Raw genomic sequence first — 96933 nt, 5'->3', positions numbered from 1 at the left:
CCGACTGGACCTGGCACACGGGCGCGCTGGCGGGCGTCGGCGTCGGCGGCGGCGTGCGCTACCAGAGCGCGTCGGCCGGCGCGCCGGACAATTCGCTGACGGTGCCGAGCGCGACGCTTTACGATCTCGCGATCCATTACGACCTGCCGCGCTGGCGTTTCGCGGTGAACGTCGCGAACCTGTTCGACCGGCGTTATGTCAGCGGATGCCAGTCGTACGCGGTGTGCGTGTTCGGCAACGAGCGGACCGTGCTGGCCAGCGCGAAATACAGCTGGTGAGCATGCGACTTACGCGCGACGTTGCGGCTCGCCGGTCGCGGTGCGCGCACCCGCATGGCCCTGGCGTCGCCATTCGGTCGGCGTGATGCCGAAACGTTCGCGAAAGGCGGTCGCGAAATTGGCCGGCGTCGAAAAGCCGATTTCCTTCGCGATGCTGGCGATGCTGAGCGAGGTCGAATCCAGCAGATCCTGCGCGATCCGCAGCCGCTCGAAGCGCAGATACTCGAACACCGTCTGGCCGAGATTGTCGCGAAACGCGCGCGACAAGCGCTTTTCGTGCGTGCCGACCGCGCGCGCCAGTTCTTCCACCGTCGGCGGATCGTTCAGCGTGCGCGACAGGTGGCGGATCGCCGCGCGCACGATGATGTCGTCGTCGTTGCCGGCCGCGAACGGGTTTTCCGCCGCGTCCGCCTCGGCCGGCCGTTCGCGTTTCGTCCGTGAGAGCTGCACGCGAATCCGTGCGATCACCTCCGCCGGCTCGAACGGTTTCACCACGTAGTCGACGCCGCCGATCTCGAGCCCCTCGAGCCGTTCGTGCAATGCGCCGGCCACGGTCAGGAAGATGACCGGGATCGCGCACGTCAGCGGATCGGCGGCGAGCAGCCGGCACGCGGTGAAGCCGTCCATGCGCGGCATGCGCACGTCCATCAGGATCAGGTCGGGTAGCAGCGCCTGCGCGCGCTGGCACGCTTGCGCGCCGTCGGATGCGATGCTGATCCGGCATCCCGTGCCGCGCAGGATGTCGATCAGCAACCGGAGCTGGTCGGGTTGATCGTCGACGATCAGGATATGAGCGTCGCTCAATGCGGAGATCGGTGAAGGCATCGTGCACCTGTTGTGAAAAGGCGGTTGGCTGCGTTTCCGCGGGTGGCCTGCCCGGTGCGGTGGAAACGTCGGAAGCCGCTCTGTGGCGATGCATCCATCGCATCGCACGCCCGCATCGATTCCGGACAGCGCGAAACGGCGCGGCAGGCAACCGCCCGGCGCATCGGACGGCGTGGGTTGTTTTGATCACTGAGCCGGTAAAGATGCGCGGGATTGCCGTGTTTGCGCGAGGAATGACCGCGACTGCCGGAATCGATGCGAGCGGAATTGTAGGAGCATATTTCGAATCCGGCCAGACATGACGACTCCATTCGTGCCATTCCGCGTGCGTAATTATCGAAAATGGCGGTTTGCGACAGGAACGTGAAGTGTCGATATGCATCGATGATCGTGGTTTACGCGTATATCCGGTGAAAAAATGCACGGCCGGCCGCGTTTCCCGATTGGCTTTTTCAGACGAAATATTATTTGAATCCGCTTTGGCAAAGTATTTATCCGCTCGATAAAAGATTTTGAATGACGGCGCCAGCGCGAAATCGTTTGCGGAATGTGTGTATTTTGCGTAAGCCTTTGAATAATATAAATTTTACAATCTATAAAGAATGCCGGCTTTAATAATTCAAGTCCGTGTCTCATAATTCGTCCGAACTTTGAACGACGGGTGGCGCAGGGTAGCGGAAGCACCGCAAGCGGTGACGGACGTTGCCTGATCCGGGCCTCGCGCATCGATTGATGACGGTCCAGGCCGGGGTTCGCTGCACCGAAGTGAAACTCCGGTTGCCGGAGATGAAATAAAAGAAGCGTGGTGGGTCGCGGTCAGCGCGGCGAAAAATCGGGGAAGTACATGACGACGGGTTGAATCTCCGGATTCAGTCGGGGAAAAGCTCGTCCATGACAATCAATACGTATTCCTAAGTCAGTTGTCGAATTAACGAAACGGGACATCGAGCCGACGGCATGCCCCGGGCTTTCGAACGCCCGGTCGAAACGGCTGCTCGATGTGTGTCGTCTCGGCATGGCTTGCCGTGAAGCGCAATCCGCTTCCGAACCGAAGTCGCAATCGAAGTCGAAGCTGTCAATAAAAGTAAGTAGTCCGTATTCAAACCAGACGCTACACAACGGAGCAGAAGACCATGAAGAGGAAGCAGATTTCGGCGCTCGCCGCCGCGATGTTCACGGGTGCGGGTGTGCTGATCGCCGGCGCCGCCCACGCGGACAATTTCGTCGACCGCGGTAACCCCGACAACGCGCTGAACGGCCAGTGTATCGACGGCACCAACCCGCTATGCGTGGCAACGAAGAACGGCAGCTACGTCGCTGTCAGTACCGCGAACGTGACGCAGGGCACCAATGCGAAGGCCGGCACCAGCGGTATCGCGATCGGCGACCAGTCGAATGCGAGCAGCAAGGGCGGCAGCGGCAGCGGCGGCGCGATTGCGATCGGGGTCGGCTCGCAGGCGCTGGCGAACTCGGCCACCGCGATCGGCACGGTGGCGGTCGCCCAGGGCAATACCTCGCTGGCGATCGGCCGCCAGTCGGCGGCGGTCGGTGATTTCTCGATGGCGCTCGGCAACGTCGCCGATGCGCACGGCACGAGCTCGATCGCGCTCGGCCACTCGGCGCTCGCCAGCGGCGACCGCTCGGTCGCGATCGGCGGCGCGAACCCGACGTCGAGCGATGGCGTATCGGCCGGCGCGTCGTACGACGCGGCCACGCAAACGCGTGCCGGCGGCACGCAGTCGGTGGCGATCGGCGCCGGCGCGCAGACGAGCGACAACAACCAGGTGGCGATCGGCTCGGGCAGCGTCGGCGCGAACAACGGCGGCACGCCGGTATTCGGCGGCACGGCCGCGCCGGTGGGCGGCGCGGTATCGTTCGGCGCGATCGGCAGCGAACGTCAACTCAAGAACGTCGCGGCGGGCGCGGCCGATACGGACGCCGTCAACGTCCAGCAGCTGAAGAACGTGAACAGCACGTTGAGCACGAGCATCGGCAACGTCGACGCACGCGTGACGTCGGTCGGCAACGCGCTGTCGACCTCGATCTCGAACGTCGACCAGCGTGTGACCAGCGTCGGCAACAGCCTCAGCACGAGCATCGTCACGGCCACGCAGAACGTCGTCAAATACACCGACGACTCGCACGCGGCGATCGCGCTCGACGGCGCTACCGGCACGACGATCGGCGGCGTGGCCGCCGGCGTCGCCGATACCGACGCGGTCAACGTCGGCCAGTTGAAGGGCAGCCTCACGCCGCTGCAGACGTCCATTTCGACGGCGACTTCGAACATCACGAACCTGCAGAACAGCGTGACGGGCATCAACGGCTCGCTGAGCACGGCGGCATCGAACATCGCCGGCCTGCAGGCGGCCGATACGCGCAACGTCAAGTACGACGGCGCGAGCGGCTTCGACTCGGTGACGTTCGCCGGCCCCAACGGCACGACGCTGCACAACGTCGCGGACGGCAAGGACCCGCACGACGCCGTCAACGTCGGCCAGTTGAACGGCGGCCTCGCGTCGCTCAGCACGAGCGTGACGAACAACCTCAGCACGACGCTCGGCAACCTGAGCACGTCGATCACCAGCCAGATTGGCAACGCGACGAAGAACGCGGTGCAGTACGACGACGATGCGCACGGCGGCGTCACGCTCGGCGGCAAGGGCGCAACGGCGCCGGTCGGCCTGCACAACGTGGCGGACGGCGTGGCGGCGGGCGATGCCGTGAACGTCGGCCAGCTCGGCAAGGCGACCGACACGCTCAACCAGTCGATCATGACCGTCGGCAACCAGGTGACGGCGAATACCGGCAACATCGCGGCGCTCCAGCAGGATGCGCTGCAGTGGAACCCGGGCCTCGGCGCCTACGATGCGAGCCACGGCGGCCACGGCCCGCAGCTGATCAGCAACGTCGCGGCCGGCAAGAGCGGCACGGATGCGGTCAACGTCGACCAGCTGAACGCGGCGATTCACGACGGCACGAGCCAGCTCGATGCGCTCGCGGTCAAATACGACGATGCGAGCAAGCAGCAGGTGTCGCTCGGCGCGGGCAACGGCGGCAGCCCGGTGCGCCTGACCAACGTCGCGGCAGGCAACGTGGCGGCCGGCAGCACGGACGCGGTGAACGGCGCGCAACTGCGTCGCGCGACCGACGGCGCCGCGGCCGCGCTCGGCGGCGGCGCGACGGCGAACCCGGACGGCTCGATCGGCGCACCGAACTACAAGATCGGCGGCAGCACGTTCAACAACGTCGGCGACGCGCTGACGAACCTCGACGGCCGCGTCGGCAGCAACACGACGACGCTCGCGAATCACGAAACGCGCATCGGCAATGCCGAAACCAATATCGCCGGCAACACGGCGGCGATCGCCGGGCTGCAACAGGATGCGCTGCAATTCGACCCGACGCTCGGCGCATTCAACGCCGCGCGCGGCGGCGCGCCGACGAAGCTGAGCAACGTGGCCGACGGCAACGTCGCCGCGGGCAGCACGGACGCGGTGAATGGCGGCCAGTTGTCGGGCGTGAAGACCGCGCTCGAGCAGCAGATCACGAACGTGTCGAACCAGGCCGGCGAAGCCGTGAAGAACGTCGTCAAATACGACGTCGACGCGAGCGGCAACCGGCTGAATTCGGTGTCGCTGGTCGGCGGCGACGCCACGTCGGCGGTCGTGCTGAAGAACGTCGCGGCGGGCACCAGCGATACCGACGCGGTGAATGTGAAGCAGTTGAAGGACGTGCAGTCGAACCTGAACCAGCTCGGCGCGCTCGCGGTGCAGTACGACGACAGTTCGAAGAGCACGATCACGCTCGGCGGCGCGGGCGGCACGCGCATCACCAACGTGCAGGCCGGCACGCTCGGCGCCACCAGCACCGACGCGGTGAACGGCTCGCAGCTCTACGCGACCAACCAGCAGGTGTCGAAGAACACCACCGACATCTCGAACCTGCAAGGGAGCGTGACGAACATCGCGAACGGCAAGGCCGGTCTCGTGCAGCAGCAGGACCCGAACGGCGCGATCACGGTCGGCAAGGATTCGGGCGGCGCGAGCGTGAACTTCTCGGGCACGGCGGGCGACCGTGTGCTGACCGGCGTCGCGGCGGGCGTGAGCGACAACGACGCGGTCAACATGGGCCAGTTCAACAACGCGCTGAAGAACGTGGCGGCCAACGACAAGATCCGCGCGGCCGCGACCGATGCGAACACCACGTGGATCGCGCGTGCCGATGCGGGTTCGATCGGCTCGACGGCGACGGCGACCGGCAAGAACGCGGTGGCGGTCGGCCAGGGCTCCGTCGCCGATCGCGACAACTCGTTCTCGGTCGGCGCGAAGGGCAGCGAGCGCCAGGTCACGAACGTCGCGGCCGGCACGGCGCCGACCGACGCGGTGAACGTGCAGCAGTTGAACGACAATCTCGCGACGGCGTCGACGCAGGCGAAGGGCTACACCGACCAGCGCATCGGGCAGGTGTACAACTCGTTCAACGACCTGAAGAAGGACATGTACGGCGGCGTCGCGTCGGCGATGGCGGTGGCCGGCTTGCCGCAGCCGACCGGCGCGGGGCGCTCGATGGTGTCGGCTGCGACGTCGAACTATCACGGCCAGCAGGGCTTCGCGGCCGGCTACTCGTACGTGACGGAGAGCAACCGCTGGGTCGTCAAGGCATCGGTGACGGGCAACACGCGGTCGGACTTCGGCGCGGTGGTCGGTGCGGGTTATCAGTTCTGATGCAGGTTGCGCAGCGTTGAGCGATGCGCGGGTGCCGGGCAACGCATGTCATGCCCGGCGCCCGCGGTCGAGCGGTGGCCCGGGGTTCGTTTGCGAATCCCGGGCCGTCGTCGTTTGGCGTATTCGTTCGACTGGTCATCCCGCATCGACGGCGCCTGTCGCGAATGCGAGTGGCGCTGTCCGCCGCGATCGCCTTCATCGCTCGACGGCCGGCCCCGCAAGGGTTTCGCCCGCGTCCGGCGCAACGTTCAATGCGAGTTGTTGAACGCGAGCCCGCGCTCGTATTCTGAAGTCCTCGGGCGGCACGGCATGGGGCCTCCGCCCACCACCGCATCAGAGAGCGCGACCATGACCGAAACGACAGCCACGATGAAGCTGAACCACCTGAGCTTTCCCTCCGCCGACACGCTGGCCACCGCCCGATTCTTCGAGCGATACCTCGGCTTCACGATCGCGGGAAGCTGGGAAAAATCCTGGATCCTCAAACGCCCGGGCTTCGACGTCGTGATCGATCACGTCGGCGACGGCGTGCCCGCATGGCCCGCCAATTTCCACGTCGGCTTCGAACTGCCGAGTCTCGATGCCGTGCACGCGTTGTTCGCGCGCTTCAAGGAGGAAGGCGTCGCGATGGAGACGGACGTCTTCAACAACGGGCGCGGCTCGCGCTTCTTTTGCCGCGCGCCGGGCGGCGTGATGTTCGAACTGAACACGCGCGCGGATGCCGCGCCGGAATATCAGGGCACCTTCGACGATTGATGCGACGCAGTGCGTGCCACGCTCAATCGCAACGGCTGGCGCGGGCGAGCGTTTCGATGACCGCGCGGGTACGCGACGGCTTGGTGATCTCCGTCCATTGCAGATGCGCGTATTTCGGGTCGTCGCGCAAGCCGGCGAACTTCACGCGGTTTCTCGCGAACGTCGTGTACGACCACAGCAGCACCGAGTCCCGCGAGCAGAACGCCATCCGCAGCGATTCCCGGTTGCCGTGAGAGAGCCGGGTGCGCATGAGCCCGCGGCCGATCGTGCGCCGCAGCACACGGGAAAACACCGTCCATCGCCCGAAGTTGAGCCACACGACGTGCGTGGCCCTCGACCACAGCACGTCACGCACCGCGCTGTAGTTTCCGTCGGCGACCCAGCGGTCGCCGGCCGTCGCCGCCCGCACCGCATGGTCGAACTGCACGGGCGGCACGGCGGTCCAGCCCGGGCCCCAGTAGAGCCGGTCGAGTTCGATGTACGGGCAGGCCGCGGCGGCGGCCAGTGCGCTGGCAAAGGTGGATTTCCCGGCTCCGCTTGTTCCGACGACGATGACGCGCATGGGTGTGACCACCGGCAAAAAGGTGAAGGCGCGTATTGTGCCCGAAGCGCGCGGGTGGGCCGGTATCCGTAGCGGGAAAAGGCGGACCGCTGGCGAACCCGCGCATCGATCAATCGAGCGGCGGCACCGCACCATCCCGCAACATCTTGACGAGCCTTGCGCGCCGCTTCTCGAGATCGGCGATCTGGCGGTCGATCGCTTCGAGGCGTTCGCGCTGGACGTCGGTGATCTGGTCGCACGAGCGGGCGCCGTCGATCAGCAGCATGCAGTCCGGAAAGCCGCGAATGTCGTCGAGGGTGAAACCGGTCGCGATCATGCGCTGAATCTGTTTGACCTGCGTCACAGCCTTGTCGGGAAACAGGCGATAGCCGTTGTCCGCGCGCACCGATGCGAGCAGGCCGTGCTCGTCGTAGTGCCGGATCGAGCGCACGCTCGCGCCGGTGAGCTGCGCGAGTTTGCCGATGGTCAGCAGTGGCTGGGTAGGCGGATTTTTCATGAAGGGCAGGTTAGCACGATCCGCTTGACTCTTACATCAGTGTGAGGGTTGAGACTGGGCGTCCGTTCATGCCTGGAGGAAAACACCATGGATACCCGAGTGCTGATGCGCTGGCTGATTGCCGTGATCTGGTGGGCGATGCCGTTCGCGTGGGCGTACGACGCGGCCGCCGCGCCGCTGAGCTATACCGTGACGTCGACGGACGGCGTGAAGCTGGCCGTTCAGGAAAGCGGCGACCCGGACGGCGTTCCGGTCATCCTGATTCACGGCCTGCTCGGCAGCCGCCTGAACTGGGACGCGCAGGTCCAGAGCGCCGAACTGCGCGGCTTCCGGATCATCACGTACGACCTGCGCGGCCACGGGCTGTCGGACAAGCCGTCCGGCGCGCAGCCGTATCGCGACGGAACCCGCTGGGGCGACGATCTCGCGGCGGTCATCGACGGCACGCATGCGCGCAAACCGGTCGTGGTCGGCTGGTCGCTCGGCGGCGTGGTGATCTCGAACTACCTCGCCCAATACGGCGACCGCGCGATCGCGGGCGCGGTGTACGTCGACGGCGTGGTCGAGCTTGCGCCGGGCCAGATCGTCGATCATCCGGACGTGTACCGCGACATGAATGCGGCGGATCTGAAAACGCATCTCGACGGCGAGCGGACTTTCGTCGGTCTGTGCTTCAACCGCCGGCCGGATGCCGCGACGTTCGAGCGCTTGCTCGCCAACGCCGCGATGGCGTCGTGGGACATGCAAAAGGCCATCCCGACGATGTCGGTATTCGCCGCCGCGGGGCTCGGCCACGCGCGCGTGCCGCTGCTGTTCATCTACGGCGGGCGCGACGCGCTGGTCGACACGCAGGCGACGCTGGCTCGCGCGGCCGCACTGAACTCACGCATCGTCAGCAAGGTGTACGCGGCATCCGGTCACGCGCCGTTCATCGAGGAAGCCGGGCGGTTCAATCGCGATCTGGCCGCGTTCGTCCGGTCGGCGTCTGCGCAATGAAGTGGCGACGTCACGCCGGCGTGACCGGGATGCCAGTGGTGGCGCGTGCCTCACGATCGTGAAAGCGCTGGAACGCATCGATCAGCCGCGCGCGCTGCGCGGCCAGCGACGGATCGCGCCGATCGCGCGGCCGTGCGACGTCGACGTGGAGTTCATCGTCGACGCGCCCCGGGTTCGGCGCGAGCACCAGCACGCGATCGCCGAGATACAGCGCCTCGTCGAGATCGTGCGTGACGACGATCGCGGCCATCCGGTGCCGATGGACGACCTCGAGCAGCAGCGTCTGCAAGCGCATCCGCGTGATCGCGTCGACCGCGCTGAACGGCTCGTCGAGCAGCAGCAGATCCGGCTCGCCGAACAGCCCGCGCGCGATCGCGGCTCGCTGCGCCATGCCGCCCGACAGCGTCGCCGGCAGCTGCCGCGCGACGCCGGCCAGGCCGACCTCGTCGAGCAACCGCGCGACGCTCGGATCGCGTCCGCCCCGCGCGCCGGACGCGAAACCGACGTTGTCCGCGATCGACAGCCACGGCAGCAGCCGCGGCTCCTGAAAGATCACGCCGACACGCGCGGACGGCCCGGCCAGCGCGCTGCCATCGAGCGTCACGCTGCCGCGGAAGTCCGGGTCCAGGCCGGCGACGATCCGCAGCAGCGTGCTCTTGCCGCACCCGCTCGGGCCGACCACGCAGACGATTTCGCCTCGCGCGACCTGCAACGCGATGTCGGCCAGGATCGTGCGATCGCCATACAGCTTGCGGGCGATCCGCAGGTCGAGCAGCGGCGTGGCGATGCCGGCGGCCGGCCGGACGGAAGGGGAGGCGCTCATTTGCCGCCCTCGCGCGCCGCGCCGTCGAACGCATCGCGCCAGCCGAGCCAGCGCGACTCGATGCGGCGCATCGCGCCGTCGGTCAGCTTGCCGAGCAACGCGAGCAGCAGGATCGCGCCGAACACGAGATCGGGGCGTCCGGTTTCGCGGCCGTCGCTCAGCAGGAAGCCGAGGCCGCGCGTGGCCGCGATCAGCTCCGCGGCGACCATGAACATCCACGCGAGGCTGAGGCCGGTCCGCAGGCCGGTGACGATCTGCGGCAGCGCGGCGGGCAGCAGGATCCGGCGGAACAGCGCGAGCGGGCCGAGCCGGTACACCGCGCCGAGCTCGACGAGCTTGCGGTCGACGTCGCGAATGCCGGCGACCACCGCGAGATGAACGGGAAAGAACGCGCCGATCGCGATCAGCGTGATCTTCGGCGCTTCGTCGATGCCGAGCCACAGCAGCAGCACCGGCACCCACGCAAGCGACGGAATCGCGCGCAACGCCTGGAACGTCGGTTCGAACAGCGCATCGACTCGGCGGCTCAGGCCCATCGCCGCGCCGACGACGAGCGCGAGGCCGGCGCCCGCCGCAAAGCCGGCCGCGACGCGCAGCGTGCTCGCGCCGACGTGACGCGCGACCCGCGTGACGCCCATTCGCGCGAGCGTATCGAGAATCTCGCTCGGCGCCGGCACGAGATGTTCGGGCAGCCAGCCGCGCCGCACCACGACCTCGAGCAGCACGAGCGCGGCGAACGGCAGCGCGAGGCCCGCGATGCGCCACGCGCGCAGCGGGTCACGTCGGGCCGCACGCGGCGGCGAAGCGGGTTGGCGGGACGCGAGCGCGTCGCCGCGCGCGGTGGTGTCCGTCATCGGCGTCACGCTCAGTGCGACGCGGCGACGATCGGGCGCGCGAACGACGGATCGAGCAGCGTATCGACGATCTTCGCCGGATCGACGCCCGGCTTGGTCAATTGCTCGGCCGTCAGCACCGGCGCGGCGGCCTTCAGCGCCGCGCGCTGCGTGTCGCCCGGCACCGGGTCGCTGAAGTCGTTGCGCTGAAGCTGCAGCTTCGCGACCGGTAGCGATACCTTCGATTCGTCGGCGACGATCTGCGCGGTTTCGGCCGGATGCGCGACGATCCACTGGCGCGCACGGTCGTAGACCTTCAGCACGCGCGCGACCGCCTGCGGATACTGGCTGGCGAACGCATCGCGCACGTTCAGGAAGCCGTACGTATTGAATGCGACGTTGCGGTACAGCAGGCGCGCGCCGTCGTCGAGCTGCGCGGCGGCCATGTGCGGATCGAGCCCGGCCCACGCATCGACCTGGCCGTTCGCGAGCGCGGTGCGGCCGTCCGGATGCTGCAAGTTGACGATCTCGACGTCGTCGCGGGTCAGGCCGACCGTGTGCAGCGCGCGCAGCGTGAACAGGAACGGATCGGTGCCGCGCGTCGCGGCGATCTTCTTGCCTTTGAGGTCGGCGAGCGAACGGATCGGCGAATCCTTGCGCACCACCAGCGCCGTCCATTCGGGGCGCGAGAACACGTAGACCGTGTGGATCGGGTTGCCGTTCGCGCGCGCGAGCACCGACGCCAGCCCCGCGGCCGAGCCGAAATCGACCGCGCCGCTGTTCAGGTATTCGAGCGCGCGATTGCTGCCGAGGCTCAGCACCCAGCGAATCGCCGTATGGTCGGCCTTGAATTCGTCGTCGAGCCAGCCGAAGTGGCGGATCACGAGACTCTCGGGCGAGTAGTACGCGTAGTCGACGCGGATTTCAGCGGGCGTCGCCGCCTGCGCGTGTATCGACGCGAGGCCGGCAAGCGCGGCAACGACGACGGCCGCGGATTGCCACACGCGGGACCAGAACGACTTCATCGGGAATTCTCCGGAAGAGCGGCAACGCGCCGCGAACAGGCAGGGTAGTGGGCTACTGTAACGAAGCGCAGGCGTTCCGTTAACGAAGAAATCCGCGATTGCACATGCACGCTGCTGCTAAGCGCCTCTGCCGCGCAACTTTATGACGCACGCCGATTAATTTATCGGTTTATATCGCTTGGGATTGCCGGATCGAGGGAACAGAATTTCCGTTGCCGGAACCCGGCTGCAGCGGGGCCGCATGCGCTCGACGCCGCGACGGTCGCGAAGGCGCCTGCCCGGTTCCCCGGCTTTACGATCACCTTGCCGTGCATTCGGCATCAAACTAAGGAATCCGATGAGTTCGATCGATCTAGGCTCAGTCACGCCGGTTTCTTCCCCCATCCGCTCGGCGAGCGACGTCGCGCGCCTGATCAATACGGTGGACAGTTCGGTGAGCCACGCACGGATGATCGTGCTGCTGGCGCTCGGCGGCGTGTTTCTCGATGCGTACGACCTGACGACGCTGTCGTACGGCATCGACGACGTGGCGCGCGAATTCGGCCTGACGCCCGCGCTGACCGGGCTGGTCGGGTCGGCGATCATGATCGGCACGATCTTCGGCAGCCTGGTCGGCGGCTGGCTGACGGACCGGATCGGCCGCTATCAGGTGTTCATGGCCGACATGCTGTTCTTCGTGGTCGCGGCGATCGCGGCCGGGCTCGCGCCGAATGTCTGGGTGCTGATCGCCGCGCGCTTCGTGATGGGGCTCGGCGTCGGCATCGACCTGCCCGTCGCGATGGCGTTTCTCGCGGAATTCTCGAAGTTCAACGGCCGCGGCAACAAGGCGTCGCGGCTCGCCGCGTGGTGCCCGATGTGGTACGTCGCGTCGTCGGTGTGCTTTCTGCTGATCTTCGGGCTGTATTTCCTGCTGCCGGCCGAGCATGCGGGGTGGCTGTGGCGCGCCTCGCTGATCTTCGGCGCGGTGCCGGCGCTCGTCATCATCCTGTTCCGCAACCGCTTCATGAACGAATCGCCGCTGTGGGCCGCGAATCAGGGCGACCTGGCCAACGCAGCGCGCATCCTGCGCGAGTCGTACGGCATTCACGCGCACGAAGCGGACGATGCGCGGCGCGAACCGAGCCCGCCGCCGGTGCGGATTCGCGTGCTGTTCCAGCGTCCGTATCTGGGGCGCACGATCGTCGCCAGCGTGATGAACCTGTGCATCCCGTTCGAATACACGGCGATCGCGTTCTTCCTGCCGTCGATCCTGTCGCAATTCCTCGGCGCGGGCGTGTTCGAGACGATCGCGGCGTCGCTCGCATTGAACGTGCTGTTCGCGTTCACCGGCGGCTTGCTCGGCATGCGCCTCGCGTATCGCTATCCGTCGCGTCATGTCGCGATCGCGGGGTTTGCGCTGCAAACGGTCGCGCTCGTCGCGCTGGCGCTGGCGGGGCATCCGCACGGTGCATTGGCGGTCGGCGTCGTGCTGCTGATGCTCGGTACCTGGCTGTTCGCCGAAGGTTTCGGGCCGGGCGCGCAGATGATGATCTATCCGACGCTGTCGTATCCGGCCACGATCCGCGGCACCGGCGTCGGCTTCGGGCGATCGCTGTGCGGGATCGGCCAGGCGCTCGCGCTGTTCGTGCTGCCGATCCTGCAGGCCCGTCTCGGCACCGACATGTTCTGGGTCGTCGCGATCAGTGCGGTCACGCCGATCGTGTTTCTGCTGATCATTCGCTATGAGCCGACGGCGAACGACGTCGACGACGAAAGCGTGGCGTAAACGCTGACGGGGACGCTCGCAGTTCCTCGGAAAACACGAACGGCTTCGTCAGACTGCACGAAGCCGTTTGTACTGAAGCCGGCCGCCGCGTGAATGCGGACAGACCGGCTTCGACGTCGCCCAACGCTACGCGCTCACCGCTTCCCGCTCGGCCGCGCGCTTGACCTGTTCGATATCGCGAAACTGCGCGGCCGGATGCTCGTCCGGCAGCCGCGCCGATCCGCCGAAGAGTTTTTCGCGCAGCGTGCCCGGCGCATACGCGGTCGGATACACGCCGCGCCGCTGCAACTCGGGCACGAGATGGCGCACGACGTCCTCGAAGGTTTCATGCGCGACCGCATACGCGAGATTGAAACCGTCCACGTCGGTCGCGGCCACCCATTCCTGCAGGATGTCCGCGACGGTCGACGCCGACCCGACGAACACCGGGCCCATCCCGCCGATGCCGCCCCAGGCCGCCAGCGCCTCGATCGTCCACGCGGTGTCGCCGCCCGACAGGTGCTCGACCGCCGACACGATCGCATTCGTTTCGACGCGCCTGACCGGATCGGTCGGCGCGTACTGGCCGAAGTCGATGCCGGTCCAGCCGGACATGAACACCAGCGAGCCGTCGTACGACACGTAGCGCCGATACTCGTCGAACTTCGCTTGCGCCTTCTCGTCGGTCTCGTCGACGATTACCGTGACGAGGTTGTAGATCAGCACCTTCGCCGGGTCGCGCCCGGCGGCCGCGGCCTGCGCACGTACGTCGGCCACATAGCGCGCAAGCTGGTCGCGGGTCGGCGCGGCGACGAACACGCATTCGGCGTGCTGCGCGGCGAACGCCTTGCCGGGGCCCGACGCGCCGGCCTGGAACAGCACCGGCGTGCGCTGCGGCGACGGCTCGCACAGGTGATAGCCGGGCACGTCGAAGAAGCGGCCCTTGTGGCCGATCTCATGCACTTTCTCCGGATGCGTGAACACGCGGCCGTCGCGATCGCGCACCACCGCGCCATCTTCCCAGCTGCCTTCGAACAGCTTGTACAGCACTTCGACGTACTCGGCCGCGACCGCGTAGCGGTCGTCGTGCGTGCGCAGCCCGTGATCGCCGACGTTCTTCGCGCCGCTCTCCAGGTACGACGTGACGATATTCCACGCGAGCCGGCCCTTCGTGTGGTGGTCGGCGGTCGACAGCCGGCGCGCGAACGTGTACGGATGCTCGAACGTCGTCGACGCGGTGATGCCGATGCCGAGATGCTCGGTCGCCATCGCGATCGGCGCGGCGAGCTGCAGCGGATCGTTGACCGGAATCTGCGCGGCCTGGTGCAGCGCGTGATAGTTGCTGCCTTTGTACACGTCGTAGTAGCCGATCACGTCCGCGATGAAGATCGCGTCGAAGATCCCGCGTTCGAGCACGCGGGCGAGGTCGGTCCAGTAGTCGAGATCCTTGTACTGCCACGAGCGGTCGCGCGGATGCGCCCACAGGCCGGGCGACTGGTGGCCCACGCAGTTCATCTCGAACGCATTGAAGCGGATGGTCTTGCTCATTGCGCGGCCCCCGTTTCCGCGCTGGCGCCCGCATGGGCGTCCGCACCGTTGCCGACGCGCCACACGAACGGCGGCGTGCGGCCGTTGATGATCCAGTCGCCGACGATGCGCGCCTTGTAGACGAGCGGATTGTGCGACGACACCGTGCGCGCGTTGCGCCAGTGGCGATCGAGCGCGGTCGTGCTGCGGGTCGCCGACGCGCCGAGCGCGTCGAACAGGCGCGTCGCCGCGCGCAGCACGAGTTCGGACACGACGAGCTGGCTCTGCGCGGATTCGATTTCGGCCGCGACGTTCGCGGCCTGCTCGGCCGCTTCGTCGCCGCCGAAGCGCGCTTCGTACGCGTGCTGAAGCGGCTGCGCGGCGCGCAGCGCGAGTGCGTCGGCCGCGTAGGCCCATGACGCGATCTCGCCGATCACCTGCTGCAACTGCGCGTCGTCGCCCGCGCGCGGCGCATTGCCGTGGCTGTACACCCGTGTGCGGTTGCGCACGAGTTCGCCCGCGTCGCGCACGATCGCATGGCCGATGCCGGCGAGCGTCGCGACGTGGAACAACTGGTAGAACGCGGTCTGGTACTTGAAGCGGCGCGCGAAATCGATCACGTTGTCCGCATCGACCGCCGCGTCCTCGAAACGCGTCGTGCCGCTGCCGGTGGTCGTCTGGCCGAAACCGTCCCAGTCGTCCTCGCGGATCACGCCCGGCTGCGCGGTCGCGACGGCGACGATCACGTCGCTGCCGTCGTGCGCGCGCTGCGCGAACACGTCGATCCAGTCGGCGAACAGGCTGCCGGTGCTGTAGAACTTGCGGCCGTTCAGCACGAGCCGGCCGTTTTGCTCCGATACCTTCGTGACGGTCTGGCCGAGCGGCACGTCGCCGGCTTCCGACCATGCATTGCCGACCAGCTGGCCGCTCGCGAAGCGGTCGAACCAGGTCGTGCGTTGCGGGCCGTCCGGTGCGTTCAGCCAGTCCTCGACGAACGCGAAATGTCCGCGCAACGCCTGCGGCAAATTGGAATCGGCGGCGGCCAGCTCGGTCAGCAGCCGGAACAACTGCGGCAGCGACGCGCCGGCGCCGCCCGCGCTTGCCGGCAGCCGTATCGCGCCGAAGCCCGCCGATTTCAGCCAGCCGATCGCCTCGTGCGGCAGTTCGCGGCGGCGTTCGCGTTCGGCGGTGCCGGCGGCGATACGCTCGAAGATCGGCCGGAACCGGCTCGCGAGCGCATCGTAATCGGTACCGGTGGAAAGGTCGGGGGCTGCGTGCGACGAAGTCATGCGGGTTTCCTCGAAGGGCGTGCGCCGGGAGCCCAGTATAGGAAGCGCGAAGCGGGCGTTCCAATAACGGATTCTCGGATCGTTATCGTCGCTGCGTATTACCGCGACTGCGACCGCAACCACGCGGGGACGCATCGACGTTCATGCATCCGTTGCGACGTCGAAACGCCGTTCCACTTGCGTCAGGCGAGACGTCGTTTGTTCTCCCAAGGAATATCGTTCCGAGAATCGCTCGGTTTTCCGGCCCGCGCGGCGCTGCTAGATTGAATGCTTTCGCCATTCGACAGGAGAGCCCGATGTCAGACACGAGCGCGACGATTCAGGAGCGGCCGGCCGATGCACACCCGCAGGTGGCCCGCGTGATCGCCGACGACGCGCAAGCGATCGCGGCCGCGCATGCGCTGGCGCAACGCCTCGCGCAAGGCGCCGCCGAGCGCGATCGCGACCGCCGCCTGCCGCGCGAGGAAATCGAATGGTTCTCGCAGTCGGGGCTGTGGGCGATCACGGTGCCGAAGGCATACGGCGGCGCAGGCGTCTCGCACGTGACGCTCACCGAGGTGATCAAGATCGTCGCCGCGGCCGATGCGTCGCTCGGGCAGCTTCCGCAGAATCATTTCGGGTTGATCGACGTGATCACGCTCGTCGGCACCGACGCGCAGAAGCGGCATTTCTTCGCCGAAGTGCTGAGCGGCAAGCGGTTCGGCAACGGGTTCTCGGAGAAGGGCACGAAGCACGTGCTCGACCTGAAGACGCGCGTGCGCCGCGACGGCGACGACTACGTCGTCGACGGCACGAAGTTCTACTCGACCGGCGCGCTGTTCGCGCATTACGTGCCGGTGCTCGGGCTCGACGACGCGCAGCAGGCCTGGCTCGCGTACGTGCCGCAACCGACGCCCGGGCTGACCGTGATCGACGACTGGTCGGGCTTCGGCCAGCGCACGACCGCGAGCGGCACGGTCGTGCTCGACGCGGTGCGCATCCCGGCGTCGCACGTGCTGCCCGCGCAGCGCGTGTCGGACGTGCCGACGCTCAACGGCCCGCTGTCGCAGATCATCCAGGCGGCAATCGACGCCGGCATCGCGAAGGCGGCGATCGACGATACGCTCGCGTTCGTGCGAACCCGCACGCGGCCGTGGGTCGACAGCGGCGTCGAGCGGGCCACGGACGATCCGCTGACGATTCGTGAAATCGGCCGGCTGCACATCCAGCTGCATGCGGCCGACGCGTTGCTCGAACGCGCGGCGCGCACGCTCGACGAGATCGCGGCCAAGGGCGACGTGACCGAGGACGACGTCGCGCGGGCGTCGGTGGCGGTCGGCGAAGCGAAGGTGCTGACGACCGAGGTCGCGCTGCTCGCGGGCGAGAAGCTGTTCGAGCTGGCCGGCACGCAAGCGACGCTCGCCGAGCACAACCTCGACCGCCATTGGCGCAATGCGCGCACGCATACGCTGCACGACCCGGTGCGCTGGAAATATCACCTCGTCGGCAACTACTACCTGAACGGCGCGCGCCCGGCGCGCCATGCGTGGAATTGAACGTCAGCGCCCGGACGCGAGCAGCGCGCGGGTCAACCCCCGCGCGATGCCGTCGAGCGCGAAACCCAGCGCGCCGATGACGACGATCACCGCGGTCAGCTCCGCATACGCGAGCCGGTCGCGCGTATCGAGGATCAGGTAGCCGAGGCCCGCGTTGACGCCGAGCATCTCGGCCGGCACCAGCACGATCCACAGGATGCCGATCGCGAGCCGGATGCCGTTGAGCAGCGGCCCCGCGATCGCGGGCAGCACGATATGGACCAGCAGCTCGCTGCGGGTGGCCGCGAGGCTTGCGCCGAGCTGCAGCCAGCGCCGGTCGATCTGCTTGACGCCGGCCGCCGTGCTCATCAGCACCGGCCATAACGCGGCGAACCCGAGCAGGAAGTAGATCGCGCGGTCGCCGATGCCGAACGACATGACCGCAAGCGGCATCCACGACAACGGCGACACCATGCGCAGGAACTGGAACGTCGGCGACAGCATCCGCTCGACCCATGGCACGCGGCCGAGCAACAAGCCGAGCGGGACGCCGGCCAGCAGCGCCGCGCCGAGCCCGACGCCGATGCGTCGCAGGCTGACGAGTGCGTGTTCGAGCAGATGATCGTCCGCGCATAGCGAGCGCAGGCTGGCGAACGCGCTGTCCGGCGCGAACTGCCGGCCGAGCGAGCCAGGCTCGGTCAACGCATGGATCGCGGCCCACCAGACCACGACCGTCGCCACGAGCCCGGCCACGCCGAGCCAGCCCGCGGCCGCAGGTGCCGGGGAACGGGCGCCGCCGGTCCGGCGCGTGCCGGGTGCGGACGAGCGGTGGGTAGCAAGTGCATCAGACAACGACGATCTCCTCGCGGCGGAACCCGCCCGATTGACCGAACGCGGTCAGCCCGCCGACCGCGTCGATGCTCTTGCGCACGAACCGGTCGTCGACCAGGTCGCGGGTCGCGAACGCCGGATCGAGCGACGCGAGGAATGTGCTGTCGCCGTCGACCACCGTCCGCTTCAGCCGCTGTACCAGCGCCTCGGTATAGCTCGGGAACGGATACGGCTGGAAGTCGATCCGCTTCGCGTGCCAGTCGGCGTGGCGGATCGCGCCGCTCGCCCGATAGGTGTCGGCCAGCGACGCCGACGGCACCAGCACGCGGTCCAGCGACGCGAGCGTGTGCGGCGAATAGCGGTGCGTGCCGTCCTTCGACAGCAGTTGCGCGGTTTCCTGCGGATGCGAGCGCGCCCACAGCTGCGCCTTCACGATCGCGTTGACGACCTTTTGCGACCACGCGGGGCGCTGCGTCAGATCCTGCTCGTGCATGAACACGACGCAGCACGCATGGTTCTTCCACACATCGCCGGTGAAACGCAGGATCTTGCCGATCTTCATCAATTCCGCGGTCGCGTTGAACGGCTCCGCGACGATATACCCGGCGATCTGGCGCGCGGCGAGCGCGGGCAGCATGTCCGACGGCGCCATGACGACGAGGTTGACCTCGTTCGCCGCGGGCGTGCCGCGCCGCTTGAGCACGGGGACGAGCCCCTGCCCGCGCAGCATGTCCTGCAGCACGACGTTGTGAATCGAGTACCAGAACGGAACCGCGACGGTCTTGCCGCCGAGATCGCGCAGCGAGTCGATGTCGGGCGCGACCGTCAGCCCGGAGCCGTTCACGTGATTCCATGCCACCACCTTCGCCGGCGCGCGGCTGCCGTAGCGCGCCCACAGCGTCATCGGCGACAGCAGGTGCACGACGTTGACCTGGCCGGACAGGAACGCCTCGACGAGCTGCGCCCAGCTACGCAGCAGCTTCGGTTGCTCGACCGTCAGCCCTTCGGACGCGAAATAGCCGTTGTTGTGGGCGACCAGCAGCGGGGCCGCGTCGGTGATCGGCAGATAGCCGATGCGAACCGGCGCATCCGGCTCGGCCGCGGCGTGCGCGTTGGCCATCGACAGCAACGGGGCGGCACCCGTCGCGGTGAACAGGGCCGAGAGCTTCAGCCATTCGCGGCGCGACATCGGAATCTGGCACATGGATAGGGAGGTCAGTTCAAGGGATGGGGTTCGGACGCGTGCGGGCGCTTCATGCCGGCCTGCAACGCCTTCAGGATGTCGATGCGCATCGTGCCGAGTTCGCTGACGAACGCGTCGCGCGGATGCGGGTAATCGACCTGCCACGCGTCGATGAAGCGGCCTTGCGTGCCGAGCAGCACGATGCGATCGGCCACCAGCAGCGCCTCGTCGATGTCGTGGGTCACGAGCACCGTCGCGCAGCGCGTCGTCGACACGATGTTCACCAGCAGCCGCTGCATCGCCGCGCGCGTGACTTCGTCGAGCGCCGAGAACGGTTCGTCGAGCAGCAGCGCGTGCGGCCGACGCGCCAGTGCGCGCGCCAGCGCCGCACGCTGCGCCATCCCGCCGGAAAGCTGGGCCGGGCGCAGCGACGCGGCGGCGTCGAGCCCGACCGCGCGCAGCGCCGAGCGGACGCGTTCGCGTTGCTGATCGCGCGTGAGGCGCTCCTGATGCGCGAAGGCAAGCCCGAACGCGACGTTCCGTTCGGTCGACAGCCACGGCAGCAGGCACGGGTCCTGGAACGCGATCGCGATCCTCGGGTGCGGGCCCTGCAGCAGCGCGCCGTCGACGGATACGGTGCCGGATTGCGGCCGCTCGAGCCCGGCCAGTGCGCGCAGCAGGCTCGACTTGCCGGTCCCGCTCGGGCCGATCAACGCGACGATTTCGCCGCGTCCGACCGACAGCGACACGTCGGCAAGCACGGTCGTGCGCGGCTCGTCGCCGTAGCCGAGCGTCAGGTGACGGGCGTCCAGCAGCGGGGGCGTCATGCGGCGATGCTCCGCGCCTGCGCGGCGAGTTGCGCCTTCAACTGCACCACGCTCGGCGTGACGATCGGAATGAACGCCGCTTCGCGCCAGCGTCGCTCGAAGCCGAGCCCCGCATCGCGCAGATAGCCGCGGCCGCCGCTCGCCTCGAGTTCGAGGTTCACGGCGGTGGCCACTAGCGTCGCGAGCGCGATGCGCAGCTCGAACAGGCGGTTCGGATGCAGGCGCAGGCTGCCGTCGGCGATGCCGGCCGACAACTGCGCGCACGCGGCGGCCAGTTCGGCCGCGCACGATTCGACTTCGGGGCCGAGAATGCCGCGCGTCGTCTCCGCCGCGCGCCGCGCTTCGGCCAGCGAGCGCCGCGCGAGCCCGATCGACAGCCCGCACTGCAAGCCGAGGAATGCCGGTCGTACCGCGGGCAGGAAGGTTTGCGCGTCCGGGTGGATCAGCCAGGCGGCGTCGCTCGGCACGGCGTCGAGATGCAGCGCGGCGGTGTTGCTGCCGCGCAGCGCGATCAGGTCGAGATCCGTGCTGCGGGCCAGGCCGCGCGCGTCATCCGGAATCGCGACGATCGCGGACGGGCGGCCATCGTCGAACGCGACGGCTGCCGCCACCACGAACCGTTCGGCGCGCAGGTTCGTCACCCACGCCATCCTGCCCGTCAGCCGCCAGTCGTCGGCGCTGTCCGCGTGCCGCGTCGCGTCGATCTGAAGCGACTCGATGCCGCACAGATACTTCATCGCGTTCGACAGCCCGCTGGCGCCGGCGCAACGGCCGTCGAGCAGCGCCGGCAGCCAGCGCGCGCGCAGTGCGGCGTTCGGGCTTTGCAACAGGTACTCGATGAAGCTGCGCTGGCCCCACAGCACGAATGCCGCGGTCAGCGAATGCTCGGCCACCGCGGCGATGCCGGCAATGGCGTCCGCGGTGGTGCCGCCGGCGCCGCCGAGGCCCGCCGGCACGCCGATCCGGAACAGTCCGGCCGCCGCGAGGCGCGGCACGACTTCCGCTTTCAGCGCGGCGCGCGTGTCGAGCGACGTGGCGTTCGCGTCGAGCCAGTCGACCAGCGACGCGTCGAGTTCGGGCGCCGTCAGGCGGCCTGTGTCCGGGGTTCCCATCGGTATGCCGCCAGTTCGGGGTTGAGTTCGTTGCGCGACAGGTTGTTCGCGAAGTTGCACAGCGTCGCGAGGCTCACGCCCAGCACCACTTCGAGCGCGTTCGCCTCGGTGAAGCCCGCGGCCAGGAACGCGTCGAGCGCGTCGTCGGGCACGCCGCCGCGCGTCGCGATCACGGCGCGCGTGAATGCGGCGACGGCGTCGAGCCGCGGATCGGCGACCGGTTCGCCGTCGCGCAATGCATCGACGGCGGCGTGGTCGACGTGGGCCTTTTTCAGCGCCGCCGCGGTGTGTCCGGCCACGCAGAACGCACAGCCGTGGACGGCGGCCGCGGTGATCTGCACGGCTTCGCGCTCGGCGAACGTGAGGCCCGCGCGGCTGTTGATCTCCGCGACGGTCAGATAGGTTTCGAGCGCGACCGGCGCGTTCGCGAGCGAGCGCACGAGGTTCGGCAGGAAACCGTTCGCGCGCTGCGACTTTTCCAGGAATGGCTGGCTGGGCGCGGGGGCGGTTTCGATGGTGGGCAAGGGCAGGCGGCTCACAGGATTCTCCGGAGGGGCAGTGAGATCATTGTCGAGGCGGCGCCCCCGCCGGACAATGCGCGAACATCCGCGATTCCTGTGCGTTCGTCCCGCGCCGCGCGTTCCGCCGTCGCGCCGTCTCCGGCTAGTGCAGGCGCGCCGCCGATGGCGACGCAGGGCCGCCGCGCCGCCATGCGCCGGGCTGCATGCCCATCGTGCGCTTGAACGCATGCGCGAACGCCGATTCCGACTGATAGCCGACCAGTTCACCCGCACGCGAAATCGGCAGGCCTTGCTGCAACAGGTCCGCCGCGAGTCGCATCCGCACCATCGTGACGAACTGCATCGGCGGATGGCCGGACGCTTCGCTGAAGTGCTTGCAGAACGCGGTGCGCGACATGTTCGCGAATGCGGCCATCGAGTCGGTGGTCCACGCGTCGGCGGGCGCATCGATGATCGCGGCGACGAGCGTGGCGAAACCGGTCCGCTGCATCAGCGACGCGAGGCCGCTGGCCACGGTATCGTGCCCGGCGGCATCCCGCACCGCATAGAACAACAGCAGTTCGACCAGCTTGTCGATCAGCGGGGAGGGCGCGTCGACGCCATGGCGGCCCTCGGCGCGAATCAGGTCGAACAGCCCGTGGATACCGCGATAGGCGTCGTCGCCGCGCCGCACGATCAGGTACTCGGGAAAGAGCGACACGATCGCGCGCGACACGGTGGAGTGGAATTCGATGAAGCCGCAGGCGAGCCCGACGCTGCCGTCGACCGACGGGTCGAGCGGTTGCATCGACCCGCGTCGCTCGAGCGGGCGGCCGCCCGCGACCGCGCAGGCCTGCGGGTTGACCGGGCTCGGCGACAAGCCGTGCGGCACGTCGCGCAGCAGAAAGACGGCTTCACCGGCGGTGACCGGGATGCTGTCGCGCCCGTCGGCGAAATGCAGCCACGCCGATCCGTGCAGGATCACGTGGAAGCTCGCTTTCGCACGGCCGGCGGTGGACGCCTGCCAGTCGCCGCAATACTGGCCGACATGAAAAAGCTGGCTTCTCGGCTCCAGGCTGGACAGCAGCCAATGGACGACCTTGTCTGTTTGCGCGGACATTCCGATGCTGGAGGATGGGTGACGCGCCCATGCTACGGGCTGCGCCGCGCCGCTCAAACCAACGAATCGTAGAAAGCATTTTCCTGTTTCAGCGATCGCCTCGCTACCCCGGCTGCGCGCGTGACGGCGTAAATCCGCAGGGGGAAAGCCGACGCGAGCAAGCGGGGCGGCGTGGCGAAGCGTCGGCATTCGCGCCGGTTCCCGCCAAGCGACGCTGCCGCCCGCCCCGCGCTACGCGTGAACGCCGACCCGATACCGCGTGGTCTGTCGATAGACGGTGCCCGGACGAACGATCACGTCGTCGCGCAGGCCGTCCATGTTGACCTGGTCCGGAAAGCCGCCGGCCTCGACGCACAGCGCCGCGTGGCGTGCGCATCGCGTGCCGCCGCTCACGCGCACGCCGTCGAGATAGTTGCCCGTATAGAGCTGCAGGCCGCGCTGATCGGTCGACACGATCAACTCGCGGCCGCTTTCCGGATCGTAGACGCGTGCGACGGGCCGGACTTCGCGCGCGCCGTTGCCGACGACGAAGCAATGATCGAAGCCGCGCGCCCGCGCGAGTTGCGCATGCGGCCAGTCGAGGCGCGCGCCGAGCGGCGCGCTGTGCCGGAAATCGAACGCCGTGCCCGTCACGTCGGCCGTGCCGGTCGGGATCAGCGCGTCGTCCACTTCGAGGAACGCGTCGGCGTCGATGTGCAGCAGATGGCCGCGCACGTCGCTGCCCGCGCGTCCGTTCAGGTTGAAGTAGCTGTGATTCGTCAGGTTCAGCGGCGTCGGCGCATCGGTCCACCCCGCATAGTCGATCGTCAGCGTGCCGTCGTCGTCGAGCGTGTAGCGCACCTGGACGCTCACGTTGCCGGGGAATCCCGCATCGCCTTCCGGCGAATCGAGCCGCAGCGTCAGGCCGCCGCCGTCGTCGATCACGTCCCACCGCGCGCGATGAAACCCGTTCGCGCCGCCGTGCAGCAGGTTGCCGTTCTCGTTGCGGTCGAGCAGGTAGTCGACGCCGTCGAGCGTGAAGCGGGCGCCGGCGATCCGGTTTGCCCATCGGCCGATCGTCGCGCCGAGGTAGACGCCGGATTCGAGGTACTCGGCCGGCGTGTCGTGCGCGAGCACGATATCGGCGAAGCGTCCCGTGCGATCGGGCGCGAGCCACGACACGACGGTCGCGCCGAGGTCGCTGACGACGACACGCATCCCGTGCGCGTTGCGCAGCGTATAGCGCCGCACCGGCTCGCCGTCGGGCAACGTGCCCCACGGCTCGGCGTGCACGCGTGCGACGCCGCGTGTCAGGTAGGAGGAATCGGTATCGATATGCATGAGTGGAGGTCGGATGGGCGGCGGGCGTCAGGGCGTGGCGGCCGCGCGTTCCTGATATTCGCGCGGCGTGCAGCCGAGTTCGCGCCTGAACACCGCATACATGTACTGAAGCGACGTGAACCCGCAACGGATCGCGACTTCGGCGCTGCTGGCCTGCCGGCCGGCAAGCAGCGCCTGCGCGGCTTCGAGCTTGTGGCGCAGGATCTCCTGGTGCACGGTGCGCTGCAGTTCGCGCCGGAAGTGCTCCTCGAGCAGCGAGCGCGACACGCCGACATAGTCGGCGACCTGTTCGGTCTTGATCCCCTGGCACGCGTACTGGCGGATGAAATGCCGCGCACGCATCACGTGCGGGCTCGCCAGCGGCTGGTGGCGCGTCGATTCGAGCACGTTGATGCCGACCGGCGGCACGAGAATGCGCTGCCCGGGAAAGCGCGCGCCGCGCAGCATCCGATGCAGCAGGTGCGCGGCGGTGCGGCCCATTTCCTCGGTGCCCTGGATCACCGACGACAGCGGAATGCGCGTCAGCGTGCGCGTGAGCGGATCGTTGTCGATGCCGATGATCGCGACCTGTTCCGGCACCGCGAGGCCGGCGATCAGGCACGCCTGCAGCAGGTGCCGCGCGCGCGCATCGGTCACCGCGATCACGCCGACGGGCTTCGGCAGCGCATGCAGCCAGCCGATCAGTTGCTCGATCGCGTGATTCCAGCCCGACGCGCTGGTCGACAGCCCGCGGTAGATCGGTGCGTCGAGCCCGTCCGCGCGCGCGAGCCGGTCGAACGCCAGCTCGCGCTGCTGCGCCCAGCGGTTCTCCTGCGCGACCGGCAGGCTGTACATCGCGAAATGCGCGAGCCCGGCGCCGATCAGGTGCGTGTACGCGAGCGACACGAGCTTCGGGTTGTCCGTCGCAATATATGGGACGCCGTCCGGGTACTGCGTCGGGTCCTCGTACGACGATCCGATCGCGACGATCGGCAGCGGCGAGCCGGCGAGCGCGTCGGCCACGGCCGGGTCGTCGAAGTCGGCGATGATGCCGTCGCCGTCGAAGCGCTCGATCCCGGTGAGCCGGCAGCGGAAGTCGTCTTCGAGGAACAGGTCCCACACGACGCGCGTCGTGTGCAGGTACTGGCCGATGCCGCTGATGATCTCGCGGTCGTAGACCTTGTTCGCGTTGAACAGCAGCGCGATGCGGTGCGGTGTCTGGGCGGAAGGGGCGCGTGTCATCTCGGTGTCGGGTGAGCGCGTCGGGGGCGCCGTGCCGTTGTCTCCGGGGCGCGCTCGCGGAGGCGGCGCGCGGTGGTCTGGTGACGGCGATTGTAGGACGGAATGCGTACCGTACGAGCGCCGCTGGCAAGAAACATCAAGCGGGCTGCGCAATTTCGCAATTGCCGGCCGGCAGGCGCGCGGGCACGATCCAGCCAACCGAATTCGGCCGCGCGCGTCGCCGCGACGCGCGTTGCGCTGCAACAAGAACCCGCACGGAGACGCCATGTCGTATTTCGAACATATTCCCGCGATTCGCTACGAAGGCCCGCAGTCGGACAACCCGCTCGCGTATCACCATTACGACCCCGACAAGCGCGTGCTGGGCAAGACGCTCGCCGAGCATCTGCGGATCGCGGTCTGCTACTGGCACACGTTCGTGTGGCCCGGTCACGACATCTTCGGGCAGGCCGCGTTCCGGCGGCCGTGGCAGCAGCCGGGCGATGCGCTCGAGCGGGCGCGGATGAAGGCGGATGCGGCGTTCGAATTCTTCACGAAGCTCGGTACGCCGTTCTATACGTTCCACGACACCGACGTCGCGCCGGAAGGCGACAGCCTGCGCGAATACGCGGCCAACTTCGCGCGGATGGTCGACTATCTCGGCGAGCGCCAGCAGGCAAGCGGCGTGCGGCTGCTGTGGGGCACCGCGAACCTGTTCTCGCATCCGCGCTTCGCGGCCGGCGCCGCGACGAACCCGAACCCCGACGTGTTCGCGTGGGCCGCGACCCAGGTATGCCATGCACTCGACGCGACCCATCGCCTCGGCGGTGAAAACTACGTGCTGTGGGGCGGGCGGGAAGGATACGAGACGCTGCTCAATACCGACCTGAAGCGCGAGCGCGACCAGTTCGCCCGCTTCCTGTCGATGGTCGTCGAGCACAAGCACCGGATCGGCTTCAAGGGCGCGCTGCTGATCGAGCCGAAGCCGCAGGAGCCGACCAAGCACCAGTACGACTACGACGTCGCGACCGTGCACGGCTTTCTCGTGCAGTACGGACTGCAGAACGAGATTCGCGTGAACATCGAGGCGAACCACGCGACGCTCGCCGGTCACTCGTTCCATCACGAGATCGCGAACGCGTTCGCGCTCGGCGTGTTCGGCAGCGTCGACGCGAACCGCGGCGACCCGCAGAACGGCTGGGACACCGACCAGTTCCCGAACAGCGTCGAGGAACTGACGCTCGCGTTCTACGAGATCCTGCGTCACGGCGGTTTCACGACCGGCGGGATGAACTTCGACGCGAAGGTGCGCCGCCAGAGCATCGATCCGGAAGACCTGTTCTACGGCCACGTCGGCGCGATCGACGTGCTCGCGCTCGCGCTCGAACGCGCGGCGGTGCTGGTCGAGAACGACCGGCTCGACGCGCTGCGCCGGCAGCGTTATGCGCAATGGGACGACGCGTTCGGCCGCAAGATCCTGGCGGGCGGCTATACGCTGGAGTCGCTCGCGGCCGACGCGCTCGCGCGCGGCGTGGACCCGCAACATGCGAGCGGCGCGCAGGAGCGGCTCGAGAACATCGTGAACCAGGCGATCTACGGGTTGCGCTGACGCGATGCCGCGCAGGTGGCCGGCAACGGTCGCGCTGCCGGGCTTTGCAGTGACTCGATGCGGGCGGCGCATGTCGGCTGCCGCCCGGCGTTCGTGAGGTGGTTCCATAACAAGGAGTTTGGAGACATGAAATCCGTAACGCGTCGTACCGTATTGAGTTCGCTGGCCGGCGCCGCCGCGCTCGCGATCCTCGCGCTGGGCACGCCGCTCGCCCATGCGAGCAAGGACAAGCCCGAGATCGGTTTTTGCATCGACGACCTGCGCGTCGAGCGCTGGTCGCGCGATCGCGACTATTTCGTCGCGGCCGCGACGAAGCTCGGCGCGAAGGTATCGGTGCAGTCCGCCGATGCGAGCGAGGCGCGGCAGATTTCGCAGATCGAGAACCTGATCTCGCGCGGCGTCGACGTGATCGTGATCGTGCCGTTCAACTCGAAGACGCTCGGCAACGTCGTCGCCGAGGCGCGGAAGGCCGGCATCAAGGTCGTGTCGTACGACCGCCTGATTCTCGATGCGGACGTCGACGCGTACATCTCGTTCGACAACGAGAAGGTCGGCGAGCTGCAGGCGCAGGGCGTCTTCGATGCGAAGCCGAAGGGCAACTATTTCCTGCTGGGCGGCGCGCCGACCGACAACAACGCGAAGATGCTGCGCGAAGGACAACTGAAGGTGCTGAAGCCGGCGATCGACCGCGGCGACATCAAGGTCGTCGGCCAGCAGTGGGTGCCCGAATGGAGCGCATCGACCGCGCTGCGGATCGTCGAGGATGCGCTGACCGCGAACAACAACAAGATCGATGCGATCGTCGCGTCGAACGACGGCACGGCCGGCGGCGCGATCCAGGCGCTCGCCGCGCAGCATCTGGCCGGCAAGGTGCCGGTATCCGGGCAGGACGCGGATCTGGCCGCGGTCAAGCGCGTGATCGCCGGCACGCAGACGATGACCGTCTACAAGCCGTTGAAGCTGATCGCGAGCGAAGCCGCGAAGCTCGCGGTCGATCTCGCGAAGGGCGCGAAGCCCGCGTTCAACGCGCAATACGACAACGGCAGGAAGAAGGTCGACACGGTGCTGCTGCAGCCGACGCTGCTGACCAAGCGCAACGTCGACGTCGTCGTGAAGGACGGCTTCTATACCCAGGCCCAGCTGGCGAGCCAGTAACGGCGCGACGCGCGGGCGGCGCTTCACCGGCGCGCCCGCGCGCATCCTGCGAGGCATGAACGAATGACGGAACCCTTGCTGACGATGCGCGGCATCGTCAAGGTATTCGACGGCGTGAAGGCGCTCGACGGCATCGACCTCACCGTGCGGCCCGGCGAATGCGTCGGGCTGTGCGGCGAGAACGGCGCGGGCAAGTCGACGCTGATGAAGGTGCTGTCGGGCGTCTATCCGCACGGCACGTGGGATGGCGAAATCCGCTGGGAAGGCGCGCCGCTCGTGGCCGCCGGCGTGCGCGACACCGAGCGGGCGGGCATCGCGATCATCCATCAGGAGCTGATGCTCGTACCCGAGCTGTCGGTCGCCGAGAACATCTTCCTCGGCAACGAGATCACGTTGCCGGGCGGGCGCATGCACTTCGCGGCGATGGTCCGGCGCGCCGAGGCGTTGCTGCACGAACTGCGGATCGACACGATCAACGTCGCGCAGCCGGTGATGAACTACGGCGGCGGCCACCAGCAGCTGATCGAGATCGCGAAGGCGTTGAACAAGCACGCGAAGCTGCTGATCCTCGACGAACCGTCGTCGTCGCTGAGTGCGTCGGAGACGCGCATCCTGCTCGACATCGTGCGCGATCTGAAGCGCCGTGGGGTGGCGTGCGTCTACATCTCGCACAAGCTCGACGAGGTGGCGGCCGTGTGCGACACGGTCACCGTGATCCGCGACGGACGCCACGTCGCGACCGAGCCGATGGCCGCGCTGACCACCGACCGGATCATCGCGATGATGGTGGGCCGCGAGATCCGCGACCTGTATCCGCGCGAGCCGCACGAGATCGGCGACGTCGTGCTCGACGTGCGCCACGTGACGTGCCGCGACGTGACGAACGCGCGCCGCAAGCGGGTCGACGACGTGTCGTTCAGCGTGCGGCGCGGCGAGATCGTCGGCGTCGCCGGGCTGGTCGGCGCGGGGCGCACCGAGCTGATGCAGGCGATCTTCGGCGCGTATCCGGGCGCGTGCACGGCGAGCGTGACGATGAACGGCCGGCCGCTGTCGATCCGCTCGCCGGCCGACGCGATCCGCGCCGGCATCGCGATGGTGCCGGAGGACCGCAAGCGCCACGGCATCGTGCCGCAGCTCGGCGTCGGCCACAACATCACGCTCGCGGTGCTGCGGCGCTTCGCAGCGCGCGGGCGGATCGACGCGGCCGCCGAGCTCGATACGATCCGCACCGAGATGCAGCGGCTGTCGGTGCGCGCAGCGCACCCGTTCCTGTCGATCGCGAGCCTGTCGGGCGGCAACCAGCAGAAGGCGGTGCTCGCGAAGATGCTGCTGACCGAGCCGCAGGTGCTGATCCTCGACGAACCGACCCGCGGCGTCGACGTGGGCGCGAAGGCGGAGATCTACCGGCTGATCTTCGCGCTGGCCCGGCGCGGCGTCGCGCTGATCGTCGTGTCGTCGGAATTGCCGGAGGTGCTCGGCCTGGCCGATCGCGTGCTCGTGATCGGCGAGGGCGAGCTGCGCGGCGATTTCGTCAACCAGGGCCTCACGCAGGAACAGATCCTCGGCGCCGCGCTGAAGCCCGCGCGCCTGCCCGCCGAACCCACTGCAGCGAGCGCGATATGAATTCCGAACTTTCTTCCTCGACCCCGGCGACGCAGGATGCAGGCGCCGGCCGCGCGCCGCGGCTGCCATTGCGCCATGTCTTCACGCGCTACAAGGTGCTTGCGCTGCTGTTCGCGGTCGTCGCGATCTGGGCGTTCTTCTCGGTGCTGACGGACGGCGCGTTCGTCACGCCGCGCAACGTATCGAACCTGCTGCGGCAGATGTCGATCACCGGCATGCTCGCGTGCGGCATGGTGTTCGTCATCATCGCGGGCGAGATCGACCTGTCGGTCGGCTCGCTGCTCGGGCTGCTCGGCGGCGTCGCCGCGATCCTCGACGTCAACCGTCACTGGCCGGTCGCGGCGACGGTCCCGGCCGTGCTCGCGCTCGGCGTGCTGATCGGGCTCTTCAACGGCTGGTGGTCGACCTATCGGCGCGTGCCGTCGTTCATCGTCGGGCTGGGCGGGATGCTCGCGTTTCGCGGCATCCTGCTCGGCGTGACCGGCGGCTCGACGATCGCGCCGGTATCCGACGGCTTCGTGTTCATCGGGCAGGGCTATCTGCCGCGCGTGGCGGGGGACGGCCTCGCCGTCCTGCTGTTCGCGCTCGTGACGCTGCTGGTGGTGCGGCAGCGCGGCACGCGGCATCGCTACCGGCTCGCGGTCGCGCCGCTGTGGCAGGACGTCGCGAAGATCGTCGGCGCCGGCGCGGTACTGTTCGCGTTCGTCGCGACGCTCGACCGTTACGGCGGCATTCCGGTGCCGGTGCTGTTGCTGCTCGCGTTGCTCGGCGTGTTCTCGTGGATCGCGACGCAGACGGTATTCGGCCGGCGCATCTATGCGGTGGGATCGAACCTGGAGGCGACGCGGCTGTCGGGCGTGGACACCGATCGCGTGAAGCTCGCGATCTTCGCGCTGATGGGATTGATGTGCGCGTTTGCCGGCCTCGTGAACACGGCGCGGCTGGCGGCCGGGTCGCCGTCCGCCGGCACGATGGGCGAACTCGATGCGATCGCCGCGTGCTTCATCGGCGGCACGTCGATGCGCGGCGGATCGGGCACCGTCTACGGCGCGTTGATCGGCGCGCTCGTGATGGCGAGCCTCGACAACGGGATGTCGATGCTGGACGTCGACGCGTACTGGCAGATGATCGTCAAGGGCGCGGTGCTGGTGCTGGCGGTGTGGATCGACGTGGTGTCGCGCTCGAACCGGCGGTGACGGGCCGCTGGTCGGTCGCGAGTCGACAACGAGGAAGGCCATGGAACGAAACACGATGCGCGTGCAGGATGTTTCCGTGCGGGCGGCCGGGCCGCGCGCGATGCCGGATGCCGGCCCGGTGCTGGGCCTCGGTGATCCGCGCGACCGGCAGGTGATCGCGGATGCACTGCGCGCGCTGCTGCACGAGCGGTCCGAAGCGCTGTCGTTCGCGATGCGGATGGCCGACGCGTGCGGCCGATCCCGGCCCGATGCGGCCGATTTCGCGCTGACCGACATCATTCGGCTGGCGCGCATCGTCGAGCGCATCGAGCGGGACGGCGCGGCGGAGCCCGCTGCGTTTTCCGCAGGGGCGCGCTGACGGCGACGCAAGTCGCCGCGCTCGCGCGGTAGCGCGAACGGGCGCTAGAACGAGTAGGCGAGCGACGCGAACAGGCTGCGCGGCGCGCCCGGCGTGACCCACAGGCTGTTGTACGAACTGACGTAGGTGGTGCGGTTGAACAGGTTGTTCAGCACGACCGACGCGCGCAGGTGCTTGTTGACCTGAAGATAGCCGTTCAGCTGCACGGTCGCGTAGGCCGGCAGCTCGAAGCCGTCCTGCGTGTTGGCCGTGTTGCCCGCGCGGCGCCCGACGTAGATCACGCCGGCACCGGCGCCGGCCTTGTCCGCGAACGGCAGCGTGGTTTCGTACATCAGCAGCGCGCTGCCGCTCAGCCGCGGAACGTCGACGAGGCGCGCCCCGGACGCGAGCACGGCATCGCGCGTGACCTCGGCGTCGACGTACGCGAGGTTGGCGAGCCCGCGCAAGCCGTGACCGAGATCGCCGCTCCATTCGAATTCGATGCCGCGGCTGCGCACTTCGCCGGCCGCGCGCGAGAAGCCCGCATTCGCCGGATCGGCGGTGAGGACGTTGCGCTTGGTCACGTAGAACGCCGAGACGGTCGTGAGCGAGCGCGCGCCGGCCCATTTCGCGCCGGCTTCGTAGCCGTGGCCCTTTTCGGGATCGAACGCGCGGCCGTTGATGTCGGCACCGTTGTTCGGCCGGAACGAATACGCGGTGTTCGCATAGAACGACCACGCGGGACTCATTTCATACACGACGCCGATACGCGGGCTCAGCGCGGTCTGGAGCTGGCTCGTCGTCACGCCCTTCAGGCGGTTGTCGATCGACTGGTGGAAGCGATCCCAGCGCAGCCCGGCCAGGATTTTCCAGTGCGGCCCGAACGCGAGCGTGTCCTGCGCGTAGACGCCTTGACCGTCGTCGCGTTCGAGCAGGTTGGTCGCGGTGCGCGGCGTCGGCGCGGGCTGGCCGTAGACCGGATCGAAGATGTCGATCGCATACGGCGCGGCGGCGGTCGGCGTGGAACGCGTGACGAACTGGTCGTAGTTGAAGCGATACGCATCGACGCCCATCACGAGCGTGTGGCCGATGCCGCCGGTGCGGAACGAGCCGGCCGTCTCGAGGCGGCCTTGCAGGTCGTTCGAGTGAAACGCGACTTGCCGGTAGCGGCGCCACAGCGTGCGGCCGTCCGGCTGCAACGCGAACGCCTCGGACGAGCGCCCCGACAGGTCGGTCTTACGTTGCGCGACGCCGGCATTGATCGACCAAGCCGAATCGATGCGATGCTCGAGCGTGAACTGGTGGCCCGTGTTGCGCACGTCGTAGTCGCCGTCGCGCGGCTCGCCGAGAAAGCGCGACGCGGGGATCACGCCCAGTTGCCCGTTGACCGCGAGCACGCCGCGATCGAGCGGCGCGCGCTGACGCGCACTCTCGAACTCGTAGTGGAGCGTCGTGTCCGCGCCGATGTCCCACGTGAACGACGGCGAGAACAGGTAGCGTTTGCTCGACACCGTGTCGCGAAAGCTGCCGTTGTTCTCGTTCATCGCGACGAAGCGGTACGCCAGCGATTGCGTGACGGGGCCGGTCGTATCGAGGGTCTGCCGCAATGCGCCGTAGCTGCCGGCCGACACGCCGACGGTGGTCGCGCGGGCAAACTGCGGCTGCTTGGTCGTATAGCTGATGATCCCGCCCGGATCGCCGCGGCCATACAGCGCGGACGCCGGCCCCTTGAGCACTTCCATCCGTTCGAGGTTGACGGTGTCGCGCGGCACGCTCATGCCGCGATTCCACGAAAAGCCGTTGACGAGGTAGTCGGTGCCGGACGTGTTGCCGTCGCCGGCGAAGCCGCGCACCGCGTAGTTGTCCCACAGGCCGCCGAAGTTGTTCTGGCGCGAGACGCCCGCGACCCAGTCGTAGAGATCGTCGCCGCGCGTGGCGGCCACGGTCTGGATCAGCTTCGTGTCGACGCTGCTGACCGCGAACGGAATCTCCATCACGTCCGCCTCGCTGCGCGTCGCGCTCGTCGATTCACGCGTACGAAACGGCGCCGTCGCGCGTTGGGCGGAGATCTCGATGGTGGGTAGCGCCGTCTCCTGCGCGTCGGCGCTGCCCATGCCGGTCGTGCCGACGACGATGGCCATCGGTGCGGCCGCCCAGTTCCTCCTGCTCATACTCCTCCTTTTAGTGTGTTTCGCGTTCGGGCACGGCGGGCGGCCTCGCGCCGACATCTGTGTTCCAAACAGTACATTTGCGCGGCAATTTAATGCAAATGAGAGGCATTTGCAATCGTAATTTTGAGATTGGGAGGGCGAAGCGAAATGGCGGGCCGCACGGCCACGGGCGGGAGGGTGAGCGAAGCCGCGTCCGGTTTCGAGACGGCCGACTTCTTCCCGCCGTCCGGCTGGCGCGTGGCGCCCATGCAGGACGCGATGGGGCTGCGCGACCTGGAGACCGAGCGGGCCTGCGCCGTGGCTGAGCATGGCCGGCGTGCTCGATATTCTGCGCAACGGTCGCGTGCCGTTGGGGCCGCGGCCCCTCTATTTCTGTGTCTACGTCGGGATGAGGGCGGTGACGTTTGGGTCGCCCACCCCGTTTACGCGTACCGGCACCCCCGCGCCATGGCTACCGGTCAACGCGACGCACCGAACAACTCGGTCACGAGGCCGCGCAGCCACCGGTTGCCCGCCTCGTGGTGATATCGCGCATGCCAATGCTGCCGTACCGCGAATCCGTCGACCGGGATCGGGCAGGCATGAACCGCCAGGTCGTTCGCGTGGGCCAGCGTCTCGCCGATATGGCGGGGAAGCGTCGTGATCAGGTCGGTCGTCTGGACGATCGCCCCCAGACCCAGGAAGCCCGGCAATTCCAGCACCACGTCCCGCTCGATGCGCGCCTGCCGCAGCGCCTGTTCGAGCAGTTGCGCGCCGGTTCCCGCCGTGATCGCGACATGTCCTTCGGAACGATACTGCTTTGCGCCGAGCCGGCCGCGAATTCTCGGGTGATGCCGATTGGCCAGACAAATCCAGTCCTGGTCATACAGCTTCTGCTGGTAAATGCCGCCGCCGAGCCAGGGCACATAGCCGATCGCGAGGTCGGCCTCGCCCGATTCGAGCGCGCGTTCCGTATTGCCGTCGATCCGCGCGGCTTCCAGCCGGACGCCGGGCGCCTGCGCCCTGACATGGGCCAGTAGCCGCGGCAGCAGCGTGATGTGGCTCGCGTCGGTCATGCAGATGCGAAAGCGTCGCTGGGCCGTCGACGGATCGAACGCGATCTCCCACGCGGTGAAGCGCCGCAGCGATTCGAGGATTTCCCGGCAGGGCCCGATCAGCGCATCGGCCTGAGGCGTCGGCGCCATGCCGCCGGGCGTCCGGATGAAGAGCGGATCGTGCAGGTGTTCCCGCAAATGCCCGAGCCAGATGCTGACCGTCGGCTGGCTCTGGCCGAGTTGCTCGGCGACGCGCGTGACGCTGCGCACGTCGTACAGGAGATCGAAAAGCTGCAGCAGCTTCAGGTCGGGCAGATCGGCGGGCATCGGCACATTATTGTCCATTGCAATGGCGTCATTGTATCCATTGCATTGCCGGCATGAGCGGCGACTCCTATCGTGAGGCCATACGTCAAGGAGACAGCATTGAAAATTGCAATTCTGGGCGCTGGCGCGCTGGGGTGCGCGATCGGCGCCACCCTTACCGAAGGCGGTCACGAGACCTGGCTGATCGATCGCTCGCCCGTGCACGTCGACGCGATGCGTCGCGACGGACTGCGCGTCGACGACGCCCGCGGCAGCCGCCAGGTACGCGTGCATGCGACGACGCAGGCTGCCGAAGTCGGCACGGCCGACCTGGTCGTGGTGCTGGTCAAGTCGTTCCACACCGACGCGGCGATCCGCGGCGCCCGATCGCTGGTGGGCGCGGATACCGTCGTGCTGTCGCTGCAGAACGGCCTCGGCCACGAGGACATCCTGAGCGACGCCGTCGGCCGCGAGCGCGTGCTCGCAGGCAAGACCTACGTCGGCGGCGTGCGGCGCGGCCCGGGCCATATCGAATCCGGCGTGATCGGCAAGTCGACCTACATCGGCGAACTCGACGGCCGCATCACGCCGCGCGTGCAGGCGATCGCCGACGCGTTCGATGGCGCCGGTCTCGCGACGACGATCAGCGACAACATCGTCGGCACGATGTGGGACAAGCTGCTGGTGAACGTCGCGACGGGCGCGCTGACGGGCCTCACGGGGCTCACCTACGGACAGCTTTACGACGAGCCGCTGCTCAAGGCCACGTCGCTCGCGGCCGTGGCCGAGGCGATCGCGGCGGCCCGGGCAGCCGGCGTGAAGTTGTCCATGACCGACCCCGAACAGGCATGGACGCTGGCCGCTGAAGGGCTGCCCGCGACCTTCAAGACCTCGATGCTGCAAAGCCTCGAGAAGGACTCGATCACCGAGATCGACTTCATCAACGGTTCGGTCGTGCGCTGCGGGCAGCGCTACGGCGTGCCGACGCCGGTCAATGCGACGCTCGTCGCGTGCATCAAGGGGCTGGAGCGCGCGATGGCCGATCGCCAACGCGAGGAGGCTGCCGCATGAGCGCCACGAAAGCCTATCTCGAACACGTCGCGATCTGGGTGAAGGACATCCGCTGGCACATCCGTTTCTTCGAGGACGTGCTCGGCATGACGCTGCGCGAAGTGGACGGCCCGCTCGACGCCCCGCGACAGTACTGGACGCTCGGCGGCCTGCAGTTCATCCACGCGCCGGAACACGACGGCCCGGAAGGCCGGCTCGCCCATCTCGGCGTGATGTGCGAGGACCTGGAAGCCGCGCTCGCCGCGGCGCGGCGATTCGACGTGACGGAGATGCCGCAGGGGCGCAACTGGCTTCGCCTGCCCGACGGGCTTGCCGTCGAACTGATTCAGGCCAAGCCGGCTTCCTGCGTCGCGCAGGCGCTGGCGATCGACCCGCGCGCGGAGGCATGACCATGACGATCGTCGAGAAATACTGGGACGACGCCCGCGAGGGCGACGCGTGCACGAGCCCGACTTACGTCGTGACCAAGGCGCGCATTCTCGCGTACGCCGACCTCACCGGCGACCATACGCCCGTGCACGTCGACGAGGATTACGCGAACGCCAGCCATTTCGGCTGCCTCGTCGCGCACGGGCTGTTCGGGCTGTCCGTTGCCGACGGCCTGAAGACCCAGAGCGACTATCGCTTTGTGCCGGGCATGTCGCTCGGCTGGACCTGGGATTTTCTGCTGCCGATCAAGGTCGGCGACGTGCTGCACGTGACGTTCCGCGTCGGTTCGATGCGGGCCAGCAAGAGCCGCCAGGACTGGGGCATCGTCGTGCTGCCGTCGGAGCTGATCAATCAGGATGGGCAGGTCGTTCAACGCGGCGAACATCGCCTGATGGTGCCGCGCCGGCCGGAGGCAGCGTGATGCAGGCCCGTCCCCTCGAAGGCATGCGCGTCGTCGACTACAGCCATTTTCTTGCCGGCCCGTATGTCGGGCGCTGTCTCGCGGCGCTCGGCGCCGAAGTCATCAAGGTCGAGCGCCCGGGCGCCGGCGACGCCGGACGCCAGCATGCGACCGTGCTCGACGACCAGCAAAGCGGCTATTTCCTGCAGCTCAACATGGGCAAGCGCGGCGTGAGCGTCAACATGAAGGACGCGCGCGGCAAGGCGTTCATGCAGCGGCTGTGCGACTCGGCCGACGTCTTCATCGAGAACTATCGACCGGGCGCGCTGGACAAGCTCGGGCTCGGCTATGACGAACTGTCGGCGCGCAATCCGGGCCTCGTCTACTGCTCGATTTCGGCGTACGGGCACACCGGTCCCGATGCGCATCGCGCCGGCTTCGGGCTGATCGCCGAAGCGAAGAGCGGGATCATGCAGATGGTCGGCACGCCCGGCGAGCGGCCGCCGCTGCTGCGCATTTCGCTCGGCGACATGTACACCGGGATTCATGCGGTCGCGGCCATCAACGCCGCGCTGCTCGGGCGCGTGAAGAGCGGCCGCGGGCAGCATATCGACATGGCGCTGTACGACACGCTGGTATCGATGCACGAATATGCGGTGCAGTGCTACACGCTGCAGGGCGTGCTGCCCGAGCAGACCGGGCACGACATGCCGACCTCGACGCTCTATGGCGTGTTCCGGGCCGCCGACGGCGATCTCGTGATCGCCGCGCAAGTCGACGACGCATGGAAGCGCTTCGCGCAACTGATCGAAGCGCACGGCGGCCCGGCCGGCTTCGGCGCGGACACACGATTTCACGACAGCACCGGCCGCAACGCGCACCGCGCGGAAATCCTGGCGGTGGTCGAGCCGTGGGTGGCCGCGCGTTCCGTCGCGTCGGTACTGGAACTGCTCGACGGCATCGACGTGCCGTGCGCGAAGGTGCAGCGCATCGACGAGGTGTTGAACGATCCGCAGATCCAGGCCAGAGGCATGGTCGTCGAGCAGCAGCATCCGCGCTACGGGACGCTGCGCCTGCCGAACCTGCCGTTCCGGTTTTCCGATTGCGACACGACCATACGCGACGTCGCCCCCGATCTCGGGCAGCACAACGCGGAGGTCGCGCGCTCGCTCGGGTTCGATTCGGCCGAAATCGATGCAATGCAGGCCGACGGCGTCCTCTATTCAAAAGCGAGCCAACGATGACGGACCAATACGCGGTGATCGGTTATCCGATCGGGCACACGAAATCCCCGCTGATTCACGGTCTGTTCGCGCAACAGACGCGACAGGACATCCGCTATACGGCGATCGAGGGGCCGGTCGAGCCGGCAGGCGCCTTTGCTGCAGCGGTTCGCGCATTTTTCGAGGGGGGCGGCAAGGGTATCAACGTGACCGCGCCATTCAAGCTCGACGCATTCGCGATGTCCGACGAGCGAAGCGCGCGCGCGACGCTGGCGGGCGCAGCCAATGCGCTCAAGTTCGACGGCGACCGCATCTGGGCGGACAACTTCGACGGCATCGGACTGGTTCGCGACATCGAAGTCAATCTCCGGCTTCCGATGGCGGGCAAGCGCATCTTGCTGCTCGGTGCCGGCGGCGCGGCACGCGGCGCGCTGCTGCCGTTCCTCGATGCCGGGCCGGCCGAACTCGTTATCGTGAATCGCGACGTCGACAAGGCGCGCGCACTGGCCCTGGAGGTCGCCGGATGCGGAACGCTCATCGCGGGCGGCTATGCGGACCTCGCCCGGATGGGACGTTTCGACCTGGTGGTCAATGCGACGTCGGCCAGTCTGACCGGCAACCTGCCGCCTGTCCCGCCGAGCGTGTTCAGTCCGACCGGCACGGCCTATGAACTGGCCTACGGCAAGCGCCTGACGCCGTTTCTCCGACTCGCGAAAAATGCCGGCGTGCACGGCATCGCGGATGGCGTCGGCATGCTGGTCGAGCAGGCGGCCGAGGCGTTCGCCTGGTGGCGCGGCGTCCGGCCCGAGACCAGCGCGGTGATCGACCGGCTGGCCGTGCCGTTCGACTGAGTGCGCGACGGCGCGCGGCCCGCGATCCGGCTACGTCAACGCAGCGGCCGGACCGTCGCGCGTCGTTACGCTGAACGGTCGACCGTGACGCACACGGCGCGCGAATGCCGGATGACGTGCGTGGACCGACGTGGCTCGCGCGTAGCAATCACGTGCCCCTTCGTCGATCCAGCATTCGATTCATTGCGGCTTCCGGTACGCAATGCGGCAGCGACGAGGTTCTCCAACGGCGTCGCGAGGCGACCGAGCAGTCGCACGAGCGCGCTGCCGTCGTCGAACCGCGCACGGCAACCGCGCCGCAATCGCGCCGCCGGGCGCGCTTCTCATGCAGGCGACGCCGAACGCCGCACCGTCCCGCCTTTGCGATACAGCGACAGGGTCGCGAGCAGTCCGCAGCATGCGGCGAAGCTGAGCCAGTATCCGGGTGCGGCCTTGTCGCCCGTGATCTCGATCAGATAGGTCGACACCGCGGGCGTGAAGCCGCCGAAGACCGCCGTCGCGAGGCTGAAGGCCAGCGAGAAACCGGCCACGCGAACGCTGGCGGGCATGATTTCGGTCAGCGCCGCGACCATCGCGCCGTTGTACATGCCGAAGAAGAAGGAGAGCCACAACAGCACGGCCAGCATGCGGCCGAAGCTGGGGGCGGACGCAAGCCACGCGAGCGCGGGATACGACGTCACGATGGCCGCGACTGCGATGGCCACGAGAATCGGCTTGCGTCCGATGCGGTCCGACAGCGCACCGCCGACGGGCAGCCAGAAGAAATTCGACACGCCCACGCACAGCGTGACGACCAGGCTGTCCGCCGTCGACAGTTTCAGTACGGCCCTGCCGAACGTCGGCGTATAGACCGTGATGAGATAGAACGTCGTCGTGGTCATCGCGACCAGCAGCATGCCGGCGAACACGGTGCGCCAGTTCCGCAGCATCGTCGCGACTACCTCGCGTGCACGCGGACGATGGGTGCGCGCCTTGAATTCGTCCGTTTCCTGCAGCGTTCGGCGAAGCACGAAAATGACCGGGACGATCGCGCAACCGATGAAGAACGGGATGCGCCAGCCCCATGCACCGATTTCCTGGCTCGTCAGCAGATGATTCAGCAGATAGCCCAAGGCCGCCGCGATGACGATCGCGACCTGCTGGCTGGCCGACTGCCAGCTCGTATAGAAGCCGCGGTGCCCGGGCGTCGCCATTTCCGCCAGATAGACCGACACGCCGCCCAACTCGGCACCGGCCGAGAAGCCCTGCAGCAGGCGCCCAAGCAATACCAGCGCCGGTGCGGCGAGCCCGATCGTCGCGTACCCCGGCACGCACGCGATCAGGATCGTGCCGCTCGCCATGATCGAGAGCGTCACGATCAGGCCTTTGCGCCTGCCCACTTCGTCGATGTAGGCGCCGAGCACGATCGCGCCGAGCGGGCGCATCAGGAAACCGGCGCCGAAGACGGCAAACGTCAGCAGCAGCGACGCGAACTCGCTTGCCGCCGGAAAGAAGACCCGCGAGATGCTGGTCGCATAGAAGCCGAACAGAAAAAAATCGAACTGCTCGAGAAAATTGCCGCTGGTCACGCGCAGGACCGCGCCGAGCTTCGACGTGCGTGCGGCCGTGCCGTCCGGCGCGGTTGACGGTGAGGGATGCATGGGGTGTCTCCGTTGGATGTATGGTGCGAAGCGGCCCGAAAGCCGGACCGCTTCGGTTGGCCCGGTTCAGTCCGAGCCGAGTTGCAGGCGGTTGGCCTGGCGCTTTTCGATCGACGACTTGAGCAGCGCCGCGCAGCGGAAGATTCCGTGGGCGAATTTTCCGTACGGCAACGTTGCGAACAGCGCCATCACGATGCCGAGATGAACGGCGAGCAGCGTCGCCATCGCGCTCGTGTCGCGCCACGCGAGCAACGCCAGTCCCGATGCGCTCACGAGCATCAGCAGCGCAATGAAGCCGCGGTCCATCGGACGTTGTGCCGGATCGGTCCGCGCGGGGTCGCGCCGCAGGTTGAGCCACAGGAGGCCGGCAGGCCCGATCAGCAGACCGATTCCGCCGACGGTGCCGAGCAGCACGGGCAGGCTCAGGAACGCGTACGGCGCGTGCAGGTCCAGCGCGTAGTGATAGAAGGTCGCCACGAGCGTGGCGGCAAAGCACAGCATGAAGCCGTAGAACGTGAAGTGGTGAAACCGGCGCCGCGCGCGCGTGAACGCATCGTCCGACTCGTTGCAGCCGTCACCGTGGCCGCCGTCGAGATAGGTCAGCGCGAGCGCGTGTTTCGCCGCCTCGGCGACCGCGGGCAGGCTCGCCGTACCCGTCGACACGTCGCGCCAGAAACGCGTCACGCCGACCCCGAGCGCCAGAACGGCGAGGCCGAACACCGAGCCGAACATCGCGGCGAGCAGGTTGTGCGGAAAGATCGCATAGAAACGGCCGCCCGACGGGCCATTCAGCAGCGAGCCGTGCATCGCGACGCCGAGCATCAGGAAAAGCGCCAGCCCGATCGCGAGGGCAAGCGCGACGGCCAGGCCGTTGCGCCTGTAGAGCTGGCCCAGCGCGGCGGGCCACGCATACTCGACATACGTGTCGAGCCGGACCTGCGCCATCGCCTTCGGCACGTTCACGGCGAATTCGTGCGGCGGCGCATATTGGCACGCGTGATAGCACGCGCCGCAGTTGTGGCACAGGTTGGCCAGGTAGTTGACGTCCGCCTTCGCGAATTCGAGCCGGCGCGTCATCGCCGGAAAGACCGCGCAAAACCCTTCGCAGTAGCGGCACGCATTGCAGATCTGCATCTGGCGCGCGACTTCCGCTTCGTGGTCGGTGACGGGCACGATGCGGATCACGGCGGCGCCGCTTGCGCGTGTCGACGGCCGGCCGGCGGGCGCGAGCGCGTGGGCGTCGCGAACGTGTTCTTCAATATCGTGCATGTTGAACTCCGGTCGTTTGCGCGGCCTTGGCCGCCTCGGTGCCCGCGATACGGCCGAACGCGGTGCCGATCGACATCCCGCCGCCCGCCGTGTAACCCTTGCCCAGCACGTTGCCGGCCATCATCTCGCCGGCAACGAACAGGTTGCCGCTTGGTCGTCCGCCGAAGTGGACCTGCGCGCGCTCGTTGACCTTGAGCCCGAGATAAGTAAACGTGATGCCGGGACGCAGCGCATAGCCGAAGAAGGGCGGCGTATCGATCGGGCGTGCCCAGTGGGTTTTCGCGGGATGGACGCCTTCGGTGCGACAGTCGTCGAGCGTCGTGTGATCGAACGTGCCCACCTGGCATGCGGCGTTGTACGCGCGCAGCGTCTCGACGAACGCTCGCTCGGGCAGGTTCAGCCCGCGCGCGAGTTCCGGCAACGAATCGGCGCGGACCCCGGGGAAAACCGGCGGCATGAAGCGTCCGACGGCCTTGGCATCGATGATCGAGTAGGCGGTCTGTCCCGGTTGCTGCGCGACGAGGCGGCCCCAGATCGCGTAACGCTTCGGCCAGAAATCTTCGCCTTCGTCGTAGAAGCGCTGCGCATCGCGGTTGACGACGATACCGAGCGACACGCAATCGATCCGTGTGCAGATGCCGCCGTCGTAGAGCGGCGCGCGCGCATCGATCGCGACGCAATGCGACTGCGACGGGTCGCCGATCGCATCCGCGCCGGCGTCGAGCATGGCCTTGAGCAGGACGCCCTGGTTGAAGCGCGTGCCGCGGATGAGGAAATTGTCGGCGGGCCACTCGCCACGCTCGTTTTGTCCCCACGCTTCGCGCAGCCATTCGCGGTTGGATTCGAAGCCGCCCGCCGCCAGCACGCAACTGCGCGCCTCGAAGCGCCGGCTCCCGCTGCGCGCGGCGACGAAGCGTTCGCCGTCGAGCTCGATGGCGTCGACGGGCGTGTCGTAGCGAATCCGTACGCCCAGCGCTTCGGCGCTGCGGTAGTACGCGTTCACGAGCGCTTTGCCGCCGCCCATGAAGAATGCATTGGTCCGCGCCACGTGCAGTGCGCCGGACAACGGCGGCTGAAACCGCACGCCATGTGCGTGCATCCACGGACGACAGTTCGCCGACGCGCGGATCGCGAGCCGGGCCAACGCCTCGTTCGTGATGCCGCCCGTGACCTTCAGCAGGTCTTGCCAGTACTCTTCTTCCGGATAGGCGCCGACCAGCACGTCCTGCGGGCCGTCGTGCATGCAACGCAGGTTGCGGGTGTGCTGGGAGTTTCCGCCGCGCCATTCGCGCGGGGCCGCTTCCAGCAGCAGCACCGACGCGCCGGCTTCGCGCGCCATCAAGGCCGCGCACAGCGCCGCGTTGCCGCCGCCGATTACGAGAACATCGATCATCTGAGTCGTCTCCTTTGAGACGCACTCTACGGATCGGCCTCGCCTGCCGCCATCAGCGGCGCGGCAACACGTCTTCAGTTTTTGTGAAGAGGCGGCTCGCGCAGCGTGGCGCCGGGCCACCCGCCTGCCGCGACGATCTCGCGCGCGACGTCGGCGAGGACGACCCGCGCGGCGAGCCCGGCGGGCGACAACTCGTCGTCGGAGACGCTCGCGATCAGGTTCGGCCTCGTCGCGTGGGCGTCCGCGACAGGGACGCTCGCGAGCGCGGCGTTCTCGAGCCGTGCGAGCGCCGCGCCCGGTTGAATGGTTGCACCGAGCCCGCCGCGCACCGCATCCATCAACATCGCGAGGCCGTCGACTTCGGCGGCGATGTGCGGGGTAAAGCCGGTGCGGGCGAATGCGACATCCAGCAACGCGCGCAGACCATGCGGGCCGCTCGGCAGGATCAGCGGCACGGCGCCGAGGTTCGCCAGGCGGACGCGCGGCCCGTCGGGCATGCCCGGCAGGCCGGGGGCGCCGATCACGAACAGATGCTCGTCGAGCAACGGCATCACGCTCCAGCGCTGCGCGGGTTCTTCGCGAAACAGGATCGCCAGGTCGATCTGCCGCGCACTCAGCATCGCACCGAGATAGCCCGACAGGCTCTCGACCATGCGCAGCCGGACATCCGGATAGCGCCGTCGCATCGCCTGCATGAACGCGAGGCCGAGTACGCCGGTCGTACTGGGCGCAAGCCCGACGCTGACGTGCCCCGACAGGCGCGCCTGACGCGCGGCGAGCGCCGCATCGTCGACGTGGCGCAACGCGAGTTGCGCCTGTCGCCAGAATGCAAGGCCGGCGTCCGTCGGCACGACGCCCGTGGAGGTGCGTTGCAGCAGGCGCGTGGACAACTCGCTCTCGAGCCGGCTGATCTGCTGGCTCAGTGCGGACGTCACCACGCCCAGTTCCAGCGCGGCCTTGCCCATGCTGCCGTGTTCCACGACGCAGACGAAATAGCGCAGTTGCCTCAGTTCCATCGACACCTCGAATTGACTCAGCCGCGGTATTGTCGCAGCCGACGAGGCGCCGGTGGGGCGAATCGCGTCCACCCGGCCCGTGGAGCGCCGCCGCAAAGACTTCGGGATGGCGGGATCGGCTGGCGGCGCCGCTCAAGGCGGCCGTTCCGGCTCGGCGAGTGTTCAGGTCGCGCAGTGAAGGCTGGCTACATGCGCGCCGGCGCGAACGGCCGTTTCATACGCCTTCGCTTATTGTCCGTCGACGTCGTTCGCGCAGGACTTCATGTCGCCGCGTCTTCCGCTTTCATTCGGCAAGCAGCCCGCGCGCGGCCAGGTTCGCATACAGCGCGCGCACGCCGAAGGTCCACGGCGCGATCTCCGTGCAAAGCCGCACGGTATTGACGAGTGCGCCGAGCGCGGGCGTCGAGATCGTGACACGGTCGCCCAGGTGATGCGTGAAGCCCGCGCCGGGCGCGTCGCGATCCTGGATCGGCGAGAACATCGTGCCGAGGAACAGCATGAAGCCGTCCGGGTACTGGTGATGCGCGCCGCAGGTCTGCGCGACGAGGTCGGCCGGGTCGCGGCTGATCTCGCGCATGTGGCTGATGCCGTCGAGGACGAAACCGTCGTCCGCGCCTTCGACGCGCAGCGACACGCTGCATTGCCGCACGCCGTCGAGCGTGAAGCCGTCGTCGAACAGCCGCACGAACGGGCCGATCGCGCACGAGCCGTTGTTGTCCTTGCATTTGCCGAGCAGCAGCGCCGAGCGGCCTTCGATGTCGCGCAGGTTCACGTCGTTGCCGAGCGTCGCGCCCACCGGCCGGCCGTCGCTCGCGACCGCCAGCACGATCTCCGGCTCCGGGTTGTTCCACACCGACCCGGGCAGCAGCCCGACGTCGGCGCCGAAGCCGACCGCGGACATCGGCTGCGCCTTGGAGAACACCTCGGCATCCGGGCCGATGCCGACTTCCATGTATTGCGACCACGCGCCGCGGCGCTCGAGTTCCGCCTTCAGGCGCAGCGCGGCTTCCGAGCCGGGCACGATCTTCGACAGGTCGGTGCCGATGGTCGTGGCGATGGTGTCGCGTACCTCGCGCGCCCTGGCCGGATCGCCGCCGGCCTGTTCCTCGATCACGCGTTCGATCAGGCTGACGGCGAACGTGACGCCGCACGCCTTGATCGCCTGCACGTCGCACGGTGCGAGCAGGTGCGTCGCGCCGGGCGTGCCGTCGAGCGTCGCCTGCAGCAGCGGTTCGACGCGGCCCAGCGATTCGCCGACGGCGGTGCGCGCGATGGCGACTGCATCGGGGCGGTCGAACAGGTCCGCGGTGGTCGGCACGGTGCGCGTGATGTCGAACACTTCGCCGCCGCGCACGGCGACGACGCTCGGGCCCGCGTGGGCGCCGTCGTGCCGCCAGACGCGGCCGATCAGCAGCGCGTGGGCGAGGTCGTGCGGCAGGCAGTCGGAAACGGAAGGAGTACGCATGGTCAGCTCGGCAAGAGTCGTGGACGGTGAAATCAGTGCGAATGGCGCGGATTGCCGCGCTGCTCGATCACCTTCAGGTACAGCGTGGCCGGTTCGAGGCAGCCGCCGGTGGACAGCTGGCCGACGAAGCGGCGATAGAGTTCCTGCCACGGCGTTTGCGCCTGCGGCACGGTGAAGCTTGCGCTTTCGCGACGTCGCGCGAGTTCGTCCTCGTCGACGAGCACGTCGACGCTGCGGCGATTCAGGTCCACGCGCACGCGGTCGTTCGTGCGCAGCAGCGCGAGGCCGCCGCCGACCGCCGCTTCCGGCGACATGTTCAGGATCGACGGGCTGGCCGACGTGCCGCTCTGGCGCCCGTCGCCCATGCACGGCAGCGACGTCACGCCGCGCTTCACCAATTCGGCGGGCGGCGCCATGTTCACGACTTCCGAACTGCCCGGATAGCCGACCGTGCCGCAGCCGCGGATCACCAGGATGCAGCGCTCGTCGATGTCCAGCGCGGGATCGTCGATGCGCGCGTGATAGTCCTCGGGGCCGTCGAACACGATCGCGCGCGCTTCGAACGTATTTTCCGCGCCCGGTTCGGAAAGATAGGTCCGGCGGAACGCGTCCCCGACCACCGACATCTTCATGATCGCGCTGTCGAAGAAGTTGCCCGACAGCACCATGAAGCCGGCGCCATGCTTGAGCGGCGCGTCGGGCGTCCGGATCACGTCGCGGTCGGCGTCCTGCGCGGTGTCGGCGATCGCGCCGATCGCGCGACCGGATACGGTCAGGCAGTCGCGTCGCAGCAGGCCGGCCGCATCGAGCTGGCGCAGCACGGCAGGCACGCCGCCGGCGCGGTGGAAGCTTTCGCCGAGGTAGTCGCCGGCCGGCATGCAGTTGACGAGCAGCGGCACGGCTTCACCGAAGCGCTGCCAGTCGTCCAGGCTCAGCTCGACGCCCATGTGGCGTGCGATCGCGATCAGGTGCGGCGGGCAGTTGGTCGATGCGCCCAGCGCGGACGCGACGACGATCGCATTCTCGAATGCCGCACGCGTCATGATCGTCGACGGGCGAAGATCTTCGCGAACGAGCTCGACCGCGCGCTTGCCGGTCGCGTAAGCCATCTGGCCGCGCTCGCGATAGGCCGCGGGAATGCTCGCGCAACCCGGCAGCGACATGCCCAGCGCCTCGGCCAGGCTGTTCATCGACAGCGCGGTGCCCATGGTGTTGCAATGGCCGATCGACGGGGACGAAGCCGTGGTCAGCTGCATGAAGCCTTCGTAGTCGATCTCGCCGGCCGCGAGCAGGTTGCGCGCATGCCAGATCACCGTGCCGGAGCCGACCCGCTTGCCCTCGTGCCAGCCGTCGAGCATCGGGCCGCCCGACAGCACGATCGCGGGCAGGTCGACGGTGGCCGCGGCCATCAGGCACGCGGGCGTGGTCTTGTCGCAGCCGGTCGTCAGCACCACGCCGTCCAGCGGAAAGCCGTGCAGCACTTCCACCAGCCCGAGGTAGGCGAGATTGCGGTCGAGCGCGGCGGTGGGCCGACGGCTTTGCTCGGCCAGCGGATGCACGGGGAATTCCATCGGAATGCCGCCCGCGTCGCGGATGCCGGCCTTGGTCCGCTCGGCCAGCTCGAGGTGGTGGCGGTTGCACGGTGCCAGGTCGCTGCCCGTCTGCGCGATGCCGATGACGGGGCGGCCCGACTGCAGTTCCTCGCGCGTCAACCCGTAGTTCATGAAGCGCTCGACATAGAGCGCGGTCATGTCGGCGTGCGCGGGGTCGTCGAACCATTCCTGGCTGCGCAGGCGGCGAGCGGTGTGTGACATGGCAGGCTGTCTCCTAAGGGGCCTTTCTCATTTTGCGTGCCGGATAGTTACCGGTAACATCGTTGGGATGTTAGCACGGGGTTTTTGCATCGCGGAAGGGATTTCGTGCGCGATTTCGTGCGCAAGTGGCGCAGCAGAGGGCGGCGGAAACCGGTACGGAGCCGCGCATCCCGCGGGTCGGGATGCGCCCGGGCGCCGGCCGTCAGGCGCTTTCCCGCGGGATGATCGTGTAGTCGATACGAATGCTTTTCGATTCGGTCCGCTCGCCGCCGTCGCGCGCCTGCAGCGCCGCCAGCAACGCTTCGCCGGTGCGCAGCCCGATACCGTACGCATCGACCGACACGGTCGTGATGGTCGGATGGCAGCAGGTTGCCACTTCGAAGTTCCCGAAGCCGGCCACCGCGATGTCGGCGGGCACGGCCAGCCCGCGCCGATGACATTCCATGATCGCGCCGAACGCCGACATGTCGCTCACGCACATCACCGCATCGGTATCCGGCCATTGCGCCAGCAGGGCCGCCATCGCCGGCCCGCCGTGGCTCATCGTGATCGGCGATTCGCCCAGCCGCACGACGCGCGGTTCGCCGAGCCCCAGCGCCTTGATCTCCGCCTGGTAGCCCTTGAGCCGGTCCAGGCCGCGGCGATCCAGTTCGCTCGCGCCGACCAGAAAGCCGATGCGCCGATAGCCGCGCTCGGCGAGGTGCCGCACCATCGCACGGGCGGCGCGCACGTTCGAGAAGCCGACGGCGGTGTCGATCGGGCGGGTGGGCAGGTCCCACATCTCGACCACCGGAATCGCCGAGCGCTCCAGCACCTTGCGCGTCGCGTCGGTGTGCTGCGCCCCGGTCAGTGCGATGCAGCGCGGCTGGTGCCGCAGCATCGAGCGCACCAGCCGTTCTTCCCGTTCGAGGTCGTAGTCGGTATCGCCGAGCAGCAACTGCAGGCCATGCGGTTCGAGCGCATCGGTCAGGCCGCGCACGGTGTCCGAGAAGTTCGAACTCGACAGCGACGGCACCAGCACCGCGACGAACTCCGAGCGCCCCGACGACAGCGCGCCGGCGGCCGCGTCGGCCACGTAGCCGAGCTGCTCGATGGCCTCGCAGACCCGTGCGCGCGTCTCGGCGGCCACGCTGTGCCCGGCGAGCACGCGCGACACCGTCATCTTCGAGACGCCGGCGAGGCGCGCTACGTCGGACATGCGGGGCGGCCCGGCAGGCCGGACGGCGGTGGGACTGGGCATCGGAATCGCGATCGTGAGAAGGCCGGAAAGGCTACATCATACCGGTGCGGCGTACCGGGCAGGCCGGCCGACGCTCGCCCATCGCGGCGACGCCGGTACTAGGGAAACCACGCGTGCGGCGGACCTTGTACGTGCCGGTCGCAGCGTGCTACCTTCCGATGTGTTACCGGTATCAGTGTGCCGATCGCTCCCGTCGCCTCGCCGGCTTTTTTTTGCCACGGAATGTTATCGGTAACATCGATGCGTCAGAGGACTCGCCGGTACGAAGAAGACCTACACGAACAGGAGACAGACCGATGCCATCCATCACGCAGGCCGCTGCCGCACCGGCCGCGGCCGATTCGTCCGAAGACGCCCTTTACCGCAAGGTCATGCGGCGCATCCTGCCGTTGCTGTTGCTCTGCTACGTCGTGGCCTATCTGGATCGCGTCAACGTCGGCTTCGCGAAGCTGCAGATGCTCGACGACCTGAGCCTGAGCGACAGCGTCTATGCGCTCGGCGCGAGCATTTTCTTCTGGGGCTATTTCCTGTTCGAGATGCCCAGCAACCTGTTGCTGCACCGCTACGGCGCGCGCTTCTGGATCGCGCGGATCATGATCACGTGGGGCATCGTGTCGTCGTCGATGGCGTTCATCGTGCCGCTCGCGCAGTTCTTCCACGTGCAGACGACCACCATGTTCTACACGCTGCGTTTCCTGCTGGGGCTGTGCGAAGCCGGCTTTTTCCCCGGCGTCATCCTGTACATGAACTATTGGTTCCCGGCGCGCCGCCAGAGCGTGGCGATGTCGGGCTTCCTGGTGGCGATCCCGCTGAGCCTGACGCTGGGCAGCGTGGTGTCGGGCTGGCTGATGGAACAGACGCACGGCCTGTCGGGCATGAGCGGCTGGCAATGGATGCTGCTGCTCGAAGGGCTGCCGTCGATCGTGGTGGCGTTCATCGTGCTGGCCTGCCTCGGCGACGGCCCGCAGTCGGCGAAATGGTTGTCCGCCGACGAAAAGGCGGTGCTGTCGCGCAACCTCGAATCCGAAGCCGCGCACAAGTCGCACAGCATCGGCGCCGCGCTGCGCAGCCCGCGCGTCTGGCTGCTCACCTTCATCCTGCTGACCTTCAATACCGGCTTCTACGGGCTGGCCTTCTGGCTGCCGTCGATCATTCGCGCGTCGGGCGTGCACAGCCCGCTGCACATCGGTGTACTGACGGCCATTCCGTACCTGACGGCGATCTTCGCGATGGTGTGGAACGCGTCGCACTCGCGCAAGACCGGCGAACGCCGCCTGCATGCGGCGATTCCCGCGCTGATCGGCGGCGTCTTTCTGATCCTGAGCGCGGCGTTTGCCCACAACGTGGCGCTGTCGATCGTATTCCTGACCATCGCCACGTGCGGCATCCTCGCGCTGATGCCGATCTACTGGACCTTTCCGGGGCAGATCCTGTCCGGCACGGCCGCGGCGGCCGGCATCGCGCTGATCAACTCGGTGGGGAACCTGTCCGGCTTCACGGGCTCGATGATCACCGGCGTCGCGAAACAGATGACCGGCGACATCAACAACGGGACCTATGCGCTGGGCGCCTGCCTGCTGGTCAGTTGCGTGCTGATCGCGTCGATTCCGCGCGACATCCTGCGGCCGCCGGCGGGGCGGTAGGGCGTTCGCCCGGCGTCAGGTCCGACCGGGGCCGGGGCATCGCGCCGCCCCGGCGCCGGATGGATCGCGTCACGTGGAGTGATCTCGCGTGAGTGTGCTCGACCATCACGGACGGACTTCCGGACACCGCCAACCGGCGACGCGCTGCGCACGACTCCGCTTTCTCGCGAGCGGCCGTCAGGCGCCGTCCAGTGCGAAGCGCACCTTGTCCCCGAGCGTGCGCAACCGCTCGACCGGTTCGTTCGCGAACACGAAACGGATATACGCGTCGCCGTGGGCAACGCCCCATCCGGCCATGGCCGTCGCGCATACGCCGTGGCGCAGCAATCGCTCCGACATCTGCGATCCGGTCAGGCCGAAATCGGACACGCGCAGCAGCATCGACCAGCCGCCCGCCGGCATGCCGAACGGGAGCCCCGACAGTTGGGCGGCGACCGTATCCCGCCGCCTCTCGAGTTCGCTCACGTAGCCAGGCAGATCGGATGCGGAATGGTCGAGCGCGACCGCCGCGGCCTCCTGCGCAATGCCGACCGGCACCACGACATTGGCGAGCGACACGGCCACGAGATCCGGAATCAGCCATTGCGGCGCGACGATCCAGCCGACCCGCCAGCCGATCATGCGCAGCTCTTTCGACGCCGCGCCGACCGTGACCGTACGCTCCGCCATGCCGGGCAGGCCGGCGGGATGGATGACCGTGCGTCCATCGAAGAGCAGCCGTTCCATCGCGCTGTCGAGGATCAGCAGCAGATCGTTCTGCACGCACAGGCTCGCGATCAGTTGCCAGTCGGACGCATCGAAGAAGCCGCCCGAAGGCATCGACGGAGACATCAGCAGCATGGCCCGCGTCTGCGGACCGATCGCTGCCCGCAGCGCGGCCTGGTCCAGCTTCCATTCGCCGCCCGGCGTGAAGACGAACGGTACTTGCCGGGGCACACCGCCCGCAAGGCGGACGCGGTTCAGCAGACCTGCGTAGGTCGGATCGGTGACGATGACTTCGTCGCCGGTCTCGACGGTGGCGAGCAGCGTGTTCAGAATGCCGGAGAGTCCGCCCGCCGACACGACCACCTGGTCGGCCGTGAAGCGCTGCCCCGACAGTGCCGACACGTGGGCGGCAGCGCTCGCGCGTAGCCGATCCTGACCGACGAATGGCAAATAGGAGTTGGCCGAGTCTCGCTGGATGGCCTCTCGGGTGACGGCGAGCGCCTCCGAGGTGGGCGGGATGTCGGTATCGAGATTTTCGAGTCGCAAAAGGTCGACGTCGGCATGATCGGCGATCGAACCCATGCGATCGACGCCGATGCCGGCGATGTGCTGCAGGCGCACAGGACGGTGGTGGCGCATCGGAGCCTCCGGTTTTGTTACAATTTAATAGATAATATATGCATGGTGGTCGGGATGAACTTTGAAGTCAAGGACGATCGCTCGCTGGCCGATCGGATCGCCGTCGCATTGGCGGACCGCATCATCTCCGGCGTCATCGCGCCGGGAGAGTGGCTGCGTCAGGACCACATCGCGGCGGAGTTCGGCGCGAGCCATGTGCCGGTACGCGAGGCGTTCCGACGGCTGGAAGCGCAGGGGCTGGCAGTGGTGGAGCCGCGACGCGGCGTGCGGGCGGCGCCGCTCGAGCCGGCGGACGTGCTCGAAATGGCCAAGATGCGCGCTGCTTTCGAGGCGCTGGCGCTGCGCGAGGCAATGCCCGCGCTCGACGCACGTGCGCTGGAGGAACTCGATGCGATCCTCGATCAGGAGTCGGCGGCGCACGGCATAGCCGTGCTCGGCACGCTGAACCTGAGGTTTCATCGCGCATTGACCGCGCGGTGCGGGATGCCGCGGCTCATCGACGCAATCGGCGACATGCATCGGGCCAGCTCACGGCATCTGTACGCGACGTGGCAGCAACTTGACTGGCAGGATCGCTCGAACGACGAGCATCGAAACATCGTTCGCGCGATACGCGATGGTGACGTGGACGCAGCGTGCGCGGCTTTGTCCGCGCACGTTCTGGCGGCGGGGGATGCGCTGGCTCAGGCGTTGCGTAGGCGGTAAGGACACGGGTCAAACCGGCGTCGACGACCGGTCCGAAAAGCCGGTTCCGGGAATGGCTGGCGTCTTCTCCGGGCGACCTCAGCCAAACGCGTCGGAAGGCATTCGTTGACTGCAAGCACGGCGATGGCGACCCGCAGTGCGACATCTTCACTCTGACCGACGACTCACGACACGCTGCGCCGCATCCCCCGCACCTGCAGCCAAATGGCGGATATCAGGAAATAAAGCGCACCGACTCCCGCGTAGCCCGCGATCTTGACGATCGCGGGTGGCATCGGCGCATGGTTTTGGACAATGAAGAACAGCCCGGCCAACGCCGATTGCGCTCCGCTCAGGATCATCACCCACTGTGCGCCGGCGTGCTTCCAGCGCCGCACGGCGGTGCCGAGCTGCAGCGCGCCGGAGAGCATCGCCCAGACGCCGAACACCGCAAGTACCGCGGACAGGCCCGCATTCAACGCCGGAAATACGGCCAGTGTCGTGACGGCGCTGATCGCGACGTTGGCCGCCTGCGTACGGTTTGCCGCCATTCCGCCGCTGCGGGACAGGTCGACGAAATTGGCGAGCGCATCCCAGGCCGGATAAACGACCAGCAGCACCGCCGCGCCGGCTGCGCTGTGCCGGCCGACGGAAAACGCCAGCGCGACCCAGATCAGCGAGAACACCGCCCGGGAAAAGTAGTACCGTTTCAGCCAGTGTTCGTCGGCAGGGGGACGGAATTCGGGGTAGCGGTCAATCATTTGCACTCCTTCATATATTGAATCGTCGTTCCGGCCGGCATGCAGGGCGTCCGCCATGCGGATTCGGATGCGGCGCCGACCGGATCTCCAGTGCGCCGAGTATCGCAATCGCCGGGGCCGGCCGCCATCGGTCAGATGTCCGATGGCCCATTCCACCGGCGGCAGGCTCTGGTCCAGGCGAACATCGCATCGGGGCGGCCCGCGGCGCGGCGCCGACGCGCATGCTCGTGCACGCCGCGACGCCGTCGCGTATGATCGTTTTCCCGCTCCCGCGAATGTCTCCACCGCCCGATGTCCGACGCCGAAGCCCGTCACGTCCCGCTGCGCATCGTCGACGCCGTACGCGCGCTGGCCTTCATCGGCGATCTCAGCATGGGCCAGCCGACCGACCATTCGCCGCGTACGAGCTGGTTGGCGGCGCAGCTCGCGCACGCGGCGCGATTCGATGCAGCGGTGTGCGATACGGCCCGCGAGGTGGCGCTGTTGCGCTGGTCGGGCTGCACCGCGAATGCGGCGGGTTTCGCGCAGGTATTCGGCGACGACGTCGCGATCCGCGCCGCGATGCTCGAGAGCCGGCCCGGCATGGCCGAAGCGATCGGCGGCGCGGGCGTCGCGATGATCCCGCTCGCGCAGATTCATTGCGAAGTGTCGGGCGAGGTCGCGCGAATACTCGGTCTGTCCAACGCGACGGAAACCGCGCTGCGGCACATTTTCGAAAGCTGGGACGGCAACGGGCTGCCTGCGCGGCTCGCGCGGGAACAGGTGCCGGCCGCCGTATCGATCGTCGCGCTTGCGGGCGACCTCGACGTGTTCAGCCGCACCTACGGCATCGAACGGGCGCTCCAATTGATCGGCCAACGCGCGGGGGCGCGCTATCCGGCCGTGCTCGTCGAGACGGCCGAGCGTGACGCACCGCGCTGGCTGGCGGCGCTCGAGCACATGGCGCCCGCCGAGCTGGACGCCGCATTGGCCACGCCGGACATGCAGGGCGCGACGTCCGCCGAATTGATCGCGGACGTCATCGATCTGAAACTGCCGTGGATGACGGGCTTCTCGCGTTCGGTCGCCGCGACGGCGGCCGCGTGTTACGGCCGTCTCTCGCCGGACGAGGCCGCGCGCGAACGCGTGTACCGCGCCGGCCTGATTCACGGCATCGGCCGGGCCGCGGTACCGAACGACGTGTGGAACTTGCCGACGCGGCTGCCCGCGAGCGCCTGGGAAAAGGTGCGACTCGTGCCTTACTGGACCGAACGCGCCGGCAGGCAGACCGGCGCGCTCGGCGAAGCCGCGGTGCTCGCGTCGTATGCCTACGAGCGGCAGGACGGCTCGGGTTATTTTCGCGGCGCGCGCGATGCGGCGCTGACGCTGGAAGCGCGCGTGCTCGCGGCGTCGCTGGCGTGGGTCGCGTTGCGCTCGGCGCGTCCGTGGCGCGCGGCGCTGAGCGATGCGGCCGCCGCCGACCAGTTGCAGGAAGAAGCGGTCTGCGGCCGGCTATGCGGCGACGTGGTGGCCGCGCTCGTGACGGGCGAAGCGCCTGTGCCCCGGCGCATCGCGCCGCGCGCGTCGGACGCTGGACCGCGCCTGTCCGCGCGGGAAATCGACGTCCTGCGGGCGATCTCCCGCGGCGCGAGCAACAAGCAGGTCGCGCAGGCGCTCGCGATGAGTCCGAGCACGGTGCGCACTCACGTCGAGAAGGCGTTCCGCAAGCTCGAATGTTCGACACGCGCCGCGGCGACCCTCAAGGCGTCGGCGCTGGGGCTGCTCTGACGCCATCCACGACGCGGATTCGCTTGCGTGTGCGCGCGGATGCGCGAGAACACGTGCGTGATGTGCCGATCGGGTTCGATATCGGTGAACGCATCGATATCGGCCATGACATCTGCCGTCTTCGCGGCAGCGAACGCGGCGTCCAGCGCTGCGCTGTTTACAGGCGACGACGGGCGATTACGGCCGTTTGCGTTCAGGGCCGAAGCCCGGACGGACGGCGGCCCGCATCGACGGGTGCGCGGCGGGTGCGCGGGCGAGCGAGATGCCCAGCGCGGCGCCGACGGCGAGGAACAGCGAGATCGACAGGAGTGCGACGATGAACGCGTGCGCGATGGCCGCCGGGTCCTGGCGCGTGCCGAGCGTCGTATAGAAAATGCCGCCGATGATCGCCACGCTGAGCGACGTGCTGACCTGCAGCGTCGAGCTGGCGATGCCGGCGATCATGCCGGACAGCGCCGGTGCGACGCGCCCCGTCACCATGCGCATCAGCGTCGGCAGCGCGAGCCCTTGTCCGAACCCGATGACGAAGAGCGCGGCGGCGAGCGGCACGGCAGCGAGCGGCATCCCGACCGGCGTGGCATCGATCAACCCCGCGAGGCCGACGAGCCCGACGATCTCCAGCCCCATGCCGAACGGATTGACGTAAGCGCCGATGACACGTGTGCAGAACGGCGTCGACAACGGGCCGAGCAGGAACCCGACGCCGAACGGCAAGAACACGAGGCCCGCGCTCAGCGCGTCGACGTGCAACGCATTCTGCAGATACACCGAGAACAGCAGGAAGAACGCGCCGATCGAGTACAGCAGCAGCGCGATCAGCAACGCGCGGCCCAGCCCCGGTGCGCGCAGCGCGGCCGGATCGAGCAGCGGTGCGCCGCCGCGGCGGCCGAGCCGGCGCTCGTAGCGCCAGAAGAACGCGGCGAGGGCGGGCACCGCGAGCAGCGACCCCCATGCCCATACCGGCCAGCCTGCTTCGCGCCCCTCGATCAGCGGCACGATCAGCGCGCCCAGCGTCAGCATCGACAGCGCGGTGCCGCCGAGGTCGAGCTTGCGCGCATGCTGCGCCCGCGTTTCCTTCAACAGCGGAATCCCGAACAGGACGACCAGCATCGCCAGCGGCAGGTTGACGAGGAAGATCGTGCGCCAGCCCAGGTTCAACAGATTCAACGAGATCAGGATCCCGCCGAGCGCCTGCCCGACCACGGCCGCGAGGCCGAATACCGCGCCGTACAAGCTGAGCGCGAGCGGCTTTTCCGATTCCGGAAAAATCGCCTGGATCGACGCGAGCGCCTGCGGCGCCATGATCGCGGCCGTCACGCCCTGCAACGCGCGGCCGACGATGAGCGTCCACGGCGAACTCGCGAGGCCGCACAGCGTCGAGGCGATCGCAAAGCCGATCAACCCGAGGAAAAACACGCGGCCGCGGCCGAACAGGTCGCCCAATCGCCCGCCGGTGATCAGCGTCACCGCGTACAGGCCCGCATACGATGAAATGACGAGTTGCTCGGCCGACGACGAGGCGCCCAGTTCCGCGCGGATCGACGGCAGCGCGACATTGACGATGAAGAAATCCAGCGGCGGCAGGAACGCGCCGACGAGCAGGACCGAAAACATCGCCCAGCGACGCGGGTCGGGTGAAACGGGGTCATTCCGTGACATGGGCGGCTCTCCATACGGAACCAATCAGTTCCAAATCGGGTAAAAAAATATCAGTCGAGAATGCGCATCGTGCGATCGACCAACGCGAGCACGTCGGGCTCGGACATACCGGTTTTGCCCAGCACGCGCATGCCCTCGATCTGGCAGACGAGCAAACGCGCCAGCACCTGTTCGTCCTGCTCGGCGATCTCGCCGCTCGCCTGGCCGCGGACGATCGCACCGGCATAGAGCTGCTGCAGCCGCCGGAACATGCGCCCGGTGCGTTCCGCGACATCCGCGTCGCGCGCGGCCAGTTCGGTGGTCATCGCGACCGCGAGACATCCGCGCCGGCCCGCGTCGCCAACGGACAGGCGCGCATAGCGCAGCAGTGAATCGCGAATCGCATCCTTCACGGCACCGGGTTGCGACAGGATGTCGGCGGTCGCCTTGAGCCCGTCGGCCATGTACAGGTCGAGCGCCGCCAGCAGCAGCGCCTTCTTGTCGCCGAACGCCTTGTAGAGACTGCCGCGCGACAAGCCCGTGCCGGCGATCAGGTCGGGCAGGGACGCGCCTTCGTAGCCGCGATCCCAGAAAACGTCCATCGCGTCGCGCGCGGCGTCGCCCAGTTCGAATTCGCGGGGACGGCCCACGCCAGCCGGATTTGCCATTGATCGGTTTCGCCATCGATGCGGTGCCAAAGTTGGATGCATTATATGGACCGATCGGTTCCGATGTCAATGCGCGTGGCCGGACCGGACACGGCGACGGCCGTCCTTGCGGACGGCGCGGGTTCATCCGCTCAGTCGAGCCCGCCCTGGCACAGGTACTTGATGGACAGGTAATCGTCGAGGCCGTAGCGCGAGCCTTCGCGGCCGTAGCCCGATTCCTTCACGCCGCCGAACGGCGCGGCCTCGCTCGCGAGCGCGCCTTCGTTGATGCCGACGATGCCCGTTTCGAGCCGCGCCGACACGCGCGCGATGCGCCGCACGTCCTGCGTGTAGAAATAGGCGGCGAGCCCGAACGGCGTGTCGTTCGCGGCGGCGACCGCTTCGTCCTCGGACGCGAAGCGAAACAGCGCGGCGATCGGGCCGAAGGTTTCCTCGCAGGTGAGCTGCATGTCGGCGGTCGCGTCGACGAGCACCGTCGGCGCGTAATAGTTCGCACCGAGCTCGGTCAGGCGCTTGCCGCCCGTGAGCACGCGCGCGCCGCGTTCGATCGCATCGCCGACGTGGCGTGCGATCTTGTCGACCGCGCGCGCGTTGATCATCGGGCCGATCTGCGCGGCCGGGTCGGTCGCCGGCGCGACCTTCAGCGCGGCGACGCGCGCGGCGAGCTTCGCGGCGAACGCGTCGTAGACACCGGCCTGCACGTACACGCGATTCGGCGACACGCAGGTCTGCCCGCCGTTGCGGAACTTGGCGGCCATCAGCCCGTCGACCGCGGCATCGAGCTCGGCGTCGTCGAACACGATGAACGGCGCATTGCCGCCGAGCTCCAGCGACAATTTCTTCAACGTCGCCGCCGATTCGCGCGCGAGCAGCTTGCCGACCGGCGTCGAGCCGGTGAACGTGATCTTGCGCACGCGGCCGTCGGCGAGCCAGTCGGCCGCCGCGTCGACGCCGCGCTCGCGCGACGCGGCGATCAGGTTCAGCACGCCGGCCGGCACGCCGGCTTCCTGCGCGAGCAACGCGAGCGCGAGCGCGGTCAGCGGCGTGTCCTCCGCCGGCTTCGCGACCACCGTGCAGCCGGCCGCGAGGGCCGGCGCGATCTTGCGCGCGATCATCGCGAGCGGGAAATTCCACGGCGTGATCGCGGCGACGATGCCGATCGGCTCCTTCACCGCGCTCAAGCGCTTGCCGCGCTGCTGCTGCGGGATCAGGTCGCCGTACGTGCGCGTCGCTTCCTCCGCGAACCACAGCACGTACGACGCACCGTACGCAACTTCGCCACGCGCCTCGGCCAGCGGCTTGCCCTGTTCGCGCGACATCAGCTTCGCGAGATCGTCGGTGTGCGCGACGATCGCCGCATGCCAGGCACGCAGGATCGCGGCGCGTTCGCGCGCGGGCGTCGCACGCCACGCGGGCAGCGCGCGGGCTGCCGCGTCGGTCGCCGCGCGTGCGTCGGCGGCGCCGCTGTCGGGTACGTGGGCAACGGTTTCGAGCGTGGCGGGATCGGTGACGGCGAAGCGGCGGCCGTCGAGCGCATCGCGCCAGTTGCCGTCGATCAGGTTGGCGGTGCGAACGAGTTCGGTGCGGGACAGCGTAAGCGGCATGACAGATCCTTGAATGAGGCGGTTCGGTGACGCTGGTTGAGCGGTGTGGGCGCGCGGCTACCCCGCGCGGACAGCAGGCTGCCGCGTTCGGGGGGGACGCACGCCGCGTGTCAGTGACGTTCGCCGAACAGCGATTCGAGCGGGTAGTGCCGTTTGACGAACGGCGACTTGATGATCACGTAACTGAAATACTTCTCGATGCCGATGTTCTGCTCGAGCAGCCCTTCGACGATCGTCTGGTAATGGCTCACGCTGCGCGTGATGAACTTCAGCAGATAGTCGTAGCCGCCGCTCGCGAGGTGGCATTCGACGATCTCGTCGACGGTGCGGATCGCCGCGACGAAGCGGTCGAAATCCTCGCGCCGATGATCGGCCAGCGTGACCTCGGTAAATACGACCTGCACGTCGCCGAGTTTCTCGAGCTGGATGTGCGCGCCGTAGCCGCCGATGTAGCCGGCCTTCTCGAGCCGCTTCACGCGGATCAGGCACGGACTGGGCGACAGCCCGACCGCATCGGCCAGCTCGACGTTGGTCATGCGGCCGCGCTTTTGCAACTGGGAGAGGATGCGCAGGTCGATGCGATCCAGCTTGCTGTCCGTCATGTTCACGTGAAAGAGCAAAAATGGAATGTCCGGTTACTTTAGAGACGAACGATGACCGCTACAAGCCCGGCTTTCCCTTGGCCCGTCAGGCCGGTTGCGCATGCGCGGCGTCGAGCGCGCGCTGCACGCCGGAATCCGCCAGCACGTCGTCGAGCGTCTTGCGCACGCGTTCGAACATCAGGTCGAACTCGCCGGCAGTGAAGCTCAGCGCCGGCGCAAAGCCGAGCACGCCGTCGCCGAACGCGCGGAACACCACGCCGTTCGCGTAGGCGGCGGCCGCGATCCGGTCCGGCACGTTCAGCGCCGGGTCGAAGCGCGTCTTGCGTGCCTTGTCGGCGACCAGTTCGAGCGCGCCGAGCAGGCCGACCGAGCGCGCGTCGCCAACGAGCGGATGCGCGCGCAGCGCGTCGAGTCCCGCGGCGAAGCGCGGCGCCAGCGCCTGGCCGTTCGCGAGCAGCCCGCCTTCGTGATAGAGCTTCAGCACTTCGAGGCCGATCGCCGCGCTCACCGGATGCGCGGAATACGTATAGCCGTGGCCGACCGCGGGCGCATCGGCGCGGTGGCCCGCGATCCCTTCGTAGATTTCATCGGACATCAGCACCGCGCCCATCGGCGCATAGCCGGCGGTCAGCCCCTTCGCGACGGTCATCAGGTCCGGATCGACCTGTTCGGCCTCGCACGCGAACAGCGGGCCGGTGCGGCCGAAGCCGGTGATCACCTCGTCCGCGACGAACAGGATGCCGAGGCGCCGGCACGCGTCGCGCATCGCCTTCAGCCAGCCGGCCGGCGGCACGATCACGCCGCCGGAACCCTGCACCGGCTCGCAGAAGAACGCGGCGACATTGTCCGCGCCCAGTTCGGCGACCTTCGCTTCGAGCGCGGCGACCGACGCGGCGATCAGCGCCTGCGGATCGTCGCCGAGCGGATGGCGGTACGGGTAGGGCGACGGAATATGGTGCTGGTCCGCACGCGGCAGGTCGAAATGACGGTGAAACGCCGGCAGCGCGGTGAGGCCGGCGCCGATCGACGACGAGCCGTGATAACCGCGCTCCAGCGCGATCATCTGCTTTTTCGACGGACGGCCGGTCGCGTTGTAATAGTGCGTGATGAAGCGCACGGCGGAGTCGATCGCGTCCGAGCCGCCGAGCGTGAAGTACACGCGGTTCAGCGACGGCGGCGCGAGCGCGGCGAGCCGTTCGGCGAGCTCGATCGCCGGCTGCGAGCCGAAATGGAAATAGCCGGTCGCGTAGGGCAGCTTGGCCAGTTGGTCGGCGGCGGCTTTCACGATGCTGTCGCGGCCGTAGCCGACGTTGACGCACCACAGGCCCGAGAACGCGTCGAGCAGCGTATGGCCCGCGGCATCGCGCAGGAACACGCCGTCCGCGGATTCCAGCACGGTGACGCCGCGCGCCTCGTGCGCACGGTAGTTGACGACGGGGTGGATCAGGTGTTGACGATCGGCTTCGATCAGCGCGGCTTGGTTCATGGGAAGGCGGGACTCTCGTCAGGTGTCAGCGGTGAGTTCATGCTAACGGGCAAGCCATCCGCATGCGTCTTCAATTTGCGGTCCGAAACGTATGCGCGCGGCGTTTGCACCGGGCGCTTCGGCATTTTCTGCTGCGCGCCCCGCAGGCCGGGCCCGCACGTCAGTAGCCGCGTGCGCGATCGACGACGCCGATCATCGGTTGTCCCGCGCGATGGCGCGCGAGATTCGCGAGCACCGCGTCGACCGCGGTGTCGGGCCGCGTCGCGCTGGCGATGTGCGGCGTGATGCGAATGCGCGGATGCGTCCAGAACGGATGGCCGGCCGGCAACGGTTCGGGGTCCGTCACGTCCAGGATCGCGCTGTCGAGCCGGCCGCTCGCGAGCGCCGCGAGCAGCGCGGGCGCATCGAGCTGCGGGCCGCGCCCGACCTGCACCAGCGACGCGCCGGCCGGCAGCGCGTCGAACACGCGCGCGCCGAGCAGGCCGCGCGTGCCGTCGGTGAGCGGCAGCAGGCAGATCAGGATGTCGGTGCGGGCGAGGAACGCGTCGAGCGCGGCATCGCCTGCATGACAGTCGACACCGTCGAGCGTGCGCGGCGTGCGGCTCCAGCCCGCGCACGGGAAACCGAAGCGCCGCAGCGTGCCGAGCACGGCCTGGCCGAGCGTGCCGAGCCCGAGCACGCCGATGCGTCGCGACGCGGCCGCGCGCACGGGGCGCTCGCGCCACACCTGATCGCGCTGCTGCGCCGCGTAGTCGAACAGGTCGCGATGGATCGTCAGCACGGCCTGCGTCACGTATTCGACCATTCCTTCGACGATACCCGGCTCGATCATCCGCACGACGGGGATGTGCGGCGGCACGCGCGACAGGTCGAACTGATCGATGCCGGCGCCGACCGAGAACACGACTTCGAGGTTCGGCAACAGCGCGACCGGATCGTCCGGCGGCTGCCATGCGGCGAGATAGCGGACGGCGTCGGCGTCGCCGAGGTCCGGCCAGATCCGGAACGGCAGGTCGGGCGCGCGTTGCGCGAAGCGCGCCGCCCACTGCGCGCCGCGCACCGGATCGGCCTTGTAGAGAAAACTCATCGTGCGCCCCGCTCAGCCGAGCGCCTGGTTCACGATCGCGAACGCGCGCAGCGCCGGGTCGCGTGGCGGCGTCGTGCCGCGCGCCATCGCGACGACCGTATCGACGCGCGGCAACCCGAGCCCCTGCAGCCAGTCCGACAGCCCGCTGTCGCCCGGCACGTCGAGCCGCACGAACATGCCCTCGTGCAGCGCGAGCCAATGGCTGATCAGCGCTTGCGCGCGCAGCGCATCCGGCGCGATCACCGGGCCGATCACGTGGCCGCGGCCGAACCGGCGGAACAGCGCGAAACCGAGCAGCTCGCCGTCGCGGTCGAGCGCGATCCCGTTCGCGACGTCGAGCAGCGCATCGATCACCGCACCGCGTTCGTAGCCGGCCGCGCGCGACGCGAGCGCGGCGAGCCGCGGGCCGTCGTTGGTGCCGAGCGGGCGCAGGCGCTCGCCGGGCGGCAGCGAGATCAGCGGCGGCTGGAACGCGGCGCCCTGGTGCTGATCGATCGTATCGATGACGTCGAAGCCGAACTTCGCGTACAGCGGCTCGCCGGCCGGCGTCGCATGCAGAAACACGGTCCGCGTGCCGAAGCTGTCGACCACGCGGGTGAGCAGTTCGCGGCCGATGCCGCAGCCCTGGCGCTCGGGCGACACGATGACCATGCCGAGCGACGCGTGCGATTCGCCGAAGCGCCAGCCGAGCGCGGTGCCGACGATGCCGGTTTCGTCCTCGGCGACGAAGCCGCTGCCGAGCTGGAATACGAAGCGCCAGTCGTCGAGCCGGTGCGGCCACTTGACTGCTTCGGACAGTCGATGGGCGGCGGGCAGGTCGGCTTCGGTGAACGGGCGATAGATGAGCGTGCGGGAAGGATTGAGGTCGGACACGCCGGACTCCGGATGGGTGGAAATGACCTGTTCACTCTGCCAGCGCGGCGGCGGCACGGATAGGACGATTCGCCTGTTTTCCGGCGGCGGCCCGGCGCTCGGGATCGACGCCGATCCGCTCGGCCGGCACGAACGCATCCGCCCGTCGTGCCGACGCGTCACATGAACTCGATCGTTCCTGCCGCGAGCGTGCCGCTACGACGAAAGCGCGATGTCGCGGCCGTTGCGGCGGGCCGCAGCGGCCGGCGCCGCCGGACGCGCCGCATATCGTGCTGCCCGCGCCGCGCAACACGCGACGATTCTGCGTTTCGGACGGCGCCAAACGACGCGCGCGGGGCTTTTTGCCCTGATTCAATTTCGTACAACCCAGCCCGTCCCCGGCCCGCCGGGGCTTCACACCGACAGGACGTCATCATGATCCAGTTTGAACCGAAGTACATCACCTTCGACTGTTACGGCACGCTGACCCATTTCCGGATGGCCGAGACGGCGCGCGAAATCTATGCGGACCGGTTGTCGCCGGCCGCGATGGAGGCATTCGTGCGCGCGTTCGCCGCCTATCGGCTCGACGAGGTGCTCGGTGCGTGGAAGCCGTATCGCGACGTCGTCGTCAACGCGATCCGCCGCACCTGCGCGCGGGTCGGCGTGACGTTCGACGAAGCCGAGGCCGAGCTGTTCTATCGTGCGGTGCCGAGCTGGGGCCCGCATCCGGACGTGCCCGCCGGGCTGTCACGGCTGGCGACGAAGTACAAGCTCGTGATCCTGTCGAACGCGATGGACGAGCAGATCATGAGCAACGTCGACAAGCTCGGCGCACCGTTCCACGCGGTGTTCACCGCGCAGCAGGCGCAATCGTACAAGCCGCGGATGCAGGGCTTCGAATACATGTTCGACAAGCTCGGCTGCAAGCCCGAGGACGTGCTGCACGTGTCGTCGAGCCTGCGCTACGACCTGATGACGGCCGAGGATCTGGGAATCAGGCACAAGGCCTTCGTGAATCGCGGCCACGAGCCGGGCACGCCGTTCTACAACTATTACGAAGTGTCGGACATCGGCCAGCTCGCGACGCAGCTCGGGCTGTAAGCGACGCGTTTCCCCGGTGCGGTGCCGCGCACGCGTGGTGCCGCCCGTCGCGATCCCGGGAGAAACACGCGCAATGCGGCAGGCGGCCGGTGTCGCCACGTCGCGCGAGCCTGCACGCATTCGCGTCGCGCCTGCGGGATCAACGCGTGGATGCCGGCGAACAATCCTCTGAACTTTCACGTGCGCGCCGGCATGCGGCCGGCACCCGCCGATGGTCCCCGGCGCACGCAGCAAATCATGCTGCGCAGGCCACCCAAAACGGTCGATTCGTATCGTGAGGGCGGCCCGAATCGGGACAACCGGCATTTTGGCGATGCTTAAATGAATTGCATGTGCACGGCGTCGCGCCCGCCACCAGCAAGCGGGCGCGGCGGGATCGAACAACCACGCTGGACCCTATGACCCACTTTACACAGTCAGGAGCAGTTCGGATGAGCGACGATATCGACAATGGTGGCAAGGGCGGCTTCACGCGCCGCGACATGATGCGGGTCATGGCGGCGAGCGGCATGATGGCCGTCGGCGGCGGCGGATTGCTGACGAGCGCGCAGTCGGCATTCGCCGCGCCCGCGCCGAAGCGCGGCGGCAAGATCCGGGTCGCGAACGAATCCAGCTCGACCGCCGATACGCTCGACCCGGCCAAGGGCTCGACGGGCGCGGACTACATCCGCTTCTTCATGTTCTACAGCGGCCTCACGCAGCTCGACGGGAGCCTCACGCCGCAGATGAATCTCGCCGAGTCGCTGCACACGACCGATGCGAAGACCTGGATCATCAAGCTGCGCAAGGGCGTCACGTTCCACGACGGCAAACCCGTTGGCCCGGCCGACGTGGTGTTCTCGCTGATGCGCCACAAGAACGCGGCCACCGCGTCGAAGGTCAAGCCGCTCGCCGACCAGTTCGCGGACGCGAAGGCGAGCGGCCCGGACGAGGTCACGCTCACGCTCGCCAGCGCGAACGCCGATCTGCCGGTCATCCTCGCGACGCCGCAACTCGTGATCGTCAAGGACGGCACGACCGATTTCGCGACCGGCATCGGCTGCGGTCCGTACAAGCTCAAGTCGTTCAAGCCGGGCGTGTCGACCGTCGGCGTGCGCAACGACAGCTACTTCAAGCCGGGCATGCCGTATCTCGACGAGATCGAACTGATCGGCATCAGCGACAGCGCCGCGCGCCTGAACGCGCTGCTGTCGGGCGACGTGCACCTGATCAACGCGATCGACCCGCGCTCGACGCAACGGGTCGCGTCGACGCCCGGCTATGCGCTGAAGGAAACCAAGTCGGGGCTCTATACCGACCTGATCATGCGCAGCGAAAGCCCGATCACCGCGAATCCCGATTTCGTCGAGGGGATGAAGTACCTGTTCGATCGCGAACAGATCCGCTCGGCGGTATTTCGCGGCTATGCGGTGATCGGCAACGACCAGCCGATCCCGCCGGGGCATCGCTACTTCAACGCGTCGCTGCCGCAGCGGCCGCACGATCCGGACAAGGCGAAATTCCTGTTCCAGAAGGCCGGCGCGCTCGGCACGGCGCTGCCGCCGATCTATGCGACGTCCGATGCGAACGGGTCGATCGAAATGGCCGTGCTGCTGCAGCAGGCCGGCCAGAAGATCGGGCTGAACCTGCAGGTCAACCGCGTGTCGCCCGACGGCTACTGGTCGAACCACTGGATGAAGCATCCGCTCGGCTTCGGCAACATCAACCCGCGCTCGAGCGCCGACGTGCTGTTCACGCAGTTCTTCAAGTCGGACGCCGCGTGGAACGAGTCGGGCTGGAAGAACGCGAAGTTCGATCAGCTGCTGCTCGCCGCGCGCTCGGAGACCGACGATGCGAAGCGCAAGCAGATGTACGGCGAGATGCAGACGCTCGTCGCGCAGCAGGGCCGGGTCGGCATTCCGGCGTTCATCAGCTTCCTCGACGGCTACGACAAGCGGCTCGCGGGCCTCGGGTCGATCCCGACCGGCGGGATGATGGGCTTCATGTTCGCCGAGTATGTGTGGTGGAACGCCTGACGTCGATACGTGACGCCGCCGCGCGGCCGCAGCGGGCCACCGCCCCGGTCGCGCGGGATCTTTCCCGGAGTGCCGTTTCATGAATCGAATCCTGCTTGGGCTGATCGGTCGACGCATCGCGGTCACCGCGCTGACGCTGCTGATCGTGTCCGCGATCATCTTCACGATCACGAACCTGCTGCCGGGCGACGCCGCGCAGGCCGCGCTCGGTCAGTCGGCGACGCCGGAGACGGTCGCCGCGCTGCGTCAGCAGTTCGGGCTCGACATGCCGGCGCACGTGCGTTACGTGCACTGGCTCGGCGGGCTGCTGCACGGCGATTTCGGCCGTTCGCTGTCCGGCGACATGCCGGTGTCGGAGCTGATCGGCGGGCGCCTGCCGAAGTCGCTCGCGCTCGCGGCGATCACGACCGCCGTGTCGGTGCCGATCGCGCTGCTGCTCGGCATCCTCGCCGCGGTCAAACGCGAGTCGGTGGTCGACCGCGTGATCAGCCTCGGCACGCTGTCGCTCGTCGCGACGCCGGAGTTCCTGATCGCGACGGTCGCCGTGCTCGTGTTCGCGGTGAAGCTGCGCTGGTTGTCCGCGCTGTCGTACAGCGGCCCGATCGACAGCCTGCACGATTTCCTGCGGGCGTATGCGATGCCGGTGCTGACGCTGTGCGCGGTCGTGATCGCGCAGATGGCGCGGATGACGCGCGCCGCGGTGATCGAGCAGCTGAGCGCGTCGTACGTCGAGATGGCGATGCTCAAGGGCGCGAGCCCCGCGCGCGTCGTGCTGCGCCACGCGCTGCCGAACGCGATCGGTCCGATCGCCAACGCGATCGCGCTGAGCCTGTCGTATCTGCTCGGCGGCGTGATCGTCGTCGAGACGATCTTCAACTATCCGGGCCTCGCGAGCCTGATGGTCGATGCCGTCGGCAACCGCGATTTCCCGTTGGTCCAGGCATGCACGCTGATTTTCTGCGTCGCGTACCTGATGCTCGTGCTGTTCGCCGATCTGTGCTCGATCGTGTCGAACCCGCGACTGCGGACCTGAGTGTCCCGTTTTTCTTCCGAGATGCCGCCCATGCACCCGACCGAACCCGTTCATCGCAGCAGCGCGCTGCCGCCGTCAGGCGAACCGCGCGCGCCGTGGGGAGGCGCGACGCCGCCCGCCGCGCCGTCCCCCGACCAGCCCCGCAAGCGCCGCGGCGCACGCATCAGACTGACGACCGGCGGCCGCGTCGGCCTGTCGATGGTCGGCCTGATGCTGTTCATCGCGGTGTTCGCGCCGCTGCTCGCGCCGCACGACGTCGGCGCGATCGTCACGCCGGATGTATTCGCGCCGTTCGGTGCGAAGCTGCCGTTCGGTTCCGACTTCCTCGGCCGCGACATGCTGAGCCGCATCCTGTACGGCACGCGGCTGACCGTGCTGCTCGCGCTGGCCGCGGTGCTGCTCGCCGCGCTGACCGGCACGACGCTCGGGCTGCTCGCGACCGTGTCGGGCCGCGCGGTCGACGAGACGATGAGCCGGCTGCTCGACGCGCTCACGTCGATTCCGTCGAAGATGTTCGCGCTGATGTTCGTCGCCGCGTTCGGTTCGTCGCTGCCGCTGCTGGTGCTCACCGCCGCGGTCAGCTACATGCCGGGCTCGTACCGGATCGCGCGCGCGCTGGCCGTCAACATCAGCACGCTCGAATTCGTGCAGGTGGCAAAGGCGCGCGGCGAGAGCGCGCTGTACATCGCGTGCGTCGAGATGCTGCCGAACATGATCCACCCGATGCTGGCGGATACCGGGCTGCGCTTCACGTTCGTCGTGCTGCTGCTGAGCGGCCTCAGCTTTCTCGGCCTCGGCGTGCAGCCGCCGTATGCGGACCTCGGCTCCCTCGTGCGCGAGAACATCGCGAGCCTCGGCGACGGCTCGGCCGTCGCGATCATGCCCGCGGTCGCGATCGCGATCCTGACGGTGGGCGTCAACCTGTTGATCGACGGTCTGCCGCATCGCGGCCGCCGCAAGGGCGCGGCCGGCGCCGCCGGAGGACACTGATGCGACACGAATCGAACCCGCTCGTCGAGGTGCGCGGGCTGCGCGTGGTCGGCGGCCGACCGGATCGTCGTGCTGAGCGACGGCGTGATCCGCGAGGCGGGGGCGACCGAAAAGATCCTGCATGCGCCGACGCATCCGTACACGCAGAGCCTGATCGCGGCGGTCACGCCGAACGATGCCGAACGTGGCGGGGAAGTGCGACGACCGGCCGCGCCGGCGCCGCTGCTCGACGTGCGCGGCGCGATCGCCGGTTACGGCGGCCGCGCGGCGAACGGCTGGCCCGCGAAGGTGATCCTGCATGAAGTCGACCTGCGCATCGGGCGCGGGCAGACCGTCGGCGTGATCGGCGAATCCGGTTCCGGCAAGACGACGCTCGCGAAGGTGATCGCGGGCCTCGTGCCGGCGACCGGCGGCGAGATCCTGCTCGACGGCGTGCCGCTCGCGCGCGATATCGGCAAACGGACGAAGGAGCAGCATCGCCGCGTGCAGATCGTGTTCCAGAACGCCGATACCGCGCTCAATCCGGTGCATACCGTCGAGCGCACGCTCGCGCGACCGCTCGCGTTCTATCACGGGATCAAGGGCGCGCGTGCGCGGCAGCGCGTCGCGGAACTGCTCGAACTCGTGCGGCTGCCGCCGGCGGTGGCCGCGCGGCGTACCGGCGAATTGTCCGGCGGGCAGAAGCAGCGCGTGAATCTCGCGCGGGCGCTCGCCGCCGAACCCGACCTGATCCTGTGCGACGAGGTCACGTCGGCGCTCGACACCGTGGTCGGCGCCGCGATCATCGAACTGCTGCGCGACCTGCAGGCGAAGCTCGGCGTGTCGTACGTGTTCATCACGCACGACATCGCGAAGGTGCGCGCGATCAGCGACGACATCGTCGTGCTGTATGCGGGCCGGCGCGTGGAGACGGGCAGTCGCGACGCGCTGTGCGCGCCGCCTTATCACCCGTATTCGCATCTGCTGGTGTCGTCCGCGCCGGAATTGCGCGCGGGCTGGCTCGACGATGCGGCCGAGCGCTGCCATCGTCCGCTGGTGCCGATCGGCGAGCGCGAGCACGAGGCCGAGCTGTGTCCGTTCCTGTCGCGCTGCGCGATGCGCGTGGACGGCGTGTGCAACCGCACGGCCCCGTCGCTGCGCACGCTCGGGAACGGCGCGCAGGTGCTGTGCCATCGCAGCGAGGAGGATCTCGCGCGCTTCCAGGCGGAGCCGGCGCCCGCGGGTGTCACGCCGGTGCAGCTGTAGTCCGTGGCGCGCGAACCGTGCGTCGCGCGGCGCGGTGAACGGCCCGCCGCATAGTCTGCTGCGGCGGTCGCGCAAAACGGCGATTTGTACGCGTGCCGCGCGCGAATACGCGGCAACTGCGGTTTTTGACGGTGATTAAATGATTCGCATTGAACGGTCGCCGATCGTCGTTGCGGGAATGCTCGAGAAGAATCCGATGAAACTGGAATCGTACTGGCTGGATACCCGTCCCGCGTTTCGCGCGGGCAGCGTCGGGCCCGTCGAAGGGCGGGCCGACGTGGTCGTCATCGGTGGCGGTTTCACCGGCTTGTCGGCGGCGCTCGCGCTCGCGCAGCGCGGCGTCTCGGTGGTCGTGCTCGAAGCCGCGCAGGTCGCGGGCGAAGCGTCCGGCCGCAACGGCGGCCAGTGCAATACGGGCGTCGCGCAGGACTACGCGTCGCTGGCCGCGCGCATCGGCGCCGCGCAGGCAAAGCAGTTTTATCTCGCGTACGAAAGCGCGGTGAAGAGCGTCGAGACGATCGTGACCGAACAGGCGATCGACTGCGATTTCCGGCGAACGGGCAAGCTGAAGCTCGCCGCGAAACCGCAGCATTTCGCGGGGCTCGAAAAGACCTTCAATGCGTTGCGGCGCGACGTCGATCCGGACATCGAGCTGATCGAGCCGTCGCGGATCCGCGATGAAATCGCGTCCGACGGCTTTTACGGCGGGCTCCTGCAGCGCAACGGCGCGCAGATGCACATGGGCAAGTTCGGCGTCGGGCTCGCGCAAGCGGCCGTGCGGGCCGGCGCACGCGTGTACGAGCAAGCGGCCGTCACACGGCTCGACCGGCTGGACGGCGAGCGCCACCGGATCACCTGCACGCGCGGCACGATCGTCGCCGATCGCGTGCTGGTCGCGACCGGCGCGTCGCAGCACGGGCCGTTCGCATGGTTCCGGCGACGCATCGCGCCGGTCGGCAGCTTCATCGTCGTGACCGAGCCGCTGCCCGACGCGCAGTTGAACCGGCTGTTTCCGCAGCGCCGTGCGTACGTGACGTCGCGCCAGATCGGCAACTATTTTCGCGTGACGCCCGACAACCGGCTGCTGTTCGGCGGCCGCGCGCGTTTCGCGATGTCGAGCCCGCGCTCCGACGCGAAGAGCGGCGACATCCTGCGCGCCGGCATGGCCGGCTATTTCCCCGAGCTGGCCGGCGTGCGGCTCGACTATTGCTGGGGCGGGCTGGTCGACATCACCGCCGACCGGTTGCCGCGCGCGGGCCAGCACGACGGGCTCTATTACTCGATGGGCTACAGCGGGCACGGCGTGCAGATGTCGGTGCACATGGGCCGCGTGATGGCCGACGTGCTGTATGGCGCGGCCGCGTCGAACCCGTGGCGCGCACTCGACTGGCCGGCGATACCCGGCCATTTCGGGCACGCGTGGTTCCTGCCGCTCGTCGGCGCGTATTACCGGATGCAGGATTTCCTGCATTGAAGCGAGCGCCGGGAGAATTCGACATGACAGTGCAATTCGTTGGCTCGCCGCGTGTCGCGCGGCCCGTGTCGCCGGCGATCGGCGACGTGCTGCGCACGATCGACGCGTCGTTCGCGCAGCCGCTGAACCTCGACACGCTCGCGGCGGTGGCCGGGTTGAGCGTGTCGCGTTTCACCGCGCGCTTTCGCAGCGAAACCGGTCTGTCGCCGCACCGGTATCTGTGTCTCGTGCGGGTGCGGCGGGCGCAGGACCTGCTGCGCGCGGGTCTCGCGCCGTCGATCGTCGCGACCGACGTCGGCTTCTTCGATCAGAGCCACCTGTGCCGGCATTTCCGGCGCGTGCTCGGGATCACGCCGCGCGACTACGTGGTCGCCCGAACGGCCGGCGCGCCGGTGCGAGCGCCATCGACGCGCGTGCGCGGCGAACGCCGCGAAGCGTCGTGTCACGCGGCATAGGCGCACGCATGGACGACATGCGCCGCCGAGGCGTTCCGGCAGGAGCGCCGGCGAGCGACGATTTCCGATATCGCGTGACGGCTTCGAACCAGGTCGCCACGCATTGCACAGGAGCAGAAATGACCGCAGTTTTCGTGTTGCACCGGGCCGACGGCGCACCGTCTTCCACCGCCTTCCGCCAGCAGGGATTCGGCGCGAGCGATCCGTTCGCGGCGCATCGCGAGATTGCGTGGGAAGGCCCCGACGCGATGGCCGCCGGGCGCATCGCCTTCGTGGGCGCGCTGGACGTGGCGAGCTTTCCGCACGTCGAAACCCTCGTCGTCGTCGAAGGCGAGTTGACGCTCGAAGCGGCCGGCGCCGCGCCGCTGGTGCTCGGTCCGCGACAGGGTGCCGTCATCGGCTGCGGCACCGCGCTGCGCATCGCCGCGCAAGCGCCCGTGCGGCTGACGTTCTGCGCGGCGGCGTGCGAGACACCGACGAAGCAAGGTCTCTTCGCGCTGTACGCCGACGCGGACTTCAAGCCGTCCGCGACGCTGCCGGCCGAGGTGCTGCTCGGCCCCGCGCCGCAATGCCGCAGCGACAACGTGTTCACCGACGACGCAGCCGGGTACTGCGCGGGCACGTGGGATTCGACGCCGTATCACCGGATCGTCCGGCCGCATCGCGCCAACGAGTTCATGTTCCTGCTGGACGGCGGCGTGCGGTTCGCCGCGCCCGACGGCAGCGTGCTGGCGCTCGGCGCCGGCGATGCGCTGTTCGTGCCGCGCGGCGCGTCGATCGGCTGGGAAAGCAGCGAACGCGTCGCGAAGTTCTACGTGATGCAGACCGTCAACGCCCCCGTCGAGCGAGACTGAACATGTCCCCTCCGTTGCGTCATATCGAAACCTTGTCCACGCCGCCGGCCGCGGCCGACGTCGTCGTGATCGGCGGCGGCATCATCGGCGTCTTCACCGCCTACTATCTGGCCCGCCGCGGCGTATCGGTCGCGCTCGTCGAGAAGGGCCGCATCGGCGCCGAACAGTCGAGCCGCAACTGGGGCTGGTGCCGGCAGCAGAACCGCGACGCGCGCGAGTTGCCGATGGCCAGCAAGAGCATCGATCTGTGGGAACGATTCGCCGCCGAATCCGGCGAAGACACGGGCTTTCATCGCTGCGGGTTGCTGTATCTGAGCAATGACGACGCCGAGCTGTCCCGCTGGGCCAGCTGGGGCGAATTCGCGAAGACCGCGGGCGTGACCACGTATATGCTCGACAGCAAGCAGGCCGCCGAGCGCGGACGGGTGACCGGGCGGCAGTGGAAGGGCGGCGTGTTCTCGCCGACCGACGGCACGGCCGATCCAGGAAAGGCCGCGCCGGCCGTGGCCGCCGCGCTGATCAAGCTGGGCGGCAGCGTCCACCAGCACTGCGCGGCGCGCGGCATCGAGCTGGAGGGCGGCCGGGTCGCCGGCGTCGTCACCGAGGCCGGCGTCATCAAGACGCGCACGGTCGTGATGGCCGGCGGCGCATGGGCGTCGTCGTTCTGCCGGCAGCTCGGCATCCGGTTTCCGCAGGCGTCGATCCGTCAGTCGATCCTGAGCGTGTCGCCCGTCGAAACACCGCTGCCGGAGGCGATGTACACGTCCGGCGTGTCCGTGACGCGACGCAGCGACGGACGCTATGCATTGGCGATCAGCGGCCGCGCGCGCGTGGACCTGACGCCGCAGTTCCTGCGCTTCGCGCCGCAATTCGTGCCGATGTTCGCGAAACGCTGGCGCAACCTGCTGCCGGGCGGTCTCGAAGGCGTGCGCGGCGGCCACGAAACGCTGAAGCGCTGGCGCCTCGACGCGCCGACGCCGATGGAGGCGGTGCGCATCCTGGATCCGAAGCCCGACATGCCGACGGTCGCCGAAACCTACCGCCGCGCGGCCGAACTGTTGCCCGAGCTGCGCGAAGCGAAGATCACGCACGCGTGGGCCGGCTTCGTCGACAGCACGCCGGACGGCGTGCCGGGCATCGGTGAAGTGCCGGGCGTGCCGGGGCTGATCCTCGCGGCGGGCTTTTCGGGTCACGGCTTCGGGATCGGCCCGGGCGCCGGGCACCTGATCGCGGATCTCGCGACCGGTGCGCAACCGCTCGTCGATCCGGCGCCGTATCGGCCCAGCCGGTTCGCCGAATCCGCGTGGGGCAAGGTGGCGGATTTCTAGCGGGCGGCCGCGACGCGTTCCGGCCGCTGCTTCGGCTCATCACGGCCTTCGCCGTGCGTCGACGCACGGTATCGACTCAAGGATATTCCTGCCATGCATTCCCCCGTCAATTCACCGGTTCATCGCCTGATGCAAGCCGGAAGGCTGGATCGGTTCTTCATCGACGGCGACTGGGTCATGCCCGACGGCCGTGACCGGTTCGCGATCGTCAGCCCGTCCACGGAAGACACGCTGTGCGAGATCCCGCTCGGGAACGCACATGACGCCGATCGCGCGGTGCAGGCCGCGCGCCACGCGTTCGAACGCTGGTCCGCGACTTCACCGCAGGAACGCGCCGCGCTGCTCGATCGCATCCATGCGTTGATGCTGGAACGCGCCGAGTTGTTCGCCACGGCACTCGCGCTGGAGATGGGTGCGCCGCTCGGCTATGCGCGCGCCGCGCACGTGCCGCTCGCGGCCGAACATATCCGGGTCGCACGCGACAACCTCGCGCGCTACCCGTTCGTCGAGCGGCGCGGGACGACCGCGGTCGCCCGCGAGCCGATCGGCGTGTGCGCGCTGATCACGCCGTGGAACTGGCCGATCTACCAGATCACCGCGAAGGTCGGGCCGGCGCTCGCAGCCGGCTGCACGGTCGTGCTCAAGCCGAGCGAGCTGTCGCCGCTCAGCGCGCTGCTGTTCGCGGAAGTGATTGCCGATGCGGGCGTGCCCGCCGGCGTCTTCAATCTCGTGAGCGGCAGCGGCGAAACCGTGGGGGCCGCGCTTGCGTCGCACCCGGAGGTCGACATGGTGTCGATCACCGGATCGACGCGGGCCGGCGTGCTGGTGGCGCAGGCGGCCGCCACCACCGTCAAGCGCGTCGCGCAGGAGCTGGGCGGCAAGTCGCCGAATATCGTGTTGCCGGATGCGGACCTGTCGCGCGCGATCCCGCCCGGCGTGGCCGCCGCGTTCCGCAACATGGGGCAGTCGTGCAGCGCGCCGACCCGCATGATCGTGCCGCGCGCCGTGCTCGGCGCGGTGGAGGCGCTGGCCGTTGCGGCGATGCAGGGACTCGTCGTCGGCGATCCGTTCGACGACGCAACCACGCACGGGCCGCTGGCCAATCGCGCGCAGTTCGGCCGCGTTGCACAGATGATCGACGTGGGCATCGACGAACGCGCGAAACTGATCGCCGGCGGCCCCGGCCGACCCGCGGGGCTCGACCGCGGCTTTTATGCGCGGCCGACGATTTTCTCCGACGTGCGCACCGACATGGCGATCGCGCAGCAGGAGATCTTCGGCCCGGTGCTCGCGATCCTGCCTTACGACACCGTCGACGAAGCGGTCGCCATCGCGAACGACACGGTCTACGGGCTGGGCGCGCACGTGCAAGGCACCGACAAGGAACACGTCCGCGCGGTGGCCGCCCGCATCCGGGCGGGGCAGGTGCATCTGAACTACCCGGCCTGGGATCCGCAGGCGCCGTTCGGCGGGTACAAGCAGTCGGGCAACGGCCGCGAGTACGGGATCGAAGGGATGGAGGAATACATGGAGATCAAGTCGATCGTCGGCTGTTACGACTGACCCAGCCGCCGCGCGCGACACGCGCCGGCATGACGGCTGCAAGCCCGCTACTTTCCGAAGGTGCCTAAATTGGACAACCCCGTCACTCCCGTCCCGTCGCTGCACGCGCATCACGCGCACTGGGCAAAGCTGCGCCGCGACCTGCATGCGCATCCCGAGTTGCGATTCGAAGAACACCGGACGGCCGACGTCGTCGCCCGCGAGCTGGAGGCGCTCGGCTATGCGGTGTCGCGCGGGCTGGGCGGCACGGGCGTGGTGGCGAGCCTGCCCGGCGCGGATCCGGGCCGCGGCATCGTGCTGCGCGCCGATCTGGACGCATTGCCGATCCACGAAGCCAACGACTTCGCGCATGCATCTTGCACGCACGGAATCATGCACGCGTGCGGCCATGACGGCCATACCGTGATGTTGCTCGGCGCCGCGCGCGTGCTGAAGGCAATGCCGCAGTTGCCCGGCACCGTCCATTTCGTGTTTCAGCCGGGCGAAGAGGGCGGCGCGGGCGCGCGCCGGATGATCGACGACGGGCTGTTCGAGCGATACCCGACGGAAGCGGTATTCGGCATGCACAACTGGCCCGGGTTGCCGGCCGGGCATTTCGGATTGCGTACCGGCCCGATCATGGCTGCCGGCTCGCGCTTCAGGATCACGGTCACGGGCAAGGGCGCGCACGCGGCGCAGCCGCATCTGGGCATCGATCCCGTGCCGCTCGCGTGCTCGATGGTGCTGCAGTGCCAGACCATCGCCGCGCGGCACAAGGACCCGGTGGATCCGGCGGTCATTTCCGTCTGCATGTTCCATGCGGGCACGACCGACAACGTGATTCCCGACACCGCCGAGCTGCGCGGCACGATTCGCACGTTGTCGTCGGCATTGCAGCAGCAGTTGCAGCGCGACGTCCGGCTTGCGTGCGAGGGGTTGGCGCATGCGTATGGTGCGCAGGTCGACGTCGAGTTTTTTCAGTACTATCCGGCGACGGTCAATACGCCGGCCGAGACGGCGCTGTGCGAAGCGGTGATTCGCGCGACGTTCGGCGACGAACGCCTGTCCCGCGACGTGCCGCCGAACATGACGTCCGAAGACTTCGGCTTCATGCTGGAGGAGCGGCCGGGCGCGTACGTGCTGATCGGCAATGCGCAGGACGGCGCGACGGCACCGTCGCTGCATCATCCGAAATACGACTTCAACGACGACATCATTCCGGCCGGGGTCCGGTACTGGGTCGAGCTGGCGCAGCATTACTTCATGCGCTCGTCGTGATGCGTCGGGGCGGGGGGCGGACCGGTTGACGGCTGGTCTGTCGGGCGTCGGCAGGTCGCGGCGCACCGCCGGGCGAACGCTACGCGCCGATGCCTTTTCCCCGCTTCACGCCGGCTGCGCGACCGGCTCCGCCTGCGCGCGACACACACGATTCCTTCCTTCGCGCTTCGCTCGGTAGAGCGCCATGTCCGCGTCGTGCGTCAGCGCATGCACCGACGCATGCCGTGCGCGCCGGCTGGTCGCGCAGCCGATGCTGACGGTGAAGGGCGGAACCGTTTCCGCAAACCCGTCGAGCCGGTTGCGTTCGACTTCGCGGCGAATCGCGTCGGCGACCCGCGCGGCCCCGTTTTCATCGGTATCCGGCAACACCGCGACGAACTCCTCGCCGCCGTAGCGCGCGGCGAGGTCGCCGCGCCGCCGCGTATGCGCGCGGATGCATTCGGCGAGAAAGCGCAGCGCCGTGTCGCCCAGCGCGTGCCCGTGCCGGTCGTTGTACTGCTTGAAGTGATCGGCGTCGATGAACAGCACCGAGAGGCTGCCGCCGCTGCCGCGCTGCAGCCGTTCCCATTCGTCGGCCAGCGCGGTATCGAGCGCGCGGCGATTGTGCAGCCCGGTCAGCGGATCGGTGCGGGTGAGGTCGGTCAGCAGCGTCTGCTTGCGGAAGTTGTCCCGCAATGCGAAGGCCAGCAGCCAGACCACCGCGCAGAACGATGCGCCGATCACGGATGCCGACACGCCGACCGTCCACGACAGGCGCCGGATGCCGGCCAGCACGTCGCTTTCGGCCGGCGCGACGACTGCGATCAGCGGGGTGCCCGGTATCCGCTGGTAGGTGTACAACCGCATGGTGCCGTCGATGCTCGATCGCGCGGGATAGAAGCCCGATTCGCTGTTCACCATCCGCTTGAAGGATGTCGAACGACGCAGGCGGCTCATCTGGCCGTCGTTCAACGACGGGTTTCTCGCGAGGATCGTGCCGTCCGCGCGCACGATCGCGCTGACCCCGTTCGGCCCGACATCGAGTCGGGACAGGAGCTGCTCGAAATAGGCGAGATCGATGGCGACGACCGCGATCCCGTCGAACCCGTGATCCGGCCGCTCGATGCGCCGCGACAGCGCGATGGACTCCTTGTCGCCGCGCGAGCGCGCGCGATAGGGCTGGGAGACGTAGAGACCGAGATTGTCCGCATCGCGATGGACCTTGAAGTAATCGCGATCGCTGAAGTCCCAGCGATGGGTCGCGCTGCAGCAGCCGTCGATCAACCGGCCGTGCCGGTCGGTCACGCCCATGCCGGTCACGTACTGCGCCGCGGTGCGCTCGAACAGCAGGTCGTGCCGCAATCCGGCATCCATGCGCTGTACGGACGGCTTGCCGAGATCGACGGTCAGCGCGATCAGCGCGTTGTTCGACGTCTCGACCGTCCTCGAGATCTGGCTCGCCAGCACGGCCGCGACGTTGCGCGACGTCTCGTGCGCGTGCTCGACGACCTCGCTGCGCGCGGCCCACAGCGTCACCGCGCTGATCCCGAGCGCCGCGAGCGACATCAGCGTGCCCAACGCACCGACGACGAGCGGGTTGCGTCCGGCCCAGTCGGCGATTTTCTCGATCGAAGTGAATGCGGGCATGCTCGCGCTCGTTTGGGACGCCGGCTGCAATGGCGCCGGCGCGGGTCAAATTCTCGTTAACGGCACGGTTAACAAAAAATCGAGGCCACGCGTGGTGGCCCGCCGACGATGGCGGCATCGCACGGCGACGCAAACGTATGCGGCCTCGCAGCGAGATGCCCGATCGCCATCCGGACCTGCGCAGCGTTTGCCTATTGATAACGACACTGCATCAATCGTTCCAAAAATCGCACTTATCGTTTGAGCGATACCGCGCCAACATGCCGGAAAACGACAATCAGACCAGTCCCTCCCGCGTATTCCAGGATTTTCAGGAGACACCCTCGATGCATCCCTCGTCCAGCCTTCCGGCCGAACGCTCGAAGGCCGCCGCGATCTTTCGCGTCACGGCCGGCAACTTTCTCGAGCAGTTCGACTTCTTCCTGTTCGGCTTCTACGCCACGCAGATCGCCAACGTCTTCTTCCCCGCGCAAAGCGAGTTCGCGTCGTTGATGATGACCTTCGCCGTGTTCGGCGCCGGCTTCCTGATGCGGCCGCTGGGTGCGATCGTGCTCGGCGCGTACATCGACGAGGTCGGCCGCCGCAAGGGCCTGATCGTCACGCTGTCCATCATGGCGAGCGGCACCATCCTGATCGCGTTCGTGCCGGGCTACGCGACGATCGGGCTGCTGGCGCCCGTGCTCGTGCTGATCGGCCGGCTGCTGCAGGGCTTCTCCGCAGGCGCCGAACTGGGCGGCGTCTCGGTCTATCTGGCCGAGCTGGCGACGCCTGGCCGCAAGGGCTTCTTCACGAGCTGGCAATCGGCGAGCCAGCAGGTGGCGATCGTCATCGCGGCGGCCCTCGGTTTCGCGCTCAATCAGTGGCTGAGCGCATCGCAGATCGCCGCCTGGGGATGGCGCGTGCCGTTCTTCGTCGGCTGCATGATCGTGCCGTTCATCTTCATGCTGCGCCGCAACCTGGAGGAAACCCAGGAATTCAAGGCACGCAAGCATCGTCCGGGCATGAAGGAAGTGTTCGGTACGCTGGTCCAGAACTGGGGCGTCGTGGTCGCCGGCATGATGCTGGTCGCGATGACCACCACGAGCTTCTATCTGATCACCGTCTACGCGCCGACCTTCGGCAAGACGGTGCTGCACCTGAGCACCGCCGACAGCCTGCTCGTGACGCTTTGCGTCGGCGTGTCGAACTTCGTGTGGCTGCCGATCGGCGGCGCGCTGTCCGACCGGATCGGCCGCCGGCCGCTGCTGGTCGGCATGACGATGCTCACCGTCGCGACCGCCTACCCGGCGCTGTCGTTCCTTGCGCACGCGCCGTCGTTCGCCCACATGCTGCTCGTGCTGCTCTGGCTCTCGTTCATGTACGGCATCTATAACGGTGCGATGGTCGTCGCGCTCACGGAGGTGATGCCGGTGCAGGTGCGGGTCGCGGGCTTTTCGCTCGCCTACAGCCTCGCGACGGCCGTGTTCGGGGGCTTCACGCCGGCCATCTCGACCGGGCTCATTCACATGACCGGCGACAAGGCCGCACCGGGCTACTGGATGAGCTTCGCCGCGGTGTGCGCGCTGCTGGCAACGTTCGCGCTCTATCGCCGGCACGCCGCAACGTTGACGCCGGCGCATTGATGTCGGGCCCGGCCGGAACGTTCATCCCACCCACGCATTCGTACGACCACGACCAACCATGAGAAATCTGCTCCTGAAATGCTGCGCGACCGCGCTCGTCGCCACCGCGGCGGTGGCGGCCAACGTCCAGGCCGCCGAGCTGCACGTGATGAGCTCGGGCGGCTTCACCGCCGCCTACAAGGTGCTCGGCCCCCGGTTCGCGTCGACGACCGGCAATACGCTCGACACCGCGCTCGGCCCGTCGATGGGCAAGTCGCCCGAAGCGATTCCGAACCGGCTCGCGCGCGGCGAGCCCGCCGACGCCGTCATCATGGTCGGCTACGCGCTGGACGATCTGATCAAGCAGGGCAAGGTGATCCCGGGGTCCCGCGTCGATCTGGCCGACTCGCGCATCGGCATGGTCGTGCGCGACGGCGCGGCCAAGCCCGACATCAGCACGGCCGAAGGCCTCAAGCAGGTGCTGCTGCACGCGAAGTCGATCGCCTATTCGGACAGCGCGAGCGGCGTGTATATCGAGCGCGAACTGTTCAAGAAGCTCGGCATCGACGAGCAGGTGAAGTCGAAGGCGAAGATGATCCCGCGGATTCCGGTGGCGTCGGTGGTCGCGAACGGCGACTACGAAATCGGCTTCCAGCAGGTCAGCGAGCTGCTGCCCGTCAAGGGGGCGACCTTCGTCGGCAAGATTCCCGAATCGCTGCAATCCGTCACGCGCTTCGCCGCCGGCATTCCGGTCGGCGCGCAGCATCCGCAGGAAGCGAAGGCGTTGCTCGACTATCTCGCATCGCCCGACGTGCAGGGCGACGTGAAATCGACCGGGCTCGATTCGGTTTCGGCTCATTGAGCCGGAGAGACGGGAAGGCTTGGGTCAGCGTGCCTTCCCGTCCCCGCCCGCATGGGCCGCGATACCGTCTTCATCGACTCCGTTCGGCGAGGCCGGCCCGGCCATCGCGAGCGTCCGCACAAGCCGCGCACGATCGCACGCCCCTTCCCACGACGACACGAAAATCACCGCGCACGCATTGCTGATCACGCTGGTCAGCGCGCGCGCCTCCGACATGAAGCGGTCGATCCCGACCAGCAGCGCCACGCCGGCGACCGGCAGGTCGGGCATCACGGCGAGCGTCGCGACCAGCGCGACGAGCCCGCTGCCGGACACGCCGGCCGCCCCCTTCGACGTGAGCAGCATGATCGCGAGCATCGTCGCGATCTGCGACGCGGAAAGGGGAACGTCGCACGCCTGCGCGATGAACAACGCCGCGAGCGTCAGGTAGATCGCGGTACCGTCCAGATTGAACGAATAGCCGGCCGGCAGCACGAGGCCGACGACGCCCTTGTCGCAGCCGAGCGCTTCCAGCTTGACGATCAGGCGCGGCAGGACCGGCTCCGTGGACGAGGTCGCGAGGACGATGAGCAACTCTTCGCGCAGGTAGCGCAGCAGCCGCCACAGCGCGAAGCCGTGCAGTCGCGCGAGCGGTGCGAGCACGCCCGCGACGAACAGCACGCAGGCCACGTAGAAGGCCATCATCAGCTTCGCCAGCGAGCCGACCGAGCCGATGCCGAAGCGGCCCACCGTGAAGGCCATCGCACCGAATGCGCCGAGCGGCGCGAGCCGCATGATCATCGCGAGCACGCGAAAGACGACCTCGGCGAAGCCGTCGATCAGCGCGAGAACGGGCCGGCCGGCCCGCGGGTGCGCGTTCAGCGAGAAGCCGAACAACAGCGACAGCAGCAACACCGGCAACACTTCGCCGTTCGCGAACGCGCCGAGCATCGTGTCCGGGATCACGCCGAGCGCGAACGCCACGAGCCCGGGCGGCGCCGCATGCTTCACATACGGGGCGAGGAGGCTCGCATCGAGGTGATGGACATCGATGTGCATGCCGGCGCCCGGTTGCAGCACGTACGCGGTGACGAGCCCGAGCGCGAGCGCGGCGGCGGTCAATAGATAGAAGAGCGCGAGCGCCCGCACGATCGTGCGGCCGATGGCCTGCCCGTTCGACAGCGACGTGATGCCCGACACGATCGTGCAGAAGACGATCGGCGCGATGGTCATCTTCACCAGCGCGACGAACGCGTCGCTGAGCGGCTTGAGCATCGCGCCCGCCGCCGGCCACACGTGGCCGATGCCCATGCCGAGCATCATCGCGAGCAGGACCTGCACGTACAGCGATTTGAGCAGCCGGGCCCGCCTCACGATGCGGTCGTCCTTCGTTTCCGTTCCGGCGCCGTCATGCCGATGTACCGCTGTCGGCGGTGCTGCCGCGCTTCGCGTCGACGACCATCCGGTGAAATGCCTCGGCGGCGGGCGTCAGCGCGCGCCCGCGCCGCTTGACGATGCCCACGCGCCGTTTGACGACCGGTTCGACGAGCGGCACGCTCGTGATGACAGGGTGGTCGTGCCCCGGCATCGCCATCGACGGCACCGCGGCGACGCCGAGCCCCGCCTCGATCAGCCCGAGCAGGGTCGTGACGTGGCGCGTTTCGCAGACGCTCGGCGTGCGCGGCGCGACGGCCGCCAGCGCCTGGTCGAGCAGCAGGCGGTTACCGGACGTCTTGTCCACCGATACGTAATCGTGCGCGTAGAGTTCGTTCCAGGTCACGCGCTTCTTGCGCGCGAGCGGATGGTCGCGGCGGCAGGCGGCGACGAACCGTTCCTGGAGCAACACCTTGAACTCGATCTCCGCCTCCTGGCTGCCGATGAAGCTCACGCCGAAATCCGCCTCGCCGCTGATCACCGCGCCGAGCACCTCGTTCGCGCTGGCGTCGAGCAGTTTCACGCGGATGCGCGGAAAACGCTGATGATAGCGGGCGATGATGGGCGGCAGGAAGTAGTAGGCGACCGACGGCACGCAGGCGATCGTCACATGGCCGAGGCGGCTCGATGACACGTCGCGGATGCCGAGCAGCGCGGCGTCGAGATCGTCGAGCAGTTGTTCGGCGCTCTGGGCGAACACGCGGCCGACGGTGGTGAGGGTCACGCGGCGCGTGGTGCGCTCGAAGAGCCGCACGCCGAGCGCGTCCTCGAGCTTGTCGATCCGGCGGCTCAATGCGGGCTGGGACAGGCTGATCGCATCGGCGGCCTTTCGGAAACTGCCCGTTTCCACGACCGCGCGAAACGCCTGCAAGTCCGTCAAATCGAAATTGATGCCCACGGGGTCACGCTCCGCCACTCGGATTTCAGATGCGGAGCATTTTGCATGATTCCGCCGGTAGCCGGCGGATTGCGTCGTTCGCGCGGCAGCGATGGCGCGGCGCGGTGTGCCGCGCGGCCGGCGGTGATCCCGCTGGCCGCGCCGCTTCCGGACGCTCAGCGAGCCGGATCGGACGGAGGTTTCGTCTCGGACAGGTCGTCCTCGTGAACCTCCGCCTGGCGCACCGTGGTGCCGTCGTCGCCGGTTTCGGAAATATCGGTTTCGAAGGTTCGCTGCCCGTCGTCGGGCTTCTCCGCGGGCTTCGCGTCGCCGGTTTGCTTGCCTGTCTGTTGCTGTTCACGTGTCATCTCGCTCTCCTGATCGCAACCTGGAATGTTGCGCACCGTTCAGGCGAGCAAGGCGCGGGCCACGCCGGTGTTGCACGGCAGAATCATTTTCCGTTGATGCCCGGCGCGCTTGCCGATGCCCGACGCGGCCGGCAGCGAGCGCGAGCCCCGGCCGACACAGCGCCAAATAGCGTCACATCGTCCATCTCGCCCGCGGCCGCCGGCTTCGCTCCATTACGCGCGACATGCGCCGTATCGACGCTGCAACGTTTTGCGCTCGATTTTCGCGTCCCGGATGCTCGACCTTGCCCATGGCCGGCCCGACGGCGCGGTTGCGAGACTGGCACGTTGTTCGCTTCACCGGTCGTAGTGGGAACGATAGCCGCCGAGCACCCGTGATCGTCCGACCATTCGACGCGCATGCGTCGCGGGGTGTCCGACAACACGGCACGTTCGCGCTTCGCCGCCAGCCGACGGCGCCACCCGACCGACGCAGACCGCCCGCTGACGATGAGCGGGACGCGCGGGCCGTGACGCGTCGAGCATCGGCGGTCGTCCCACCTTCTACGGGGAGATAAAAATGTTGGCCAAGTCAATCCGGACCCTACGAGCCGTACTGATCGTCTTCTCCGTTTGCCTGATGACGCTGGCACCCGGGCGAGCGAGCGCACTGTCGAACCAGTTGCTGTTGCTGCTGCCGGACAACTTCACGCTGCCGGACCCGCGGGTGTCCGCGTGGCTCGATTCGGCGGCGGAAGAGGGGCTGCAGATCGCGCTGATCAGCGACACGCAATTCAAGCAGGGCGGCACGTCGCTGCAGCAGTACCAGGGCCTCATCCTGCCCGACCAGGTGCATACGGTCGCCGACGATACGCTCGTGAGCGCCATCCAGACCTACGCGTTGAACGGCGGGCGCGTGATGCTCGTCTATGATTTCGGCGTACTGAACGCGGCAGGCTTCTATCCGGCCGGGCAATCGCGCTTCAGCTCGATGGCCGGCGTCAACTATGTGCTCTACGATACGCTCGGCGGGAACATGATCGGCCTCGGCAGCGTGACCGGGATGGGCAGCACGTTGCGCGCGCTGCAGATTCCGCCCGGAAAGTCGATGACATGGCCGGGCACGACGGCGGCCGCGACCGCGTCGGCCACCACCCTGTCGAGTACGTCGACCGGCTCGACGACGAATCCGCCGCTCTACCTGCAGCCGAGCACGTCGAACCCCGGCGGGCTTGCCGGTTACAACCATCAGGCGTACTTCACGTACAAGACGGTGAACGGACGCATGACCGGCGTGCCGCTGAATCTCGGGCGCGTGTCGACCGGCGCAAGGGTCGGCTCCGGATCGTACTGGCCGAGCTCGACGAGGCCGTCGTCGGCATCGACATCGCCGTCGATGAGTGGCGCGACGTCGTTCGCGAGCACGTCGCCCGCCGCGACGACCGACGTGCTCGAAGGAATCTCCGGCTACGTCTACGGTTTCCTCACCTATCCGAGCTACGTCACGCAAGGCACGTATACCGGCACGACGCTGCTGACGTCGCCGAATTTCGGGCTCGTCGCCGGCTATCAGGCGTATGGAAACGGCGGCGTGATGTTCGTCAACCTGCCGCTCGCGTATCTCGACGGACAAACCGACAGCATGCCGATCCACGGCTTCCTGCGTTACTTCACGACGAACGTCCTGTCGATGCCGCGCCTGTCGCTGCAGCCGCGTGCCCAGGCCGGGATGGTCCTGAACTGGCACTTCTGCGCGGAGGACCAGATCCAGCCGGCGCAGTATCTGAAGAATTACGGTATCTGGAACAGCGGCCCGTATTCGATCGTGATGACGGCCGGCCCTGACGACGTGACGATCGGCGATGGTCTCGGCATCAACCTGACGAACAACACGCAGGCGAAGCAACTGGTCGCGTTCCTGCTCAAGCGCGGTCACAACGTCGGCAGCCACGGCGGCTGGGCGCACGACTACTGGGGGGCGAACGCCAGCGAAACGAACGCGGGCACGTTCACGCAGTACCTGGTGCTGAACCGCAATGCGGTGCAGTCGGTGACGGGCAAGCCGGACATCGAATGGGCGGCGCCGGAAGGCAATACGCCGACGTGGGCGGTGAACTGGCTCGAATCGAACGGTTACTCCGGCTACTACTTCACCGGCCATACCGGCAATGCGCAAACGCGTGCGTATCGCAACGGTTCGCTTCTGAATCCCGGCATCTGGGCGTTCCCGGTGATGCCGTTCGGCAAGTACGCGACGTTCGAGGAGTTCCAGGAGTTCGCGGTACCGACCGCGGACGTGCAGAACTGGTATCTGTCGCTGATGGATTTCGTCGTCGCGAACCGCACGAGCCGGCTGATCTACATGCATCCACTCGGCGCGTCGTGGTATCCGAACGTCGTCACGACAATCCTGAGCCGTGCCGCGTCGCTCGCGAAGACCGGCCAGTTCAAGTGGTTCACGATGGATCAGCTCACGCAGTTCGACCGGCGCCGTCTGCTCGTGAACTGGACGGCGACCGACACCGGCACCGGCTGGACGTTCAGCGCGACGCACCCGAGCAGCCTGCAGGACATGACCTGGCTGCTGCCGAAGAGCACGTACCAGATGCCGAGCGTGAAAAGCGGAAGCGCAACGATCGTGAGCACCGATCCGGTCAACTGGCTGGTCATCGCGGGCACGGGCAAGTCGCTGTCGTTCACGAGCGCGAAGGCGCATTGACGCGCGCCGGCGCCTTGACCAACGGGGAACACCATGAAGCGAGCTTCGTTTGCGCGTGCGCTGCGGATGCTGGTCGTTTCGGCGAGCGTCGCGCTCTTGTGCGGCGTGTCGTTCGCCCAGTCTTCACCGCGCGCGCCGCGCGGGTTTGCACGGCCGCCGCTCCATCTGCACGGCGCCGCGAAACGGAATCCGGCCGGCCTGTCACCGCAGCAGATCCGCCGTTTCTACGGGTTCGATCAATTGCCGGCGCGCGGCTACGGTGGCGACGATCAGGTCGTCGCGATCGTCGATGCGTACGACAACCCGAACGTCGAGGCGGATCTGCGAACGTTCAGCCGCACGTTCGGCCTGCCGCCGTGCGCGTCGCCGCGCTGCTTCACGAAGGTGTACGCCACCGCCGACAAGCGTCCGCCGCCGCCCGACGCACTGTGGGCGCTCGAGAGTTCGCTCGACGTGCAGTGGGCGCACGCGATCGCACCGAATGCGCGGATCGTGCTGGTCGAAGCCGCATCGAGCTCGCTCGATGACCTGATGAGCGCGATCGCGCTCGCGACGAGTCCGGCCCCGGGCGGGGTCGGTGCGAAGGTCGTGTCGATCAGTTGGGGGAGCGGGGAGTTCCTGGCCGAAACGCAATTCGACGGGCAGTTCGCCAGCGCGAACGGCGTGTCGTTCGTCGCAGCGTCCGGCGACGGCGGCAACGGGATCGACTACCCGGCCGCGTCGCCGTACGTGCTGAGCGTCGGCGGCACGTCGATCGCGACCGATGCGAGCGGCGCCTATGCCGGCGAAACGGCATGGGCCGGCAGTGGCGGCGGACAGAGCGCCGTCGAGACGGAGCCGACGTATCAGTCGAACTTCCGGATTCCGTCGGATAGCCTCGGCTTGCGCGGGCTGCCCGACGTCGCCTATGACGCCGATCCGGCATCCGGCTTCGCGGTCTACGATTCGTACGGCTATGCGGGGCAGGGCGGGTGGTTCGTGGTCGGCGGCACGAGCGCGGGCGCACCGCAATGGTCCGCGTTGATCGCGATCGCGAACAGCTTGCGCATCGCGCACGGCAAGACGACGCTGAATGCGGTGAGCGCGCTCCAGACCGTGCTGTACGGGCTCGCCGCCAGCGCCTACGCGGCGAACTTCCACGACATCGTCAGCGGTTCGAACGGCGCATGCGGCGCGCTTTGCACTGCGACAACCGGATACGACTACGTAACCGGCCTCGGGCGCCCGATGGCCGCCAATCTGGTTCAGGCGTTGATCGCCGCGCCGTGACGTGTACCGCAGCGGAAGAGCGCGGGCTGGCTCCATCCCTCGCGGCCTCCTATAATCGCCATCAGCTTGTCCGGGAAGTCGCGGTTATCAAGGCGAGGGAGGGCAAATGGGACCGTACCGTCGCATCTATTCGCGCGTCATCCTCACGAGTTCGATCGCCGGTCTGGCCATGCTTGCTGGCCCGGGCAACGCACATGCCGAGGACAGTGCGTCGAGCGTTCCGATCGACTTCAAGCCATCGGAAAGAACGATCAACGCCTATGCGGTGTATGGCGACGGACGCGCGACCGAGGGGGGCGACATGCATTGGCGCGCCTACGAAGTCGGCTTCGGCGACGTCCTGAACGACTACCTGTCGATCTACCTCGCGTATCTGAACGAGGGGCATCCGCTGGATCACCACCGTGACGGCTTCGCCGCGCTGGGCTCGTTTCGTTGGCCGGTCGGCAGTCGCGTGGCGCTCGAACTGTCGGCCGGGCCGTATTTCAGCATGGACACCACGCATGTCGACAATCAGGCGCGCAACGAAAAGCGCTGGGGCGTGCGTGCGTCGGCAGCGGTGCGGTATTACCTCGTGCCCAATCGCTTCTTCCTCAAGCTGCAGTACAACCACGTCCAGATGTTCAGCGGATTCAATTCCGACGCGGTGCTGTTCGGCATCGGCTCGGATTTTGGCGGCGATCCTGGCCCGGCGCTGTCGGACGGCAAGACGCAGGTGAGCGTTTGGGCCGGGACGTCGCAGACGAACCGCCCCCAAGTGCCGATCGAAAAGGGCTACATGATCGAAGTCAAACGACCGTTCGGCAATGCGTGGGCCTATTCGGCGAGCTTCGTGTACGAAGGCAACAATGGCGTCGCGGGCCGAAGGGGCGTGGCCGCGCAATTCTGGTACGTCGCGCCGATCAAGAGCAAATGGACGCTTTCGGCCGGTGTCGGTCCGTATCTGTCGCATGACCGGGACGAGGTCTCGCGCAAAACGAGGCTCAATGCGTTGCTCAGCGCGCTGGTGACCTATCAGGTCACGAACGATTGGGCGGCGAGCTTGCGCTTCAATCGCGTCGCAACCGGTAACAACAAGGACCAGGACATGTTCATGGTCGGCCTGGCGCGCAATTTCTGACGGTGTGACGTCCGCGACTTCCTCGGGCCGATCGACGATGCGCGTCCGACGCGAAGACGGCGCGGGTGTGTCGCGACCATCACGCGTGGCGGGCTTTTTCAAGCCGCCGTTTGCCTCAGTGTTATGTCGTCCTGCTTATCACGATCGCTCGAACGCTAACTTCCGTTCCGGCCGCCTTTTACGCGTCTTTCAGCCAGGGCATTTCCACGGGCGACACGATCAGTTGCCGGAATTCGCGCTTCAGATCGAAGATGAAGCCGACCAGAATCATGGAATCGGCGTAAGGAATCGGGAAAACATGCGGATTTTCCGGCGTACGCAACGGGCGCTCGGGCGTGTCCGCTGCCGCCGCGGCGTTCTCGCGAACGCTTTCCAGCTCGTCGGCCATGGCCGGGCCGTTGACTTTCAGCACACGGCTGCGCAGCTCGCTCAAGGGCTCGATGCGCGCAGCGTCTTCGTGGTATTCGGGCACTTCGTAAACGAACCAGGACATTTTCGTCTCCTGTGAGAAGGGGCGCTATTCTAACGCTGCGCGCGGATCCGCTGGAAACCGTCCTCGGCTGGTCGCCGCCACGCCGGGAGCATTACGTTGCACACGACGTGATACTGAAGATGGAGGTTGTCGATTTCGACCCCAATTTGGCGATAATCAGCATTATGTAAAATCTAGTCATTCGCGGCTGGAACGTCGCGGACAAAATCCGCCGAGCCAAGCGCGAAGGCACGTTCACGGCCGTGCTCGCCAAGTGGCGCACGCTCGCGTTGAATCTCCCGCGCTCGTGGCGATCTCTGGACCGGTATCGGGCCACCTGCCTACATCCCCCATAAACGTCGATCAACGTGGAGCGCGGCGAAGGACGAGGCCGACCGGGCCGGACGCCTCTACGCGCCGTTGTTGCCGGGCGCGAACCGCTCAACTTGATGGAATCCCCGCCAATCATCCGAACAAATCTGAGAGAGGCCGACGCGCGCCGCGTCGACGCCGTATTTCGAGGAGCACACGTATGTTGCGAAAAATCGCAGTCGTCGGGGACACGTTGTCGAGCAGTGCACTCGCCGCCGGGCGCTGGAGCGCTCGCATTCACCGCATGCATGCGTTACCTGCTGCTTCGGCAGAAACGAACGGGGCTGCTGGAGTCACTGCAGGGTCCGTGAGGCTGGCCGGTACTGATTTAAATCAAAATGTTCGGGGTCACAATTCAGCGCCCTTACCCCAATCAAGATCAGTCGACGGAAAAATGCACGCAACTTAACGATGCCGCTATACATTAAATGACAATAATAAAAAAACAATATTTAATGAAACCAATTCCAGTCATTCCGTCAACTCGATCACACGTCACTCGCTCCCCGTCCACTCGACCCGCACTGCGCCCCGCCCCGTCGCGGCACGTACATCACGGCCCAATCCCCCACACCTCGATGTGCGGCTCCCGACGCGGCTGCCACACCCGACACGATCATTTCAATTCCCTCACCAAACCCCGACTTGATTAACAGCGGCGACATGAAAAATTAATCCAACAGAAAATATCTTGTAATTATAAAAATCACCTTCTAGCATCCCTCTGCTGTTCGCGACACGTCTTGTTTAAAAGTCATCACTTGATGCATTCCTCGAACAAACCCATTCATAACCTGGGGAATTACATGAAGAAACTGTCTCGACTGCTGCCCATCACCGCGATTACCCTCGCGAGTCTCAGCGCTTTTGCCCAGGCCGGCGACCAGCCGGCCGCGGTCGACAAGGCACTGCAACTGATCCAGCAGAACCCGTCCGCCTTCAGTCTGGCTGCCGGCGGCACGGCACGCACGTTGAAGTTCGCCGGGCCACAAGCAGGCGCACCGACCGACGGCGACCAGTTCCAGGTACGCGACGTGATCGTCGATCCCGACGGCACCGAGCACGTGCGCTTCGACCGCTTCCATGCAGGCCTGCCCGTGATTGGCGGCGACGTGGTCGTCCATTCGAGCAAGGGGCAATTGAAGCAGGCAAGCGTGACCCAGCTCGCGCCAATCAATCTCGCCGGCTCGATCGGCAAGGTCGGAAACCGCGCCGTGATCCGCAACGCACCCGACGTAGGCGCGACGCGCGCCAGGCACATCGCGGCCGCGCGCTTCAACTCCGACGTGCGCCGCGTCGACGACGCGGAACTCGTCGTGTTCGCACGCGACGTCACGCCGACGCTGGCCTATGCGGTGCGCGTCTACGGCAAGGCGACCGAGACCCACGGCGATGCCGTGCTCTACTACGTCGACGCTCGCACCGGCACCCTGCTCGATGCACAGGACCTGATCAAGACCGCCGCCGCGACCGGCACCGGCCGCTCGCTGTACTACGGCAACCTGACGCTCACGACGGACCAGACCGGCACGAACGCGTACCGGATGCTCGATCCGAGCCGCGGCGGCGGCTCGGTCTACGATGGTCGCGGTCTCAGCTCGGACGAGGTCGAGCAAGCGACCGACCTGCCGATCTTCACGAGCAGCACGAACGTGTGGGGCAACAACGCGACCACCGACCGGCAGACCGTCGCGGCAGACATCGACTACGGGCTCGCATTGACTTGGGACTACTACAAGACCACGCACAACCGCAACGGCATCTTCAACGACGGCCGCGGTGTGAAGAGCTACGCGCACGTGGTGTTCAATACCGGCAGCGGCACGACGGGCGCGAACGCGGCATGGCTGTCGTCGCGCGTGATGGCGTACGGCGACGGCGAGCCGGGCACGCGCCTGCCGAAACCCGTGGTGTCGGTCGACGTCGCCGGGCACGAGATGAGCCACGGCGTGACCGAGGCCACCGCCAACCTGAACTATTCGGGTGATGCGGGCGGCCTGAACGAATCGACGTCCGACATTTTCGGCACGCTCGTGAAGTTCTACGCGAACAACCCGAACGATCCCGGCAACTACGTGATCGGCGCGCGCGTGGTGAGTGGCGGCCTGCGCAAGATGTACAAGCAGGATCTCGACGGCCGGTCGTTCAGCTGCTACCCGTCCGGCGGCTTCTCGTGGTCGAATCCGCGCCACGATCCGCATTTCACGTCGGGGGTCGGCAACCGCTTCTTCTACCTGCTATCGGAAGGCCCGTCGGTGCCGCCGACCGACACCGGCCTGTCGAGGACGCAACTGGTCTGCAACGGCGACACGACCTTCAGCGGGCTGGGCCGCGACAAGGCTGGCAAGATCTGGTACCGGACGCTGACCGTGTACCTGAACGCCAACTCGAGCTACCCGAACGCGCGGCGTGCGTCGATCCAGGCCGCGAACGACCTGTATGGCGCGAACTCGGCCGAAAGCGCGACGGTCGCCCGCGCGTGGAGTGCGGTCGGGGTGAATTGACCGTGCGTGTATGAACGCGTCGGACGCCGGCAGTCGCGTGGCGGGATTTCGCTTCGGAGGAAAGCGATTCGGTCGTGGTCACGCGGCGTTCGGGTGAATGACGAGAAGGGGCCGGCCGACCGCCTGCGTATGCAGGGGGCGGCCGGTGGATCGTGCGTCCTTGCGGTCCGACAAATGAATCGGCGCTCGACGAATACGCATTACATAGGCTGCCTGGCGTGCCGCCGCCAACGTGGCCGGCGTATTCGCGAATCGCTCGGCCGGACGCTCCGGGTGAACCCCGTCCCATCGTATCGACGGCGCCGCCCCGGTAGCCGGCTTCCTGAGCGAGCCGACAACGCGCTATATTCTGGTCCCAGGCAGGACGACGACGGAAGCCGCCCGCCATCGCAACCCTTCCCGACGCGCTTCCTCACCCCGAGAGAACGACAAAAATGGACCACTCGCAGTATTTCAGCCAAAGTTCGATCCAGGCCGCGAATCTTCGCCTGCACTATCTGTCGCAGTTGCTGCGCGAGCAGACAGGCTCGATCGTCCAGTACGGCATCCTGCGCGGGTTTCCGATCGGCTTCAGTCATTGGGCGGAAGTTGCGGTCGGCGGCTATCTGCTCGGCACCTACGAGATCGCCGTATGCGCGATCCTGGAAGCGCTCGGATCGCCCGACAAGGTGCTGGTCGACCTCGGCGCCGCCGACGGGATTTTCGGCATCGGCCTAGTCAGGAACAACGTCTTTGCCCGCAGCCTGTGTTTCGAGATGGACGAGCAGCGCCGCCACGCGATCCAGCACCGCGCCGCGGAGATGGGGCTGGCGGACCGCGTCGCGGTCTATGGCAAGGCCGATCGCGACTTGCCCGCGATTCTGTCGGAGCACGGCGGGGAGCCGGCCAAACGGGTCATCCTGTGCGATATCGAGGGCGCGGAGTTCGACCTGTTCGACGATGCGCTGCTGGAGCAGCTCTCCGGCAGCCACGTAATCATCGAAATCCACGATTTTCTGCTTTCCGACCCGCAACAAGCCGCGCGCGCATTCGACGAATTGAGTCAGCGCGCGGGCAAGTACTTCAACGTGTACGAGATCCGCGACGGGCTGCGCGACATTCGCAACATCCCGTTGCTGCGACACTGGTCGGACTGGGACGCATGGCTGATGTGCGTCGAGGCGCGCTACCGGATGATGCGGTGGCTTTGGCTCGAGCCGAAAAGCCAGCCGCGACGCGCCGATCAGGACATCGATCGCCTGATCCTCGACTACCAGCGGCGGATCTTCACAGTCTGACGAACGGGAACCGGCGCGTATCGAACAGCCACGCACACGCCGACCGACCGCGGCGTCACACCTGCCGCACGACGATATCCCATGCGGTATGACACGCCTGCCCGGGCAGCGTCAGTGCGCTCAGCGCGATACGGTCGCCCGGTTGCGTCGCGACGCTGAGTTTGTGCGGCGCCTGCAGCGACACGCTTTCACCGTTGCGCTCCACTCGCGCGCGGGGCGCCGACGGCTGGCCGCTCAGGTGAGACAACCCGATGTCGAGCACCATCCGCTCGCGCGTCACCGCGAACTCGACCTTGTGCGACGCCCATGCATTGAACGCACTCCCCTGCGGATGCCGGAACGATGTGCCGGCGACGAGCCGCGGAACGTTCGGCAGCACGTCCTCGTGCGCGGCGACGAGTGACAAGCCGCTGGCGGCAAGGCATTCGAGTTGATGCGCGTCGAGATCGGCCGGCTGTTCCCGCATGCCCGGTTCGGGCGGCAGCGCGAACGCCTGTCCGAGCGCGATCGCCCGTTCGGCATCGCGAGACAAATAGCGCCAGTGATTCAGGAAGCGCACGTCGCCCGTCATGTGCAGGCCGCGGATCGGCTTGCCCTGATGCTCGAGCACGATTTGCACGGCGCTGAAATCGTGCCGCTCGTGAAGTCCCCATTTCGTCACGAAATTCTGCTCGCAGCCGACGAGTCGCACCTGTCCCAAGCCGCCCCATAGATGCAGGAACGTCGTGTCGAGCCCGTGGATCGCGGCGAAGTCCTGGCCGATTCTTCCGGCCTGTTCGCGCACGTACTGCGCAAACCGCATCCACGGCGCACGCGTGCCGACGACGAGCCCCGCCTGCAGCGGATGCCCCACCCGATCGAGCACGTCCTGGACGCATTGACGAACCAGCGCGTCGCGTCGCTCGCCGATGAGCGGGGCCATCACGAACGCACAGAAATGAGCGTCGGGTGCGACGTGGAGCAGATCGTCGTCCGGCACGACGTCGAAAATATCGAACCGCGGCCCTGGAAACCAGATATCCGCATCGTAGAGCGCAAGCGTCTGCAATTCCGGATCGGCGTCGAAGACGGCGGCCGCCGAGATGTAGCGATCCCACGCAAGGTCGCCGACGCCCGCCCCGGCATAGACCTCGATACCGTTGTCGCGCAACCGCTGCTGCTTGTCAGCGGACAAGCCATAACCGATGACGCCAATACGCCCGCGGTAGTCCGTCGCGCGCAGCGATACGATGAACGGAATCACCATCTCGTACCAGGCTTGCCTGTTGTCGTCGATTGCGAACGCGACGAGATGACGGCGGTTGGTCTCGTTGTTGTTTGACATGTTCATGCGTGTAGTAACGGCTGGGGAGTCCGCATGCGGAACGGTGCGGCTGCGGAGCCTTTGATACGCAATGCCGATTACCGGGAGTCAGCCGATCATTCGTTATCGTCATACGATAACGAATGAAATCAACACGATCGATCGCCCGCCCGTCGAGAAACGGCCGCTCGATTGTAATGAAGATCCGCGCGTTTCTGGGGGGCCAATCGGGGTTGAGCCGGATATACAACGGATTGTCCGTGCCGCGGCTCGGATCGTTTGTTAAATAGCGTGAGTGATCGACCACGCGCCGGTAATTTGCCTTACCATCCCGCCGTCATCTTGACCAGCATCGGGCCGAACACCGTTGAATCGCTCGTGGATGACAAGCGTATTTTTCTTTCCAGAGCCCCATCCGGGCACCAATTTCACCCCAGGACCGACCATGTTCCAGACTCCGGGAGATTCCTTCGTCAACGGCTCGTTGCTCGGCCTGTGCGTCGAGGTGCCGCTTGCCGCGCTGGTTTCGCTGGTCATGCACGGCGTCGACTGGAACGGCCCGCGCGTCGCGATGCTCATCGCCACGCCCGTGCTGATCGCGTGCCTCGCGCTGCTGACGCGGCCGGTCGCATTCAGCACGGTCTGGAAGCACAAGCGCTCGCCTTTCGAACTCGACGACAACGTTCGCGCATCGATCTACGGCCGGCTCTGCGGGATCGCGCTCGGCGTGGTATTCGGCATCATGGTCGCGACGACGTTCGCCTGAGCCGCCCCCTGAATCCTCCGACGCAACCTGCATCACCGCTGCCCCGCACCCACCTCCGGTTTCATCGCTTCACCCCGCCGCAACCAGCGGATTGAACGACGTGTCCCAGAACGGCGCGACATGGGCCGGCCCGTCCAGCACGCCGATGCGGGCAAACACGTCCGCGACCTGCTGGTGCTGCGCGACCACGTCGGGCGTCACCGGCAGCAATGCGTAGTCCTCGCTGCGCTGGTCGAACATCGTGACGAGATCGGCAACCGGCACGCGGGTCTCGCGATTCTGCGCGAGCGCATAGTCGCGGAAATGCCCGTTCGCCCACGCATACGCACGTCGAAACCGCAGCAGCAGATCGGCCGTCGCCGCGCGGCGACGTGCATCGTCGAGCGTGCGCGGATTCGCGTACACCGGGAAATTGCCCGACAGGTAGCCCTTCCCCGTCTTCAGCACGCGGGCGCCGTAGCGATTGCGCGCAAGCTGGCCGTTGTAGCCGTAGATCGCCCACGCGTCGATATCGCCGCGGTCGTACGCGGACAACCCGTCGGTCGGCGACAGGTTGATCGGCTGGATGTCGTCGAAGGTCAGGCCGGCTTCCGCCAGCTGTCGATACAGGAAATAGTGCGACGTCGTCGCGCGCACGTAGCCGACGCGCTTGCCCTTCAGGTCGGCGATGCCGCGGATCGGCGTGTCCTTGCGCGCGAGCGTGACCTGGTTGTTCAGGTCTTCGCGCACACGCGAGATGAATTTCACATTGGCTTTCTGGCGCGCGGCGAACACGGCCGGAATTTCGCTACCCGAACCGATATCGAGCGCGTCCGCATTGAGCGCCTCGATATGCAGCACGCCGTTGTTCAGTTCGCGCCAGTCGATCCGGTACGGCGTATCGGCGAGCCCGGCCGCCTGCAGCAGCGCGCGCCAGCCGCCCTTGTAGGTCGCGACGCGCAACGTCGTGCCGGCCAGATCGGCGTCGGCGGCCGGCGCGGCGAACGCGGCCAATGGGTGCGCCACGACCGCGGCGCCGGCAAGCAGCAGACGGCGACGTGCCGCCGACATTGACGACATCGGATGCTCCTGTCGATCGGATGGAATGGGATCGGAAGTGGAACCGCTGCGTCAATGCAGCGCCGGAAACCCGTGGCGCTCGGCCAGCAGTTCGAGGATGCGGCGTGCGTCGGTGACGAAGCGCACGTCGCCGAGCGTCTGCGCGTCGTCCGGCGCGGGCCGGTCGCGACCCAGCACGAGCACCGGCAGGCCCTGGTGTGCGTCGTCGAGCGCGTCGATCACCGCGGGCCGCGGCCGCTCGAAACCAACGCGCTTCACGTCGAGACGCGCGGCAAGATCGGGCGCGCTCGCCAGCAGCCCCTCGATCGGCAATCCATGCGGACACACGAAGCGCTGGCCCGGATGCTTCGGATCGGCAAAGCCCGGTTCCAGCAGAAACAGCACATCGCGACTCATGTCAAACGGCTCCCTTTTTCGTCGATCGTCCCGATCGGGAAGCATTCGTACACCTGTACGCGCTGCTGTTCCCGCGGCATGCCGGCCACCGGCCGGATGCCAGACTCTACCGTCGCACCTCGCACGGCCCTACCAACGTTTTGCGGAATCGATATGCAAACGCGCATAGCGCATCGGCCGGTCGTCGCCTAGCCGGACGTTGCGTAAACGCATCGTCATGCGAACGACGGGCAGTCCGCACATCGAACCATTTCATCGATCGATATGAACGCGCGCAGGCATTTCCAGCGCGCGACGTTCGCAGTCCGCGCGATGCGTTCGCCGCAGCAGGCGCGCCGGACGCGATCGCGGCGCACCTGCCGGGCCGGCGGCAACGCACATTACAAATCGGCCGCACAGCGAATTACAAACCACGGATCGGCCGTTCATCGACGCGCCCGTCGTCAATAGCATCGTGCTCCTCACAAACGTACGGATAACAACAGAGGATGGTCATGATCAAAAAAACGGTGGTACTGGGTTTGGTGTCGATCGGTTCGGTCAGTGCGCATGCGCAGAGTTCGGTCACGTTGTACGGTGTGGTCGACGCCGGCATCGCGTACACGAACAACCAGGGCGGCGCGAGCAACATCCAGCAGACGAGCGGCAAGCTGAGCGGCAGCCGCTGGGGCCTGAAAGGCGCGGAGGATCTCGGCGGCGGCCTGCAGGCGGTCTTCACGCTGGAAGGCGGATTCCGGCCGAGCGACGGCGGGCTCGGCCAGGGCGG

Annotated in this window: 80 protein-coding genes and 2 pseudogenes (1 of these 82 only partly in view); 40 read left to right on the top strand and 42 right to left on the bottom strand. The window is 67.7% G+C overall.

Annotated elements, in window-relative coordinates; genetic code table 11:
- Positions 1 to 278: pseudogene (locus DTA15_RS34475) on the top strand (TonB-dependent receptor); the annotation flags it as partial.
- Between the two features lie 9 nt (positions 279 to 287).
- Here DTA15_RS34475 and DTA15_RS34470 read toward each other — a convergent pair.
- Entirely contained in the window at positions 288 to 1103 is an 816-nt protein-coding gene (locus tag DTA15_RS34470; RefSeq protein WP_006483332.1) for a response regulator transcription factor, read from the bottom strand.
- 1133 nt (positions 1104 to 2236) lie between these two features.
- Here DTA15_RS34470 and DTA15_RS34460 point away from each other — a divergent pair.
- Positions 2237 to 5830: a YadA family autotransporter adhesin gene (locus DTA15_RS34460; protein ID WP_006483327.1), complete on the top strand. Its 3594-nt coding sequence runs from the start codon at positions 2237 to 2239 to the stop codon at positions 5828 to 5830.
- Positions 5831 to 6178: 348 nt separating this feature from the next.
- Positions 6179 to 6586 (top strand): VOC family protein, encoded by a 408-nt coding sequence (locus DTA15_RS34450; RefSeq protein ID WP_006483322.1) that lies wholly within the window; start codon positions 6179 to 6181, stop codon positions 6584 to 6586.
- 22 nt (positions 6587 to 6608) lie between these two features.
- Here the strand turns inward: DTA15_RS34450 and DTA15_RS34445 are convergent, their stop codons facing one another.
- Positions 6609 to 7148, bottom strand: coding sequence for a P-loop NTPase family protein (locus tag DTA15_RS34445; RefSeq protein ID WP_006483337.1), 540 nt, complete (start codon positions 7146 to 7148; stop codon positions 6609 to 6611).
- Between the two features lie 109 nt (positions 7149 to 7257).
- A complete protein-coding gene (locus DTA15_RS34440; protein WP_006483333.1) occupies positions 7258 to 7644 on the bottom strand; it encodes a MerR family transcriptional regulator in 387 nt (128 codons plus the stop codon).
- An 87-nt stretch (positions 7645 to 7731) separates the two neighbouring features.
- On the opposite strand from DTA15_RS34440, the gene DTA15_RS34435 reads away from it, so the two are divergent.
- Positions 7732 to 8640: an alpha/beta fold hydrolase gene (locus DTA15_RS34435; protein WP_006483331.1), complete on the top strand. Its 909-nt coding sequence runs from the start codon at positions 7732 to 7734 to the stop codon at positions 8638 to 8640.
- Positions 8641 to 8650: 10 nt separating this feature from the next.
- Here the strand turns inward: DTA15_RS34435 and DTA15_RS34430 are convergent, their stop codons facing one another.
- The 3 genes from DTA15_RS34430 to DTA15_RS34420 are packed head-to-tail and all read right to left on the bottom strand — an operon-like array spanning position 8651 to position 11321.
- Positions 8651 to 9463: an ABC transporter ATP-binding protein gene (locus DTA15_RS34430; RefSeq protein WP_006483339.1), complete on the bottom strand. Its 813-nt coding sequence runs from the start codon at positions 9461 to 9463 to the stop codon at positions 8651 to 8653.
- Positions 9460 to 10317 (bottom strand): ABC transporter permease, encoded by an 858-nt coding sequence (locus DTA15_RS34425; RefSeq protein WP_006483338.1) that lies wholly within the window; start codon positions 10315 to 10317, stop codon positions 9460 to 9462. The genes DTA15_RS34430 and DTA15_RS34425 overlap by 4 nt, the downstream gene beginning before the upstream one ends.
- Positions 10318 to 10328: 11 nt before the next feature.
- On the bottom strand, positions 10329 to 11321 hold the full coding sequence (locus tag DTA15_RS34420; RefSeq protein WP_006483326.1) for an aliphatic sulfonate ABC transporter substrate-binding protein: 993 nt from the start codon (positions 11319 to 11321) through the stop codon (positions 10329 to 10331).
- A gap of 337 nt (positions 11322 to 11658) precedes the next feature.
- Here DTA15_RS34420 and DTA15_RS34415 point away from each other — a divergent pair, with 337 nt between their 5' ends.
- Complete coding sequence (locus DTA15_RS34415) at positions 11659 to 13086, top strand: MFS transporter (RefSeq protein ID WP_006483336.1); 1428 nt, start codon at positions 11659 to 11661, stop codon at positions 13084 to 13086.
- 126 nt (positions 13087 to 13212) lie between these two features.
- On the opposite strand, the gene DTA15_RS34410 is transcribed toward DTA15_RS34415, so the two are convergent.
- Entirely contained in the window at positions 13213 to 14613 is a 1401-nt protein-coding gene (locus tag DTA15_RS34410) for an LLM class flavin-dependent oxidoreductase (RefSeq protein WP_006483335.1), read from the bottom strand.
- Positions 14610 to 15881: an acyl-CoA dehydrogenase family protein gene (locus DTA15_RS34405; protein ID WP_012493722.1), complete on the bottom strand. Its 1272-nt coding sequence runs from the start codon at positions 15879 to 15881 to the stop codon at positions 14610 to 14612. The genes DTA15_RS34410 and DTA15_RS34405 overlap by 4 nt, the downstream gene beginning before the upstream one ends.
- Positions 15882 to 16177: 296 nt before the next feature.
- Here DTA15_RS34405 and DTA15_RS34400 point away from each other — a divergent pair, with 296 nt between their 5' ends.
- Entirely contained in the window at positions 16178 to 17416 is a 1239-nt protein-coding gene (locus DTA15_RS34400; protein WP_006483330.1) for an SfnB family sulfur acquisition oxidoreductase, read from the top strand.
- 3 nt (positions 17417 to 17419) lie between these two features.
- Here the strand turns inward: DTA15_RS34400 and DTA15_RS34395 are convergent, their stop codons facing one another.
- From DTA15_RS34395 to DTA15_RS34360, 8 genes are all read right to left on the bottom strand, one after another.
- On the bottom strand, positions 17420 to 18247 hold the full coding sequence (locus DTA15_RS34395) for an ABC transporter permease (protein ID WP_012493723.1): 828 nt from the start codon (positions 18245 to 18247) through the stop codon (positions 17420 to 17422).
- On the bottom strand, positions 18240 to 19430 hold the full coding sequence (locus DTA15_RS34390) for an ABC transporter substrate-binding protein (protein WP_006483324.1): 1191 nt from the start codon (positions 19428 to 19430) through the stop codon (positions 18240 to 18242). The genes DTA15_RS34395 and DTA15_RS34390 overlap by 8 nt, the downstream gene beginning before the upstream one ends.
- 11 nt (positions 19431 to 19441) lie before the next feature.
- Positions 19442 to 20236, bottom strand: a complete 795-nt coding sequence (locus DTA15_RS34385) for an ABC transporter ATP-binding protein (protein ID WP_006483334.1) — start codon at positions 20234 to 20236, stop codon at positions 19442 to 19444.
- Positions 20233 to 21348: an acyl-CoA dehydrogenase family protein gene (locus DTA15_RS34380; RefSeq protein ID WP_006492423.1), complete on the bottom strand. Its 1116-nt coding sequence runs from the start codon at positions 21346 to 21348 to the stop codon at positions 20233 to 20235. The genes DTA15_RS34385 and DTA15_RS34380 overlap by 4 nt, the downstream gene beginning before the upstream one ends.
- Complete coding sequence (locus DTA15_RS34375; protein WP_006492422.1) at positions 21321 to 21887, bottom strand: carboxymuconolactone decarboxylase family protein; 567 nt, start codon at positions 21885 to 21887, stop codon at positions 21321 to 21323. Before DTA15_RS34375 ends, DTA15_RS34380 begins: the two co-directional genes overlap by 28 nt.
- Before the next feature lie 124 nt (positions 21888 to 22011).
- On the bottom strand, positions 22012 to 22968 hold the full coding sequence (locus DTA15_RS34370) for an AraC family transcriptional regulator (protein ID WP_006483293.1): 957 nt from the start codon (positions 22966 to 22968) through the stop codon (positions 22012 to 22014).
- Between the two features lie 231 nt (positions 22969 to 23199).
- Positions 23200 to 24288, bottom strand: a complete 1089-nt coding sequence (locus DTA15_RS34365) for an aldose epimerase family protein (protein WP_006483285.1) — start codon at positions 24286 to 24288, stop codon at positions 23200 to 23202.
- Positions 24289 to 24315: 27 nt separating this feature from the next.
- Positions 24316 to 25509, bottom strand: coding sequence for a XylR family transcriptional regulator (locus DTA15_RS34360; protein ID WP_006483281.1), 1194 nt, complete (start codon positions 25507 to 25509; stop codon positions 24316 to 24318).
- A gap of 265 nt (positions 25510 to 25774) precedes the next feature.
- Here DTA15_RS34360 and xylA point away from each other — a divergent pair, with 265 nt between their 5' ends.
- The 5 genes from xylA to DTA15_RS34330 all read left to right on the top strand — a co-directional run bounded on the left by xylA (position 25775) and on the right by DTA15_RS34330 (position 31429).
- Positions 25775 to 27097, top strand: a complete 1323-nt coding sequence (xylA, locus tag DTA15_RS34350) for a xylose isomerase (RefSeq protein WP_006483287.1) — start codon at positions 25775 to 25777, stop codon at positions 27095 to 27097.
- 126 nt (positions 27098 to 27223) lie between these two features.
- Positions 27224 to 28252: a D-xylose ABC transporter substrate-binding protein gene (xylF, locus tag DTA15_RS34345; protein ID WP_006483304.1), complete on the top strand. Its 1029-nt coding sequence runs from the start codon at positions 27224 to 27226 to the stop codon at positions 28250 to 28252.
- 63 nt (positions 28253 to 28315) lie between these two features.
- Positions 28316 to 29875 (top strand): D-xylose ABC transporter ATP-binding protein, encoded by a 1560-nt coding sequence (gene xylG, locus DTA15_RS34340; protein ID WP_006483296.1) that lies wholly within the window; start codon positions 28316 to 28318, stop codon positions 29873 to 29875.
- Positions 29872 to 31071, top strand: coding sequence for a sugar ABC transporter permease (locus DTA15_RS34335; RefSeq protein ID WP_006483299.1), 1200 nt, complete (start codon positions 29872 to 29874; stop codon positions 31069 to 31071). The genes xylG and DTA15_RS34335 overlap by 4 nt, the downstream gene beginning before the upstream one ends.
- Before the next feature lie 40 nt (positions 31072 to 31111).
- Positions 31112 to 31429 (top strand): hypothetical protein, encoded by a 318-nt coding sequence (locus tag DTA15_RS34330; protein ID WP_006483278.1) that lies wholly within the window; start codon positions 31112 to 31114, stop codon positions 31427 to 31429.
- Between the two features lie 44 nt (positions 31430 to 31473).
- On the opposite strand, the gene DTA15_RS34325 is transcribed toward DTA15_RS34330, so the two are convergent.
- Both DTA15_RS34325 and DTA15_RS34315 read right to left on the bottom strand, forming a co-directional pair.
- Entirely contained in the window at positions 31474 to 33579 is a 2106-nt protein-coding gene (locus DTA15_RS34325) for a TonB-dependent siderophore receptor (RefSeq protein WP_006483279.1), read from the bottom strand.
- A gap of 458 nt (positions 33580 to 34037) precedes the next feature.
- On the bottom strand, positions 34038 to 34958 hold the full coding sequence (locus DTA15_RS34315) for a LysR family transcriptional regulator (RefSeq protein ID WP_006483288.1): 921 nt from the start codon (positions 34956 to 34958) through the stop codon (positions 34038 to 34040).
- Positions 34959 to 35039: 81 nt separating this feature from the next.
- Between DTA15_RS34315 and DTA15_RS34310 the strand changes: the two genes are divergently transcribed.
- Genes DTA15_RS34310 through aroE form a run of 5 tightly spaced genes read left to right on the top strand, consistent with a single transcriptional unit; the run spans position 35040 to position 38893 of the window.
- Positions 35040 to 35990: a ketopantoate reductase family protein gene (locus tag DTA15_RS34310; protein ID WP_006483291.1), complete on the top strand. Its 951-nt coding sequence runs from the start codon at positions 35040 to 35042 to the stop codon at positions 35988 to 35990.
- Positions 35987 to 36379: a VOC family protein gene (locus DTA15_RS34305; protein ID WP_006483283.1), complete on the top strand. Its 393-nt coding sequence runs from the start codon at positions 35987 to 35989 to the stop codon at positions 36377 to 36379. Before DTA15_RS34310 ends, DTA15_RS34305 begins: the two co-directional genes overlap by 4 nt.
- Positions 36380 to 36381: 2 nt before the next feature.
- Positions 36382 to 36840 carry a MaoC family dehydratase gene (locus tag DTA15_RS34300; RefSeq protein ID WP_006483300.1) on the top strand — a complete coding sequence of 153 codons (459 nt, stop codon included), beginning with the start codon at positions 36382 to 36384 and terminating at the stop codon, positions 36838 to 36840.
- Positions 36840 to 38063 carry a CaiB/BaiF CoA transferase family protein gene (locus DTA15_RS34295; RefSeq protein WP_020979978.1) on the top strand — a complete coding sequence of 408 codons (1224 nt, stop codon included), beginning with the start codon at positions 36840 to 36842 and terminating at the stop codon, positions 38061 to 38063. The genes DTA15_RS34300 and DTA15_RS34295 overlap by 1 nt, the downstream gene beginning before the upstream one ends.
- Complete coding sequence (gene aroE, locus DTA15_RS34290) at positions 38060 to 38893, top strand: shikimate dehydrogenase (RefSeq protein WP_006483282.1); 834 nt, start codon at positions 38060 to 38062, stop codon at positions 38891 to 38893. The genes DTA15_RS34295 and aroE overlap by 4 nt, the downstream gene beginning before the upstream one ends.
- A gap of 323 nt (positions 38894 to 39216) precedes the next feature.
- Here aroE and DTA15_RS34280 read toward each other — a convergent pair whose 3' ends face one another.
- From DTA15_RS34280 to DTA15_RS34250, 7 genes are all read right to left on the bottom strand, one after another.
- On the bottom strand, positions 39217 to 40533 hold the full coding sequence (locus DTA15_RS34280; protein WP_006483289.1) for an MFS transporter: 1317 nt from the start codon (positions 40531 to 40533) through the stop codon (positions 39217 to 39219).
- Positions 40534 to 40599: 66 nt separating this feature from the next.
- The gene (tcuB, locus tag DTA15_RS34275) at positions 40600 to 41802 is read right to left on the bottom strand and encodes a tricarballylate utilization 4Fe-4S protein TcuB (protein WP_006483284.1); all 1203 of its coding nucleotides are present in this window, start codon (positions 41800 to 41802) and stop codon (positions 40600 to 40602) included.
- Positions 41789 to 43195, bottom strand: a complete 1407-nt coding sequence (gene tcuA / locus DTA15_RS34270) for an FAD-dependent tricarballylate dehydrogenase TcuA (RefSeq protein WP_006483295.1) — start codon at positions 43193 to 43195, stop codon at positions 41789 to 41791. The genes tcuB and tcuA overlap by 14 nt, the downstream gene beginning before the upstream one ends.
- A 74-nt stretch (positions 43196 to 43269) precedes the next feature.
- The gene (locus DTA15_RS34265; protein ID WP_006498144.1) at positions 43270 to 44211 is read right to left on the bottom strand and encodes a LysR family transcriptional regulator; all 942 of its coding nucleotides are present in this window, start codon (positions 44209 to 44211) and stop codon (positions 43270 to 43272) included.
- 283 nt (positions 44212 to 44494) lie between these two features.
- Positions 44495 to 45676: a fumarylacetoacetate hydrolase family protein gene (locus DTA15_RS34260; protein WP_006483290.1), complete on the bottom strand. Its 1182-nt coding sequence runs from the start codon at positions 45674 to 45676 to the stop codon at positions 44495 to 44497.
- A 32-nt stretch (positions 45677 to 45708) separates the two neighbouring features.
- Complete coding sequence (locus DTA15_RS34255) at positions 45709 to 47490, bottom strand: IlvD/Edd family dehydratase (protein WP_006483301.1); 1782 nt, start codon at positions 47488 to 47490, stop codon at positions 45709 to 45711.
- 202 nt (positions 47491 to 47692) lie between these two features.
- Entirely contained in the window at positions 47693 to 48730 is a 1038-nt protein-coding gene (locus tag DTA15_RS34250) for a LacI family DNA-binding transcriptional regulator (RefSeq protein ID WP_006483298.1), read from the bottom strand.
- Positions 48731 to 49026: 296 nt separating this feature from the next.
- Here DTA15_RS34250 and DTA15_RS34245 point away from each other — a divergent pair, with 296 nt between their 5' ends.
- Positions 49027 to 50373, top strand: coding sequence for an MFS transporter (locus DTA15_RS34245; RefSeq protein ID WP_006483286.1), 1347 nt, complete (start codon positions 49027 to 49029; stop codon positions 50371 to 50373).
- A 177-nt stretch (positions 50374 to 50550) separates the two neighbouring features.
- Here the strand turns inward: DTA15_RS34245 and DTA15_RS34240 are convergent, their stop codons facing one another.
- Positions 50551 to 51717 carry a pyridoxal phosphate-dependent aminotransferase gene (locus DTA15_RS34240; protein WP_006483280.1) on the bottom strand — a complete coding sequence of 389 codons (1167 nt, stop codon included), beginning with the start codon at positions 51715 to 51717 and terminating at the stop codon, positions 50551 to 50553.
- Between the two features lie 54 nt (positions 51718 to 51771).
- On the opposite strand from DTA15_RS34240, the gene DTA15_RS34235 reads away from it, so the two are divergent.
- Positions 51772 to 52422, top strand: a complete 651-nt coding sequence (locus tag DTA15_RS34235) for a GntR family transcriptional regulator (RefSeq protein WP_012493725.1) — start codon at positions 51772 to 51774, stop codon at positions 52420 to 52422.
- A gap of 164 nt (positions 52423 to 52586) precedes the next feature.
- Here DTA15_RS34235 and DTA15_RS34230 read toward each other — a convergent pair whose 3' ends face one another.
- Positions 52587 to 53162, bottom strand: a complete 576-nt coding sequence (locus DTA15_RS34230; RefSeq protein ID WP_006483276.1) for a DUF308 domain-containing protein — start codon at positions 53160 to 53162, stop codon at positions 52587 to 52589.
- Positions 53163 to 53453: 291 nt separating this feature from the next.
- On the opposite strand from DTA15_RS34230, the gene DTA15_RS34225 reads away from it, so the two are divergent.
- The gene (locus tag DTA15_RS34225; RefSeq protein WP_006483303.1) at positions 53454 to 54929 is read left to right on the top strand and encodes an HD domain-containing phosphohydrolase; all 1476 of its coding nucleotides are present in this window, start codon (positions 53454 to 53456) and stop codon (positions 54927 to 54929) included.
- 177 nt (positions 54930 to 55106) lie between these two features.
- Here DTA15_RS34225 and DTA15_RS34215 read toward each other — a convergent pair whose 3' ends face one another.
- From DTA15_RS34215 to DTA15_RS34185, 7 genes are all read right to left on the bottom strand, one after another.
- The gene (locus DTA15_RS34215; protein WP_006483292.1) at positions 55107 to 56588 is read right to left on the bottom strand and encodes an MFS transporter; all 1482 of its coding nucleotides are present in this window, start codon (positions 56586 to 56588) and stop codon (positions 55107 to 55109) included.
- 50 nt (positions 56589 to 56638) lie between these two features.
- Positions 56639 to 57235, bottom strand: coding sequence for a TetR/AcrR family transcriptional regulator (locus DTA15_RS34210; RefSeq protein ID WP_006483275.1), 597 nt, complete (start codon positions 57233 to 57235; stop codon positions 56639 to 56641).
- A 131-nt stretch (positions 57236 to 57366) separates the two neighbouring features.
- On the bottom strand, positions 57367 to 58839 hold the full coding sequence (locus DTA15_RS34205) for an NAD-dependent succinate-semialdehyde dehydrogenase (RefSeq protein WP_006493468.1): 1473 nt from the start codon (positions 58837 to 58839) through the stop codon (positions 57367 to 57369).
- Between the two features lie 110 nt (positions 58840 to 58949).
- Positions 58950 to 59441, bottom strand: coding sequence for an Lrp/AsnC family transcriptional regulator (locus DTA15_RS34200; RefSeq protein WP_034178445.1), 492 nt, complete (start codon positions 59439 to 59441; stop codon positions 58950 to 58952).
- Positions 59442 to 59526: 85 nt separating this feature from the next.
- Entirely contained in the window at positions 59527 to 60927 is a 1401-nt protein-coding gene (locus tag DTA15_RS34195) for an aspartate aminotransferase family protein (RefSeq protein ID WP_006485527.1), read from the bottom strand.
- Positions 60928 to 61087: 160 nt separating this feature from the next.
- Positions 61088 to 62014: a 2-hydroxyacid dehydrogenase gene (locus DTA15_RS34190; protein WP_006493470.1), complete on the bottom strand. Its 927-nt coding sequence runs from the start codon at positions 62012 to 62014 to the stop codon at positions 61088 to 61090.
- A gap of 12 nt (positions 62015 to 62026) precedes the next feature.
- On the bottom strand, positions 62027 to 62887 hold the full coding sequence (locus tag DTA15_RS34185) for a GNAT family N-acetyltransferase (protein ID WP_006482807.1): 861 nt from the start codon (positions 62885 to 62887) through the stop codon (positions 62027 to 62029).
- A gap of 22 nt (positions 62888 to 62909) precedes the next feature.
- On the opposite strand from DTA15_RS34185, the gene DTA15_RS38785 reads away from it, so the two are divergent.
- The 12 genes and pseudogenes from DTA15_RS38785 (at position 62910) to DTA15_RS34125 (ending at position 76184) form a co-directional block, all read left to right on the top strand.
- Positions 62910 to 63053 (top strand): hypothetical protein, encoded by a 144-nt coding sequence (locus DTA15_RS38785; protein WP_154317704.1) that lies wholly within the window; start codon positions 62910 to 62912, stop codon positions 63051 to 63053.
- A gap of 248 nt (positions 63054 to 63301) precedes the next feature.
- Complete coding sequence (locus DTA15_RS34175; protein ID WP_006482808.1) at positions 63302 to 63970, top strand: haloacid dehalogenase type II; 669 nt, start codon at positions 63302 to 63304, stop codon at positions 63968 to 63970.
- 431 nt (positions 63971 to 64401) lie between these two features.
- The gene (locus DTA15_RS34170; protein ID WP_006482802.1) at positions 64402 to 65985 is read left to right on the top strand and encodes an ABC transporter substrate-binding protein; all 1584 of its coding nucleotides are present in this window, start codon (positions 64402 to 64404) and stop codon (positions 65983 to 65985) included.
- Between the two features lie 79 nt (positions 65986 to 66064).
- Entirely contained in the window at positions 66065 to 67018 is a 954-nt protein-coding gene (locus DTA15_RS34165) for an ABC transporter permease (RefSeq protein ID WP_006482806.1), read from the top strand.
- 30 nt (positions 67019 to 67048) lie between these two features.
- Complete coding sequence (locus DTA15_RS34160) at positions 67049 to 68008, top strand: ABC transporter permease (RefSeq protein WP_012493727.1); 960 nt, start codon at positions 67049 to 67051, stop codon at positions 68006 to 68008.
- 54 nt (positions 68009 to 68062) lie between these two features.
- A pseudogene (locus tag DTA15_RS34155) lies at positions 68063 to 69253 on the top strand (ABC transporter ATP-binding protein); the annotation flags it as partial.
- A 196-nt stretch (positions 69254 to 69449) separates the two neighbouring features.
- Positions 69450 to 70727 carry an NAD(P)/FAD-dependent oxidoreductase gene (locus tag DTA15_RS34150; RefSeq protein ID WP_012493728.1) on the top strand — a complete coding sequence of 426 codons (1278 nt, stop codon included), beginning with the start codon at positions 69450 to 69452 and terminating at the stop codon, positions 70725 to 70727.
- 23 nt (positions 70728 to 70750) lie between these two features.
- On the top strand, positions 70751 to 71182 hold the full coding sequence (locus DTA15_RS34145; RefSeq protein WP_006481886.1) for a helix-turn-helix domain-containing protein: 432 nt from the start codon (positions 70751 to 70753) through the stop codon (positions 71180 to 71182).
- Between the two features lie 119 nt (positions 71183 to 71301).
- Positions 71302 to 72036 (top strand): cupin domain-containing protein, encoded by a 735-nt coding sequence (locus tag DTA15_RS34140; protein ID WP_012493729.1) that lies wholly within the window; start codon positions 71302 to 71304, stop codon positions 72034 to 72036.
- A 2-nt stretch (positions 72037 to 72038) separates the two neighbouring features.
- Positions 72039 to 73364: an NAD(P)/FAD-dependent oxidoreductase gene (locus DTA15_RS34135; protein WP_006481879.1), complete on the top strand. Its 1326-nt coding sequence runs from the start codon at positions 72039 to 72041 to the stop codon at positions 73362 to 73364.
- 93 nt (positions 73365 to 73457) lie between these two features.
- A complete protein-coding gene (locus DTA15_RS34130) occupies positions 73458 to 74927 on the top strand; it encodes an aldehyde dehydrogenase family protein (RefSeq protein ID WP_006481882.1) in 1470 nt (489 codons plus the stop codon).
- Positions 74928 to 74996: 69 nt separating this feature from the next.
- A complete protein-coding gene (locus tag DTA15_RS34125) occupies positions 74997 to 76184 on the top strand; it encodes a M20 aminoacylase family protein (protein ID WP_006481894.1) in 1188 nt (395 codons plus the stop codon).
- 105 nt (positions 76185 to 76289) lie between these two features.
- Here DTA15_RS34125 and DTA15_RS34120 read toward each other — a convergent pair whose 3' ends face one another.
- Complete coding sequence (locus tag DTA15_RS34120) at positions 76290 to 77810, bottom strand: GGDEF domain-containing protein (protein ID WP_006481887.1); 1521 nt, start codon at positions 77808 to 77810, stop codon at positions 76290 to 76292.
- A gap of 326 nt (positions 77811 to 78136) precedes the next feature.
- Between DTA15_RS34120 and DTA15_RS34115 the strand changes: the two genes are divergently transcribed.
- Positions 78137 to 79432 (top strand): MFS transporter, encoded by a 1296-nt coding sequence (locus DTA15_RS34115; protein WP_006481900.1) that lies wholly within the window; start codon positions 78137 to 78139, stop codon positions 79430 to 79432.
- A gap of 58 nt (positions 79433 to 79490) precedes the next feature.
- Entirely contained in the window at positions 79491 to 80273 is a 783-nt protein-coding gene (locus DTA15_RS34110) for a substrate-binding domain-containing protein (protein ID WP_006481888.1), read from the top strand.
- 24 nt (positions 80274 to 80297) lie between these two features.
- On the opposite strand, the gene dctA is transcribed toward DTA15_RS34110, so the two are convergent.
- From dctA to DTA15_RS34095, 3 genes are all read right to left on the bottom strand, one after another.
- Entirely contained in the window at positions 80298 to 81626 is a 1329-nt protein-coding gene (dctA, locus tag DTA15_RS34105; protein WP_006481885.1) for a C4-dicarboxylate transporter DctA, read from the bottom strand.
- Positions 81627 to 81660: 34 nt separating this feature from the next.
- A complete protein-coding gene (locus DTA15_RS34100; RefSeq protein ID WP_006481880.1) occupies positions 81661 to 82584 on the bottom strand; it encodes a LysR family transcriptional regulator in 924 nt (307 codons plus the stop codon).
- A gap of 155 nt (positions 82585 to 82739) precedes the next feature.
- Positions 82740 to 82931 (bottom strand): hypothetical protein, encoded by a 192-nt coding sequence (locus DTA15_RS34095; protein ID WP_006481878.1) that lies wholly within the window; start codon positions 82929 to 82931, stop codon positions 82740 to 82742.
- A 559-nt stretch (positions 82932 to 83490) separates the two neighbouring features.
- Here DTA15_RS34095 and DTA15_RS34090 point away from each other — a divergent pair.
- The 3 genes from DTA15_RS34090 to DTA15_RS34080 all read left to right on the top strand — a co-directional run bounded on the left by DTA15_RS34090 (position 83491) and on the right by DTA15_RS34080 (position 88018).
- Positions 83491 to 85629, top strand: coding sequence for a polysaccharide deacetylase family protein (locus DTA15_RS34090; RefSeq protein WP_006493282.1), 2139 nt, complete (start codon positions 83491 to 83493; stop codon positions 85627 to 85629).
- Between the two features lie 33 nt (positions 85630 to 85662).
- On the top strand, positions 85663 to 86898 hold the full coding sequence (locus tag DTA15_RS34085) for a S53 family peptidase (protein WP_006481881.1): 1236 nt from the start codon (positions 85663 to 85665) through the stop codon (positions 86896 to 86898).
- A gap of 106 nt (positions 86899 to 87004) precedes the next feature.
- Positions 87005 to 88018, top strand: coding sequence for a hypothetical protein (locus DTA15_RS34080; protein WP_006481893.1), 1014 nt, complete (start codon positions 87005 to 87007; stop codon positions 88016 to 88018).
- Between the two features lie 178 nt (positions 88019 to 88196).
- Here the strand turns inward: DTA15_RS34080 and DTA15_RS34075 are convergent, their stop codons facing one another.
- On the bottom strand, positions 88197 to 88511 hold the full coding sequence (locus DTA15_RS34075; RefSeq protein WP_006481895.1) for a hypothetical protein: 315 nt from the start codon (positions 88509 to 88511) through the stop codon (positions 88197 to 88199).
- Between the two features lie 1157 nt (positions 88512 to 89668).
- On the opposite strand from DTA15_RS34075, the gene DTA15_RS34065 reads away from it, so the two are divergent.
- Both DTA15_RS34065 and DTA15_RS34060 read left to right on the top strand, forming a co-directional pair.
- Positions 89669 to 91366, top strand: a complete 1698-nt coding sequence (locus DTA15_RS34065) for a M4 family metallopeptidase (protein WP_006481898.1) — start codon at positions 89669 to 89671, stop codon at positions 91364 to 91366.
- Between the two features lie 506 nt (positions 91367 to 91872).
- On the top strand, positions 91873 to 92643 hold the full coding sequence (locus DTA15_RS34060) for a hypothetical protein (RefSeq protein ID WP_227743140.1): 771 nt from the start codon (positions 91873 to 91875) through the stop codon (positions 92641 to 92643).
- Between the two features lie 55 nt (positions 92644 to 92698).
- On the opposite strand, the gene DTA15_RS34055 is transcribed toward DTA15_RS34060, so the two are convergent.
- Positions 92699 to 93967: a hypothetical protein gene (locus tag DTA15_RS34055; protein WP_227746398.1), complete on the bottom strand. Its 1269-nt coding sequence runs from the start codon at positions 93965 to 93967 to the stop codon at positions 92699 to 92701.
- A gap of 424 nt (positions 93968 to 94391) precedes the next feature.
- Here DTA15_RS34055 and DTA15_RS34050 point away from each other — a divergent pair, with 424 nt between their 5' ends.
- Positions 94392 to 94712, top strand: a complete 321-nt coding sequence (locus DTA15_RS34050) for a hypothetical protein (RefSeq protein WP_006481877.1) — start codon at positions 94392 to 94394, stop codon at positions 94710 to 94712.
- 69 nt (positions 94713 to 94781) lie between these two features.
- Here DTA15_RS34050 and DTA15_RS34045 read toward each other — a convergent pair whose 3' ends face one another.
- Both DTA15_RS34045 and DTA15_RS34040 read right to left on the bottom strand, forming a co-directional pair.
- Positions 94782 to 95771: an ABC transporter substrate-binding protein gene (locus DTA15_RS34045; protein WP_006481896.1), complete on the bottom strand. Its 990-nt coding sequence runs from the start codon at positions 95769 to 95771 to the stop codon at positions 94782 to 94784.
- 51 nt (positions 95772 to 95822) lie between these two features.
- Complete coding sequence (locus tag DTA15_RS34040) at positions 95823 to 96167, bottom strand: DUF3088 domain-containing protein (protein ID WP_006481897.1); 345 nt, start codon at positions 96165 to 96167, stop codon at positions 95823 to 95825.
- Positions 96168 to 96661: 494 nt separating this feature from the next.
- On the opposite strand from DTA15_RS34040, the gene DTA15_RS34035 reads away from it, so the two are divergent.
- Positions 96662 to 96933, top strand: partial view of a porin gene (locus tag DTA15_RS34035; protein ID WP_006498206.1) — the start only. Its footprint extends 913 nt past the window's final position; the window shows 272 of its 1185 coding nt (coding positions 1-272); the start codon lies at positions 96662 to 96664; its stop codon lies off the right edge, out of view.

The organism is Burkholderia cenocepacia (assembly GCF_900446215.1).
In the GTDB taxonomy this organism is placed as follows: domain Bacteria; phylum Pseudomonadota; class Gammaproteobacteria; order Burkholderiales; family Burkholderiaceae; genus Burkholderia; species Burkholderia cenocepacia.
The sequence above is the reverse complement of the archived record's forward strand: the minus strand, read 5'-3'. Positions and strand labels throughout refer to the sequence as shown.

Excerpts from the sequence above, each read along its gene's own strand:
- DTA15_RS34470 (WP_006483332.1), bottom strand. The coding sequence starts at position 1,103 with ATGCCTTCACCGATCTCCGCATTGAGCGACGCTCATATCCTGATCGTC.
- DTA15_RS34460 (WP_006483327.1), top strand. The coding sequence starts at position 2,237 with ATGAAGAGGAAGCAGATTTCGGCGCTCGCCGCCGCGATGTTCACGGGT.
- DTA15_RS34450 (WP_006483322.1), top strand. The coding sequence starts at position 6,179 with ATGACCGAAACGACAGCCACGATGAAGCTGAACCACCTGAGCTTTCCC.
- DTA15_RS34445 (WP_006483337.1), bottom strand. The coding sequence starts at position 7,148 with ATGCGCGTCATCGTCGTCGGAACAAGCGGAGCCGGGAAATCCACCTTT.
- DTA15_RS34440 (WP_006483333.1), bottom strand. The coding sequence starts at position 7,644 with ATGAAAAATCCGCCTACCCAGCCACTGCTGACCATCGGCAAACTCGCG.
- DTA15_RS34435 (WP_006483331.1), top strand. The coding sequence starts at position 7,732 with ATGGATACCCGAGTGCTGATGCGCTGGCTGATTGCCGTGATCTGGTGG.
- DTA15_RS34430 (WP_006483339.1), bottom strand. The coding sequence starts at position 9,463 with ATGAGCGCCTCCCCTTCCGTCCGGCCGGCCGCCGGCATCGCCACGCCG.
- DTA15_RS34425 (WP_006483338.1), bottom strand. The coding sequence starts at position 10,317 with ATGACGGACACCACCGCGCGCGGCGACGCGCTCGCGTCCCGCCAACCC.
- DTA15_RS34420 (WP_006483326.1), bottom strand. The coding sequence starts at position 11,321 with ATGAAGTCGTTCTGGTCCCGCGTGTGGCAATCCGCGGCCGTCGTCGTT.
- DTA15_RS34415 (WP_006483336.1), top strand. The coding sequence starts at position 11,659 with ATGAGTTCGATCGATCTAGGCTCAGTCACGCCGGTTTCTTCCCCCATC.
- DTA15_RS34410 (WP_006483335.1), bottom strand. The coding sequence starts at position 14,613 with ATGAGCAAGACCATCCGCTTCAATGCGTTCGAGATGAACTGCGTGGGC.
- DTA15_RS34405 (WP_012493722.1), bottom strand. The coding sequence starts at position 15,881 with ATGACTTCGTCGCACGCAGCCCCCGACCTTTCCACCGGTACCGATTAC.
- DTA15_RS34400 (WP_006483330.1), top strand. The coding sequence starts at position 16,178 with ATGTCAGACACGAGCGCGACGATTCAGGAGCGGCCGGCCGATGCACAC.
- DTA15_RS34390 (WP_006483324.1), bottom strand. The coding sequence starts at position 19,430 with ATGTGCCAGATTCCGATGTCGCGCCGCGAATGGCTGAAGCTCTCGGCC.
- DTA15_RS34385 (WP_006483334.1), bottom strand. The coding sequence starts at position 20,236 with ATGACGCCCCCGCTGCTGGACGCCCGTCACCTGACGCTCGGCTACGGC.
- DTA15_RS34380 (WP_006492423.1), bottom strand. The coding sequence starts at position 21,348 with ATGGGAACCCCGGACACAGGCCGCCTGACGGCGCCCGAACTCGACGCG.
- DTA15_RS34370 (WP_006483293.1), bottom strand. The coding sequence starts at position 22,968 with ATGTCCGCGCAAACAGACAAGGTCGTCCATTGGCTGCTGTCCAGCCTG.
- DTA15_RS34365 (WP_006483285.1), bottom strand. The coding sequence starts at position 24,288 with ATGCATATCGATACCGATTCCTCCTACCTGACACGCGGCGTCGCACGC.
- DTA15_RS34360 (WP_006483281.1), bottom strand. The coding sequence starts at position 25,509 with ATGACACGCGCCCCTTCCGCCCAGACACCGCACCGCATCGCGCTGCTG.
- xylA (WP_006483287.1), top strand. The coding sequence starts at position 25,775 with ATGTCGTATTTCGAACATATTCCCGCGATTCGCTACGAAGGCCCGCAG.
- xylF (WP_006483304.1), top strand. The coding sequence starts at position 27,224 with ATGAAATCCGTAACGCGTCGTACCGTATTGAGTTCGCTGGCCGGCGCC.
- xylG (WP_006483296.1), top strand. The coding sequence starts at position 28,316 with ATGACGGAACCCTTGCTGACGATGCGCGGCATCGTCAAGGTATTCGAC.
- DTA15_RS34335 (WP_006483299.1), top strand. The coding sequence starts at position 29,872 with ATGAATTCCGAACTTTCTTCCTCGACCCCGGCGACGCAGGATGCAGGC.
- DTA15_RS34330 (WP_006483278.1), top strand. The coding sequence starts at position 31,112 with ATGGAACGAAACACGATGCGCGTGCAGGATGTTTCCGTGCGGGCGGCC.
- DTA15_RS34325 (WP_006483279.1), bottom strand. The coding sequence starts at position 33,579 with ATGAGCAGGAGGAACTGGGCGGCCGCACCGATGGCCATCGTCGTCGGC.
- DTA15_RS34315 (WP_006483288.1), bottom strand. The coding sequence starts at position 34,958 with ATGGACAATAATGTGCCGATGCCCGCCGATCTGCCCGACCTGAAGCTG.
- DTA15_RS34305 (WP_006483283.1), top strand. The coding sequence starts at position 35,987 with ATGAGCGCCACGAAAGCCTATCTCGAACACGTCGCGATCTGGGTGAAG.
- DTA15_RS34300 (WP_006483300.1), top strand. The coding sequence starts at position 36,382 with ATGACGATCGTCGAGAAATACTGGGACGACGCCCGCGAGGGCGACGCG.
- DTA15_RS34295 (WP_020979978.1), top strand. The coding sequence starts at position 36,840 with ATGCAGGCCCGTCCCCTCGAAGGCATGCGCGTCGTCGACTACAGCCAT.
- aroE (WP_006483282.1), top strand. The coding sequence starts at position 38,060 with ATGACGGACCAATACGCGGTGATCGGTTATCCGATCGGGCACACGAAA.
- DTA15_RS34280 (WP_006483289.1), bottom strand. The coding sequence starts at position 40,533 with ATGCATCCCTCACCGTCAACCGCGCCGGACGGCACGGCCGCACGCACG.
- tcuB (WP_006483284.1), bottom strand. The coding sequence starts at position 41,802 with ATGCACGATATTGAAGAACACGTTCGCGACGCCCACGCGCTCGCGCCC.
- tcuA (WP_006483295.1), bottom strand. The coding sequence starts at position 43,195 with ATGATCGATGTTCTCGTAATCGGCGGCGGCAACGCGGCGCTGTGCGCG.
- DTA15_RS34265 (WP_006498144.1), bottom strand. The coding sequence starts at position 44,211 with ATGGAACTGAGGCAACTGCGCTATTTCGTCTGCGTCGTGGAACACGGC.
- DTA15_RS34260 (WP_006483290.1), bottom strand. The coding sequence starts at position 45,676 with ATGCGTACTCCTTCCGTTTCCGACTGCCTGCCGCACGACCTCGCCCAC.
- DTA15_RS34255 (WP_006483301.1), bottom strand. The coding sequence starts at position 47,490 with ATGTCACACACCGCTCGCCGCCTGCGCAGCCAGGAATGGTTCGACGAC.
- DTA15_RS34250 (WP_006483298.1), bottom strand. The coding sequence starts at position 48,730 with ATGCCCAGTCCCACCGCCGTCCGGCCTGCCGGGCCGCCCCGCATGTCC.
- DTA15_RS34245 (WP_006483286.1), top strand. The coding sequence starts at position 49,027 with ATGCCATCCATCACGCAGGCCGCTGCCGCACCGGCCGCGGCCGATTCG.
- DTA15_RS34240 (WP_006483280.1), bottom strand. The coding sequence starts at position 51,717 with ATGCGCCACCACCGTCCTGTGCGCCTGCAGCACATCGCCGGCATCGGC.
- DTA15_RS34235 (WP_012493725.1), top strand. The coding sequence starts at position 51,772 with ATGAACTTTGAAGTCAAGGACGATCGCTCGCTGGCCGATCGGATCGCC.
- DTA15_RS34230 (WP_006483276.1), bottom strand. The coding sequence starts at position 53,162 with ATGATTGACCGCTACCCCGAATTCCGTCCCCCTGCCGACGAACACTGG.
- DTA15_RS34225 (WP_006483303.1), top strand. The coding sequence starts at position 53,454 with ATGTCCGACGCCGAAGCCCGTCACGTCCCGCTGCGCATCGTCGACGCC.
- DTA15_RS34215 (WP_006483292.1), bottom strand. The coding sequence starts at position 56,588 with ATGTCACGGAATGACCCCGTTTCACCCGACCCGCGTCGCTGGGCGATG.
- DTA15_RS34210 (WP_006483275.1), bottom strand. The coding sequence starts at position 57,235 with ATGGCAAATCCGGCTGGCGTGGGCCGTCCCCGCGAATTCGAACTGGGC.
- DTA15_RS34205 (WP_006493468.1), bottom strand. The coding sequence starts at position 58,839 with ATGCCGCTTACGCTGTCCCGCACCGAACTCGTTCGCACCGCCAACCTG.
- DTA15_RS34200 (WP_034178445.1), bottom strand. The coding sequence starts at position 59,441 with ATGACGGACAGCAAGCTGGATCGCATCGACCTGCGCATCCTCTCCCAG.
- DTA15_RS34195 (WP_006485527.1), bottom strand. The coding sequence starts at position 60,927 with ATGAACCAAGCCGCGCTGATCGAAGCCGATCGTCAACACCTGATCCAC.
- DTA15_RS34190 (WP_006493470.1), bottom strand. The coding sequence starts at position 62,014 with ATGAGTTTTCTCTACAAGGCCGATCCGGTGCGCGGCGCGCAGTGGGCG.
- DTA15_RS38785 (WP_154317704.1), top strand. The coding sequence starts at position 62,910 with ATGACCTGTTCACTCTGCCAGCGCGGCGGCGGCACGGATAGGACGATT.
- DTA15_RS34175 (WP_006482808.1), top strand. The coding sequence starts at position 63,302 with ATGATCCAGTTTGAACCGAAGTACATCACCTTCGACTGTTACGGCACG.
- DTA15_RS34170 (WP_006482802.1), top strand. The coding sequence starts at position 64,402 with ATGAGCGACGATATCGACAATGGTGGCAAGGGCGGCTTCACGCGCCGC.
- DTA15_RS34165 (WP_006482806.1), top strand. The coding sequence starts at position 66,065 with ATGAATCGAATCCTGCTTGGGCTGATCGGTCGACGCATCGCGGTCACC.
- DTA15_RS34160 (WP_012493727.1), top strand. The coding sequence starts at position 67,049 with ATGCACCCGACCGAACCCGTTCATCGCAGCAGCGCGCTGCCGCCGTCA.
- DTA15_RS34150 (WP_012493728.1), top strand. The coding sequence starts at position 69,450 with ATGAAACTGGAATCGTACTGGCTGGATACCCGTCCCGCGTTTCGCGCG.
- DTA15_RS34145 (WP_006481886.1), top strand. The coding sequence starts at position 70,751 with ATGACAGTGCAATTCGTTGGCTCGCCGCGTGTCGCGCGGCCCGTGTCG.
- DTA15_RS34140 (WP_012493729.1), top strand. The coding sequence starts at position 71,302 with ATGACCGCAGTTTTCGTGTTGCACCGGGCCGACGGCGCACCGTCTTCC.
- DTA15_RS34135 (WP_006481879.1), top strand. The coding sequence starts at position 72,039 with ATGTCCCCTCCGTTGCGTCATATCGAAACCTTGTCCACGCCGCCGGCC.
- DTA15_RS34130 (WP_006481882.1), top strand. The coding sequence starts at position 73,458 with ATGCATTCCCCCGTCAATTCACCGGTTCATCGCCTGATGCAAGCCGGA.
- DTA15_RS34120 (WP_006481887.1), bottom strand. The coding sequence starts at position 77,810 with ATGCCCGCATTCACTTCGATCGAGAAAATCGCCGACTGGGCCGGACGC.
- DTA15_RS34115 (WP_006481900.1), top strand. The coding sequence starts at position 78,137 with ATGCATCCCTCGTCCAGCCTTCCGGCCGAACGCTCGAAGGCCGCCGCG.
- DTA15_RS34110 (WP_006481888.1), top strand. The coding sequence starts at position 79,491 with ATGAGAAATCTGCTCCTGAAATGCTGCGCGACCGCGCTCGTCGCCACC.
- DTA15_RS34095 (WP_006481878.1), bottom strand. The coding sequence starts at position 82,931 with ATGACACGTGAACAGCAACAGACAGGCAAGCAAACCGGCGACGCGAAG.
- DTA15_RS34090 (WP_006493282.1), top strand. The coding sequence starts at position 83,491 with ATGTTGGCCAAGTCAATCCGGACCCTACGAGCCGTACTGATCGTCTTC.
- DTA15_RS34085 (WP_006481881.1), top strand. The coding sequence starts at position 85,663 with ATGAAGCGAGCTTCGTTTGCGCGTGCGCTGCGGATGCTGGTCGTTTCG.
- DTA15_RS34080 (WP_006481893.1), top strand. The coding sequence starts at position 87,005 with ATGGGACCGTACCGTCGCATCTATTCGCGCGTCATCCTCACGAGTTCG.
- DTA15_RS34075 (WP_006481895.1), bottom strand. The coding sequence starts at position 88,511 with ATGTCCTGGTTCGTTTACGAAGTGCCCGAATACCACGAAGACGCTGCG.
- DTA15_RS34065 (WP_006481898.1), top strand. The coding sequence starts at position 89,669 with ATGAAGAAACTGTCTCGACTGCTGCCCATCACCGCGATTACCCTCGCG.
- DTA15_RS34055 (WP_227746398.1), bottom strand. The coding sequence starts at position 93,967 with ATGTCAAACAACAACGAGACCAACCGCCGTCATCTCGTCGCGTTCGCA.
- DTA15_RS34050 (WP_006481877.1), top strand. The coding sequence starts at position 94,392 with ATGTTCCAGACTCCGGGAGATTCCTTCGTCAACGGCTCGTTGCTCGGC.
- DTA15_RS34045 (WP_006481896.1), bottom strand. The coding sequence starts at position 95,771 with ATGTCGTCAATGTCGGCGGCACGTCGCCGTCTGCTGCTTGCCGGCGCC.
- DTA15_RS34040 (WP_006481897.1), bottom strand. The coding sequence starts at position 96,167 with ATGAGTCGCGATGTGCTGTTTCTGCTGGAACCGGGCTTTGCCGATCCG.